Raw genomic sequence first — 111,891 nt, 5'->3', positions numbered from 1 at the left:
AAGAAGCCAGCAGCTAAGACCAGTGCTGCTAAGAAGCCAGCAGCTAAGACCACTGCTGCAAAGAAGCCAGTAGCTAAGACCACTGCTGCAAAGAAGCCAGTAGCTAAAAAATAGTTAGCTAACTACGTACGCAGCCGACTGTTTCAAAGTCGGGTGCGTGAACTCGAATCCTGAGTCGCTGAGTTTTTCAGAACTCATTTTTTGAGAGCAAAGTAGTAATTCTTTTGCAGCCACGCCTATGAAGAGATTCATTGCCCAGGCTGGCACCTTGAGAAAAGTCGGCCTGCCAAGTTCCTTGCCAAGAGCAGTAACAAGCTGTTTGCAGGTGGCGGGTTCTGGGGCAGTGAGATTGAATGCCCCTGTTGCTTCCTCATTGTCTATCAAGTGAATAATTGCCCTAGCTTCGTCCTCGAGGCTAATCCATGCCCACCATTGGCTGCCTCGCCCAATCGAGAAGCCAACACCGGCGCGAATGAACGGCATGAGTCGACCGAGAGCACCTAGCTTTTTGCTCATGACCAGGGTCGTTCTGGCAAGTACGACGCGAGTGTTGGCTTTCAGGGCTTCGGTCTCCCAAGAGGCCGCCAAGTCGGCAAGAAAACCTTCTCCCCGACCTGATTCCTCTGTTAGCAGCTCATCTCCGCGATCGCCATAAATTCCTGAGGCGGACCCACTCACTAAAACTTTTGGCTGGTTCTTAGAGTTGTTTATTGCTTCCACCAAAGTTTTAGTTGAATCAAGCCTTGATGAGATAAGCAATTTCATGTATTTCTTTGTCCAGGGAATGCGTCCGGTTGTGGCTCCGCCCATGTTTACGACCGCATCGATGGATTCCATCAAGCTCGGGTCAAGAGCTTCTAGTCCGGGTTTCCAACTGACTTCGTTGCTCGCTTTGGCTTCGCGTCGAACCAGCACAACTGGCTCGTGCCCGAGATCTAGCAGCTGTCTAGAAAGCTCAGTTCCAACTAGTCCCGATGCTCCAGAAATCAATACGCGCATTCAAAGCCTTTCGCCACTGGAAAGATTACCTACAATTGGCGAAGACTGTTTATTCCAACGGTCTGGAAAACAGAAGGTCATGAACGTAGACATTTGGGTGTGGTTAATTACCATCGGCGCCTTCTCGGTAGTGATCCTTGGTGACCTTGCTTACCAGGTGAGGAATCCCCATGAACCCGGCTTCCGGGAATCTGCAATCCAAAGCGCGATCTACATCTCTCTGGCTTTGTTGTTCACTTTGGTTATCGGCCTTGTATGGCCGGGTCAGTATGCCGGCGAATACCTGGGCGGCTTTATTACCGAAAAAGCCTTGTCCGTGGACAACCTGTTTGTCTTTTTGGTTATCTTCACCCAGTTCAAGGTGCCGAGAAAGCTTCAGTCCGAAGCGCTCCTAATTGGCATCGTGATAGCGCTCGTGCTCAGGGGCATTTTTATAGCCGCAGGTGCTGCTTTCATCGAGAACTTCAGTTGGGCTTTTTATGCTTTCGGTGCGTTCCTGCTTCTTACTGCCATAAAGCTCATCAAGGACACGGCCCAGGACCTGAAGCCGGATGAGGAAATCGATGAGTTCGAGGGCGGACGACTTGTCAATTTTATTCAAAGGCGGTTTCGTTCAACCAACCAGTACCACGGCACAAAGTTAGTGATTATTGAAAACGGCAAGCGCGTAATCACACCGCTGCTGCTAGTCATGGTCGCGATTGGATTCACGGACTTACTTTTCGCACTCGATAGTATTCCGGCGGTTTACGGTCTAACTAATGAGCCCTACATAGTTTTTGTTGCAAACGCTTTTGCACTTTTGGGCCTCAGGCAGCTTTATTTCTTGCTCAGCGGTCTAATGCAGCGACTCAGATATCTTGGCTTTGGATTGAGTTTGATCTTGGCTTGGATCGGCATCAAGCTGGTAATTCACGCCCTACATAAAAATGACATCCCGTTCATCAATGGCGGAGAGGCCATAAAGGTCATCCCAGAAATCTCCACGGGCTTATCGCTAATCGTGATTTTGATAACGCTGACCGTCACCACTGTCTGGTCCCTTCTTGCAACCAGGGTTATCGATAAAAAAGGTATCTAGACCCAGAATGGAAAGAGCATTTGCATTCGCCAGACAAAATGTGGGACCGGTAGCGCCATCCAGATAGACAAGAAGTAAATAGCGAATAACACCACGGCTACCATGAGAACCACCAGCGCCCCATGCCTACCCTTAAGCCTTCGAGCAACGCCTTTGCGCCAGTAAACGTGCATACCAAAAGCTAGAGCGAGCACTAAATAGGGGGCATAAGCAACAGCGTAGAACTGAAAAGTAGTGCGCTCGAGGTAGAACACCCAGGGCAGCCAGCCGGCCAAAAAGCCTGTGACCAGCCCGAAACTGCCGGCATCGAACTTCCGAATATTTCTGAGGCCCAACCAAATAATCGCCAACAATCCGCCCAGCCAAATTACAAGATTAGGTATTGCGGTCAGTGCGACGGTGCAATCGGTGAGCACCCCGCAGGCACTGGAGGCCTCGTAGCGCTCGAAAAACAGGGCAGTTGGTCTGAGGCTCAAAAGCCACTCGAAAGCGTTTGCCTGATAGGGGTGGGGGCTTGTGAGCCCAGTGTGGAATGCGTAGGCGTTGAGGTGATAGTCCCAAAGAGACGCGTACCAACTTGGCTTGGCGTTTCTACCCCATCCATCGCTCCCGGTTATCCAGCCAAGCCAGCCAAGTAGGTAAACTCCGAAGGCTGGAACTAAAAGCACAATCGCATTCAGTGCCCCTTGGCCAATTGCCAGAACATGCGGCATGCCTAGCCGTCCCCGAAGGTTCAGATCCACAATAAACGTGTAAATGCCAAACGCTGCCAAGAAATACAACCCCGACCACTTGACTCCGATGGCTAACCCAAGTGCGATACCTGCCAATAAGAGCCATCCGCGTATGACTAGTCCGTTTGACCGAGCATGCCGGAGTCTGCGCTCCCAGGCTTCTTGATCTCGGATCACAAAGTAAAAAGCCAGTAAAGCGAAAAACGCAAGGATTCCATCGAGGATTGCGGTGCGGGAAAGAGTTATTGACAAGCCCTCGAGGGCCATCAGTAGTCCAGCAACTGCGGCAAAAAAGTTTGATCCAATCAACCTTCTGGCAATCAGGATTACTAGTGGAATCATCAGCGTGCCAAGCAGGGCTGTTGTGAAGCGCCAGCCAAGCGCCGAGTCGGCACCAAATAGTTGCATGCCAAGCCATATCAGCCACTTGCCAAGTGGCGGGTGGACTACATAAGCGGCAGTGTCCAGAAAGCCAGAGAGGTTACCCATTTCAAAGTCGGCATTCGCACCGGCTTGCCAATTGCGTTCGGATCCGAATAGCCCGAGGGTATAAGCGTCTTTTACGTAGTAGGTCTCGTCGAATATCAGAAGCCTTGGGTTAGCAAGATTTCCGAACCGAATTATCAGGCCGATAAGAGTTATTCCAAGCGTGGAAATGAGGCCAAACCGGCGATGGCTGGCCAGCTTGGTCGAAACGCGAATTGCTGCTGATATCACGCTTAGATGCTAGTTTGCTTAGCGTGTTGATACTTGCGGCCACTCCAATCGGAAATCTTTCCGATGCGTCCAAGCGCTTGGAGAAAACTCTTACTGAAGCCAGTTTTATTGCAGCCGAAGACACCAGAGAGCTGAAGCGACTGTGTCGGGGTCTGGGCATCACCCTAAACGCCAAGCTCTTCAGTCTGCACGAACACAATGAACGGGATCGCATCGTTGAGCTTGTCGAGCTAGCCAAAGACGAAACAGTTGTCCTGGTAAGCGACGCTGGCATGCCAACAATCTCTGACCCTGGTTTCTTATTGGTTAGGGCCTGCGCGGATGCAGGCGTGGAGATTCAAATTGTGCCGGGACCATCGGCCGTAGTTTCGGCGCTCGCGGTTTCAGGCTTGCCCACTGACCGGTTCAGTTTTGAAGGCTTTTTGCCAAGAAAATCCGGCGAGCGAGTTCGGGTGTTTGAGTCACTGATAACCGAGAAGCGAACCATGGTGTTTTTTGAGGCGCCCCATCGAATTCTGGAGAGCCTTAGGGATGCCAGCAAAGTATTCGGTGTTGATCGCTTAGCCAGTGTTTCACGAGAACTTACGAAGAAATTTGAGGAAACAAAGCGCGGAAGCCTTGAAGAGCTTGTCGAGTGGGCGGAAAAAATTCCAAAGGGTGAGATGGTTTTGGTTGTTTCAGGCGCTGGCGAAGAACAGCTTGATTACGAGCAATTGGGCCAAAAAGCTCTGTTACTGGCCGAGTCAGGGATGGGCCTAAAACAGGCCAGCACAGAACTTGCCGATAAATTTGGAGCCTCGAAGACTGTCATCTATCAGCACGCACTGCAGGCTAAAGCCTAAGATATCTCAAGTGTCTAAGTCCTTTTACGTAACTACGCCAATCTTCTACGTCAACGATGCCCCGCACATCGGCCATGCCTACACCGAGGTGGCCTGTGATGTTCTAGCCAGGTGGCACCGTCAGCGCGGAGAAGACACCTTTTTGCTGACTGGAACCGATGAGCACGGTGAAAAGGTTTTGCGAACAGCCCTTGGAAACCACACCGATCCGAAGAGCTGGACCGACAAGCTGGTTACCGAATCTTGGCTACCTCTTTTGAAGACTATCGATATTGACAATCAAGATTTCATTCGAACCACCGAGCCAAGGCACGAGGTAGCGGTTCAGAAGTTTTTACAAAAGCTTTACGACGACGGCTACATCTACCAAGGTTCATTTGAAGGAAATTACTGCGTCGGTTGTGAAGAGTACAAAAACGATGGCGACCTTATTGACGGAACCGACGCATTCGTTGGGCAGAGAGTTTGCGCGATTCATTCAAAGCCGGTGGAGCAGCTGAATGAAACAAATTACTTTTTCAAGCTGAGTCAGTTCCAAGAAAAACTCCTGAGTCACTACGAGCAAAACCCCACTTTCATTCAACCGGCATCTGCCAAAAACGAAGTTGTTTCGTTTGTGAAATCAGGCCTCAGCGACCTGTCCATTTCTAGGTCCAAGGAACGATTTGACTGGGGCATTGACATCCCTTGGGACTCCGAGCACATCACCTATGTTTGGTTTGACGCGCTTTTGAACTACATCACCGCAATCGGATATGGCAGTGATGAAGAGAAGCTCAAGTCGCTGTGGCCAGCCGATGTTCAGGTTGTAGGCAAGGATATTCTGCGCTTTCACGCCGTTATTTGGCCGGCGATGCTTATGGCAGCAGGTCTGGAGCCACCACGTCAAGTCTTTGGTCACGGCTGGCTACTTGTTGGCGGCGAAAAGATGTCCAAGTCCAAATTGACCGGAATCTCCCCGAATCAGATAACCGATATTTTCGGGTCTGACGCTTTTAGGTATTACTTCATGAAGGCAATTGGTTTCGGCTCCGATGGTTCGTTTAGCTGGGAGGATCTCTCAGCAAGATATCACTCTGAATTGGCAAACGGCTTCGGCAACTTAGCCTCCAGAACTGTGGCAATGGTGAATCGCTACTTTGACGGAGTTATCCAAGCCCCCGGAGAATTCACCGATGCTGACAAGAATGTTTCGAACATTGCAGCAGCCGCCACCCGTGAAGCCGATCTTGCGATTTCCCAGATTGCCCCACACGAGGCGATAGCGAAAATTTGGACACTTGTCGATGAGCTCAATAGCTACATCACGACCCAAGAACCTTGGGTCCTGGCCAAGGATTCGGCAAATAAAGAGCGTCTGTCTACTGTCTTGTACACGGCTGTAGAAGGACTTCGCTGTCTATCGGTATTGCTGGCTCCTATTATGCCAAAAGCCACCGGCAGGCTCTGGGATTCGGTTGGCAGCTCACTTGGTGAGCTTGCGGATCAGCCGCTGTCATCCTGTGAAACCTGGGGGTTATTGCAACCCGGTGTAAAGCTGGGTGAACTAGAGGCCCTCTTCCCAAGGGTAGAAGAGAGCGCATGAGCGAGTTTGCGAGAACTCGCAATAGTTACGACGGCAGCGAGAAAGCGAAGCGTCTTTACCCGGCGCTACCTGAGCCTCTGGAAGTCGGCACCTACGATAATCACACTCACCTAGAAATAGCTGATGGCGATGAGCCGCTGAGTGTGGCCCAGCACATTGAGATGATGCGGCAAGTCAACATGTTGGGTGCGGTCCAAGTGGGAGTTACCCTCGAGAGCTCAAAGTATTCTGCCGAGCTCGCAGCCCGCGAGCCGATGCTACTTGCCGCGGTAGCAATTCACCCCAATGAAGCTCCGCTTTATGGGTCGCTCAAGGAACTTGACGATGCAATTCTGGAAATTGCCGACTTAGCAAAACTTCAAAGAGTAAGGGCCGTTGGAGAAACAGGGCTTGATTATTTCCGCACACAGGGCGACGAAGCTTTATCGATGCAGCAGCACTCGTTTGAGCAGCACATTGCAATTGCCAAGGAGTTTGACCTGGCGCTTCAGATTCATGACCGTGATGCTCACGCTGATGTTGTTGCAACCTTGCTAAGAGTCGGCGCACCCGAGCGAACTGTTTTTCACTGTTACTCCGGGGATTTGGAGCTGGCCCAAATCTGCAAAGAAAACGGCTGGTTCTTATCTTTTGCCGGCAACGTGACCTTCAAGAAGAACCAGCACCTCCGAGACTCCCTTCTGGCGGTTGATCCCAGCCAGCTTCTCATAGAGACGGATGCGCCATTTTTGACCCCCGAGCCTCTTCGGGGAAGACCAAATGCGCCCTATCTAGTGCCGCACACCCTCAGGTTTATCGCTGCACTTATGCAGTGGAGTGACAACGACCTTGCCCTTCAGCTGAACAGGAATACCGAGAATGTCTATGGTTCTTGGGCGGAAGGATTGAGCTAGTGCTCGGGGCTAAGGAGATTCGCCAGTTAGCCGGGATGCTGGATATCAAGCCAACAAAAAAACTTGGACAGAACTTTGTAATTGATCCAAACACTATCAACCGGATAGTTTCAGCAGCCGGTCTGGTTCCTAGCGACATCGTGGTGGAAATTGGACCTGGTTTAGGCTCGCTCACCTTGGGGCTATTGGAAAAGGTCGAAAGCGTCATAGCGGTCGAGATTGACCCGAAGCTTGCCAAGCAACTTCCCCTGACAATTGCCCAGCATGCACCTGGAAAAACCGTGGAGCTAGTGCTTGCAGATGCTTTGCAGACTAAAGAACTACCGAAAGCTCCAACGGCATTAGTAGCGAATTTGCCCTACAACATTTCCGTTCCGGTGCTGCTGCACTTTCTAGCCACGTTCCCGAGCCTAGAAAAAGGTTTAGTGATGGTTCAGGCCGAGGTTGCTCATCGGTTAGCAGCTACTCCTGGCACGAAGGATTACGGGTCCCCAAGCCTCAAGATGTCTTGGTACGGGCCGGCCAGGCTGGCCGGGAACATCGGTAGAAATGTCTTTTGGCCAGCGCCTAATGTCGATTCAGCCCTGGTGTATTTCGAGCACACTGTGACTAGAACGGCAGATAGAAAAGCCGTCTTTGCGGTCATTGATGCTGCTTTTGGCCAACGAAGAAAAACCCTGAGGCAGTCTCTGTCCAACTGGGCGGGATCTCCAACAGCCGCCGAAGAGATACTTATTAGAGCCGGCATAGACCCTAAGTTCAGGGGCGAGCAGTTGCTTATAGATCAGTTCATTTCTATCGCGGAGGCCAAATGATCAGCGCGGTAGCACCGGCCAAAATTAATCTGGCTTTTCTTTCGGGCCCAGTTCGTCCGGATGGGTACCACAACGTAATTAGCATTTATCAGGCACTTGATGTTTTTGAAAAAGTCAGCGTCGAAAGTGCTGACGACTGGGAGGTGGAGCTAATTGGTGCTGCCCTTGCTGAGGCTGAGCGCATCCCGGTAGATAACTCAAACCTCGTTATTAGGGCTGCGCTTGAGCTGGCAAAGCACGTGGGAATTGAAAAGCCCCGGCCGATGCGGTTTGTCATTGAAAAACACGTGCCTCCAGCTGCCGGAATGGCAGGGGGGTCGGCGGATGCGGCCGCCAGCCTGGTAGCGCTAAACCGGGCATGGGGTCTTGATCTAAGTTCTGCAGAGCTCACTAAGGTCGCTGCAAAAATTGGGGCGGATGTTCCATTCGCACTTCTCGGGGGAACTGCGCTCGGTCTAGATACCGGCATTGAGTTGCGTCCTCTTCCACCTTTGGGTTTGCAGTTTGTGCTGCTAATTTTCAGCACGCCAGGGCTGTCGACCGCCGATGTTTTCAAGGAGTTCGATCGACTTTGTCCGGAGGGAAATCTAACTAAGACACCAGATCAAGTCGCATCCCAATATGAGTCAGGCCTAGGAAAAATTCTCGGCGATAACTCTCTTGAAGTGGCGGCCTATTCTCTTCGACCGGATTTGTTTGGCATGGCCCAAATGATTCCGGGTAAAAAAGCTTTCGTGTCTGGTTCCGGTCCAACATTGTTTATGCTGTCTAAGGACTCCCAAGAGGTTGCTTCTTGGCATCGGGCATTTATTGCCAGTGGATTTAGTGCGATGGTCTGTAAAACATCTAACGGCAGTGCGGAGCTTGTGAACTAATGGCACACCTAATGGGCGCCGAAGTAATTACCCATGAGTTTCCAACCAAGGAAGTCTTTTCCGGTGTAACGGTCGGCATAAACGATGGCGATCGAATTGGCATTGTTGGGCGCAACGGCGACGGTAAATCGACACTCGTGAAAATTCTCACCAAGCAGTTTGCTCCCGATTCTGGGCGAGTAACCTGGCGGGGCGGTTTGCGGATTGGCTTTTTAACCCAGGTGGATGTCATCGACGACGAGATTTCCATTGCCGAGGCTGTTGTGGGGGACCGTCCAGAGTTTGAATGGGCATCAGACCCAAAGATCAGGGACGTATTGTCAGGTCTGGTTGCAGATCTTGACTGGCACCAAAAGGTCGGCACTCTGTCTGGCGGCCAGCGCCGAAGGGTCGCGCTAGCTGCTCTATTGGCCGGTGAATACGACGTTGTTTTTCTCGACGAGCCAACAAACCACCTCGATGTTGATGGAGTGGCTTGGCTTGCAAATCATCTTCAGACCCGCTGGCCGAAAAACGTCGGCGGCTTAGCTGTCATCACTCACGACCGTTGGTTTTTGGACGCGGTATGCAACTTGACATGGGAGGTCTACGGAGGCCGTATTGAGCCATTCGAAGGCGGCTACGCGGCCTATGTCCAGCAGCGAGCCGAACGATCCAGACAGGCCGATGCGATTGAGTCCAGAAGGCAAAACCTGCTTCGCAAAGAACTTGCTTGGCTTGGCCGTGGCGCCCCTGCCAGAACTGCCAAACCGAAGTTCAGAATTGATGCGGCTCTCGCGCTTATTGGCAACGAGCCCCCTCCGAGAAATAGCGTTGAGTTAGCAAAACTTGCAACCACTCGCCTTGGCAAGGACGTACTTGACATGGAGGACGTGAACTACAGCACCCCGGATGGCCTGGTTATCGTCAGTGACTTCACGCTTCGGCTTGGGCCAGGCGATCGAATTGGCCTGGTCGGGGCAAACGGCGCCGGTAAAACGACTCTTATGAGGCTGATTACAGGCGAGCTAAAGCCTGAAGCCGGCCGCATAAAAATTGGTAAGACTGTGAAATTTGCAAAACTATCGCAGGATGTTCACGAGCTAAATAAGCACTCGGAAGAGCGCATCTTTGACCTGATTCGCCGCGAAAAGACCACATTTATGGTCGGCAAAAAAGAGGTTGGCACCGGGCAACTCCTGGAGCAATTGGGCTTTGACCAACAGCAGCTGCAAACTCCTATCAAAGACCTTTCGGGTGGACAGCGAAGAAGGCTGCAATTGCTAAGACTGCTTTTCAGCGAGCCAAATGTCTTGATCTTGGACGAGCCAACAAACGATTTAGATACAGACATGCTCGCGGCCATGGAAGATGTTCTGGATAGCTGGCCGGGCACCCTGATTGTGGTTAGCCACGACAGGTATTTGCTCGAGCGCACAACCGACAATCAGTATGCGATGCTCGGAGACGGCAAGCTTCGGCATCTAACCCGAGGTGTGGAGCAATATTTGGAGCTCAGAAAAACTTCAGGAACAGAGGCCAAATCAACGGGCGGGACTTCTGCAATCCCGCAAGTTACTGGTGCTGAAAAGCGAAATCTAGAAAAAGAACTAGCGCGTCTAGAGCGTGCGATTGCCAAGTCTCACCTTGAGCTTGATGAGCTAAATAAAACCCTTGGCAACCATGATCCAGCCGATTACGAGGGTCTAGTGGGCCTTGGGTCTCGGCAAAAAGAACTCGAGATGAAAATTGCGAAATCTGAAGAGCTTTGGTTGGATGTGGCTCAAAAACTGCAACTGAGCTGAACTTCTGGCAGACTTATGCCCGAGACTTAGGTCTCATTCCGCCCTAGTGTAACGGCAGCACGGCGCTCTTTGGAGGCGTCCGGTCTAGGTTCGAATCCTAGGGGCGGAGCTATCGGAGTTGAGGAGGACCTAAGTGCAGTTAGCAGTTATTGTGCTCGCGGCTGGTGAGGGCACCAGGATGCACTCCAACTTGCCCAAGGTTCTACATCCAATCGCCGGGTTACCTTTGATCGGACATGTGCTCTCAACCGCCTTTGCCTTATCGGCTGAGTATGTCGTGACTGTTCTAGGTCATCAAAAAGACCTTGTGGCAGGTTATGTCACTGAGCATTTTCCTTCGACCATCGTTACCGAACAAGGTCCTACCCCAGGAACCGGTGCCGCGGTTGAGGCGGGGCTTGCCGCTCTTCCTGAAGACTTCAAGGGTGAGGTATTGGTTTTGTCCGGCGATGTGCCGCTGCTGGATGTAACGAGCATTTCCGAACTGGTTGAAATGCACCGTGTTTCATCAAACGCCGCAACGCTGATAAGTACGATTTTGGATAACCCGAACGGCTACGGCCGAGTTCTGCGGTCGAAAGAAAACCTGACAGGAATTGTCGAGCAAAAAGATGCCAGCGATTCGGACTTGCTGTTGAACGAGGTAAACGCTGGCGTTTATGTTTTTGATCGCGAACATTTGGATAAAGCCCTTTCGAGTGTGACCACAAAAAATTCTCAGGCTGAAAAATATTTGACCGACGTGGTTTCCATCATGCTCGAGCAAGGTCAATCTGCCTCGGCACACCCGATAAATGACCATTGGTTGGTTGCCGGCATCAACGATCGTCAGCAGCTGTCTCAGGTCGCCGCTGAGCTGAACTCGAGAATTGTCAAGGCCTGGCAGCTTGCCGGAGTAACGGTCATTGAGCCCGCCACAACCTGGATAGACGTGACCTGTCAACTTGCCAAAGACTCCACGTTGTTACCCAGCACGCGATTGCATGGGCTTACTCAAGTGGGAACTTCGGCGACTATCGGACCTGACACGACAATCACTGACAGCATGATTGGCCACGGCGTGACTATTTCCAGATCGCAGGTTTCTTCGGCTGAGATTTTGGACAACGCAACCGTCGGGCCATTTGCATTTATCCGACCGGGAACTGTTCTAGGAGCCGACGGAAAAATCGGTGCATTCGTCGAGGTCAAGAATTCGGTCATTGGACCGGGGGCCAAGGTCCCTCACCTGAGTTACGTGGGTGATGCCTCAATAGGCGAGGGAACAAACATTGGTGCCGGAACTATTTTCGCCAACTACGACGGAGTCACAAAGCACCGCACAACAATCGGTTCTTTTGCCAAAACCGGCAGCGGGAACACCTTTGTTGCACCCGTAACTATTGGAGACGGCGCATACACGGCAGCAGGTTCGACTATTCGTCGGAACGTCGAGTCTGGAGCGTTAGCATTGAACCCAGTGGCGCAAAAAAATCTTTCCGGTTGGGTGTTGGCCAATCGACCGGGGTCAAAATCAGCAGAAGCAATAAATCTAGATACGGAGTAAAAAATGGCAATCGAAAAAGCCGCCAGAAAGCAATTAGTAATTGCATCGGGAAGAGCCCATCAGGCTCTGGCTCAAGAGGTTGCCGACATTCTAGAAACAGAACTAGTTCCCGTGACTGCCTATGACTTTGCTAACGGTGAAACCTTCGTTCGTTACGAACGAAGCGTTCGGGGCGTTGATGCTTTCATAATTCAAGCCCACCCTGCACCGATAAACCACTGGCTCATGGAGCAGTTGCTGATGGTTGATGCGATGAAGCGTGCGTCAGCTAAGCGCATAACCGTAGTCGCACCCTTTTTCCCATACGCTCGCCAGGACAAGAAGCACAAGGGTCGTGAGCCCATTTCCGCAAGACTAGTTACCGATCTTTATGCGACCGCTGGCGCCGATCGCCTCATGTCGGTGGATTTGCATGCACCTCAGATTCAAGGGTTTTTCGATGGCCCTGTGGATCACCTCTGGGCGCTTCCGTTACTTGCAGACCACATCGCCGAAACTTTTGGCACCGATAACCTGACCATAGTCTCACCGGACTCTGGTCGCGTGAGAGTAGCTGACATCTGGGCAGATCGCCTCGGAACCCCGCTTGCGATTGTCCACAAGCGTCGTGACCCAGATAAGCCAAATCAAGTCGAGGTCAACGAAATTGTTGGAGATGTTGAGGGTCGCGATTGTCTTTTGGTCGACGACATGATCGATACCGGCGGCACCATTCTTGCGGCTGCCAAGGCCCTGAAAGCAAAGGGTGCGGCGCGGGTTATAGTCGCTGCCACTCACGCAGTCTTCTCTACTCCGGCCGTCGAACGCCTCAGCGATGAAGTAATTGACTCAGTGGTTGTCACCAACACTCTTCCTGTGACACCAGACAAGGAATTCAAGACTCTAACTGTGTTGTCAATTGCTCCACTGATTGCCAAGGCAATAGCGGCAGTTTTCTATGATGACTCCGTTAACTCATTGTTTCCCGGTCACTCCTAAAATTAGGATGTGACATCTCGCCTAACAACTTTTGATGCGGTCAGCATTGGGGTCGCTTCCATGCTCGGCGCCGGTGTCTTCGTTGTTTTTGGTCCTGTTGCCGACTTAACCGGAAGCCTGATGCCCTTGGCTATCTTGTTGGCGGGTTTTGTCGCCTACCTCAACGCAGGGTCAATCTCGCAGCTCGCTTCAAGAGTCCCAAAGAGCGGGGGGGCTTATTCCTACGCCCGCCACTACCTGAACCCAACCTGGGGCTTTCTTGCGGGCGCTAGCTTCCTAGTCGGCAAGATTGCGTCCAGCGCAGCCATCGCACTCGTGGTTGCCGAATATGTGTCAGCTGAAAACCTTATTCCCTTCGCTCTCGGAGCCGTGTTGATCATGACGCTTGTAAACATTGCTGGGATCAACCGCACCGCTCTTGGATCAAAAGTGCTAGCCGGCATTACCTTGTTATTTTTCGCTGTGTTGATAACAGCTGCGTCATTTGCGCCCGCTGCGAGTCCGGCTCTAGCACCGGGTTCAATCTCAAATATTCCGAGCGCAGCGGCACTAGTGTTTTTTGCCTTCGCTGGATATGCGAGGGTTGCGACTTTGGCCAACGAAGTCACAAACTCCTCTAAATCGGTCCCTAGGGCCATAGCTTGGTCGCTTGGAATAGTTGGGGTTGTCTATCTCGCTCTCGGATTCTTGTTACCGAGGAAGCTCGGCAGTGATTTGGAGGGGTCACTAACTCCAATAGCGGATATGGCCGCTGTCAGTCTGCCAAATGTGAACTCTAGTTCTGTTGCCATCTTTGCCGCATTGGCTGGACTCGGTTCATTGCTTGCCCTGCTGGCAGGCATGACTAGAACAGCGGCGGTAATGGCCGATGATGGTGAATTATCGCGGGTTTTCCGCATCCGCCTAAAAAATGGAGTTCCGATCGTGGCCGAAGTTGTCATCGCTTTGCTTGTTGGCATTTTGGTGCTTTTCGGAAGTGTTGTTCTAACCATCGGGCTGTCCTCTTTCGCCGTGCTTAGCTATTACGCAATAGCTAATTTGGCGGCTTATAGACAACCAAAGTCTGAAAGCGGAAGACCGAAGTGGCTGAACCTTATCGGGCTTGCTAGCTGCTTGCTTCTGGCTCTTAGCGTGCCATCGCAGGGGCTAATAATGGGAGTGGCAGTTTTGGCGCTGCTGCTGCTTCTAAGGTGGGGCTTGGTAAAGCTGCGCTAACTCGGCTAAGCTTTGGGAAGTTCAGCGGCGAGGGGTACAACAAAGTACCCGTAATCGACGGGGTCCCTTTCCTCGCCTGTAATTTGAAGAGGAAACGATGTCTGAAGTAAAACTAGTTGCGGAGTCCCGCGAATCATTCGGTAAAGGCGCAGCGCGCAAGCTTCGTGCTGCCGGCCGCACCCCAGCTGTTATTTATGGTCACGGCCATGACACCCGCCACATTCATCTACCTGCCCACGAGGTAGCTCTTGCATTGCGTATTAAGAACGCCCTACTGGAGCTGACTATTGCTGGCAAGTCGGAGCTGGTCTTGGTAAAGAGCGCATCCAAAGATCCCTTCACTCAAGTGATTGAGCACGTCGACCTAGTAGAGGTCAAAAAAGGCGAGAAGGTTCACGTTGAGATTCCAGTTCACATTATTGGCGAGCCAATGAGCGGAACTGTCCTAGATTTCGAGCACAAGACTGTCAAGGTTGAGGCTGAGGCAACTCACATTCCTTCTTTCATCGAGCTGCACATTTCCAAGGACAACCTCGCGGGTCACCACTACTTGGTGAGCAACCTAATTGTGCCGGATGGCGTGATTATGGAGCTTGAAAACACTGAGTTAGTGGCATCCGTAGTTGAGACCAGAGCTGGAGTGGCTGATGAAGAATCTAATACAGAAGCTACAGCTGAAGGCGAGGCCACTGAGGTCGCAGCCGCAGCCGACGACTCAGCAGCAGAGTAATACTTGGTTGATAGTCGGACTCGGTAACCCCGGGTCCGACTATAAATCCAACCGTCATAACGTCGGTCAGCATACTCTCGATGTCATGGCATCCAGGTTTGGGGCTGTCTTCAAGACTCACAAGTCGGTAGCTTCAGTCGCGCAAGCTAAAACCACCAGTGGCGATAGCTTGTTGCTTGTAAAAAGCACCGGATTTATGAACCTTTCCGGTGGCCCAGTTGCTGCAGTTGCAAAATTTTATTCGGTCCCAACCGACAAAATAATTGTCATTCACGACGAGCTGGATATTGACTTTGGTGACATTCGCAAGAAGTTTGACGGTGGCCATGCTGGCCACAACGGCTTGAGAGACATCAGCGCCAAATGCGGTTCTGGATATCACAGGGTTCGTTTTGGAATTGGTCGCCCACCGGGATCGATGCCGGTAGCCAGTTTCGTACTGCAGGATTTCTCAACCACCCAGAAAAAAGAGCTTCCCGTGCTGCTTGAGTTGGCAGCAGATCGGGTTTTCGAGATTCTGCAACCAGATTCCAAATAGACTTGAGCGCGTGACCCTGGGCCCTTTAATGCAAGCCGCGGCTTTGTCGCGCTCTCTGGCCCAGATTTCCAAGTCAAAGACCAACCATTTTTACTCTCCATCTAAATCCAATTTCCTGGCGTTGGCCGCCTTGGTGAAGTCTTCGAGCAAGCCGATCGCAATCATTACTTCAAGCTCAGGGCAGTCTCAAGAAATAGCCGGTGCTCTTGCTCAGTTGGTTGATCAAATTGAAGTTATTGACTTTCCATCCTGGGAGACTTTGCCTCACGAACGGCTGTCTCCTTCTGCAGAGACCGTCGGAAAGAGGCTCCAAGCTCTTCACCGAATGAATCAGTTGTCGAGCGCTAACCCCAAGCACAAAGTTGTGGTCATGGTTTCTATCAGGGCTGCCCTGCAGCCGGTGATCGGTGGTTTGGAAGACCACCCACCATTTGAAATGACAAGAGGCAAGGACTACCTGCTTCCAGAATTAGCACTGAAGCTAATCGAGATTGCCTATGAGCGCGTGGACATGGTCACCAGGCGAGGAGAGTTTGCAATCAGGGGTGGAATCCTAGATGTTTTTCCAACCACTGCCGAGCACGCCGTTCGCCTTGAATTTTTTGGGGACGAGCTGGAAGACATTCGTGAGTTCCAGGTGGCTGACCAGCGGTCAATAGCAACTTCTTTGTCAACTATCGAGCTGTATCCGGCCAGAGAGATGCTGATTACTCCGGCGGTTGCCTCTAAGGCCAGGGAGATGGCGTCGGAATTCCCAGGACTTAGCGAGATGCTCGCGAAAATCTCGGAGGGTATTCCAGCTGCCGGCATGGAGTCCCTAGCTCCAGTGCTGGCAAAAAAGCTCGGACCACTTACGCAATACTTGCCGACTGCGACATTCGTATTGCTAGACCCGGAGTTGATTAGCTCGCGAGCCAAAGCCTTGGCTGACACCAACGAGGAGTTTTTGCACGCTGCTTGGGACACGGCAATTGCCGGCGGTAGTGCCCCGATCGACTTATCGACGGGTGGCTTTCTTGAGCTAACAGTGTTGTTAGATTCCATTCGTGAAACTAACCGACTGGTTGAAATTAGCTCGCTGCCGCAAGACCACTTTGTTGATCTAGGTCTTCGGGAAATCCCAACTTTTCAAGCCGGAGGCGCGGCTACCGATTGGATTATTGACCAGTTATCTCAGTTGCAAAAACTTGTGATCACCGCCAAGGGGCATGGCACGGCCGAGCGGATAGTGGAAGTTCTTTCAGCCCTGTCTATTCCAGTGTCGCTGAGCGAAATCGTAAGAGAACCGACCAGCGGTTCGGTCATGGTCGTTGTGGCAGATTTGCCTCACGGATTCTTCGTTGCCGATCAGGACCTCATTGTCATTACTGAGACAGAGTTTTTCGGTGTCGCATCGAGTTACCAGTCTCCTAATTCACGCAAGCTTGCTAAGCGTCGCGGTCCTCAGGTTGACCCGCTGACTCTAAAGCAGGGTGATTACGTAGTTCATGAAATACACGGCATTGGTAGATTCAAGGAGCTAGTGCAGCGCGATAATCGCTCTCAGGTCAGGGAATACCTAGTTATTGAATACGCGTCTCCAAAACGTGGCTATCCGCAAGACACTTTGTTCGTGCCGACTGACCAGTTGGATTTTCTATCTCGATATGCTGGCGGCGAAGCCCCGGTGTTATCGAAGATGGGAGGCACCGATTGGGCAAGAGCCAAGGGTAATGCCAGAAAGGCCGTTCGAAAGATAGCCATAGATCTGGTGAAGCTCTATTCGGCGCGTATGAAATCTAAGGGCTATGCGTTTGGTCCAGATACCGAGTGGCAACGGGAACTAGAAGAGGCGTTCCCTTTTCAGGAAACCCCCGACCAGCTCACAACGATCGACGAAGTCAAAAGGGACATGGAGAAAGATATCCCAATGGATCGTCTTTTGGCCGGTGATGTCGGTTACGGCAAAACTGAGGTCGCCATTCGGGCCGCCTTCAAGGCAATTCAAGACGGCAAGCAAGTAGCAATGCTTGTGCCAACCACGCTGCTGGTACGTCAACACATGCAAACTTTCAATGAGCGCTATGGCGGGTTCCCGGTAAATATCCGCGCTCTTTCTAGGTTCCAAAGTGCTAAGGAGATAAAGGCCACTCTTGCCGAGACGGCTTCAGGCGCAGCAGACCTAATTATCGGAACTCACCGGCTCTTGTCTAGCGGGGTCGAGTTCCGAAACCTAGGGCTAATAATCATCGATGAGGAACAACGCTTCGGAGTCGAGCACAAGGAAAAGCTCAAGGAGCTCAAGCACAATGTGGATGTCCTGGCAATGAGCGCAACTCCCATTCCAAGAACCCTTGAGATGGCCGTAACGGGAATCCGAGAGATGTCCACGTTGGCCACCGCTCCCGAGGAGAGACACCCCATCCTCACCTTCGTTGGTGGATATTCCGAGCAACAAGTGGCGGCCGCAATCAGAAGAGAGATGATCCGTGAGGGTCAGGTTTTCTTCGTCCACAATCGCGTCGCAACCATTGAAAAGGTCGCCGCGGACATCCGCAAACTAGTCCCAGAGGCCAGGGTCGCAATGGCTCACGGCAAAATGCCTGAAGCCGCTCTCGAGCAAGTCGTTATTGATTTCTGGGAGGGCAAATACGACGTATTGGTTTCGACAACAATTATCGAAACTGGCATCGACATCCCAAATGCCAACACCTTGATTGTGGATCGAGCAGAGAATTTTGGCTTGAGCCAGCTGCATCAAATTAGAGGTCGGGTTGGTCGCTCCAAGGAGCGCGCCTACGCCTATTTTTTCTACGACCCTTCTAAAACCCTGAGTGAAACTGCGCACGATCGACTCGCGACGATCGCAACTAATAATGAGCTCGGCAGCGGCATGCAGATTGCCATGAAAGATCTAGAGATTCGTGGGGCGGGGAACATGCTCGGCGGAGAGCAGTCCGGCCACATCGCAGGAGTCGGATTCGATCTTTATCTTCGAATGATTTCAGAAGCCGTAAGTGAGTTTCGAGGTGAGCCAGTTAGCTCTCCTGCCGAACTAAAGCTTGAGATTCCAGTTGACGCGCGCATTCCGCCAGAGTACCTGGACAGCGAGCGCCTGAGACTAGAGGCCTATCACAAGCTCTCGGCGGCAAGCTCCAGTAAAAGCAGCCGCAAGGATCTTGATGCGATTCTTGCCGAGCTCGAAGATCGATTTGGCAAGGCGCCGGAGCCTGTTATCCAGCTATTGCAGGTGACTGAGCTTAGGCAGCAGGCAAACCGGCTGGGCTTGAAAGACGTGAACCTGCTCGGCGTCCAGGCAAAGCTTTCTCCGGTGGAACTGTCCGATGCCAAGATGGTGGCACTGAGTCACAAGTTGCCTCAGCTTCGTTATCTCCAAAGCTCTAAGCTCCTGAGTGTTCCAATGCCGATTTCTCAAGGCATAGAACCAATTAGCAGCTCAGAAGTGATTGACTGGTTGTGGCAATTATTCGCGATTGTGTTTGAGGAGTCCCTTGGAAAAGCTACAGAGCCTAATTAAGACTGCCCACCAACTACGGGCACCGGGTGGTTGCCCTTGGGATGCCGAGCAAACACACGGTTCGCTTGTGCAATACCTGCTGGAGGAAACCCACGAACTCATCGAAGCGATCGAGTCTGGCAATAGAGATGAGGTCCTTGAAGAATTAGGGGACGTGCTCTACCAAGTCTTATTCCATGCCGACCTTGCAAGTCAAGGGAGCCTCGGGGAGCCATTTGACCTAGAAGACGTCGCTCAAAAAATGGAAAATAAAATGATCTCGCGTCACCCCCACGTGTTTGGCACAGCTGAGGACAAGGAAAAGTTCCTCGCCGAGACTGGCGAGGATGTGGTCAAAAACTGGGAATCTCACAAAAAGCTTGAGAAGCCAGGTCGAACCAGCATTTTGGACGGTGTTCCCCCGGCCATGCCCGCCTTGGCTCTCGCCAGCAAAGTGATGGGCAAGGCGGAAAAGGCCGGAATTTTAGAAACAAGTGAAGTACCGACAATTCCAATGGAAACAGAGGAGCAGCTTGGCAAGCTCTTGCTTGCAATAGTTGCAAGCGCCAGATCAGTGGGACTAGACCCCGAGCGAGCACTTCGGGAAGCTAATCGCGAGCTGCAAGCCGAAATTCGAGCATCGGAATTACAAGGAGACTTTGACGCAGGTGTTGTTGGGCTTCCGACTAGCTAAAAAGCGCTTCGAAGTCGCTAAATCCGGCATCGAGAACTTCGGATGGGGTTCTCGGGTCGTCAGTCTCAGCCCACCAGATTAGTATCGCCATTGATGCCGATAGCATCGCGGCTGAAACGGCCTTTGCCCGAAGCTTCTCTCCACCTAAGCGGGAAACCGCATCCTCCAAAACCTGCCTTGCCATTTCCAGTTGTCCTTGTCCCCAGCCGTAAACCTCGGGGGATGAGCCAATCAGCTTGAGCCTGAGTCGAACGGTTTCAGGTGAGTTGTCGGCCATGTGCATGGTCTCAACCCACGAGCCGTGCAGGAGCTGCACCACGCTAGACGATGAGTCGCTCAATAAGTTTTTCTCTAGCTCAGCCCTAAATAGGTGCATACCACCCCAAACCACTGCGGCTTTAGATGGGAAAACCCTGAAAAGGTTTGAACGGGAGATTCCTGCGGCTTCTGCAACCTGGTCCATTGTGACCTGGTCCATGCCGTGTTCGCTGAACAACCTAAGGGCTGTAAGCCCTACTGCTTTGGGGTCTGTGGTCACCGGACGGCCTCGTCCTAGTTTTTTGGCTTGTTCTGGCATGGCCCCAAGATTATCAAGACAATGCTGGGGACACAGATAGATTTTCAAGATAGCCGCGGTTTAGGGAAGTAGATAATTACCAGTCTGTGCCAGACTTTGAACGTGGCTAATCAAGTGAATCCTCCGCGTGGAATGCGCGACATCCTCCCCGAAGACAAGGTCTTACGGGAACGGCTTATAGCAAGCGTCCGTCAGGGGTACTTGGCACGAGGCTTTCAAGAGGTTGAGACGCCTGCCCTCGAGGACCTATCGAGGCTCACTTCGGGCCAAGGCGGCGATAATGAAAAGCTCGTATTCCAGGTCCTAAAGCGCGGAGATGAGCTGGATGCCGCGATCAAATCGGGCTCCGCCCTAGCTGATTTGGGCTTGCGGTTTGACCTCACAGTCCCGTTGACCCGATATTTTGCAACAAACCAGGCCGTTTTACCAAGAGTGTTTAAGGCAATACAAATTGGACCGGTCTGGCGTGCAGAAAGACCCCAAAAGGGTCGATACAGACAGTTCCTGCAGTGCGACATCGATATTGTTGGCGATGGGAGTATTTTGGCAGAAGCTGAACTTCTATCGGCTTCCCTGTCAGCGCTTGCGGATTTGGGGCTGGCTGATGCGGTCATAAGGATCAATCACCGAGAGGTTCTAATTCAGAGCATTTCAAAGATAGGTGTCCCTGAGTCCGAGCAGCTGTCCGCCATGGTCACGATAGATAAATTGGACAAATTAGGTATTGAAGGCGTGACCGCTGAGTTGGGCGAAAAATTCGGGCAGTCGGTTGCTGACGCGAGTTTTGAGTGGCTGTCCAACCTAGATCAGAGCAGGTTCCCAGAAATCCTGCAGCCTTTGGTAGATGCCATGGGGCAGTTATCCTCAAAGATCCGCTACGACGCAAGCCTGGTGCGGGGAATGGGTTACTACACCGGAGCAATTTTTGAAATAGAGCACCCGCTTGCATCATCGTCGATTGGCGGAGGCGGTAGGTATGACTCCATGGTCGGAAAATGGTCCGGCACCGGCGCTCCCGCGGTTGGAATTTCTCTCGGGATTGAGCGCATTATTGAGCTTGCGAGTTTGCCAAAAGAGCAAGCTTCTAGCCTGGTATTGATGATCGATTCTGAGGCTCTAACGGGGCAGGCATTGAGCATTCAGAGCGAACTCATCGCTCAAGGCTTTAGATGCCGTATCGAGCTTCGACAAAAAAACTTCAAGGTTCAAATGGCGTCGCTGACTAAGCAGGGCTTTGAAAAGTTTGCTCAACTTGACTCTGGCACCTCGAGCGCGAGTGACCTTGATATTCGGATGATTGACTAACTGACTAAACTCTTTTTTGAAACCAGTGCCGTTTTCGTAACTTGAACATTTTTCTATTCGTACATAGCTAAGGAGACATCTTGTCAATCATCACTGCGATCGGTGCCCGCGAAATCCTGGACTCTCGAGGCAACCCAACGGTTGAGGTTGAAGTACTTCTTTCGGACAATTCATTCGGCAGGGCTGCCGTCCCCTCTGGAGCATCTACCGGAGCCTTCGAGGCTCACGAATCTCGTGACGGCGATAAGGATCGCTACCTGGGCAAGGGTGTCCAGAATGCCGTCAGGGCGGTTGTTGAGACTCTCGATGAGGCACTTTTAGATTTCGACGCCACCGATCAGCGCGCAGTTGATTTGGAGTTGATGCGAATTGATGGCACCTCAAACAAGGCCAAGCTGGGCGCTAACGCTATTTTGGGCGTCTCGCTAGCGACTTCAAGAGCTGCAGCCGAGTCGGTTGACATGCCGCTATACCGTTACTTGGGAGGCTCAAACGCCCACGTCTTGCCGGTTCCGCTGATGAACATAATCAACGGTGGTGCGCACGCTGATAACGGTGTTGACATCCAGGAATTCATGATCGTGCCTCTCGGCGCTGAGTCGTTTTCGGAAGCATTGCGATGGGGCGCTGAGGTTTATCACACCCTCAAGAAGTTGCTGACCGAGAAAGGTTTGGCAACCGGTTTGGGCGATGAGGGCGGTTTTGCTCCTGATCTTCCGACCAATAGGGCGGCTTTGGATCTAATTTCGGAAGCGATTAAGTTGGCCGGCTACAAGCTCGGCACAGAGATCGCACTTGCTCTTGATGTGGCATCCACAGAGTTTTACGATGAAGCAACCTCCAGCTACAACTTCGAGGGAGCTAAGAAGACAGCCGGTGAAATGGTTGCTTACTACGCAGAGCTTCTGGAGAACTACCCTTTGGTTTCAATCGAAGACCCGCTTGCCGAGGATGATTGGGCTGGCTGGGCGAGCATCACCAAGGAGCTGGGTGAAAAAGTTCAGCTGGTGGGAGACGATTTGTATGTCACGAACCCAGTGCGCTTGCAAAAGGGAATTGATATGGCTGCGGGCAACGCTATCTTGGTGAAGGTCAACCAGATTGGAACTCTCACCGAGACGATGGATGCTGTTTGGCTAGCTCAGACTCACGGAATGAACGCAATTATTTCTCACCGGTCCGGGGAGACCGAGGACACTTACATCGCGGATCTTGCAGTCGCAACCAACGCAGGTCAGATCAAGACTGGTGCGCCGGCAAGGTCTGAGCGGGTTGCTAAGTACAACCAGCTCCTCCGAATCGAAGAAGAACTAGCCGAGTCGGCCAAATATGCCGGACGCTCAGCTTTTCCTAGATACCGCGACTAGCCTCGGGGCAAAGTGGCTTCTGGAGCTATAGCTCGTAATATCAAATAGTTATGCCGACAAATTCACGCGAGTCAAAGGTCCCGGTGGCATTGAGCCAGGGGAGAATTCTTCAGCGAATGCTGAGGCTGAACAGCGTCTCGGTGAGCGTGATTCTCGTAATTATTCTTGGCACCTACTTGATTTCCCCAGATGTGCAGAGTTATCTAAACCAGCGCCGAGAAATAGTGGAGATGGAGCAAAGCATCCAGCTTGCTAAGGACGCCGTGGTGGACATGCAAGCAGAACGAGACCGCTGGCAAGACCCGGTTTATATTCGCTCTCAAGCTAGAGACAGGCTCTACTACGTGCTTCCAGGGGAAGTGTCATACCTGGTTATGGACTCGGAGGGTCTGGATTTTTCTGACACTTCCAACACTCTCGGAGCCATGCTTGCTCAGCAGCGGAATGCCGATGAAATAAGTCTTGAGGTTTCAGCGGCGAAGGCTAACTGGGTGGATTCACTGATGGAGACTTTACTTCGTTCGGCAATGGAAACTCCGGTCGAGGAGTAAGTAGTTTGGTGCTTGCAAAAGATGTTGATGAGGTTTCCAGGCAGCTAGGCAGGCCTGCAAGGGGAATAGTAGAGATCGCTAGTCGCTGCGTTTGCCAGCGCCCGCTTGTCGTCAAAACCTCGCCCAGACTAGATGACGGCACACCTTTTCCAACCCTTTACTACCTGACGCAACCGGCAGCTACTGCCGCAATTTCGACCCTTGAAGCATCGGGGTTCATGGCCGAATTGCAATTGGAGATGGCCGGTAGCCCGGAGCTGCAAGCTGCCTATCTTGTGGCGCACAATTCATATCTGGCCGAGCGTGATCAGCTGGAAGTAGTCGAAGAGCTCGCTAATTTTTCAGCTGGCGGCATGCCAGAGCGAGTTAAGTGCCTACACGCTTTGGTTGCGCACTCGTTAGCCAAGGGCCCGGGCGTGAACCCAATGGGAGACGCTGCCCTCGAAGCCCTTGAGTGGTCACCTGAGGTTTGCAAGTGCAGTTAGCTTCCGGCCTAGCGACAATCGCAATTCTTGCTGCAACCCTCGCGCCCTCTGACCACTGGTGGCTTGTGGAGCTAGGGCAGAAGGTGGGCCAGCCTCGTGGAGGTGAAGGAGTGGTGGTAGCGGTCATTGATACCGGCATCGATGTCACTCACCTTGATTTGGCATCCACGGTTATTGGGGGAGCGGACTTTTCCAGGGTAGGAACACCGGAAGGAACAACACCGGTTGGCTCAAGTGGTTATCACGGCACGATGGTCGCTTCATTGATTGCCGGACAGGGACTTGAAAGCGGAGGAATCATCGGTGTTGCACCGGGTGCAAAGTTGCTATCGGTTTCGGTCGGCCTAGGCGTTGAGTCGAGCGACACTGATGCTCAAATAGCGGCTGCAATTATTTGGTCGGTTGACGCCGGTGCAGACGTAATAAACCTGTCGCTTAGTCGTAACTCCAGCACTTGGCCAATCAGTTGGGACAACGCGTTTTTACACGCCTTTGAAAATGACGTCGTAGTGATTGCCGCAAGCGGCAATGACTCTGAAGGCAACTACTGGCCCGCTGCTCCAGCAACTATTCCGGGAGTGATCTCAGTAACTGGACTGAACAAGGATCTTGAGGCCACTTTGCTATCAGGAACAACCGGTCTCGATGTGACCTTAAGTGCCCCTGGAGCTGGACTTTTTGGGAGTTATCCGGGGAATCAAATAGCAGGTTGGTCTGGATCTTCGGCTGCGACTCCGATAGTTAGTGGCGTTGTTGCGCTTATGAGAGCTCAAGACCCTAAAGCCAGCGCGAACGACATAGTGTTTCGACTGATAAATACCACCCGAGATTTGGGGGAACCTGGGTTCGACGAGGTTTATGGGTTTGGCATGGTTGATCCGACTTCTGCCATCGCATCGGCATTGACGGCAACGACAAACCCACTCGGTTCACTCAGTTACTGGGTAGATCTTTATCGAGCATCCGAAACAGCGGAGCCCGAAGGTTCAAATCTTGTTACCCCTGTAGCGCCCGAAAGTTTTTTGGGTGCGCCAGACGCGCAAAAGTCTTCTCAATCCCAAGCTTCCCAAGCGCCGTGGTACTTAAACCCGCTACTCTACTTAGTGATAACGCCCGCGGCACCGTTGCTCTGGTTGGCACTGCGCAAAAGGCGCAATGAGGGCCAGGGTAGAAAAATACGAAAGTAACCAGCGCAAACATCATGACTATTGCGAAACTGAACTCAAAGACCCCTAAAGCTGTGGCTGAAAAAATATTTGATCCAAAGCCGAAGCAGCAGATACTCATCATTGGTGGCGGCTATGCCGGCTTCTACACTGCTTGGAAGCTCGAGAAAATCTTAGGCAAAAACGAAGCTGAAATAACGCTCGTTGATCCGCTTCCCTACATGACCTACCAGCCGTTCTTGCCCGAGGTTGCGGCTGGCTCAATTGAACCTCGCCACGTTATCGTTTCTCACCGTCAACATTTGAGGAAGACCACACTTATATCCGGAAGTATGACCAAGGTGAACCACAAGCTAAAAAAGGCAACGGTTAAGGTCCCTGGTGGGAAAAACAGAGTTTTGGAATATGACCAAATAATCATGACGGCCGGAGCTGTAACCAGAACCTTCCCGATCAAGGGCGTTGCCGAAGAGGCAATTGGAATCAAGACGGTCGAAGAGGCCGTTGAGATTCGTAACCGCATGGTTGGTAACTTTGAACGCGCTGCTGCGCTGCCCAAAAACAGCAAGACACGAAGACGATTGTTGACAACCGTGGTTGTAGGCGGAGGCTTTGCGGGAGTGGAAGCTTTCGCTGAGCTTCTCAGCGCAGCGACCTCATTGGTTCGCTATTACCCTCAGATTGACTTTGAAGAAATCGAATTTCACTTGGTTGAGGCAGCTGGGCGAATTATGCCTGAGGTTTCGTTGAAAACTTCGCTCTGGGTGATAGCTAACCTAGAAAAGCGGAATGCGAAAGTGCACCTAAACACTCAGCTTTTATCAGCCGACAAGGGTTTGGTTACTCTGTCGACTGGAGAATCTATGGAGTCAGATTTGATTATCTGGACTGCCGGCGTTGCCGCAGCACCGATTGTCAAGAACTGCGATTTTCCACTTGATGACCGATTCCGGATTTCAGCCAACACCAAGTTGCAAATTGTCGATGGCAAAAAAGTTATCAAGGGTGCTTGGACAGCAGGAGACGTAGCTGCCGTTCCAGATACCTCCGGTGGTGGAGTTGGAGGCTACTGCGTTCCAAATGCGCAGCATGCAGTTCGGCAGGCAAAGCTTTTGGCCAAGAACATCGTCGGAGATATTCGAGGAGAGTCACCCCACGAGTATCACCACAAGAACCTCGGTGCGGTAGCCGGACTAGGTATCGGAGTTGGAGTTTTCCAGTCCGGAAAAATTGGCCTTACTGGTTTTATCGCATGGATAGCCCACCGTGGTTACCACGGCCTTGCAATGCCAACTTGGGAACGCAAAATCCGCGTTGTGTCCGGCTGGTTCTGGAATATTTTCTTAGGACGCGATCTATCAAGTGTCGAGGCAATGCGTAACCCACGATTATTCTTTGAAACCTGGGCAGCCAAGACTGGAAAGTAATTTCTAGGACAAAAAACTTGGGAGACCTCCTCGGTATTTTGTCCTTTGCCCCGATAGCCCAATGGCAGAGGCAGACGACTTAAAATCGTCACAGTGTGGGTTCGAGTCCCACTCGGGGCACCAGGTTTGTCAGACACATCCCAGCAAAAGGGCATAGTCTTTTGGGTCTGGACGCTAAGGAATAAAGTGGATATAGCAATTTGGGTCGTAATCGGATTATTAGTTCTCCTAGGGCTTTACCTATGGGTGACCTACAACGCTCTGGTAGCCCTCAAGGTTCGGGTAGACGAAGCCTGGAGCGACATTACCGTTCAGCTCAAGCGCAGGGCAGATTTGATCCCCAACCTGATTGAAACCGTTAGAGGCTACGCCTCCCACGAAAAAGAAGTTTTTGAAAATGTAACTAAGGCACGTGCTGCCACCATCTCCCCTGAGGCACTCGAGCACCCAGCGCAAGCTGGAAAGGCTGAGGGGGCTCTTCAGGGGGCCCTGAAGAGCCTTTTTGCGGTCTCAGAGGCATATCCAGTACTGGTGGCATCCACTAACTTTTTGGAGCTGCAGCGGGAGCTTACCGATACCGAGGACAAGGTAATGGCGGCCAGACGCTTTTTCAACGGCGGAGTTCGCGAATTGAACACCAAAATCTTGCAGTTCCCAAATAATGTTTTTGCCTCAAACCTAGGTTTCTCTGAGCGCGAGTTCTTCGAGGTTGAAGACCCAGATGCCATTGCAGAGCCGCCTTCCGTTAAGTTCTAAGCGCCCTGCATGTACTCGGCGATCGCCCGAAATAAAAGAAATACCGTATTCATAATCACCGGTTTCATTGTGCTTCTCGGTGGTGTTGCCTGGCTTTGGGGTGTTTACAGTGGCAACGGCTCCAGTGCGATATTTATCATCGCATTTGCAATTGTTTACGCGTTGATTCAGTACTACGCAGGATCTCGAATAGCGATTGCCGTTAGTGGGGCCAAGCAAATTGAGAAAAAAGACAATCCACGACTGTGGAACATTGTCGAAAATCTGAGCATCTCACAGGGAATGCCGATGCCCAAGGTTTACCTGATTGAGGAGGCCGCCCCAAACGCCTTTGCCACTGGAAGAAATCCTGAAAACGCGGTCGTTGGCGTTACAACCGGCTTGCTGGAGATCATGGATGACAACGAACTTGAAGGAGTCATGGCTCATGAGATGTCGCACGTGAAGAACTATGACATCCGCGTCTCCATGATTGTATTTGGACTTATTTCTGCGGTCGGGATTCTGGCAGACATAGCGATACGGATGTCCTTTTATTCCAGACTGGGAAACAGTCGCAATAGCGGTCAACTCGGACTGATTCTTGTCTTAGCAGGGGTTGTGGGGATGATAATCGCTTGGCTAATCGGACCTTTGGTTTCGGCTGCTGTCTCCAGGCAGCGTGAATATCTGGCCGATGCCTCAGGAGTGCAGATGACTCGCTACCCAGATGGGCTGGCGTCCGCTCTAGTCAAGCTCGGAGAATTTGGAAAGCCTATGAAGCGGGCAAACTCTGCGATGGCGCACATGTACATAAACGATCCTCTGAAACCCGGACTCGTGGAGCGGGCATTTTCTACCCACCCTCCGATCCCTAAGCGAGTCGAAAGACTCAAGCAAATTGGTAGGAGCTTCTAAATCACTAGACTTTTACTCATTCTTAGATTTTGAGGTTTCCTAATGGCAGCAGTTGAACCAATCACGCTAGAGCAGTTCGAAGACGCTCAGCAGACCATCATCGATGTTGCGGTGCGAACTCCGCTAATTCAGAGCGATTGGCTTAGCGACTACATCGGCTCCCCGGTGTTTTTTAAGTGCGAAAATCTGCAGCGAACCGGTTCCTTTAAGCTCCGCGGCGCCTACAACATAATTTCTAAGCTTTCACCAGAGCATCGAGCGCGTGGAGTCGTTGCTGCATCGGCTGGTAATCACGCACAGGGCGTGGCGTACGCGGCCAAAGAACTGGGAATTAATGCAACTATCTTTATGCCGATAGGCGCATCACTTCCCAAATATCAGGCAACCTTAGATTTCGGAGCCGAAGTAATACTTGCCGGAGGGATTGTCGACGAGACGATGAAGGCTGCTCGGGATTACACCGAGAAATCAGGCGCGGTGTTGATCCCTCCCTTTGACGACCGGGATGTAGTTATAGGGCAAGGCACCGTGGGCCTTGAAATTCTTCAAGACTTACCAGATGTCGACAACATCTTGGTTTGTTTGGGCGGCGGTGGCTTAGCCGCAGGCGTTGCAACGGTCGCGAAACTTGCTGCTGCAAAGCGCGGCAAGAAGATAAATATCATCGCAATACAGGCTGAGGCAGCAGCAGCATATCCGGCGTCCATTGCAGCTGGAAAACCGGTTGCGATAAAAATGTCCCCCACAATTGCAGACGGAATCGCCGTGGCCAAGCCTGGTCAAATCCCGTTCGATCTCATAAGCCAGTATGTCGATGAAATAGTTACCGTCACCGAAGACGAGATGGCTAAGGCAATGGTCATTGTCATGGAGAAGTCAAAGCTTGTAGTCGAAGCCGGCGGAGCAGTTGGAGTCGCGGCAATTCTTGCGAATAAGGTCAAGCTATCCGGAACAACCGCCGTAATACTTTCCGGTGGAAACATCGACCCATTGTTGTTACAACGGGTGATTCGTCACGGGCTTGCCGCATCCGACCGCTACACAAACATCGCTGTGATGCTCCCAGACCGTCCTGGACAGCTTGTGCTGACCGCGCAGGCCGTGGCGGCCGCTGGAGCGAACGTCGTAGAGGTTCTTCACACGAGGCACGGTAACGGCCTTCAAATAAGTGAAGTTGAATTAGATCTGAGCATTGAAACTCGCGGGAAGGCACATCGAGACGAAGTCTTCGAGTCTCTAAAGACAGCGGGCCTCAGCCCGAGGATGACTGAAGACTAAAAGTTAAAGTTTTTTAGGCCAGAAATTTCAACTGCAATTTCCTTGCCGTTCGGAGCGCTGAAACTAACGGAGCTCCCAACTTTCTGCCCCATTACCGCTTTGCCAATCGGTGAATCTGGGCTGTAAACGTCAAGGTCCCCCTCGTCGATTTTTGCCTGAAATTCAGTGCCGTCGAAAACCTCATTGCTACCTAGGTAAAACTCCATCGGAGAACCGTTTAGTTTGCAGCTAACAACAAGCCCCTGTTTCACCACCCCATCTGACGGGTCAGCTTCGCCGATCTGAGCATTGCCGAGCATGTTTTGCAGGCGGTTGATTCTGGATTCCAGCTTGCCTTGCTCTTCCTTGGCCGCGTGGTAGCCGCCGTTTTCCTTCAGGTCGCCCTCCTCGCGGGCCTCTTGGATTTTGCGGCTAATAAGCCCGCGCTCGACTGTCATCAGTTGCGTGAGTTCAGCCATGAGCCTGTCAAAGGCCGCCTGGGTAAGCAATAGGTCGTCGCTCATAGAAATCTCTTTCGGGTATTAAAACAGCTCGCCTAGCGAGCCATAAATACTCTAACGCAGCCTGCACTCGTCGACCAAGCCCGTTACAGCCATCGAATATGTATTGAGGTTTATGGTGTACCGGTTGGTTTCGGCGTCGGAAGGCCCAAATTCATACTCCGCCCAGCCAACAACACCGAAGCTGTTATCCAGTGCTTCGAAAGAGCAGAGAACGGCAGCATCGACCGGTTTACTCAACTCAAAGTCAACTTCGGTACGCCATTCTGAAATAACTCGGAAGCCAACGTCGGTGCTTACGACCGGGGAGTAGTTAGCCCAGGCGAAATATCCAGCCATTACTACAAGTCCAGTAACACCAAGTATCGAAAGCACCTTATTTCTAGTCGGGTTACCGGGCTTTTTAGCTCCGTAACGCTCAGCTAGCAGATCTTCATTTGTACTCATCGTGAGAAAAGTTTAAGGCACAGGTGGAATACTTAAGTCATGGATTTCTTGCTAGCGATATTGATTGAAGTTACCGCCACGCCAATCCCGGTGCCGGATGACACTTATAACTCACCCGGCCTCATTGGCTTTATAGTCACTTTTTCGGTGGCTGGCATAGCGGTCGCACTCATTTTCGACATGAACCGCAGAGTCAGGGACAATCGCTATCGCACGGAAATAAGGGCAAGGCTCGCAGCAGAAGAGCTGGGAAACATCGAAATTACCAAGCCGGATCGGCCCGAGCCCCCTATGAAGCCGCAGCGATCGAACCCAGAAGAGGATCCAGCCCAATAAGTAAACATGCGGTCCAGTGGCAGAAGAATGCCGCAACCGTCAGCGCATGGAAAATTTCATGAAAGCCAAAGTGCTTCGGAGATGGGTTCGGACGTTTTAGTCCGTAGAACACTGCTCCTAATGAATAAAACAGCCCACCAACAATTACCAGCGTCATCATGACCCAGTTTGTTTCAAGGAAATCCGGAACGAATAGCACCGCTATCCAACCCATTCCTAGATAAATCGGAACGTATAACCACCTGGGAGCATTGATCCAGAAAATCCTAAAGCCAATTCCCAGAAGCGCTATTGCCCAGACTGCTGTCAACAGCAAGACGCCTTTATCAGCGACCAAAGCGGTGACGGCCATCGGAGTGTATGTTCCAGCAATTAGCAGAAAAATGTTCGAGTGATCAATGCGCTTTAGGACGACCTTGGTAACCGGTCCCCAGTTGAAGCGGTGATATAGGGCAGAGTTTCCAAACAGCAAAATAGAGCTTGCGAAATAGATCGCCGCAGCAGTTTTGGCCTGCCAACCGTCAGAGAAGACAATTAGTAAAACTCCGGCAGCAATTACGAATGGCAATACTCCGGTGTGGATCCACCCTCTCCAACTTGGCCGAAAGTCATCTTGAGTGACGGAGCCCTTGAGCTCGTTGAGTGGTACGTGAAGCGGATCCGGGGAATCTGACTTAGCCATGGTTCCAAGGCTAAGGCATCGACATGTTTCAGGTAACATTCAAAGGTGCAGAATTTGCTATATGGCCTTTATTCCAAAGTTCTTGAGCGGAACCTTAGCAAAGAGGACATGCCCAAACACATTGGTGTGATGGTGGATGGAAATCGACGTTGGGCAAAGGTACAAGGTTTCGAGGCTGCAGGCCAGGGTCATGCTGCCGGGGCAAAAAAGATAATCGAATTTTTATCGTGGTGCTCTGATCTGGGCGTAAAGCACGTGACTCTTTACTTGCTTTCCACCGACAACCTCAAGGGAAGAACCAGTCAAGAGCTCACCGAACTAGTGGACATTATTGTCTCAATGAGCGAAGAGCTTGCTGACATTGGGCGTTGGAAACTGCAAATGGTAGGAGATAAAGAGGCACTTCCTACCCCAGCACTAGGTCGCATGGCAGCGGTCGAAAAAGCGACAAATAAAAATTCGGGAACTCATGTGAATCTTGCTATTGCCTATGGGGGGCGCAAGGAAATAGCCGATGCAATGCGGGATATATTGCGGAAGCACTCAAAAGACGGTAGCACCGTGGACCAGCTTGCCGAGGTGATGACCCCGGAGTTGATTGCGGAGCACCTATACACTGGCGGCCAGCCAGACCCGGATTTGCTTATTAGAACCAGCGGTGAGCAACGCCTAAGCGGCTTCTTGCTTTGGCAGAGCGCCAATAGCGAGTTTTACTTCGCAGAGGCACTTTGGCCAGATTTCCGCAGAGTCGATTTTTTGCGGGCGCTTCGAGACTTTCAAGGTAGGCACCGCCGCTACGGAAGTTAGCAAATAGTTTGGTGAACGATTTGATATACGGCGTGTCTTTTTACTCCTTGCGAAAAACGCAGGTCTAGATTTAGAAAAAGGTTCACACCGACAGGAGCCAAATTGGCAAATACCTCTAGCCCCAGGACTAATTCGAAAAACAAAGCCGGAATTGAGCCTGAGGCGGTGAGCCCAAGAGCCAAAAAAACAAAGGAAAAAGCACCAACCGCCTTGAGGACATTTGTCCTCGACACCTCTGTGCTGTTGTCCGACCCCAAAGCAATGTTCCGGTTCGCCGAACACGAAGTTGTTTTGCCAATCGTGGTTATCAATGAGCTTGAGAAAAAGCGCAATGATTTGGAGATTGGATTCTTTGCAAGAAAGGCACTGCGCCTTCTAGATGATCTTCGAAAAAAGCACGAGCGACTTGATTTCCCGGTGGAAGTAGGCGACGGCGGGACTCTGAGAGTAGAGCTGAACCACATTGAACAGAGCATTTTGCCAACCGGGTTTCAGCTGGGGGATAACGATTCCCGTATTTTGGCGGTAGCGGCGAATCTTCAAAACGAAGGTTTCCAGGTGACGCTGGTTTCCAAAGATCTACCGATGAGAGTAAAGGCGTCGTCCATCGGACTAAACGCTGAAGAGTACCTCCACGAGCTGGCAACCGATGAGTGGAGTGGTATTGCTGAAGTTTCGCTTTCTGGCGATGACATGGCAAACCTTTATGACAACGAGGAATTGGTTCATGAGTCGGCCAAGGAGTTGCCGATGAACACCGGCCTGGTTCTGGTTTCCGAAAGAGGAAGCGCGCTGGGTCGAGTTGGTGAGAACCGCACTATCCGCCTCGTCAAGGGCGATCGAGAGCTTTTTGGTCTTCATGGGCGCTCGGCAGAGCAAAGACTCGCCATAGATTCATTGCTGGACCCGGCAATGGGCATAGTGTCGCTGGGGGGGCGAGCGGGAACCGGAAAGAGTGCACTAGCACTTTGCGCGGGCCTCGAAGCAGTTCTGGAAAGACGCCAGCACAAAAAGATTATGGTCTTCCGTCCGCTATACGCCGTTGGCGGTCAGGAGCTGGGTTACCTGCCTGGCACCGAAGCCGAGAAAATGAACCCCTGGGCGCAGGCCGTTTTCGACACCCTCGGCGCACTTGTTTCTAAAGAGGTAATCGAAGAAGTCATGAATCGTGGCATCCTCGAGGTATTGCCGCTAACGCATATTCGCGGTCGGTCACTTCATGACACCTTTGTGATTGTCGATGAAGCACAGTCGCTTGAGAGGAACGTTCTTCTCACAATGTTGTCGCGGGTTGGTCAAAAATCGCGCGTTATTTTGACCCACGATGTCGCTCAACGCGACAACTTACGAGTTGGAAGGCACGACGGAGTCGCTTCAGTCGTAGAGAAGCTCAAGGGCCAGTCAATCTTCAGCCACATCACTCTGACTAGATCCGAACGAAGCGAAATTGCAGCTCTTGTAACCGAGCTGCTTGATTAGTAACTGGGGATAACCCAGAGCAGCTTCATCGGTTTGGTTCTAGCTTGTAGTCATGTCCGCAGGTTATTTATCTCTGGTCCCGATGGCACTAATTGCTGCCCTTTCCATCCCACTGTCAGTGACTGACATTAGAGAACATCGACTTCCAAATAGGTACACCTATTTCCTGATTGCAACTGCCATTGCTGGAACGCTGCTTGCCAGCCTCGTTGGGGCTTTTTGGCTGGCCTTTGCGTCCGGAATCGCCATGGGAATTGTCACTGCTTTTGTCGGATACTTGCTTGCTAGATTCGGCGCCATTGGAATGGGCGATGTGAAACTTTTGATTGCGATGCATATCTGCCTGGGATGGCATTCGCCGGTTTTGGTTTTGTTTTCGCTAAGTCTTGGCTTGGCGTTGGCAAGCGCAATCGGTCTTATTGGTTTAGTAATTGGAAAACTAAATCCCCGCACACTTATACCGTTAGGCCCATATCTGCTGATTGGGTTTTTGGTTGTTTCATATTCACCGGTGTCCGCGGTTATTACTGGGGAGGCCTTGTCATAGGAAGTACCGCCAACAGTTGGTCGAGTTGCGCGAGGCTCAGAGTATCGCCGTCGACATAGCCCAGATCAAGCGCAGCCTGCTTCACCGTGACGCTGTTCGCCACCGCGTGCTTAGCAATCTTTGCCGCCGCTTCGTAGCCGATGACTTTATTCAAAGGTGTGACTATGGCAGGTGATGATTCTGCGAGCGCTTTGGCTCTGTCCTGATTCACCAATAGTCCATCAATTGTTTTGTCGGCAAGAACCCGCATCGAGTTGGAAAGCAGTCTGATTGATTCGAGAAGCGCATTTCCCATGACCGGGATAGCAACGTTCAACTCAAAGTTACCACTCGCACCGGCCCAGGTCACGGTCGCATCGTTTCCAATAACTTTGGCGCAAACCATCAGCACCGCCTCCGGGATAACCGGATTTACTTTGCCTGGCATGATTGAGCTACCGGGCTGAAGATCCGGAATCTGCAGTTCGCCGAGTCCAGTGTTTGGGCCAGATCCCATCCAGCGAATATCGTTGTTGATCTTAGTTAGGCTCACCGCCAAAACCTTCAGCGCACCAGATGCCTCTACTAATGCGTCTCTTGCACCCTGCGCCTCAAAGTGGTCACGGGCCTCAGTAATTGGCAGTCCAGTCTCCTTGGCCAGATGGCTAATTATTGCCTGGGGGAAGCCCTTTGGTGTGTTGATGCCAGTGCCGGTGGCGGTGCCGCCCTGCGGGACCTCACTAACTCTTGGAAGGGTCGCTTCGACGCGCTCGATTGCGTATCGGATTTGCGCAGCGTAGCCAGCAAATTCCTGTCCAAAAGTAACCGGAGTGGCGTCCATCAGGTGGGTGCGGCCAGGCTTCACAAGATCAGTCCAAGCCAGTGCCTTTTTTTCAAGATGTCCGGCTAGGTAATCAAGTGATGGCAGCAGGTCTTTGATTAGCGCGCTAGTGATTGCGACGTGAACCGAGGTTGGAAACACATCATTAGAGGATTGCGACATGTTCACATGATCGTTTGGGTGAACCTCGGATCCCAGGTTAGTAGTAGCCAAAGTAGCTAGGACCTCGTTCATGTTCATGTTCGAGCTAGTGCCACTGCCGGTCTGAAATACATCTACGGGGAAGTGCTCATGATGTTCGCCGGCGATAATCTGGTCAGCAGCAAACTGAATTGATTTGGAAATGCTCTGGTCAAGAATGCCCAGCTGAGCATTTGCAAGCGCTGCCGCTTTCTTGATTCTGGCCAGTGCGATTATCTGTTCTTTTTCTAATCTGGTTCCGGAGATTGGAAAGTTATCAACCGCACGTTGAGTTTGAGCGCGGTAGAGAGCGTCTTTGGGAACTTTTACTTCGCCCATCGTGTCTTGCTCTATGCGGTATTCCATCAATCTCTCGCTATCTGTCTAATTAGATTTTTCCACGATGTTCGACTACGTGGACTTCACCAAGCTCTAGTTTGTACTGTGCTCCGACGATAGCAACTCGACCTGCCTGAATTGCCTCACGAATGACCAAGGATTTCTCTGTAATTTCTTTTACGGTGTCCTTGATGTGACGGTTAGTAAATTCGTCGATTGAAGTCTCTCCAAGTGCGAGTCCACGCTCTATGGTCGGAGTAATTCGGTTCACAATATTGTGAATAAATTCGCCTTTTGCAGCAAGCTTCCCCTCTTGAGCGGCAATACCAGCCTTGATTGCGCCGCATTGATCGTGGCCGAGTATCAGTATTAGGGGAACGCCTATCACTTCAACTGCGAACTCCAGAGATCCCAGAATCGTCTCTGCCAACACTTGTCCGGCATTTCTAATAACGAATAAATCTCCGAGCCCGACATCAAAGATCATCTCGGCTGCAAGCCTCGAGTCTGAGCAACCAAAGACCGCTGCAAATGGGGTTTGCTCACTGGCTAGCTCGCGCCGTTTCTCAGCGTCTTGATGCTTGTGCTCTGGGAACCCAGATACGAAGTTCTTATTGCCCCGCACAAGCTTGCTCCAAGCCTGCTCGGAGGTCACAACTTCGGCCATGTGTTTCCTAGTTAATGTCAGATGAAATAGCCTTTGCCAACTTTTCAAAATCGGCAGTAACGGCTGTTCCATAGATTACAACCACAGAATTCTCTAGTCGGTGCAAAAGCGCATATTCAGTGGTCCCAGGGGGGGAGGACGGGTTTATTGTTGGCCAAATTTCCCAAGTCAATCCCGAAAGTTCAATTTGTCCGTCCTGGAAGTTGCTGCTTAGTAGCGAGCTCTCCCAAGAAGGATTGGTATCAAAGGCTTGGGAAAGACCAATGTACTGGTTGTCCTCGGTTACGAATCCGACATACCAACTGACAACTCCGAGAGTTGTCTCCAAGCGTGCGGCGTTTGCCCACCAGTCCGAGGGGACCTCCGGGCTCAGAGCTTGCTGCCCGAGCGACTCCGATGCGTCAATGGAAATCGTCTGGTAATCCACCGCCGCGATTCGATTGCTGTCATCTCTCGGGACACCCAAATAAATTGCTGCCACCAGACCCATGGTCACTATTAGTGAAAGCACCAAGTTTCGTATGGTTTGCTTTGCTCTGCGTTGCGCTGGGGTGAGGCTCACTTGGTCTGACGCTCCTTGGAAGCCTTGTCTAGTTTCTTGCGAGCGCCACTGAGCCACTCTTCGCAGTGCTTAGCAAGAGCCTCACCACGCTCCCAGAGGGCCATTGAAGACTCAAGGCTTACATTCTGCTGCTCCAGTTGCTGAACGACTTCCTGTAGCTCGTCTCTGGCCTGCTCATAGCTCAGTGAACTAATTTCTTTTGACATCTCTCTCCCTAACCTGTTTTACCGTTGCTGAAATTTCCTGGCTGGCTGAAATGACAATAAATTCTTCGCCCTTTTTAGTTTTATTGAGTACTTTGCCATCGGCCGAAGTTATTACGGCGTAGCCGCGCTCTAAAGTCAATTGTGGCGAAAGGGATCTTGCGCGCGCGTGCAGCTGTTCAACCTCGGAAGTGCTCCGTTCGATTCGGAAGCCCAATATCTCGCCAAGCCTTCTGGTTGCTTGGGTCAAAATCTCTTGTTGGTTATCAACGAAACCGAAGGGGGATGCCAAAACCGGCCGTGACCTAAGCGAGGCGATGCTTTGCTGCTGGTTTTCAACTAATGACGACATTCGAAACCAAATTCGTTCTGCCGCATTGGAGAGCTTGGAAAATTCCTCTGCGATATCTGGGACAACTCTTTTAGCGGCATCGGTGGGCGTTGATGCTCGGAGGTCCGCAACTAAATCCAAAAGTGGCTGGTCATTCTCGTGGCCTATCGCGCTGACTATCGGTGTGGTGGCTGCGGCAGCAGCCCGCACGAGCCGCTCGTCACTGAAGGGCAATAGATCTTGGAAACTTCCACCACCGCGGGCAATTATTATCACGTCAACATCAGGCATTAGATCGAGTTGCTCAAGGGCCAAAATGATCTCTGCCACAGCTCGATCTCCCTGAACCAGTGTGTTTATGACTTCGAATTCGACCTCGGGCCAGCGCAGTTTGGAGTTTTGAAGAACGTCTTTTTCGGCGTCAGATTTTGCTCCGGTAATGAGCCCGATCTTGTTTGGCAAAAAAGGGAGAGGCTTTTTTAGGCTCGCATCAGTCAGGCCTTCGGAAATTAGTTGCAATTTGAGTTTTTCGATTCGCTCGAGAAGCTCTCCGAGTCCAACCTTGTGCATTTGAATAACTCGCATCGTAAGCTTGCCGTTTTTCGGCCAGAAAACCGGCTGCACAAGCGCTACCACTCGGTCACCCTGACTGAGTCCGGGTGCTATCTCAGCGCTGGAGTTTGCAAACGCGTGTATTTCAATTGAATTTTCGATATCTAAATCGCGGATTGACCCAAACATGTTGGTGCCACGCTCAGTGAACGACTGCAATTCTCCTTCAATCCATACTCTCCCGAGTTTCTCAATCCAGTCCTTCAGTGATTTAGATAGCGTGGAAACCTGCCAAGGGGAATGCTCAGTGCTAACTTTGGATTGCAACTCATTACCGACTGCTTGCTCCAAACTGACCTCCTTGCTGGGGTTTGTAGAATTGAATGGTGACCCTAATCAACAATACCGACCTAAAAGACACTGGCTCGAACAAGAAAGTTCTCCTAGCGGCCCCTAGAGGCTACTGCGCAGGAGTCGACCGAGCGGTGATCGCGGTTGAGAAAGCTCTGGACCACTACGGTGCCCCGGTCTACGTGCGTAAGCAGATCGTCCACAATAAACACGTCGTGCGCTCACTAGAGCGTCGTGGAGCGATCTTTGTGGAAGAAGTCGATGAGGCGCCCGAGGGCTGCGTCATGATTTTTAGCGCCCATGGTGTATCTCCGGCGGTAGTTGCGATGGCCGAATCCAGAAACCAACAGACCATCGATGCGACTTGCCCCTTGGTAACCAAGGTCCACCGTGAGGTTCAGCGTTTTGAAAAAGAGGGTTACGACATTCTCCTAGTTGGCCACGAAGGTCACGAAGAGGTTGAAGGAACCGCCGGTCAAGCTCCAGGCATCGTTCAGCTAATCGACGGCAATGACGACATAGCGAAGGCCAAAGTGAAAGACCCGAGCAAGGTCATCTGGCTTTCTCAAACTACGTTGTCGGTCGATGAAACGATGGAAACTGTCCTAAAGATTCGCGAGAAGTATCCACTCTTGGAGAATCCACCCAGCGATGACATTTGCTACGCAACCCAAAACCGACAGGTAGCCATCAAGAAAATAGGCGCCGATTCTGATCTTGTGATTGTCGTTGGATCAGCAAACTCCTCTAACACCGTCAGGCTCGTAGAAGTTGCCCTCGAGGCCGGAGCAAAAGCAGCCTACCGAGTCGACTTTGCATCAGAAATTGAGGAATCTTGGTTTGAGGGCGTTGCAACAGTTGGAGTTAGCTCGGGCGCATCGGTACCTGAGGAGCTTGTTTCTGACGTGCTTGACTACCTGGACGAAAAGGGTTTTGGCAACGTTTCGACCGTTACCACTGCCGAAGAGGACATTCAGTTCTCGCTGCCAAAGGAGCTTCGCAAGGAGCTAAAAAGCGCAGGCCAGGACACGTCCAACAAAAAGCGCTAATTACCTCTAAAGAAGTTTTTTAGAAAATTACCAGGCGGACTTGCCTGCGGAACCCAGCTGCGTGGCGGCCTGAATAACTCGAGAAGCCATTCCTGCCTCCGCGGCAGCTCCCCAGTTTCTGGGGTCGTAAAGCTTCTTGTTTCCAACTTCGCCATCGATGCGCAAGACGCCATCGTAGTTTTTTAGCATGTGGTTTACCACTGGCCGGGTGAATGCGTATTGGGTATCGGTGTCGATGTTCATCTTGATTACACCGAATGAAACAGCATCGGAAATTTCTTTGTCAGTCGATCCGGAACCGCCGTGGAAGACCAAGTCAAACGGGCTCTCCTGACCGTATTTCGCGCCAACTTCGCGCTGAATCTCCTCGAGTAACTCAGGTCGCAGGTGGACGTTGCCTGGCTTGTAAACACCGTGTACGTTGCCAAAAGTTAGTGCTGAAAGGTATCGCCCTTTTTCTCCCATACCCAGCGCTTCGATCGTCCTGATTCCGTCTTCGACAGTTGTGTAGAGGTGCTCATCGATTGCACCTTCAACGCCATCCTCTTCGCCGCCAACCGCGCCCACTTCAATCTCAAGAATCGCGCCCACGTTGTGGGTTTTCGCAAGTAGCTCTTTGGCAATAACCAAGTTCTTATCCAGTGCGATTGCCGATCCATCCCACATGTGGGAGTTGAAAATTGATTCGCCGCCGGACCTAACCTGCTCGGCCGAAAGCTCCAATAGCGGCCTCACGAATCCGTCAAGTTGATCTTCTGAGCAGTGATCGGTGTGGAGAGCGACTTTGATGTCATAGTTTTTAGCAACCTCTTTAGCAAAGGCAGCAAAGGCCAATGCGCCGGAGACTCGGTGCTTTATTGTCGAACCCGACCAATAGTCTGCTCCTCCGGTGGAGACCTGCAAGATGCCATCGGAACCGGCTTCTTGCAAGCCGGCAAGAGCTGCATTCAAGGTCTGCGAGCTTGAGACATTCAGGGCTGGATAGGCAAAACCTCCGGCTTTGGCGCGGTTCAGCATCTCGGAATATTCGTTGGAAGTTACAACTGCCATGATATTTGCTCCTTAGGGCTTTGCTGGCTCACCAAGAAGGTGATCTCGGTTTGGATTTTGGTCAACAGTCGCTGAAACGAGGTTCTCAATACTTTGGAGCCCACTGGTTGGTTGTTGGACTTTAGCTGCTCCCCATTGAACCGCTGAGGAGATACCTTCGGCAATGTCGAACCCGACCCCGTAGGCGGTTTCGTCTACTGGATGGGTGGCTAGGGCCGCTAGGAATCCAGCAATAGTCGAGTCTCCAGCTCCCACGGTGTTGATGACCTTCACGGGCGCTGTCCGGGCATGGATCGCGTGCGAGCCTGTGACAGCAATGATTCCGTCTACGCCCAGCGAAGCCATCACGCAGTCGATGCCCCAGCCGTTTAGTTGGCGAGCCGCGTCAATAACATCGCCAAAGGTGCTGAGCTCTCTACCGACACACTCTGCTAGTTCGTGAGCATTGGGCTTCATGATTGTGGCGCTACCATTTTGAGCCCAGAATCGAAGTGCGGGGCCGGAGGTGTCAAGCACAACTCGAACACCAAGTTTTTTTGTTAGATCAAATAGCGGCTGAAGGTCTATTGCCTTGCCTGTCTCCAGTATCTCCGGGTGAGCACCGGCAACAACCAGCCACTTGGCTCCGGTAGCCACCAAGGTCTCCTCGGTGAGCCTTAGGACGTGATCCCAGTCGACTTGCTTTAGCGGTCTTGGGTTTTCATTTATTTTTGTGGTTGGTCCATTTTCTTCGACGATTGTGGTTGAGACACGGAGTGTTCCTTCAATCCAAAGTGGCGTGAGAAATTCAGAACCGGTGCGCTCCAGAACTCCCGTGTCTGCATCCCCAATGGGCACGATGCCAGGGGCTTCGATGTTCGCAAGTCGCAAGGCTCTAGAAACGTTGATTCCCTTACCGGCTAGCTCTTCGCCTACGCGAGCGGCGCGGTTTACACCACCGGCTTCGAGGTTGCTTACGAAGTAGGTTCTGTCGAGGGTTGGCGCAGGTGTAAGTGTGACTATCGAGGTACTGCCTGCCATGATTACTCCTTTAAGGTGGGGTAGTAAATACTGAGATTCCACTCACATCTTTGTAGGCGCGTCCTCAACACTATAGCGATAAGCGCTCAGTCGTCGGAAAGCTCCTTGGAGGTCATTGCGGTTGGAGATTCTTCGATTTGCTTGGGCTCGCTAATCGAATCGATGCCAAGCTCATTCTCGTCAAGATCGTTAAGCTTCCTGGCGGTGACGAGCATTCTGGATTCCAGGCTGGACACAAACGCGTTATAGGACTTCACCGTTGAGGTGAGTTTGTTCCCAAGGTCTGAGGTGAGAGTGGCAAGTTTTCCAACTCGTTCATAGAGCTCCCGGCCCAGTTTTATCATTGAGCGCACTTGAGACTCGTCTGCGTTTTGGCGCCAGATGTAGTTGATTGTTTTCAGAACGGAAAACAGTGAAACCGGAGATGAGAGCGCGACGTTTTTCTTGAATGCGTATTCCATTAGCGCAGGGTCTGAATCCAGGGCGGCAGAAAGCAGAGACTCGCTTGGTAGAAAGCAGATTACGAAATCTGGAGATGAATCCAAGCCTGTCCAATAAGCCTTACTGCCCAAGTCATCAATGTGTTTTCTTACTGCCGCGACGTGGTCTTTAATGAGCCGGCCCCGCCTGCTGGCTTCTTCGCCGGTTGCAAGCTCCGAGATAGCGCTGGCTTCTTGATAGGCGCTGAAGGGAACCTTGGAGTCGATAGCCAACGACTTGCCGCCGGGAAGGTTGATAACCATGTCGGCCCGACCCATACCGGTGTCAGTAGTGATGGTTGCCTGCTCGGAAAAGTCCGCATGCTTGATTAGACCAGCAAGTTCAACCAGTTTTCGAAGTTGAGTCTCACCCCAAACGCCCCGAAGGCTGTTTGAGCTAAGTGCCTGGGAAAGCTGCTGGGTTTGCTTTCTAAGATTCTCATCGGTTTCGACCGCGGTTCTCAACTGCTCGGAGATGGAGCTGAATTGCTCAGTTCGCTCCTTCTCTAGGCGCTGGACAACATCATGCATTTGTTGAAGCTGTTGCTTTACAGGTCCCAGTTGAACCAAAACTTTATTTTCCTGATCTTGCTGATTGGCCTGAATCACAGCGGCCTGGTCGGCCTTTAGAAGCTGAGCACGAAGCTCTTTTTCTGTTGCCTCTAGACCGGCAAGCTTGCTTCCGAGTTCTGGGTCAGATCCAACGATTTTTCGCTTCTGGTATCTGATGCCGAATCCGGCTCCAATTATCAGGCCCAATAGCAGGGCACTGACGCCTGCCCAAATGGCTGTGCTGCTTGCAATAAGTCCAGTATCCATAGTCCCAAGTATCGCAGTGGGGTCAGACTAATAAGGGCTTAAAACGCTGCTTGGTTTTGATTAGCAAGTCCTCTAAAGAGTCCACTTCGTGACGGTTGGCCATATCCAGCGCAATCCTTGCGCAGGCGTCCGCATCCGCCAGCGCATCGTGGTGAGCAAATTCTTCGTGCCCGATTGCATAGGCGACTGCGTTTAGGCGATAACTGTCTAAGTTGTAGGTCTTCCTGGACATGAGTAGCGTGCAGCCATAGCTCAAGTTCGGTAGATCAAATGACACGGCCGCCGCTGAAGCACGAAGCACCCCCATGTCAAAAGCGGCATTGTGAGCCAGAAGCGGCAAACCGTCTGTGAAAAGCAATAATTCTGGGAGAACTTCCTGCCACTCAGGCGCATCCATGACATCTTCCGGTTTAATTCCGTGGACCCGGATATTTCCCTCGTGGAACCAGTTATTTGGAAAAGGTGGGCGAAACAACATCGACAGCGTTTCGGCTATTTGGCCGTCCGAGACCCGCACGAGGCCAACTGCGCAAGGGGACGCAGGCGAGGAATTAGCTGTTTCGAAGTCAATGCTTATGAATTCCATGGCCACGCAACAAGTATGAGGCAATAAGCTTTGCCGGTGGCCCTAACTATCGGAATCGTCGGCTTGCCCAATGTTGGCAAGTCCACCCTGTTCAACGCACTCACTAAAAACAACGTCTTGGCGGCGAATTACCCATTCGCCACAATTGAGCCCAACATCGGCGTTGTTAACCTTCCGGACCAGCGTTTGAAGAGGTTGGCGGAGATTTTTGGTTCGGAGCGAATCCTTCCGGCAGCAGTCTCCTTTGTTGACATCGCTGGAATCGTCAAGGGCGCATCAGAGGGCGAGGGGCTTGGAAATAAGTTTCTGGCAAACATTCGTGAGGCGGATGCAATTGCTCAAGTAGTTCGTGGATTTGCCGATAGCGACGTCATTCACGTCGAAGGCAAGGTTGATGCCGGTGGAGACATCGAAACAATTAACACCGAATTGATTCTTGCCGATATGCAAACTCTAGAGAAGGCAAGACCAAGACTTGAAAAAGAAGTCAAGGGTAAGAAAGTCGATCCGTCGGTGCTCGTAGTAATAGATGAAGCACTGGCTTGCCTAAACGGCGGGACTCCACTTTCGCTTTCAAGTATCGATTTAGAGCCAGTTCGAGAGCTTGGCCTGCTGACCGCTAAGCCAATTTTGTTCGTGTTCAATGTTGACGAGGAAGTTCTTGGCAGCCCAGAGCGACTTCGGGAACTGGCGAACCTAGTGAAACCTGCTGAGGCTGTGTTCTTGGATGCCAAGGTCGAATCCGAACTTATCGATCTGTCTCCGGAAGAGGCGAATGAGTTGCTTGCGTCTCTCGGGCAGAACGAGTCGGGTCTTGACCAGCTTGCGAGAATTGGGTTTGAAACCTTAGGTCTTCAGACTTATCTAACTGCCGGGCCAAAAGAATCTAGAGCCTGGACCATTCCCAAGGGCGCTAAGGCTCCCCAAGCGGCTGGCGTCATTCACACGGATTTTGAAAAAGGGTTCATCAAGGCCGAGGTTGTTTCTTTCAATGATCTAGACAGTGCGGGTTCCATGGCGCAGGCCAAATCGCTCGGCAAGGCCAGAATCGAAGGCAAGGACTACACAATGCAGGATGGCGATGTTGTGGAGTTCCGCTTTAACGTTTAGCCAGATCTAAAAATTACTCTGATCAGGCGTCTAGCGGATACGACGACATCCGCCGATACGAGTGCAGGCTGCTTAGAGCATCGCCGCCAAATCTCCTCCGATTGATGGGTAAACGGCGGTAGTCGACCTCAACTGTTTCGTGGTCAGGCCGTGTTTCATGGCCAAGCTAATGGTGTTGGCAACTTCGGAATAGTGGTGACCGAAGAGATGAGCACCGATGATGAGGTCCGTGTTTTTGTCAATCAGGATCTTGGTCGCCCCGGCTGTCTCTCCAATCCGGTAGTTCGAATACCAGCCACTGGTATCGGAGTAGCGCACGTCAACGTTGAAGCCTTCCGCGCGGGCGTCATGCTCGAGCATGCCGACTCGCACGAGTTCGGGAATTGTGAAGACGGCAGCGGGTATTGCCCGATAATCCGGTGTGATCTTGTCAGATTTGAGCATGTTTGATGCCGCGACCTTGGCCTCAAACACTGCGACCGGGGTCAGGGGCATGCCGGGAGTGTCCGCGGAATCGCCTGCCGCGTAAACATGAGGGTTCGTGGTGCTTTGCAGGTGGCCTAAGACAGTGATGCCCCGATCGCCATAGGCGACGACGCCGGCATCGAGGCTCATGCGGGTGAGATCCGGAACACGCCCAGCACCGTGCACGACGAGGTCGGTTTCGATCGTGGTTGTTTCCTCACCGCGTTGCACGGTTATCTGAAACCCCTGTGGGATCTTCACCACGCTGACTATCTTCGTGTTGCGTCGGACGTGAACCCCGGCGGTTTCGCCGCGCTTTAGAAGAAGTTCGACGAGGTCGGGGTCGAATTCTTTCAGAGGGATGTCACCACGGTCAAGAATCACGGGGGAGCTTCCAGCTCGCGCTGCGATGTGTGCGAACTCAAAGGACACGAGGCCACCGCCGATGAACGCGATCCGGGGTGGCAGATTCGGTAGATTCAGGAAGTCAGTGCTGTCGATGAGGTGCTCATGCCCGGGAAAGTCGAGTTCGCGAGGACGGGCGCCGGTTGCGATAAGGATGTTGCTAGCCTCATAGATGCTGCCATCGATGTCCACGTGCGTGTCGTCGGTGAACGCCGCCTCTCCATGGAGCGTTGTCACGCCTTGTGAGCGAAGGTGTTCTTCCATGTTTTTCGGAACGGGGTCGGTGAAGCCGTGTTTGTGCTTCATCAAGTCAGCCCAGTTGATGGTGAGTTGATCACCATCAATGCCTTTGCCCTTGAGCAAACGCGCGGCATCAACGATTTCTGCTCCGCGGCGCAGGATTTTCTTCGGGTCGCATCCGCGAAGCGCGCAGGTTCCTCCGTAGGGAAGTGCATCGACGATGGCGACCCGCCGGCCCTGCGAGGAGCTCTTGGTTGCAGCTGCCATTCCGGCCACTCCAGCACCGATTACGAGTAAGTCGAATTTGTCGGTCATGATGCAAGCATTGCACGCCCATGACACTTGGTGGAGCTTGGCTTTTCCCCTTAGAAAGAGATTGACAGCGAGTTAGCCGCTTCGTGCATCTTTGAGATTGCCTCGTTCTTTTCGGCCCTTTAGTAAACCAACCTCATACGAAGTGACGGCAATTATGGTGACAGCAAGCAGTGGCAAGATAAACCACAGCATGATAATCGTGAAGCCTTGGGCCGAATCGTGCTCTGTTGATGCCAGCACGAGATAAAGAGTGTAGGCGGCATAGAGTGCCACGAACATCACGCCTTCCCAACGCGCAATTATGAAGCCGGTGAATGCAATTGGCAGCAGTGCAACTGCCGCAGCGAGCATTAGAGGAAGGTCAAGTGCGATCGCTGCGGAGGGGACAGGAATGCCCTGGCCGAAAATAACAGCCGGCAGCCCAAGCACTAAACCGATGTTAAAAAGGTTGCTCCCGACGATGTTTCCAACCGCCATGTCTCTTTCTCCGCGCCTGATTGCAATGATCGAGGTTGCAAGTTCTGGCAACGAGGTGCCAAGGGCGACAACGGTAAGTCCAATAACCAGGCTGCTCACGCCGAGCCCGGTAGCAATATTTACGGCACCCGATACCAACAATTGAGCTCCAAGCACCAATAATCCAATCCCGACCGCAAGTAAGGTTACGGCCAGCCAAAGTGATACGGGTTTGCTATTAAGAGGAAGCTCATTTGGCTTGTCATCGGGCTCGATAGCAGTTCGCCTGCCGATTAGGATGCTCATGATTATGTGGAAAATAAGAACGGCAAGTAACAACATCCCATCGAAGACGCTTATCCTGCCATCCAGGCTCACCAGCACAAGCAACAGAGATAGCCCCACCATTACCGGAATATCGAACCTAATCAGCTGACGTTTAATGACCAGCGGACTGATGATCGCCGAAATTCCAAGAATCACCAAAATATTCACAATATTGCTACCCACGACATTGCCCACAGCTAGGTCAGGTTCGCCATCCAGAACCGCCCCAACCGTTACCGCAAATTCAGGAGCGGAGGTGGCGGCAGAGACAACTACCAAACCAATTACCAGTGGAGATAATCCCACTTTGGAAGCAAGTGTTGATGCACCACGAACAAGAGCCTCGCCTCCCGCTATTAGAAGTATCAAACCGGCTATAACCATCAAAATGTCGGAAATATTCACGTTTGTAGCTTACGCTTCGGTGATTCCGGTTACTGCCAACTCAACCCGCTCATTCAGGTAATCTTTGAGCGGTCGAAGATCCGAGTCTGAAGCAGTTGACATCCAGCGGACCAGAAGTTGCTGGGTTCGAATCCCGTCGACAACTATTTCTTTAAGCACCAGCGGTCCATTTTCCTTTGCCAGTTGATCCAAGTCATCTATCGGCAGTCGACGAGGGTCAATTAAGACGGCGCTGTCCTCTGGAAATTTAGCGGCCAGAAGTTTTCTCCTAAGTTCCAGGCGTTCTTGAGCGCTCTGAGCCTGATGTCCTGGAAAAACCTTGAGGCTCGCCCTGATTATCAAGCCTGGTTCAAACACATCCCCATGAGTAGTGACCACAAGCGCGCCAAGCAAAAAGCCCTCGCCTGCCTTTTTGTACGAAGCAGAGCGAGGGAGGATTCCAAGAAGTCTGCGAGCAGGCGTCGATACTGCAAGCTGCTCCGGGTTTGCACCAGCGGCCAACAATCGGTCTGCTGCCGAAGCGATCAAGGCTTTGGTTTCGGCGCTCACCGAATCGAGATTCATTGCTATATCGTCTCCTCCAAGTTGCCTTCTGGCAAGTGCGGCTCATGCGGGCCGGATTGGCATCGTGTCGCTTCTTGCAAAAAAGCAAGGGGGGTCTGGCTTTAGCACTCAAGCTTTTTTGTAAAATTACCAAGATAGAATTAGGCAGTGCTTTCGACCGCAATCCGCCTTTCAGTCTCTGACGATATCGTCAGTTGGTTCGATTCAATCGGTCCAATTCTTTTTTACACAGTTGTTTTTGGCCTCGTATTCGCCGGAACCGGCTTGTTCATAGGTGCCTTTATCCCATTTATAACCGGGGACTCTTTGGTGTTTGCCGCTGGCCTAGTTGCGGCAGCCAACGCTGATTCAATAAACATTTTTGTCATGGTTATAGGAGTCGGCGTAGCCGCCTGGCTCGGAGACCAGGTTGGCTACACTCTCGGTCGGCACTATGGACGCCCTTACCTCGATAAGCGTCAGGGCAAATGGCTGCAGAAAGCCATAGTCAGGTCAGATCAGTTTTACGAGCGCTACGGCTGGTGGTCAATTGTTGTTGCAAGGTTTGTGCCCTGGGGCAGAGTAATAATGCCCGCACTGGCCGGCATTAGCAGGATGAACTACTACAAGTTTTTCAGTGCAAACGCAGTTGGTGCGGTTGTCTGGGGATCGGGCCTAACGATCGCCGGTTACTTTACCTATTCGATCCCGGGCGTCAGATCTGCGGTCTACATAATCGCACTTGTTGTAATCACCCTCAGCGTTATTGCTGGAGTTCGAACTTGGCGGGCGAACCGCGTCTAGTTTTGAACCCAAATCTCGCACAACTTGCCTGATTGTTCTTCCCCGTAAAACTCATCTTCTTGAATAGACCAAGTGTCCCAATAAGAGTCAAACTGTCCCTGATCTCTTTTCGAGAATCGCGACTTTCTCTGGCTTGAATCGCTTTCCATCCAGATGGTCAGGTCCGCTTGTTCGCTGGATGCCAAAGACACAGAACCGCAGCCCTCGACAATAACTAGGTTGCCGCCTTCAAAACTGCGCCAACCATTTGCTGGCTCGTTTGCCATGCCTCGCTCGCCAAGTTGCCAATCCCAGACCTGCCAATTGGCTTGCTTTCCTTTAGAAATGGGCCCAAGGATGCTTCGGTTCAGATAAGCCGACCCTGCCCTAAGGCCATGCCATCCCGGATATAGATCGTCCATGTGGATTAGCTTGGGGAGTTGCTTCTCGGATTGAAAGATTAGGTCCGCGAGCTGACCGGCGAAGCGCGACTTTCCGGACCCGGCTCTGCCGTCAATCAGAACTATTGATGTGTTTTTTGTATTTATAAGGACGTCGAGCTTGGAATGAACCGATATCAAGGCGTCTTCGTAGCTAAGCAAATTTCGCGGCATATGGCGAGTTTAGGCGGAATACCCGTAAGCTTAGAAAGGCTATTCCAGCCTCCTCAGAATTTTACCAACCCAAGGTCTATATAAAAATGAAAAACAACGCGCTCAGGAACCTAGCCATCGTCGCCCACGTGGACCACGGTAAGACTACTTTGGTGGACGCCATGTTGCGCCAGACTGGCTCTTTCGCCTCCCACGGAACACAGGACGAGCGCGTCATGGACTCCGGTGACCTTGAGCGTGAAAAGGGAATTACCATCCTCGCCAAGAACACTGCGGTGCGCTATGAAGGACCTGCAGCCAAGGGCGAGTCGATCGTCCTAAACGTTATTGACACCCCGGGTCACGCCGATTTTGGTGGCGAAGTTGAGCGCGGTTTGTCCATGGTCGACGGTGTACTACTTCTAGTTGATGCATCAGAGGGCCCATTGCCACAAACCCGTTTCGTGCTTCGTAAGGCACTTGAAGCAAGACTGCCTGTGGTGCTACTTGTAAACAAGACCGATCGTCCGGACGCCAGAATCGACGAGGTAGTTGAGGAAAGTCACGACCTACTCCTAGGCCTCGCCTCTGATTTGCATGACACCATTCCAGACTTGGATGTCGATGCAATTTTGGATCTTCCTGTTATTTATGCTTCAGGCCGAGCTGGTCGGGCATCACTAAACAAGCCAGCCGATGGAGAGTTTCCGGACTCGGAGGACCTAGAGCCACTGTTTGAAGCAATCTTGAAGTACATTCCGGCTCCTTCTTACGAAGAGGGTGCACCACTGCAAGCACACGTCACCAACCTTGACTCCTCCCCATTCCTTGGTCGCCTAGCCTTGCTTAGGATCTTCAACGGCGAAATCAAGAAGGGCCAGACAGTTGCCTGGGCTCGTCAGGATGGGACCACGCAGAACGTGAAGATTACAGAGCTGCTTGGAACAAAGGCTCTTGAAAGAATGCCAATCGATAGCGCCGGCCCTGGCGACATTGTCGCTGTTGCTGGTATCGAAGACATCACCATCGGTGAGTCACTTTGTGACCCCAATGATGTTCGCCCGCTTCCACGAATTACAGTTGACGATCCTGCGATCTCGATGACCGTCGGCATTAATACCTCTCCTATGGCAGGCCGGGTCAAGGGTGCCAAAGTAACCGCTCGTTTGGTGAAAGACCGCCTAGACCGCGAGCTGATTGGTAACGTTTCGATTCAAGTCCTTCCAACCGAGCGTCCAGACGCCTGGGAGGTTCAGGGGCGAGGTGAGCTTGCACTAGCCATTCTTGTTGAGCAGATGCGTCGCGAGGGTTATGAGCTAACAGTTGGTAAGCCACAGGTAGTTACCAAGAAGGTCGATGGCAAGGTTCACGAGCCGGTTGAAGACCTGACCATTGACACTCCAGACGAGTTCTTGGGTGCTGTCACGCAGCTTCTGGCCGCTCGCAAGGGCCGCATGGTCAACATGACCAACAATGGCACTGGATGGGTACGAATTGAGTTCATGGTTCCATCACGCGGACTTATCGGATTTAGAACTGAGTTCTTGACCATAACAAAGGGCGCTGGTATCGCGAACGCACTGGCCGCCGGCTACGAGCCGTGGTTCGGACCGATTATTACTCGTCAGAATGGATCCTTGGTTTCAGATCGTGCCGGTGTTGCAACACCATTTGCGATGATCGCACTTCAAGAGCGCGGATCATTCTTTGTGGAGCCAACCAGCGAGGTCTATGCAGGAATGGTCGTTGGAGAAAATTCCAGGGCTGATGACATGGACATCAACATCACCAAGGAAAAGCAGCTGACAAACATGCGAGCTGCTTCAGCTGATAACTTTGTTGGCCTAACCCCTCCCAAGAAGCTTTCTTTGGAAGAGTGCCTCGAATTTGCTCGCGAAGACGAATGTGTTGAGGTTACGCCCGAAGCCACCAGAATCCGAAAGCTGGAGCTTGATGCGAACGTCCGAGCACGCCACGCATCTGCTAGAAAGCGCGCTTCAGAGAACTAAGCGATTTTGGAATCTATTGAATAGATTTCGGACGGGTCTCTGCGAGTTCGCGTCGCTACTTCACGCTGAACTAACTCCGGGCTCTGGTTGTCGATTTTTCCTTGCTTGCCAATTGCAATCACGCAGATAACATCGCGGCCCTTAGCGCCGACTATGTCTGAGACGATATCGGGATTGATGCCTCCCATATAGTGGGCCTTAAGTCCCATGGCTTCGGTTTGGGTAACCAGCTGGCTGGCTGCAAGGCCAACGTCAAAGTGGGTTGCAGCTTGACTTCTTGGTTCACCATCAAATTTTGTATCGGCCAGCAACACCGCATAGGCAGAGCCCTGTGGCGCCCACGCTTGGTTAAATCCCTTGAGTCCTGATTCTGACATTTCCACAAAGAGATCGGTTCCAGATCTCAGAATTACCACGTGCCAATTTTGGTGGTTGCTACTCGACGGGCTCCAACGGAAGGCTTCGCCAAGGCCCAGAGCTTCGGCGTCAGACATTTTGTAGCTTGAATCAAAGATTCTCGGACTCCACCGGTCACGGATCAAGGGGTGTAATTCGGCGGTGGTTTCGGCAGGTTTATTTAGTAAGTCGTTAGTCATGATTGCCCCAACTCTAGTTCACTGACTATTAGTCCTAGACGCTACTATTGGCAGGTGTCGACAAGAGGCTTGGTTCTTTTTTCAATGGCTGGCCTATTTTGGGGCCTTCCATACTTCTTTATCGCACTTGCCTTAGAAAGTTTCTCAACGCCAACAATTGTGTTTGCCAGGACGTTTCTTGGCGCACTGGTTCTGATTCCTTACGCTGCTTTGACCGGGGGGCTAAAGCCAGCGCTAAAAGCATGGCCTTATGTGGTGATGTTTGGACTCATCGAGATGGTAGGCCCTTGGTTCTTGATTACCGAGGCTGAGAAAAATATATCTTCCGGTCTTGCAGGCCTACTGATTGCTACCGTGCCGTTTTTTGCAGTAGCGGTGCTGGCTATCTTCCTGAAAGACCGAAAGGCTCTTCGTCCACGCTCGTTGGCTGGAATGCTTATCGGCTTCTTCGGTGTGGTTGTCTTGGTTGGAATTGACTCATTCTTAGGGGCAGTGAACCCGCTATTTGTGATGATGGTCATCTTGGCTGCGGTTGGTTACTCGATCGCCCCGATTATCGCAAGCAGAAAGCTAAACCATGTTCCGAGCGCAGGAGTAATTGGTGTCAGCATGGCGATGGTTTCAATCATCTACGCGCCATTTTCTTTGCCCGGCTTGGGTGATGAGCTGGCTCTGGCGACCACCTCGAGCATTTGGGCGATCATAGTTTTGGGTCTGGTGTGTTCCGCGTTGGCGTTTGTGGTTTTCTTCATGTTGATTCAAGAGGTTGGTCCAGTCAGAGCCACTCTGATTACCTACGTCAACACCGCCGTCGCGCTTTCTTTGGGTATCGTATTTTTGAACGAGCCGATCACCATCGGGCTGGCCGTTGGATTACCGCTTATTGCTATAGGTCTTTACTTAGCCGGGGGCACTGAGAAAAAAAGAGAGATTCCAGAAACTCCGGCCTAATCGGAATTTCGAATGGGCTTCGGAAGCATTTTAGGAGCTAGATCAGGTACAGATCGTCTCCGGTAATATTCAGCAATCTGGCATTAACACCGACCGCAACAGTGCCGGCTGGCATGTCCTTGGTGACTACGGCGTTAGCGCCAACGGCGCAATCATTACCAATGTTGATATTGCCAATCAGCTTTGCCCCCGCACCAATAATTACTCGATCTCCAACCGTTGGGTGGCGCTTTACTGGGTCTAGGGTTTTACCGCCCAAGGTTACGCCGTGGTAAACCAATACATCGTCGCCTATCACTGCTGTTTCACCAATTACAACGCCGACGCCGTGATCAATCACGAACCGTCTCCCGATTGTCGCACCGGGGTGAATCTCAATTGCAGTGAAGAATTTAGCGTGGTTTGAGATCATTCTTGACAGCGTGCGAAGCCGGAGCTTCCACAATCTGTGAGCTAGGCGATATAGCCAAACCGCGTGAAGTCCCGCGGATGTGAACCACAGTTCCCATGCACTCAATGTGGCTGGATCGCGCTCAAGTCCGGCGCGAATGTCTTCCCTAATGCTCAATTCTTGCTCTGGTATTCATCTTGCAGGTCACGGTAAAGAGTTGAAGACACATAGCGCTCACCAAATGAGGGAACTATCACCACTATCTGCTTGCCGGCAAACTCCGGTCGAGTTGCCACCTGGCATGCTGCCCAAAGAGCAGCTCCCGAAGAGATTCCAGCCAAAATACCCTCTTCGGCCGAGGTTCGCCTCGCGAATTCAAATGCTGTGGCGTTTTCGACGCTTATGACTTCGTCATAGCTATCGGTATCGAGAATTGATGGGATAAAGTTTGGCCCGATTCCGGCAAGGGGGTGTCCGGCTGCGTCGCCTCCTGTTAGCAGGGGAGAGGCGGCGGGTTGAACAACGAAGCTTTTTATCTTTGGGTTCAGTTCTTTTAGACGCTGTGATGTTCCAGTGATCGTTCCTCCGGTGCCGCTTCCTGCAACCAGGGCAGCGACTTGGCCGTCGGTATCAGCCCAAATTTCTTCGGCGGTGGTCCTTCGGTGAATGTCGGGGCCGGCTTCATTATCAAACTGACGCATCATCACTGCGTTTTCGATTGTCTTGCCTAATTCATCGGCCTTGGCAACTGAGCCTTTCATGCCCTCTGCTGCAGGGGTCAGTACTAGTTCTGCTCCGTAGGCACGAATCAAGATTTTGCGCTCCATGCTCATGGAGTCGGGCATGACAATGATTGTCTTGTAGCCGCGTGCCGCACCGACCATGGCTAGAGAAATGCCAGTGTTTCCGCTCGTGGCCTCAATTAGAGTCCCGCCGGGCTTTAGTGCTCCCGATTTTTCTGCGGCATCCACCATTGCAATTCCCAGTCGGTCCTTCACGGAAGACGATGGGTTGTAGAACTCAAGTTTGGCAAGCACCGTGGCTTTGGCGCCGTCGGTTACTTTGTTCAGAGTTACCAGAGGGGTGTTTCCGAACACTTCGGTGATGTTCTTATAAATACGCAATAAGTCAGTCCTAAATTTCGAGGCTACAAGATTCTAACTAAAGTGACGGGCGCATTAGTCCTTATTGCGGATTGTTACCTACTTAGTATTCACCGGGTATTCAGATAACAAGAGTGGCTAAGTCAAAAGCTAAGGGATCGCAAATACTCTTTGTCTCGATGAAGAAACTCACTTTGACTGTTCTTGTAGGAATCGGCGTATTTGGCCTTGCTGGCTGCAGCATTCAAGAAGTAGCCTCCACGGCAGCAGACGCAGCTGCGTGCAAGGCTCTCAGTTCGACCCTTAGCGGTATTTCTGGGGCCTATGAGCAAGGTTTAGTTGACTCGGGTGTGGTGGCTCAAATCGATTCGATTGTCGGGGATCAGGTTGATTTTTTACTATCGACTGAATTAGCAGCTGACCTTGGTGAACTTGCCAAACAACTAAGCCAATCAAGCCCCGCACAGGGAACTTCAAATAAGGTTGCTGAACTAACCGCGAGTATCTCCGAAAAGTGCTCCGGCTACGGCATTGATTTTTCAAACTAACCGTGGCAGCACTTCTGGCTTCAGTAACCTAAGAGCATGAACTCATCGCCTCCGGAACTGCATCCCGACCGCAACTTGGCAATGGAGTTGGTGCGAGCGACCGAAGCCGCGGCAATTCGCGCCTATCCATTTATCGGCAAGGGCGATAAGAACGCAGCGGATGGCGCAGCAGTAGATGCAATGCGAGCTTTCTTGGGAACCGTGAACTTCGAGGGCCTTGTGGTGATCGGCGAGGGCGAAAAAGATAACGCACCAATGTTGTTCAACGGTGAAATCGTCGGAACTGGCAACGGTCCTAAGGTTGACATCGCAGTAGACCCTATTGACGGGACATCGCTTACCGCGGCCGGAAGGCAGAATGCGATCTCTGTGATAGCGGTAGCGGATCGCGGTTCCATGCTTGATGCTTCATCGATTTTTAAGATGGACAAGTTTGTGACCGGCCCTGCCGGTATCGGTGTGTGTGACATTAGGCAGTCAATGGATGAAAACCTTCGTGCCTATTCAAAGGTCACCGGTAAGCCGGTGACTGAGATTTTGGTCGCAGTTTTGGACCGCGAATATAACGCTGAGCTTGTGGATCAAATTAGAACTGCTGGAGCGGCGACCAGGTTGCTTCGAGACGGCGATGTTGCCGGTGGCCTTCAGGCAGCCAGAACAAATTCACGAATCGACATGTGCGTCGGCAAAGGCGGGTCGCCCGAAGCAATTATTACCGCTTGCGGTATTCAAGCATTGGGTGGTCTCATTCAAGGAATCCTTGCTCCTGGCGACGAGGAGGAAAAAAATCGTGGCCTCGAGGCTGGCTTGAAGTTTGAATACGTTTACGAGACCAACGAAATGGTGAAGTCTGACAATACGTTCTTTGTAGCCACCGGGGTAACCGATGGAATGCTGTTTTCGGGTGTCAAAAAACTCGGCAAGACAATCATCACCGAGTCACTAGTAATTAGGGGACGGTCCGGAACCGTTAGAACAGTTTTGGCCGAGCACAAGGCCGACCGCTGGCTCTAGTGCACTAACTCGTCATCAACAAAGTGGTTTTTAGCAATTTGAATGCCCATCAACGCGCTAAATAACGCCACCCCAAAGAACATCCACAACGCAAATTCCCAGCCTCCGGTGATCTCTCGGAACACTCCAACCAAAAACACAATAATCGTGGTCATTGTGTAGCTCATTCCTTGCCCGAATGAGCTAACGGCGAGCACAGTGCTTCGCTCTCTTGAGCGCAGGTTGTAAAGGGTAAGAGCAAGCGGGAACATCGTGGGCCCAAGGCCTAGCGCCCCAACCCAAACCCAGAGGTGTGACCCGTCGGTCCAAAGTATCCCCAGAGCTCCGGTCATACCCATGGCGCTTGAGAACCAGATAATCGGCGCGTGGAGCTGGGTGTACTTCACTGCCAGCCCGGGGACTATCAGTGCTGCTGGAAGTCCCAAAATAGCAAAGAGAGATAGGAGTGCACCGGCTTCCGCCACGCTAACCGAGTTGTGTTCAAGTAGTAAAAGCGGCAGCCACGCAAAGCTCACGTAGCCAAAGACCGAAGTCATTCCTTGAGTCCCAAATATTGCCCAAGCCGTTGGCGAGCGCCAGATGGCTTTTTGCTTGATCACACCCGGCAGGGGCTTCTCAGGCGTGGAGTTTTTTCGAAGGGCAATAAGCGGCAGCAAGGTAAGCGCCGCCATCAATCCCCACTGCCCGAGCGAAAAGCGCCAGCCGCCTAATTCCGCGAACGGAACAGCCAAGAATGATCCTGCTGATGCGCTTAGTGCTGTTAGTGAAATGTAAAAACTAGAGATCAAACCCACTCGGTTTGGGAAATATTTACGAACCATTACAGGCATCAGGATGTTTCCAATACCCATGCCCAAAAGACACATCATGCTGCCGACAAACAGCGCGGTCGAGTCCCAGGACAGCGCCCTTAGAGCATGACCGCCAATAATCAGCAGAGAGGTGGCTATAAGTGTTTTTTCAACACCGATTTTTCTGGTTGGAGCGTTTGCCATTGTGGTTGCAATTGCGAACGCCAGTGGAGCCGCGATCCCAAGTAGACCAATGGTCACAATTGGGAGTGAGATTTCGTCTTGAATGAAGGTAACCAAGGGCGAGAATGAGCTAACGGCGGTTCTCATGTTCAGTGCAAGTAGAGCGATTGCTACTATCGCCAGCCACTTTGTCCGTCGTTCGGTCAAAGCTAAGCGTCTGTCTGAAGAATTTGAAGTGCTTTTTCGTGAAGCTTTCCGTTAGTTGCTAAAACAGTTGAGGAGTCATTTTCTAATGGGCCGGTAAATGCGGTGATCATGCCGCCAGCCTCGAGGAGAATAGGCACCAATGCTGCGATGTCGTAGATCTTCAGATCGTGCTCGGACGCGATCTCAATAGCACCCTCGGCTACGAACATGTAGCTCAGGAAGTCGCCATAAGCGCGAGTTCTATGAACCTTGACTGAAAGCTCCAGTAGCTGATCCAAGTATCCGGCGTCACGCCATTGCTCCAATGAATTAAAACTTAGAGTCGCATCGGCAAGCTCTGAGATGCCCGATGTCGCCAGCTTTCTCACTGTGCCATCAATGTCTTTGGTGAAGGCTCCCTTGCCGCTAGCGGCCCACCAGCGCCTCGACAAGGCAGGTGCGGAGACCACTGAGGCAACCAGTTCGCCATCAACTCGAAGAGCAATCAATGTCGCCCAAATCGGAACACCTCGAAGATAATTTGCGGTGCCATCGATCGGATCGATAATCCAGCTTCTGTGCGAATCACCGGTATTTTCGAATTCTTCTCCGATAACGGAGTCGGCTGGGCGATAAAGCTTCAATAATTCCCGAAGTTTTGCTTCAACTGCCTGATCGGCGTCGGTTACCGGTGTCCGGTCGGGTTTCGTCTCTACTTTTAGATCAAGTGCTCGATAGCGCGATAGTGATATTTCATCGGCGGCATTCGCTAGGACCTGGGCAAGCTCTAAATCATTCATCTTGTTACCTAATCTACCGAGGAAAGTGACGCGAGCAGTCTTCGGAGTGAGTCCAGTCTTAGGGCCGAAATTTCTCCTGCCAGCATTTTTTGATCCAAAGCGCAATCAGGCGAATCGGCAAGATGGGTGCAACCACGAGGGCAGTCGCTACTGGCGTCACTCAAGTCCGAAAAGCCCTTGAGGAGGCCATCGGCATCGATGTTTGAAAGGCCAAAGCTTCGTATTCCAGGGGTGTCAACCAGCCAGCCGCCTTGAGCTCTAATGGCGTGAGCGGAGCTAGAAGTGTGGCGGCCTTTACCGGTGACCTTATTTACTATCCCGGTCGCACGGATAAAATCCGGAGCTATTTGGTTGATAATGGTGGTTTTGCCAACTCCGGAGTGCCCCACAAACACAGTGGTGTTGCCTGCGAGCATTTGTTTTAGTGATTCCAAGTTCGGGGCATTTTCCGAGGTTTGAATGATTTCTAGGTCAAAGCCTTGAAAGCTGTCGATGAAATCCTTTGGGTCCGCAAGATCGCATTTAGTCATAAGCAAAATCGGCTTTAGTCCAGCGTGAAAAGCAGCCACTAAATACCTGTCGACAAGCCTCGAACGAGGTTCGGGGTTGGCTGCGGCCATAACGATCACTAGTTGATCCGCGTTGGCGACAATTGTTTGCTCTAGTGAGTCGCCGTCTTCGGCTGATCTTGAAAGGGCGTTCTTTCTGGGTTCAATGCCCACGATTCTGGCCAGTGCGCCGGAGGCGCCTGTGACATCACCGTCTAGCCGCACTCGATCGCAAATCACGCAGCCGTCTTTCCGAAGCTCTTTGGCTAATGTCGCTGTTATCTCGGTTCCTTCATCTGTAAGGATTCGATACCTAGCCAAATGAACCTCTAAAACCATTCCCAGTGGCGCTTTACTGAAGTCCGGACGTCGCTTAGTTCTTGGCCTGGAACCCTTAGGGTTTGGCCTGATGCGAACATCATCCTCATCTAGATCCATGCGATCAGCACTAGACCAGGTCATTCTGCCCCAAGCATGTCAAGCCACATCTTCGAAAAGCCAGGCATGGTTTTGGCGGTGGTTTCGATGTTCTCTACTTCTACGCCGCTTACTGCCAGACCTATAATCGCCCCACTGGTGGCCATTCGGTGGTCGTGGTAGGTGTGCCAAACCCCTCCGTGCAGGGGTTGAGGGGTAATTTCGATTCCATCCGCAAGCTCTTTAGCGTTGCCGCCTAGGTTGTTTATTTCGGCCACCAGCGCCGCGAGGCGATCAGTCTCGTGTCCTCGAAGATGCCCGATGCCGATCAGCCTGCTTGGGCTAACCGCTAGTGCAGCGAGCGCTGCAATTGTCGGCGCCAGTTCGCCGGCCTCAGACAAGTCCGCTTCGATACCTTTTATTACTCCAGAACCTGAAATGGTGAGCACATCTTCTAGAACTTCAATGTGTGCACCCATGCGAGTCAGAAGTGTTCGGTAGTGATCTCCAACTTGAGTTGTGGTTTTTGGCCAGTTTGGAATCTCGACTGTTCCGTTGGTGACCATGGCCGCTGCAAGAAAGGGGCCCGCATTTGAAAGGTCTGGTTCAATAACGACTCTGCCTCCCGAAATTGGCCCGGGCTCTACCCGCCAGGTGGAGCTGTCGATCGCTTCAGCTCTAACGCCCCTTCTTCTTAAGGTGTGCAGGGTCATTTCGATGTGAGGAAGCGAAGGTAGGCTGCGACCTTCGTGGGTGAGGGTTAGGCCTTGATCAAATCTGGCGGCGCTTAGCAGAAGCCCTGAGACAAACTGCGAGGACGCCGAAGCATCGATGGTTAGAGTACCTCCAACGACCGAGCCGGTTCCATTTACTGTGAACGGTAGTGAGTTGGTGTCCGAAGTAACTTCGGCCCCCAATGCCTGCATTGATTCGATTGTGGTTTTCATCGGGCGCGCTCTTGCACCAGCGTCACCATCGAAGCTAACTTGTCCATCTACCAGCATCGACAGCGGCGGGACAAATCGCATGACGGTCCCGGCAAGACCGCAATCAATTCTTGCGGGCCCCAATAGCTCTCCTGGGGTAACCAGCAAGTCCGAACCTTGCCACGAGAATTTGGTTCCGAGTGCCTTGAGAGATGCAATCATGAGCTCGGTATCTCGGGATACCAAAGGTGAAACAAGTTCGGTTGGCTCTTCTGCCAACGCCGAGAGCACAAGCTCGCGGTTTGTGAGCGACTTACTTCCGGGCAGCAAAATTTCGGCGCTAACTTTGGAAGATAGCGGCGCGGGCCAGGCTGGAAACTCGATCATCACTCCAAAGATACAAGGAATGGGGGTTATCGGCTTGCCGGGGCGCCTCTAACTTGAAAGGTTTTGTCGCCAATTCTCCAACCATGCTCATGATTTTTGGGTGGACGTTACACTTGATAACAATGCCTTCTAAAAAATCTGAAAAAATCCTAAGCTTCGAGGCTCAGGCATTGCCGATAATGCCTCAGCTATACGGAGCTGCTCTAAGGTGGACCAGGAACCCAAGCGACGCCGAGGATTTAGTTCAGGAAACCTTTGCAAAGGCCTTCGTGGCCTGGGAAAAGTTTGAGCAGGGAACCAACCTGAAGGCCTGGCTGTTTCGAATAATGACCAACACTCACATAAATCTTTACAACAAGAAGGCCAAAGACAAGGCAAAGACTGCGTTAGACGATCTAGAAGATTGGCAAGTTGGCCAAGGGGAGTCAGTAACTTCAAGGGCATCGAGGTCCGCCGAGATAGAAGCCATGGAGAACCTTCCCTCGCTTGCAATCAAAAACGCGCTTGACCAAATCCCAGAAGAATTCCGAATGGTGGTTTACTACGCGGTTGTTGAGGGCCTTCCATACCAAGAAATAGCTGACATTATGGGCACGCCGGTTGGTACTGTTATGTCAAGATTGCATCGCGGGAAGAAATTACTGAGAACTTTGTTGCAAGATTACGCAAAGCAAGAAGGATACGACACAGGAGTGGAGGTCGAAGGTTGAAAAAAGTCGACTGCGAAGAAGTAAAAAAAGGCGTCCACGAGTACCTTCACTCTGAACTTCACGAAGAAGAGCTTGAACAAGTAACCGCTCACCTTGCTAACTGTGATTCCTGCGAAAGCCACTACGACATTGAGGTTATTTTTAATCAGGTAATCCAGCGTGCCTGTGATGAAGTTCCAGCTGAGCAGTTGGCGGAACGCGTCATGGTTCGGCTAAGAGAGATCCAGCAACACGACTAATCTGATTGAGCTAGACCCAGCCACTCGAACCAACCGCGATTCAACACCAACCAAGCAATTAGGCCATAGCCAACTTGACCGGGCAGCTGCTTTGGGTGATTAGTAACTTCTGATAGCCAACCCTCATGATCCACTAGCGGACTAAAGCAGTCCACGTATGTAAGCTGTCGTCGCTTCACAACATCCGAAAAGCCCTCTGACAGGTGCTTGACCTCTGAGTCAAATTCTGGGACACCGGTGGGAGTAGGGCCAAGAACCAAAACCTTGATACCCTCACGAACTGCGTCATCTAGAAGCGAGGCGAGGTTTAATCTGGAGCGCGATATGGTTATGCCGGATCGAACGTCGCTGGACCCTAGTGCTAATACCAAGTAATTTTCACTGTCCTTGGAAAACCTGATTGTCGCCTCAGTTTTCCATCTACCCAAAAGATCCGAGGTTGTCTCCTCGATCATTGGCAGAGCGAAGACTGCAACGTCTCTATCTACGGGTAAGCGGGCTTGAACTCTGCCTAGCCAGCCAATGCCTTTGGGGTCACCAGCTCCAGTTAGGAGCTCGTCACCGAGGATCACGACGCGCAGGTCAGACATCAGTCGCTAAATGCTCTATTGACCAAATCTGCTTGCTCGGCAGCGTGTCTCTTGGCCGAACCGGTTGCCGGAGATGCCGATGCAGCTCTAGCAATCACCTTGAAGTTGACTCCGTACTTGGGCATGAACAGTCCCAGGTAAGTCCATGCTCCTTGGTTCGCTGGCTCATCTTGAACAAATCTCAGCTCCGCTTCTGGGAACTGAGAAATCGCGGCCTTCATTTCCTCAACGGGAGTTGGGTAGAGCTGCTCGAGTCTAACTATTGCCGTGTCACCGGTTCCGCGTTTTTGGCTCTCAGCCAAAAGATCCCAGTAGACCTTGCCGGAGCAGAATAGTAACTTGGTAACTTTTGCCGGGTCCAAGTTCTGCTGGTCATTTATCAGTGGCCGGAAGTTGCCCTCTGTAAAGTCTTGAACGGAGCTGGAAGCAGCCTTGAGGCGCAACATGGATTTCGGAGCGAACACGACAAGCGGCCTTCTTGGCACTGTGTAGGCCTGTCTGCGAAGCAAATGAAAGTGGCTAGCTGGAGTTGAAGGCTGTGCAATGGTCATGTTGTTCTGGGCGCACAACTGAAGAAATCTCTCTAGCCTCGCTGATGAATGGTCTGGGCCCTGACCTTCATACCCATGAGGCAAGAGCATTACCAGCGAGGAGCTTTGGCTCCATTTTTGCTCGGCACTGGAAATAAACTCATCCACAACCACTTGGGCACCGTTGATAAAGTCACCGAACTGGGCCTCCCAAAGCGTAAGAGTGTCGGGTCTTTCTACGGAATAGCCATATTCGAAACCGAGTGCTGCATACTCGCTAAGGAAAGAGTTGTAACCTTCGAACTTGGCTTGCTGCTCCGAAACGTATCGAATGGGAGTCCATTCTTGACCATTATTTCTGTCGTAAAACACGCTGTGGCGCTGGACAAAAGTTCCTCTAAGGCTGTCCTGACCCGCCAGTCGGATGTTTACGCCTTCTACCAACAGGGAGCCGAAAGCCAGTAGCTCCCCAAAGCCCCAGTCGATTCCGCCGTTCCTGGACATATCAACTCGTTTTTGGAGCAGTTGGGCAAGCTTTGGGTGCACGCTAAAGCCCTCGGGCTCGTTGCCGTGAGCATTACCTATGGCTTCTACCAATTCTTGAGGAATGGCGGTCTGTCGAAGAAGCTCTTGTTTCTCGCTGGCCGTGGTTCCAATTCCATCTGGTCGCGTCTGGAGTGCAACGGTAGCTGTCATGGCGTCGTGAACATCTATAAACGCCTGTTCAAGGCTGTGCTGGAAGCGTTGGTTCGCTTCGTCGAATTCCTCTTTGGTGATGTCTTCACGGCCAATCAAGTTGTCCATGTAAAGAGATCTAACCGAGCGCTTTGCCTCAATTAGGTTGTACATCATAGGTTGCGTCATCGAAGGATCATCGCCTTCGTTGTGACCACGTCGGCGGTAACAGACGATGTCAATGACAACGTCTTTCTTGAATTCCTGTCGGTACTCGAATGCCAACTGCGCGACTTTGACAACAGCCTCGGGGTCGTCGCCGTTCACGTGGAAGATCGGGGCTTGAATTGCCTTGGCTACGTCGGTCGCATACAGGCTCGATCGTGCGTCTTTTGGAACCGTTGTGAATCCAACCTGGTTGTTCACGATCACGTGGATAGTTCCGCCGACCTTATAGCCCTCTAGCTGGCTCATTTGAAGAGTCTCTAGGACTACACCTTGACCAGCAAAAGCCGCGTCACCGTGAATCAAGATTGGAAGAATTGGGTTGTTCTCTGGGTTCCCAAGCTTGTCCTGCTTTGCTCTCACGATACCCTCGAGAACTGGGTTAACAGCCTCGAGGTGAGAAGGGTTCGCGGCAAGTGAGACCTTGATTTGAGTGCCGTGACCCGAAGTGAATACACCCTCAGTCCCCAGGTGATACTTCACGTCTCCAGAGCCTTGGACGCTTGAAATATCGTTGGAGCCCTCGAACTCTCGGAAGACCTGTCCGTAGGTCTTACCAGCTATGTTCGTCAGAACATTCAGGCGACCACGGTGGGCCATTCCGATGACCGCTTCGTTCAATTCAGCGTCCGCTGCTGCCTGCAAGATCTGATCTAATGCGGGAATTAGTGACTCGCTACCCTCTAGCGAGAACCTTTTCTGACCGACAAACTTGGTCTGCAGAAAAGTCTCAAAAGCCTCGGCCTCGTTGAGCTTATTTAGAATCCTAAATTGCTCTTCCTTGGTCGTTTTTTGATATGGTCGCTCCAGCCTGTCTTGAAACCAAATGCGCTCCGATGGATTCTGGATGTGCATGTACTCAACGCCAATTGTTCGGCAATAAGAATCTCGAAGAATACCAAGAATGTTCCGGAACTTAGCCTTTGATCTTCCTCCAAAACCAGCGGTCTTGAAGGTTCGATCTAGGTCCCAAAGGCTGAGTCCGTAAGATCGGATATCGAGGTCGGAGTGCCAGCGCTGAACATATTCAAGAGGGTCAATGTCTGCAATGAGATGCCCACGTACTCGGAAAGCGTTGATGTATTCCTGGATTCGAGTGTTTTTGCCAGATTGGTCGGCGATGTCCCAGTGGAAATCGCTTGACCAGACCACCGGGGAATACGGGATTCGCATGTCAGCAAAAATTTGCTCGAAGAACTCCCTTTCACCCAAGAGAAGCTCATTGACTATTTTCAGAAACTCCCCGCTGCCAGCACCCTGAATAACTCGGTGATCGTAGGTGGAGGTAACCGTTATTGTCTTTCCAATTCCCTGGTTGGCAAGTTGCTCGTCGGACAGGCCCTGAAACTCAGCTGGATAGTCAAGTGCTCCGATTCCCACAATGCAGCCCTGGCCACTGGTAAGCCTTGGAACCGAATGAACAGTTCCAATACCACCTGGGTTAGTAAGAGAAATGGTGGTGTCCTGAAAGTCTTCTGCGGTTAGTTTGCTCTGCCTGGCTTTGGCAACTAGTTCTTCGTAAGCGCTCACAAACTCCGCGAAATTCATCTTTTGAGCTCGCTTTATGTTTGGAACCAGAAGCGCTCTCGTGCCATCTGGCTTTGGGATGTCAATCGCAAGTCCGAAGTTGATATTGGCCGGGGAAACAACTGCCGGTTTTCCGTCAACCTCTTCGTAGAAGACGTTTTGAGAAGGGAAGACCTTCAATGCCTGAACGATTGCGAAGCCAATGATGTGGGTGAAGGAGACTTTTCCACCCCTGGTTCTTTTCAGGTGCGAGTTGATGACAATTCTGTTGTCAATTAGAAGTTTCGCCGCCACTTGACGGACACTGGTGGCAGTTGGCGTAAATACCGACGCGTCCATATTGGCGGCAAGAGCTTTACCCATGCCCTTCAGTATTTTTACTTCCCGTTGCTCGTTGAATTCTTCCAGGGTGATGGCTTGAGAGTCGGTGGACGGCAAGTCTGCAGGAACCGGCGCAGTCCTAGGAGCTTCATCTGAGGTCTTTGCAATTGGAATAGTTATTGCCTCTGTAGGAGGCGACGGTGCATCGGGGTCAAAGTTTGTGACTACTGTCGAATCGGTATCAATTACCGTAATAGAGCCTGTGCTCGGTCCTTGTGCAGCAGTACCTGCTTGGTTAGAAAGATGGTAGCGCTCCAGAATGGGGAGCCAGGATTGGTCGACCGAATCCGGGTTCTCCTGCCACTGGGCGTACATCTCGGCCACAAGCCACTGATTGGCGCCGAAGTCATTTTCAGAATTATTAGTATCGCTGCCCGACAAGGGTGCCCCTTAGAACGAAAAAAACCTATGGAAAACCCTCTAAGTCTAGCCACTTGATTGGCTATAGTTAAATTGAAATGGAGCTTGATAAACGTAGTTACACGCAGGTGATTGGTTGAACGACTATCTTCTGCTTGCTTTTGCTGTGGTTTTGACTCTTGGCACAGGCTTATTTGTCGCTAGCGAGTTTTCCCTAATCAGCACCGACAGAGCTCAGCTGATGGCTGATCGAGACTCTGGGGAAAAGGGTCTGGACCTTCCTATCCGAGCTGTTGCGAAAACATCTACCCACCTGTCATCTGCTCAACTTGGAATCACTCTCACGACCTTGCTAACTGGGTTTGTCGCGGAACCGGCGTTGACCAGAATGCTAAGCCCCTGGCTGACGAGCTTTGATTTATCGCCTGAGAGCATAAGGGTCTTGGCAGTTGTTCTGGCGATGACGATTGCAACCGTTTTTTCTTTCCTGATAGGAGAGTTGGTGCCAAAGAACATGGCGCTTTCGGCTCCCAAGCGCGTGCTGAAAATAGTCGTTGGCTTTCAACTTGGCTTTACCTGGGTTTTTAGGCTGCTGGTTCGCATCATGAATGACAACGGCAACTGGCTGGTTAGAAGATTCGGAATTGAACCGAGGGAAGAGCTGTCAAGTGCCAGGACTGCCGATGAGTTGGTGTCAATGGTTAGGCGCAGTGCAACTCTGGGCTCACTCGAGCAGGACACCGCAAAACTCCTTGAAAAAACTCTGGCGATGAGCGCCTTATTGGCCAGCGACATAATGACTCCTAGGCCAAAAATGTATTCTCTAGAAAGAGAATCCTCCGCTCGCGATCTAATCGAGCTTGCTTCAACAACTGGCCATTCAAGATTCCCAGTCACCGGTGAGGATGCTGACGATATCGTTGGGGTAGTGCATCTAAAGCGCGGCATCGGTGTTCCAGTTGAGCGCCGCGACCAGGTTCCAGTCAGTGCATTGATGGTTGAGCCGGTTCGGGTGCCAGAAACCATGGCCCTGGATCGATTGATACTGCAACTTAGGGGCAGGGGGCTGCAGTTCGGAATTGTGATTGATGAGTACGGAGGAACAGCGGGCATAGTTACTCTCGAAGATGCGGTCGAGGAACTTGTGGGCGAACTGTCCGACGAACACGATAGACAACGATCAGATCTGCTTCAGTATGCAGACGGCTCACTTGCCTTCAGCGGCCTTACTAGACCAGCTGAGCTCGAGGAATTCGGGCTTTCGATAGCCGAGGACGAGGATTACGACACTGTCTCGGGATTCTTGATGAGCGAGCTTGGACGAATTCCAAAAACTGGTGATCAGGTTGAGATTTCAGGTGGGCGCCTGGTTGTTCTAAAAATGGAAGCCAGAAGAGTAGACCGAATCAAGTTTGAACCGGTGGTGGTCATCGATGAGTAGCGATCTAATGGGACTGGTCTGGTTTGTCTTGCTGCTCGTGGCAAATGCATTCTTTGTCGGTGCTGAATTCGCCGTTATCACCGCTAAGCGTTCTCAAATTGAGCCTCGAGCCGAAGCCGGAAACCCCGCGGCGAAGATTACCCTGCGTGCGATGGAGCGGGTGTCGCTGATGCTCGCTACTGCGCAACTTGGAATTACTGTTGCATCGCTATTGATACTCGTTGTTGCAGAGCCTGCGATTCACCACTTGGTTGAAATTCCCTTGCAGGCAATCGGCATCGGAGAGGCGGCTTCGGCGGTTACTGGTTTCGTAATTGCTCTAATTCTTGTTACTTATCTACACGTCGTGATCGGTGAGATGATCCCTAAAAATATCGCAATCTCTGTGCCGCTCAGGACTTCGCTGATTTTGACTCCGATTCTCTATGTCATTGCTCAGCTTGTGAAGCCGGTGGTTTGGGTGCTGAATCAAATTGCAAACCTGATTCTCATAATTTTTAGATTCAAGCCGGTAGATGAAGCGAATACTGCCTTTACTTTGGATCAGGTAGAAGGCTTTGTTTCTGCAAGCCAAAAAGAGGGAACGCTCGCCGACGGCTCCGGCACGATTGAAAAGACTTTTGAATTCACAGAGAAGACGGTTCGCGATGTCGCAGTTCCAATAGGCGATTTGGTCACTATGACGCTGTCCTCTAATGCCGGAGATCTCCAGGCCGCTGTGTCCGAGCATGGCTTCAGTCGCTATCCAGTCAAGGGAACCGGCGAAGACATCGTTGGCTATTGGCACATAAAAGACGGGCTCACTAACGACCCGGCTGAGATGACAAGAGCTCTTCCTTCTAAGCGCTTACGGGCAATGATTTCCATTCCCGAAACAACTGACCTTGAGGATGCGCTGGCTCAGATGCGAAAGAGTGGAGCTCACATCGTTAGAAGTTTTAGTTCGTCTGGAGAAATCGTCGGCTGCCTGTTTCTTGAGGACATAATCGAGGAACTCGTGGGCGAAATCGAGGACGCCACTAGGCGTTAGGCCAGCGGCCTCGTTCATATTGGTGCGGCCACTCTATCTCTGCCGAAAGCTCCGCTGCCGCGCGTAGTCCAAAGTATGGATCCCTCAGAAATTCGCGACCCACAAGCACAACATCAACTAAGCCTTCGGAAAGAACCTGCTCGGCTTGGGCTGCGTTAGTAATTTGACCAACCGCCGCAACTTCTGAGCCAGTTGCTCGCTTCGCGCTTTTAGCAAACTCAACCTGGTAGCCGGGTCCAGTCGGTATCTTTACGCCCGTGATAAGCCCACCTGAGGAAAGATCGAATAGATCCGCCCCAAGTTCTTGGCACCAGTTGGCAACTTGATTGGTTTGGTCCTGGTCCCAGCCCCCCTCCACGTAATCTGTGCTGCTGAACCGAATGAAAACAGGCATTTGCTCGCCCACTGCCTTTCGCACCTCGGTGACTATCTCAAGCAGTAATCGGGCCCTGTTTTCAAGTGGTCCGCCGTAGGCATCATCACGCTTATTAGAAATCGGTGACAAAAATTGGTGAAGCAAGTAACCGTGGGCAGCATGAATTTCGATCGAATCAAACCCTGCTTTTTGAGCCCTCAACGCGGCACTGACAAAATCCGCAATGATTCTTGGCATTTCGCTAATGGCCAGCATTCTGGGGGCAGCAAGCCCTTCAAAAGCGTCTGATGAGGCGGAGTAGGTTTCCCAACCGCCCTCGGATGTCGCTACCGAACCAGAACCTGATGTTGGCCGATGAGCTGAGCCTTTACGTCCAGCGTGAGCAAGCTGTATTCCGCTAGTGGCACCCTGCTCTCTTATAAAATCTGTGATCACTTTCCAGGGAGCAATCTGGTTGTCATCGTAAAGCCCCGGACACCAAGGGCTGATGCGTCCTTCTGGACTGACAGCGCTGGCCTCGGCTATCACCATGCCCGCGCCTCCCATCGCCCTGGATCCCAAGTGAACCAGATGCCATTGGCCAACAATGCCGTCCTGGCCCTCGCAGGAATACATGCACATGGGAGACACCCACAGCCGGTTTTTGATTTCAAGATCGCGAATCTTTATGGAGCTAAATAGCTTGGTCATTTCGTTAGTTTTTCCAATCTAGGGTTTGCAACCAGAATAAATATCGCGAGTGCCGTACCCCAGCCGATTGCAACATTCAAGGGGTAGATAGCGGTTAAGAGTCCAATTGCCGATGGCCCAGCTAACGCGCCAACGTATGTTATTCCAACAACTCTTGCCATGTTTCTGCCCGAGTGGGTAGCTTCACCGATCTCGCCTCCGGCTGCAAAGATTTGAGGTACTACACCAGAGATACCAAGGCCAAGAAAATACCAAAGTACAAGGGATATTTCGAAGGTAGGAGCGATTGCTTGGGCAGCTATTGCGACTCCACCCAGCAGTGATCCCCAGCGAATAATAAAACCGCGCCCTTTATTTTCGACTATTCGGTCGATAAAAATACGACCGGTGATCATTCCTAAATTGAAGGCGACAAGACCCCAAGCGGCTGCGGCAACGCCAACGTTTTGAATGTCAATCAAATAAAGCGCTGACCAATCCTGTGCGACGCCTTCAATAATCGCCCCAGCCGATGCCATTAGCCCGGCCAGAATAACAAGCGGCAGCACTCGGCGGTTTGCCTTTGAGGCCACACGATTTTTGTTTTTGTCTTCTTTGGTCGCGACAACCTCGTTAGGCAGCAGCCAACCGGCGACAATAACTCCAGTGACGCTCAACACCACACCCGTGATGCTGAGGGTTTGCGATTGATCGAATCCTGCAGAAATAGTAGCGAAGCCTAGAGCTGCGCCAAAGAGGCCTCCGACGGACCAGAACAGGTGGAAAAAAGTAAAGATCGCACGTTTATTGACTTTGTCGACCTGAAGGGCCGCAGCGTTCATGCCAACGTCCACCCCAGCTATTCCAAACCCAAGGAAAAATATCGCGAGACCGAGTGACCAGACATCTTGTGCCAATGCCGGGCCCAATAGTGAAAGGCCTACGACAAGGCCACCGATTCTGGTTGCAGTTTTTGCTCCAATGTGGTCAATAATCCAGCCGTAAAGCTGCATTGCCGCGAAGCCACCCAAACCTGAGAACATAAATAATGCTCCAAGAGTGACGTAACCAATCCCAACGGTTCGCTCAATTAGGGGAATGTGAACAGCCCAAAGCGCAAGGGACGCCCCACCGGAGAAGAAAAAGAAGCAGACTGCGAATTTGGGCTTTAGAAGTTTCACGCTTCACACTTTAGGACAGGAAGTCTTCAAGTAGCTTTCCCACAGCGTCGAGTTCAATCAAAAAGCCATCGTGGCCATATTCACTCTGAATCACGTGGAGTTGGCCACCGTGTAAATCACCGCTGATCGAATCAGCTATTAACTGCTGTCCACTGAGCGGAAACAGCCGATCGCTGTCCACGCCAATGACCAGGGTCGAGCAAGAAATTGTGTTTAGTGCTGATTCGACCGAGTCACGACCGCGGCCAACGTCGTGCGAGTTCATAGCATTCACGAGAGTCACGTAGCTATTGGCATCGAATCGCCTAACGAACTTGTTGCCATGAAAATCTAGATAGCTTTCAACCGCGTATTTGCCAGCCTCTGTAAGTGGGCTCACCTTGGATTGCCAGGTCCGACCGAATCGATCATTTAGCTCCTTGGGAGAGCGGTAGTTCAGTAGTGCCATCCTCCGCGCAAGTGCAAGACCGCGGTGAGGCCCAAATCCTGGTTTGGCGTCGTAATAGGCGCCTCCGGCAAAGTTCGCATCGGACCTAATGGCTTCAAGCTGCACCGTATTCAGGGCGATTTGATCCGCGGTTGTGAATGGGGGAGCAGCCAAGATTGCTAGGCGCTCCACGCTTTGGGGAGAACCGATCGCCATTTCAAGGGCGTGCATCCCAGCCATGGAGCCGCCAATGATGCTAAACCATCTGGAAACATCGAGCTCTTTCGCAAGAACTTCAAAAGATGAAGCCTGGTCTTTGATTGTGAGTTGAGGGAAACTCGGCCCATATTCTTGGCCCTTGGAATTCAGAGAAGCCGGTCCGGTCGACCCCTGGCAGCCTCCGAGGACATTTGGAGTTACTACAAAATACTTATTGGTATCAATTGCGAGCCCCGGACCAATTAGGCCACCCCACCAGCCTGATGTTGGATGTCCAGGGGCTGATGGTCCGGTGGTGTGACTGTCTCCGGTTAGAGCGTGCAGCACCAAGATGGCATTTGATTTTGCCGCGTTCAGTTCTCCCCAGGTCTCATAAGACAAAACTGCCTGATTCAAGGTCTCGCCTGATTCTAGAGGGAGCGAAAAAACCTCAGAGAATTTTCGGTCCCCAAGGTTGTCTCCAGCACGCCATGCTCCGCTTGCAGGCGGTCTTCCAACAAGCTGACGACGCTGCTCCTCGGAAATAAATTCCGAGGGAGCAGAGTCTTCAGATATTTGAAAGTCCATTTATTTTGCCGCGGCGAAGCCCGTCTGTAGGTCGGCGACGATGTCCTCGTAGTTCTCGAGCCCAACCGACAGTCTCACAAGACCTGGTGTAACTCCAGCATTGGCAAGCGCCTCTGGGTCCAGCTGAGAGTGAGTGGTTGAGGCCGGGTGAATAATCAGCGACCGAACGTCGCCAATGTTGGCCACGTGGCTAAATAGTTCGACGCCCTCAACGAATTTGACACCGGCATCTAGGCCACCGGCGATCTCGAACGAGACGATAGCACCCGCACCCTTAGGCGCGTAGTGCTTGTGAGCCTCGTGGAACTTGCTGGATGTTAGGCCTGCGTAGTTGACCTTCAAAACCTGAGGGTGGGCCTCTAACCAAGCTGCAACTTTGCTGGCGTTTTCCACGTGGCGCTCCATGCGGAGGCTCAGGGTTTCAATTCCTTGAATCAATGAGAAGGCAGTGTCTGGTGAAACCGCAGCTCCAATGTCACGCAAGAGCTGAACTCTGGCCTTGATGATGAAGGCAATACCGTCACCCAGGGCCTCGGTGTAGACAACGCCATGGTAGCTAGGGTCAGGCTTGGTTAGGCCTGGGAACTTGTCTGATTTGGACCATTCGAATTTTCCGCCATCCACGATCGCACCGGCTACAACCGTTCCATGGCCACCAAGGAACTTGGTTGCCGAATGGATCACAATGTCGGCACCGTGCTCAAACGGTCTGATCAAAAACGGTGTGGCTACTGTGTTGTCGACAAGTAAAGGGATGCCGTGCTTGTGGGCTACCGTCGACACCTTGCGGATATCAAGTATTGACACATCTGGGTTTCCGATTGTCTCTCCGAAGAGCAACTTGGTGTTAGGGCGAATCGCGGCTGCCCAGGCATTCTCGTCATCTTGATCATCGACAAATGTTGTTTCGATTCCAAGCTTGGCAAGGGTGTACCGGAAAAGATTGTAGGTTCCACCGTAAAGCTTCGAGCTTGCAACGATGTGATCTCCAGCCTCAGCGATGTTTAGCACCGCGAACGTGGTTGCTGACTGACCGGAAGACAAAAGAAGAGCCGCAGTTCCGCCCTCGAGTGCAGCGATGCGCTTTTCGGCCACGTCTTGGGTGGGGTTCATGATTCGGGTGTAGATGTTTCCAAATTCTGCAAGACCAAACAGCTTCCGAGCATGCTCTGCTGAATTGAAGGTGTAGGCAGTGGTCTTGTAAATCGGCACAGCTCTGGCATTAGTTGCGGGATCGCTTACTGCCCCGGCGTGGATCTGCAGGGTGTCAAAACCCCAGTTTGCTGCATCAGTCATTTCATTTCTCCAAGTTAGGTGGTCGGCTACTGGGATAACTATCCAGCGTTGGACATGATCAAGCAACTACGCCGGTAACCAAAGGTAACTTTACAACAGATGCGAACTGGCTAGAGAGGCCAACAGTGCAGAGCCCAGTGGAATAACAGAGTCATCGAAGATCGCTCTGGCCGAGTGATTAGTTGGCGCCGTTGTGTGATCAATCTCTTCCGGGCAGGCTCCCAAGAAGACAAAAGCCCCAGGAATTTCATGGACAATCGAGGCGAAGTCTTCTCCACCGGCGATTGGGTTCTCCATTTTCACGTAGCCGGCAGACCCGACCAACTCCTGCGCTATTTTTGAAACTCTTTCGACCGAGTGTTCATCATTGATCAAAACCTTGGTCGGTTCACTGAATTTGATTTTGGCCGTGACCCCAAACCCTTCGGCAATCGAATTTATTAATTTGGGGGCCAAAATATGCAATTTCTCGGTATTGGCTGCGGAAAATGTTCTAACGGTTGCCCCAAAGCTTGCCGTATCCGGGATGACATTATTGGTCGAGTCATCGCCGGCACGGATCCAGCTGACATTCAGTATCACCGGATCAAACTGGTCGAAATTTTTATTGAGCATGGTTTGAAGGCTCGAGATTGCCTCGACCATTGGTGCTACGGGGTCCTTGGATAACCAAGGCATCGATGCGTGACCACCGGATCCTTGGAGGACAACATTCATGTCTCCTGCGCTTGCCATCATGGCTCCCGGCTTGCAGGCAATCGTCCCCGCCGGCAATGATGTGAAAACATGAAGGCCATATGCGGCTACTGGGCGACTTCCGGTAATTTCCAGCATGCCCTCTTCGATCATTACATCTGCGCCGTGGTGACCTTCTTCTCCGGGCTGGAACCAAATTGCAACATCGCCTTTTAACTGGTCTTTTATCTCGTGCAAGAGTTTCGCCGCTCCGACACCCGCTGACATGTGCAGATCGTGCCCGCATGCATGCATGTAGCCGTTTACAGAAGCAAAGTCCAAATTGGTTTCTTCTTGAACATGAAGAGCATCCATATCTGCCCGCAGAAGCACAGTTGGACCAGGGCTGCCACCTCGAATGACTAAAACAATTGAGCTCAGAGACTTACCGAGAGTTATCTCACCTAGGCCTTCAAGTTCAGAAAGTAGCATTTGCTGGGTTTGGGGTAAATCAAGCGCAAACTCTGGAATCTGGTGCAGTTTTCGGCGCAAGGAAACCAAATCTTCGAGTAAATGATTGGCTGAAACTAGGAACTCATCGGGTGTTGGCATTCTTGCTCCTTTGCTCTATTTATCTTTGCACTATTTAATGAACACTATGTTCGATCAAATGCACCCCCGCTGGCAGGAGCTTCTGGCTGACCAAAAAAAACTACTCGATGAGATATCTTCAGTTTTGGCGGGTCAGGAACTGGTGGTGCCAGACAAGCCAAACATCATGCGGGCTTTTAGGTTTCCTCCCGAGCACTATCGGGTGCTGATTGTTGGTCAGGATCCATACCCGAGTGCAGTTCACGCCACTGGTTTGGCGTTTTGCGTCCCGGAAGGAACAACTCCGCTTCCACCAACACTTCGAAACATAATCAAAGAGTTGCGCGATGATCTCGGACAAAACTTTGTTGCGACCGGCGATATTTCCAACTGGGCAAATCAAGGCGTGATGCTTCTAAACCGATCTTTGACAACCCGCGTCGGTCAGACTGCCGCACACTTCGACATCGGCTGGGATGTCTTTACTTCTCGAGCAATTCAGGTTCTTCAAGAGGTTCACAAGGGCAAATTAGTCGCGATTCTCTGGGGACAACGAGCAAGAGAGCTGGCGCTTGATTTGAACCTGTCAAGGGTCTTAGAGAGCCCGCATCCTTCTCCCCTTTCGAGCTATCGGGGCTTCTTTGGCTCTAAGCCGTTTTCTAGTTGTAACAAACTGTTGAGAGAATCACAGCTACAGCCAATCGATTGGAGCTGTTAGTGGTTGATAGCAAAACTCGATGGGCAATGATTCGTCGTCAGCGACAGAACCCTGTCTCGCCAGAACCCGAAGTGCTGATTCGGAACGTTGCCGCGGAGGATCTACCTGCAATCAAGGACATTTATAACTACTTCATCAGAAACACTGTCATCACGTTCGACGATGCACCTTTGAAGCTTGATTATTGGCAAGAGAAATACGACATGTCCCAAAAGTTCGATTTGCCTTTTTTGGTGATGGTGCGTGGTTTTGATGTTTTGGGTTTTGCGTTAGTTTCTCCTTGGCGACAGCGGGCCGGTTACCTAAAGGTCGTTGAGAACTCGATTTATCTGTCGGCGCCTGCAACCGGAAAGGGCTTGGGCTCGAAGCTGTTTACCGCCCTCTTGGAACGCTGCCGAGTCGCGGGTATCAGAGAAGTCATTGCGGTAATTGCTGATCGCGGTGCCCACGCATCGATTGCACTCCACGAGAAATTTGGCTTTGTGCAGCAGGGGCATTTGGCTAACGTTGCTATTCGCTTTGGCAGGCCGATAGGGAGTTACTTGCTATCACTGAAGCTGCCAAAGTCCTAAGCCTTCGGGGTTTTGCCAGCAACACTTCCTTGATGTTTTTTCTCAACTTGCCCAAGGCATCAGGGGAAAGTCCGCCAGTCGCAATAACGCTGCCCGCCAAGACATTAAAAAAGGGCTCCGATTTCTCGGAACCCTTTTTGTTTGTGCGGGTGAAGGGACTTGAACCCCCACGCCTCGCGGCGCCAGATCCTAAATCTGGTGCGTCTGCCAATTTCGCCACACCCGCGTTACCCACAAAGCATAATGGTTTTTTCGCCTGTGGAAAACCCAAGACCGAGCTTTTGAGTCCGTGACATTGTTTTTGTCATGGAGCAGCTCGAGGAAATTTTAAGCAGGACGAGGTTATTAGCGCGCACGAAGGCTCTCGATGTTCAGTCGGCCACACAGTTAGCCATTGACAGGGCAGCGGAGGTCCATAATGGCCCACTGGATGAGGCTTTGCTCAGCGATCAGGCGACTCTAGAGCTGACTGGCCTGGGAGTCCTGCAGCCGTTACTCGATGATCCCGAAATCGAAGAGATCTGGATAAATCGTCCTAACGAGATTCACTATTACGGAGCCAACGGGCACAAGCTTCTGAAAACAGAAGTTTCAGCCACTCAAATTAGAAACCTTTGCTTTCGGATGCTTGTTTTTTCAAGACGCCGGGTTGACCGGATGATGCCGTATGTCGACGCAGCCCTGAAGGACGGATCGAGACTCCACATCGTTATCCCGGAGGTGACCGGCGAACATTGGGCAATAAACATAAGAAAATTCAATAAACCCAACATCACACTTGCCCAGCTGCAGGAGCTTGGGAGTGTCACACCCGAGCAGGTTGAATTACTTTCGAATGCCATGACCACGGGAAAGAGTGTTTTAGTGTCCGGCGCCACCCAGGCGGGCAAGACGACGCTTATGACAGCCCTGCTCGCTGCAACGAATAGTCGAGATCGAATTATTTCGTGCGAGGACACTTTCGAGCTTTCTCTCAGCCAGTCGGATTGGGTGGCTATGCAGACTAGGCCGGCGGGGGCCGAGGGTGCTCCAGAGGTTTCGCTGAGAGAGTTGGTTCGCCAAGCCTTGCGAATGCGCCCGGATCGCTTAGTTATTGGCGAGGTTAGGGGTGCGGAGGCTTTGGACATGTTGATTGCACTCAATTCAGGCATCCCGGGCCTGTGCACGCTGCATGCCAACTCCGCAGCGGCCGCAATTCGAAAGCTTATGACTCTGCCGCTCTTGGCCGGGGAGAACATCTCTGACGCTTTTTTGCGTCCGACTGTTTTGGGCGCGTTTGATTTGGTCGTTTTTTGCTCACGCAATCAACTCGGTCAAAGAAAAGTAACTGAAATTCTCGAGGTCACAAGTGAACTTTTTTAGCCTTCTTATTTCAAGTGCAGGGCTTCACTCGAAGCGCAAAGAAACCTATGTTTTGGCTACTTCAGCAATAATTTTGTCCGGAGTTCTTGTTCAGGCTGCGACTGGCGTAATGGGGCTATCCCTGTCGCTGAGTGCACTGACCGCGGGTGCCGTGATCGAAGTAATCAGGCTGCGTGCTCGATCAAGACAAAACCACCTAGACCGACTCTGGCCCCGAGTCTTTGATTCTTTTCAAAATGCTACTCAATCTGGACTATCGCTCCTGGAGCAGCTTGAATCCCTGGCAACCGTTGGTCCGGCTCGCTTAAGGAAGCACTTTGCAAGGCTGCACGGTGATTTATACCGAGGTAACGACATCGCTGAAAGCCTTGGGGTGTTTCGCGAGGGGATTGGTTCCAGACAAGCTGATTCGCTGTCCCTGCTGATCGAGGTGACCACAGAGCTTGGAACCGCTGGAGTAGCTGAGAGCTGGAGAAAGGCCGCGGCCAACCTTCGAGCGGAGCAGGCCATGTTCGGTGAGGTTATTGCTAAGCAGGGCTGGGTCCTTGGAAGCGCAAAGGTTGCCCTTGCGGCCCCGTGGCTGGTTGCATTCCTACTGGTCCGACTGGAGCAAAATCGTGCAGCTTTTGAAACTGCTCTTGGCGCGATGGTTCTGATAACCGGTCTTCTTTTGTCTGCGTTGGCTTATGTCGCCGTGAACAAGCTTGGCAGTCTCACGTTACCCGGAAGGATTTTTAATGCGACTTGCTAACCGTGTGATGAGCGCCCATCTACCTCCAGCGCCACAGAGCTTGAAGCTTCGAATCTCCAGCTACCAAAAGAGCATTTTTGTCGCTAAAAACAAACAGGCACTGCGAGAGCTTCCCGACTTTACCGAGGCAGTGGCTTTACTTCTGGAAACAGGGCTACCAGTGGGCGTCGCTCTTAGTTGGCTGCAGCCTCGAATGACCGGGGAACTCGGGAAGGAGCTAGAGGTCGTAATGAGCAACACCGGTCTTGGTGCCGATTTGTCGGCAGAGCTCTCAGAAGCTGCAACTCGCATCGGGGACGAGGGTTTTTACGAATTAGTTGAAAAGCTGAACATGAGCCTCGATAGGGGAGCGCCAGTCGCGGAGCAGACCATGCAGTTGGCTTATTCACTGAGGCAAGAGCAAGGACGAGCGTTACTTCGTCAGGCGGGATCAAGCGAAACCAAAATGTTGATACCAACAATCTTCGTAATTCTTCCGGTAACCGTTTTATTTGCGGTCTTTCCGTCGGTGTTAGTCCTACAACAGTCTTTTTGAAAGGAGACAGGAATGAACAGAGTTAAATCAGACAGGGGTGACGTTCCCGGTTGGGTGCTTATCACTCTCATGACAGCAGGATTGGTAGCATTAACCCAAAATAGGGTTATCTGCGTGTTGCTGTTGCCACAACCCTAGCCGTTGGACACCTCATTTTAGTTTCATGAGGACTGAGCTCAGAAGGATTCAAACAATGACCTGGGGTCGCAATTCATCTCGAGACGCTACCCCGGTTTGATCGCTTGCCTATTTGGTATGCACAGGCCTTTTTGTTATGCGCGAATTATTGCACCCCTCTAGACTGAAGCCACTCACAGGGGGATCAATGAGAAAAGTTATAGCTCTAGTTTCATCACTTCTACTTGTCGCAACATTTGCAAGTCCAGCGCAGTCTGAAGGGGCCAAGTATTCGGTCTATCAAAAGACCCTTGCGGCCTTTGGTTCCAGCGCAACAACTCTGACCACCCAACAAGAAGCCCAAGTCAAGGCATCAGTTGAGGCAAACCCCACGGCTGAGAAGTTCATATGTACAGGTATTAGGTATTACGACCAACCGATGAGCGTGAACATAACTGTCAGGAAACGCGCCAAGGCCGCTTGTGAGTATGCCAAGCAACTAAATCCGGCGCTTTCGACTTGGTATCAGAACAAGCCAACGCAAGCTAGAAGTTACGCGGGCAAAGTCCTGCTGACTGTCAAGAGCCCTGATACCGAAAGTAAGTACGTCATTGCTAGGGCTGCTTATGAGAGCGCAAGGGTGGTTGTTGATGGCTCGACTACTGCTCCTGCCAATAGCATCCTTGCAAGCGATAACTTGCCCAAGGAATACGAGGGAATGATTCTGAAGAATCTTTCCACTGCTATGAGCATGTGGGATGAAAGGTATGGGGTTATTGAGCCCTATACCGTAATTGCTTTCACCCATGAAGATGGTGCTTGGGCAGACGAGCAAGCAAGGACTCACAGGATTAGTCTTCCAGTTGCATCATGGTCTGTCTGGATTGCTAATTATGCAGAATCTTCCGGCGAAAATTGTGGACTAGCCACTGCGGGAAGTAACAATTACTTTATGTGCATGGCGCTTGATCCAAAGGCGGCTCTGCAACAAAGCACTAAGGGTGCCCACGAGTACTTCCATTCAATTCAGAAAAAGATTGGTCTAAACCACCAGAACATTCCTGTTTGGATTGGAGAGGGTGCACCAACATACTTTGAAGCTGTTGCTGGAGACCTCGGATATAAGGCGACATCCGAAAAGTATGGCAATTTCAGCACATGGGGTTTCTACGAGAGGTTTGATGGAAGCATTCAGCAGGCAGTAAGCAGAATGACCAATGCAGACATCTTGGAAGTTTACAGAAGCCTTGAGATAGGAATGATTGCCGAGTCAATTTCAGTAATGGACAAGTATGCAGGGTACGCAATGGGAGCACTTGCCACGGAGTATCTAATCGGAGTCCATGGTTATGAAACCTTTATGGACTTTCAGGACTCTGTAGGCAAAGGCGCATATTGGAAGACAGCTTTTTACGATTATTTTGATGTGACTCCAGACGAGTTTTATGTAGATGTGCTCGATTATCTAAAGACTGTGTACTAGTCACGCCTCCCTCCCTCTGCCATTTCAGCTTAATGATTCGAACAATGACCTTGGGTCGCAATCCCAGCAAATAAGAATCCAGCCGGTGTCCAGCTCGAATGCTCTTAGAGGTCGGTTCTGGTCGCATAGGTCGCAATTCATTTTGAGATGTTATGCCGGATTGATCGCTTGCGTTATTTGTTATCCACAGCGAGCCTTAGAGGGGATATCACCCGTCTCAACCTCACACCTAGTCAACGGCTGTTAGGGCGCCTGTGACGCTTTCAGGGGCGTCTCTGGGCTTATTCCAACTGCCTAGCCGCTTGAGCGTTCAGGGGCTTTTGTTCGCCGTGATAGTTTGGAAACTAAGCAAAGGAGTGGTTATGTCGTTTTCATTGTATGAGGGCAATGGTCGCCCTGAAAGCCTCAACAACTCGAAGGGTACACCCGTGCGGCTAGTGGCCGACTCTCAGGGAGTTGCGGTGTACGAAGTTTTGTCACCTACAAAGGTGATGCTTCAATGTCCACTCCTGGACATATCAAAAGTGACATACCAGAGGGGGCACTCGATAAGTACCTTGAGATTTTTTCTTGAAAATGGGAAAGTACTTGAACTCTGGGGAAAGCTCCCCGATATCCACTACCGTGAAATTGTACACAAAATGCAACTACTAATGAAGGATGCAAAAGCCACGCAGAGGACATTAGGGAAGGCGCCTACCAAGGCCGGCCTTGTAAAAAGCGCGCATTCACTTCAGGCTGCTGGTCTTCTAACCGACAAGGAAGCGGAAGCAATTCAGCTTGAGATAAAAGAACGCTTCTAGCTAAGACTTCAGGGGCGTCTCTAGGCTTATTCCGACTGCCTAATTGCTAGAACCTTCGGTGCCAATTGCTAACCAGAATTACTTCCAAGGCCCGCTTCGACAGAAACTGCAAGCGCCCTGTCCTTTAGACACGTTCGCATAAGTTGGAGTTATCTCTTTGCCGCAAGTCGTGCACCTGCAAAGCCATTCAGATAAAGAGCCTGGATAGGGCACCAAAGGCTCCACACCTGCCTGTCGCATGATGCCAGAGGCCTTCTTGGAATAATCCAAGTTGGCGCAATTTTGGCAGTCCGCGGCAGTGTCGATAACTTTCTTGACCGAGGTTTCCCTTTTTACTTTGCATTTCGTGCAGGCGATCAGGACCGTTTTTGTCTTGCTAATGTATGGGCCTGCAAGCGACAAGTTTCTCGACTCTAGGTATGTGCGGGCCTGCTTTTCTGTCATGGTCTTTCTCGCTTGCCGTTTTTCGCATTCGGGACAGAATTGGCCCCTGAACTCCATGTTGTTGAAGTTGCCAGAGAATCTGTGGCCTTGGGGGAGTGAGCTAAGACAATGATGGAAAGTTTGCCTTCGGACAGCGCGATCAAGTCTCTGAAGAGGAGGTGCAGCGTCGCAACCTGGGCTTGCTCCATAAGGTTCATGCCCGCAATTGAAGTAGCGAGAACATCGATGACCAAGAGCCGAACACCACACTTAGCAATCTCTTTGAGCGTTGCCTGGTCTTGCTTGTTAGTGAGATCCAGGCGGTCTAGATATCTGAGGTTTGGGTGGGGTAGTTTCTTGAAATTTGAGGCCTCCCAAGCCCTAAAACGCTCGTGGGTCTGTCGCGCCGATGCGTCGGTTGTGACATAGAGGACCGGGCCCTTTTCCACCTCACGCCCGAACCATAATTGACCGGAAACAACAGAGACAGCAATTGATTGAGCGAGCAAAGATTTACCTGCACCCGGAAGACCTGCGACGAATGTCACGGTTCCTTCGGTAATCAAGTCCTCGACCAGGTAACTGATAGGGGGGAGGTCTTGTAGATAGTCAAAGCGAGGTAGGGAATCAAAGGCGCTCATTAGCACCCCCATGAGTAAACTCCCAGCGCAAGCCTCGAAGAATTACCTCGTATGTGCCAAGCAAGCTTCCTGGTTTCGGCTTTATTGAGCCTCCAATGATGAATTACTCGGCGCTCGCAGCGAGGGAAACAGTTGGATGACGCCGGCTCAAGCCCGCTGGAAGCCGTTGCGCTCCTGTTGGTGCTGGTTTTACCGATTGCTCCTGCGCTTGGCTTGTATCAACACCTGAGTGACTCTCTGGCCGCAGAATCAATTGCTAGGCATGGTCTCAGGTCAGCTGTTTTATCGCAGGAAAAAGGGGAGGTCCCTAGACAGCTCGGTGCCGTCATAGAGCCCCTAGCCGTAAGTTGGGGCAAGGACATTTCGAGTTTTTCGGTCAGCTGCTTGGATTCATGCCAGGCCGGGGATTTGCTATCTCTTCGGGTTCATGTGGGTGCTGCCTGGGCGATACAAACGGCAGGATTGGAGCCTTGATTCGATCCGATAAGGGGACAATTGCTCCCCTGGTCGCAATTTATCTATCAATAATCTTGCTTGCCGCATTCGGTTCAGTCTCGGTTATAGCAGCTCTAGTCGCATCGAACCGAGTTCAGGGGGTTGCCGACATGGCCATTCTCTATGCCCACGACAGGTCGGTAACGGCGGGCATCCCCAACCAGGCCAAGCTGTCCAATGAGATTGTGCTGTTTCTTCAAAGAGCACCAAGTGCCCAGAGGCTGATCATTGTTTCGGCGGCAGGTCAGGTGAATGCGGATACTTCGACGCTCAGGATGTGTGCCAGGTATCAAAATCCCCTGGGCATTGGTGTCGACAGCGCAATTATTTGTCGAGAATCGAAAGCCAAAAGCTTTCTTCTTCCCTAGTCGTTAGTTGCAAAAGTGACGCAGTTCCGCCCGAAACATCGAAGTGCTGAGGGGCAAAAAAAGACAGGTTACTCGCGAATCTGATTTGTTATCAAACCGAAACACGTACGGCGTCTCCGGGCAAATCAAACCCCTAGAGTAATAAAAACGTCCATCGGGTGTGAGACCCAATGTCACGTTCAACATAGAAGGAGAAAGAATGAAGAATTTCCGCGGATCAGCAGCTGTTGCTGGCCTGAGTGTTTTAGCCTTAACCCTCGCGGGTTGTGCGGCTACTGAAGAACTAACTCCAACATCTACTCCAGCTGCTGTGACTGAAGAGGCTACTCTTGCGCCTCTGATCACCGTCGGCTGGAACGATATTGTTGACACCTTCAATTCCAGTTCCGCCGCTGGCAACAATGTGGCCAACTCATTGACTACTTACTTGACCAGCTCAAGCTTCAACTATTACGACAACTCGCCGGCCCTCGTGAAGAACACTGATTTTGGTACCTACGAAGTCGTTAGCGAAGACCCACTTACTGTTACTTACACCGTCAACGATGGAGTTGTCTGGTCGGATGGGACAGCAATCGACGGAGCCGACCTTGCTTTGGCATGGGCGACCATCTTTGGAAAGTTCAAGGATGCTGACGAGGTTTACATGTTCTCCCACGCTGCACCTAAAGACAACGTAGCTTCGAAACTTCCAACAATTAGTGGAAGCACGATTACTTTTGAGTATGACGTTCAGTACGTTGACTGGGAGCTTGCTTTCGGCGTCGGAGTTGCCGCTCACGGAGCTGTTCAGATGGCCTACCCTGATCTAAGTATCGCGGATGCCAAGAGCAAGCTTATTGACTCAATTATGAACGAAGACACCGAGTGGCTTGCTGCGGTTGCAACCGTCTGGAACGAGGGCTACTCGTCCGTCAACACGCCTGAGAACCCACTTGTCTACTTGTCCTCAGGCCCATACGTTCTTGAGGAGCTTGTTGAGGAGCAGTACTCAACTCACGTTCTGAACCCGCTATACACATGGGGCCCAAAGCCTCAATATGAGCGAGTCACTATTCGTCAGATTGAAGACTCAACTGCCGCCATCCAGGCTGTTGACAATGGAGAAATCCAGATTGCCTCGGGTCAGCCAACTGCAGACGTCTTGGCTCTAGTCCAGGCCCTTGCAAACGCAGAGTATGCGTCCAGCGAGGAAGCAGCCTACGAGCACATCGACCTCACAGTTAACAACGGAGGCCCATTCGACCCAGCCAGCTACGGCGGAGACGCTGATACAGCGCTCAAGGTTCGACAGGCATTCCTGCTGTCAGTTCCTCGAAACGAAATCATCGAAAAGTTGATCAAGCCTCTGAACCCAGATGCAAAGGTCCGAACCTCGGTGCTATTCATCCCGGGTGCTGAAGGTTACGACGAGGCTGAGTCTTACTATTCCGATTACCTAGGCACTGACGATGAAAATCGCGTCAAGGCCAAGGCTCTGCTCGCAGAGGCCGGAGTCTCTACTCCAATCGACGTTGAGTTCTGGTACCCAGAGGGCAACGTTCGTCGCGGCCAGGAGTACGAGCTTCTCAAGCTATCCGCGGATTCGGTTGGTTTCAACTTGATCGACGAGTCTGAGCCAAACTGGGCGTTCACCGAGACGGTGTTCCCAGACCTCAACCCACACGATGCAACTATATTCGCTTGGGCCGCAACATCGCTATCAGTTTCGGGTGACGACCAGTACCTAGTACTGGGCGGACCTTCTAACTGGACTGGCTTTGATAACGCAGCCGCAAAGGGTCTGTTGGACGAGTTAAATGTGGCCGTAGATCCAGCTGAGCAGCTTCGTATCCGCCTTGCAATTGAGGCAGAGCTAGCAAAGGATGCATACAACATCACTCTGTTCCAGTTCCCAGGTCTAACCTGGTGGGACAAAGAGGTCACTGGCGTATCGCCAAACCTACTTGTTCCTTACTTCTACTGGAACTTCTGGAACTGGGCCCCAACCGCGGGCTAGTCTAGAAACATAATTGTGAGGGGCCATCATTGTTTATCAGTGATGGCCCCAAACAATGCAAAAAAGGGCGATGATGCTTGGTTTTATTGTGCGGAGATTTGCGGCGACTCTGGTCGTTCTGCTAGTGGCATCTTTCATTGTCTACCAACTGACCGCCATATCTGGCGACCCTTTAGCGGAAATCCGCGCCTCCCGAGACCCAAACACACAAGATCGTCTGCGCTACCTAACTGGGATGCTCGATCTGGACGTCCCTCCCTTTCTGAGATATTTCTATTGGCTAGGTGGTGCTGCTGGCTGTCTGGTTGGACGTTGCGATCTTGGAGTGTCCATAGCTAAGGGCGAAAGTCTTGTGACAGACGCTCTGGCCGGAGCGATTGCCTCAACCTTGCAGCTGATTATTTTGGCAACTGTCCTCTCAATTCTGGTGGGGGTTGCTGTCGGCATGACCACTGCGCTCCGTCAATACTCGGGGTATGACTACTCCGTCACCTTCTTCGCGTTTGTTTTTTACTCCCTGCCCATTTTTTGGGTGGCAGTTTTGCTAAAAGAGTACGGCGCAATCAGGTTCAATCGCTTTTTAGCGGATCCCACTTTTGGCCCCTGGGCACTAACTCTGATCCCGCTTTTGCTTGCGCTGATAATTACCGGGATAGCTGGCGGAAGGCTCAAAACTCGTGTCCGTGTTTTTCTTATGTCCCTAGTCTTATCGACCACCCTGCTGGTCAGCTTAAATGTCACCGGATGGCTCACGTCTCCATCAATTGGGGTGGTTGGCGTGGTGCTTTTGACGGCTCTGATAGCCGGAGTAGCGCTCCTGCTGTCCACAGGGTTTGGTCAACGCAGGGCAGTTTATGTCGTTGGCTCCATGGCTCTTGCAACTGGGGCCATGTGGCTGCCTGGACAATATCTTTTTTACTACCTTGAGGGTCCACTCGGAATAGTGGCGATGATTTCGATTATGGCAGCCATCGGCGTGGGGCTTGCTCTGGCATTCGGTGGAGAGGCTCGGGTGCAAATTGCGAAAATTGCTGGGTTCGTAGGTGGCCTCGGCGGTCTGGTTTTAGTCATCGATGAGGCAATGCAGTACTGGAGTACTTATTTGGAACTTATCCCCTTGAAGACGGGCTTCGTCTCCACGATTGGCGCTGTTACTCCCACAATTGGGCGAGAGGAGAACATGTGGCTGAGTTTGTTGGACTCATATGCTCACTTGATTCTGCCGACAGCAGCTCTCATGATTGTTTCTGTTGCTGGTTATACGCGATACGCGCGCGCGTCTTTGCTTGAGGTTTTGAACCAGGACTACATAAGAACGGCTAGAGCCAAGGGCCTCAATGAGCGAACTGTGATTGTTCGGCATGCTTTTAGAAACGCAATGATTCCAATCGCGACAATTATCGCCTTTGACATTTCCGGTCTTATTGGCGGTGCGATTATTACCGAGCGAGTATTTGCGTGGGATGGCATGGGCGCCCTTTTCTCGAAGGGACTCAATGCCGTTGACGTGAACCTAGTGATGGGCTTCTTCCTGGTAACTGGCCTACTGGCGGTTATCGGCAACCTGGTTGCCGATCTGCTTTATACCGCTCTGGACCCAAGAATTAGGGTGAACTGATGGCGAAGAAAAAGCGTAATGAGGATGCTCAGCTCAACAGCGAAATTTCGATCGAGCAGCGAGAGACTGAAGGACTGTCTCTCGGAACAATAGTCCGCAGGCGGTTTTTAGCGCATAGGGCCGCCATTGCTTCGCTAATCGCGCTGGCAGTAATTACCCTGCTTGCATTCACTTCTGTCGGAATCGTAATTGGCGGAAACGGATCGCTAATTACCGACCCGAACACAGGCAGACTGGCCGTCGACGGTTTTCGGGTTCCGGGCTGGTGGACTTACAACTGGTATGAGAACTACGACATCCTAAATCCTGGCGGAACTCCGACTATGACCCTCTGGCCATTCAGTCCAGGGGAGCATCCATTTGGTCAAGACACCTTGGGCAAGGACATTTTTGCCCGCGTCATGCGCGGCACCCAGCAGTCCCTAACTGTGATTTTCCTTGTTGGCCTAATTTCGACAGTGTTGGGTGTGGTCATAGGATCGGTGGCTGGATTTTTCCGCGGATGGCTGGACAGCCTTTTGATGCGTTTTACTGACACCATAATTATTATCCCTACCTTGGTTTTGGGTGCCGTTCTTGGCCGGACTTTTGGCGGTAACGCATGGTCACTGGGAATCCTCCTTGGTCTGATTGCCTGGACTGGACTCGCCAGGCTTGTGAGGGCTGAGTTCTTGGCGCTTCGAGAAAGAGAATTTGTCGATGCGGCTCGGGTTGCAGGGGCGTCAAATTTTAGAATCATATTCAGGCACATACTCCCGAACTCAATCGGAGTGATTGTCGTAAACGCAACTCTGCTGATGTCAGCCGCGATTTTGATCGAAACTTCGCTAAGTTTCCTCGGGTTTGGCATAACGTCACCCGATATTTCTTTGGGTCAGATTATTTCCGAGTACAACGAGGCGTTCAAAACCAGACCTTGGCTTTTTTGGTATCCGGGGTTGTTCATTGTCGTGATAGCGCTCGCCATTAATTTCGTGGGTGATGGCTTGAGGGATGCATTTGATCCTAGACAAAGGCGCTTGCCAAGAACAGATGGCGCACTGCAAGACCTCAAGCGCTTGATTGGAAAGCGTAGGGCCGGTAAGTGAAGCTAGAACGCCAAGGTAGCAAGCAGGGTAAGCGCGATGAGCGCAGAAATAGTCCTGAAGTGCCAGGCTGTGTTGACGCTAGAAATCAAATCCTGCCCTTGAGTTTTTTCCCAACGGCTTCTAATTACAGCCGCCGCCGCCCCGGACTCGCTGGTTACAAGATCTCCCGGCCTTACGGTGCCAGCGAGGTAAGTGGAGTCGGGGAGATGCTGCCCTTGATCCTTAGTAGCAAAGAAGGCTGCGTGGCGTCCAGGAGCCGGCGCTCCCCATGCGGTGTATTTCTTTTGGCCAACAAAAACTGCGAGCGCATAGCGAGTGTCAACTCGATCAATTGCGCCCCAAGAGATGTAATGACTTCGAATCAAGTTAACGATTCTCACTCCGCCATCGTCGACTTCCACTCGAGGCAGCCAAAACATTACCGCGCTCCCATAAACCAACAGGGCCGCCAGTGGAACAGACTCGAGTGCGCTAGCTACCCCAAAATCTCTTGCAAAAATAACCAGGGCCAAGGCCATGACGAGTCCGACGAGGACGGTAATTACCCTGCCGAAAGTAGACCTGAAAACTTGCATAACTCCAATCTATCCTCAGAGGTATTGTCGTGAGTGAAGACAAGCAAACCATTATCGAGGCCGCAGGGCTTTCGGTTGACTTCTGGGTTGATGGTGAATGGGTTATGGCCGCCTCGGGAGTCAATTTCAGCGTTGGCCCGGGCGAAGTTCTGGCCATCGTTGGTGAATCCGGATCCGGAAAGTCGACATCGGCGATGAGCCTCCTGGGCCTATTGCCAGTGAACGGCAGATCAGCAGGTTCGGTGAAGCTGCGAGACGAAGAGCTGGTGGGGGCTGAGAAAGCGCGCCTGAGACAAATTCGGGGGAAGGAAATCGCGGCGATTTTTCAAGAGCCGATGACTGCGCTAAATCCCGTCTACACGATCGGCTTTCAAATTGTCGAGGCAATTCAAGTTCATAATTCTGGAATGACAAATGCTCAGGCGAAGAGCAGGGCACTTGAATTGCTGGCAATGGTTGAGCTGCCGAACCCGGAAAAAGCATTTAACTCGTATCCTCACCAGCTTTCCGGAGGACAGAGGCAGCGCGCAATGATTGCGCAGTCCATCTCATGTGACCCCCTTTTGCTCATTGCGGATGAGCCAACTACGGCGCTTGACGTGACAGTCCAAGCCGAAATTTTGAACCTCCTGCGAGAACTCAATAAGAGACTTAATTCGGCCATTATTCTGATCACCCACGACATGGGCGTGGTGGCAGATTTATCAGATCACATGATTGTCATGAAGGATGGTCTGGTCGTCGAGGCTGGATCAACAATTGATATTTTCAAACGGCCTTCCCACCAGTACACCAAAGAACTGCTTGCAGCCGTTCCTCATTTGGGGACAGTTAGTGTTGCAGAGCTAAGACCAAGAGACGGAAGGGCTGAGCCATCGCTCAAGATGGAAGCCCTCAATATCGAATATCCAAAGCGCGGTAAAGTGCCAGCTTTCCTTGCCGTGCAAGATGCCACTCTAGAGATTTACCCGGGGGAAGTACTTGGATTAGTCGGAGAGTCAGGCTCAGGAAAGACCACAATTGCTAGAGCTGTTGTCGGGCTTATGCCAATCAAGAGCGGGCAACTTGAAGTTGCGGGCCAAAAGATGGTGGGGGTATCGAAAAAGGATCTTCAGGCTGTTCGCAGAGATATTGGAATTGTTTTTCAAGACCCGGGCTCGTCCCTAAACCCTCGTTGGCCAATCGGCCAGTCCATTCAAGAGCCTCTCCTGCTCGCGAGCCAAAGCCCTAAGGAGCGAAACGACAGGGTCGGTGAACTCCTTGACATGGTTGAGCTTCCAAAGTCCTACCGGAATCGGTATCCGCACGAATTATCCGGGGGGCAGCGTCAGCGAGTTGGTATCGCAAGGGCTTTGGCTCTCAACCCAAAACTGCTGGTTGCTGATGAGCCGACAAGTGCCCTAGACGTGTCGGTGCAAGCACGGGTTCTTGAGCTCTTGCAGGAAATTCAAAAGAAGCAGCAGTTTGCAACGCTTTTTGTCTCACACGATCTTGCGGTGGTAGACCTATTGAGCGACCACATCGCAGTCATGCAGCATGGCGTCATCGTTGAGCAGGGGTCAAAAGACCAAATCCTTCGAAATCCTCAGCAGGACTACACCAAGAGGTTGATCGCCGCGGTGCCGGTGCCGGATCCGGAGGCTCAAGCAAAGCGTAGAGAAGATGCCAAGCGGAGTTTCGGATCTAAAGGCTAATTTTCTGGCGCTGGTTTCTCAGGAGCAGGCGCTTTGTAGTCCGGTGCATAGATCGGCAAATACTTCCAAAACAAGAATGCCCCAACGAAGTTCAGAAGACCGGTTGCTGCAAGAGCGCTCGCCAATCCCACCGATGCCGTCAGTACGGTAATCATTGCCGGGGCCAATGCCACGCCCCCGGAGGTAAGCATCCTAAATGCCGCCAAGAATTCACTTCTCGAGCCCGGAGGAGCCAAATCCGCTCCCAGAATCATGTTTATGCCAGCCGAAAGCGCATTGGCAAGCGCGGTGACGGCCGCCAAGATCCAGAAGGTGAATACGTCGGTGACCAAAAACGAGAACAGATAGGTCGTTCCAAGGGCTAACAAGGTGGGAACCGAGGACCAGAACTTGCCATATCGATCCATAATGATGCCGGACAGGTAAAACAGGGCAAAGTCTATAAATCCAGTGAGACCAAAAATAAACGAAGTTTCACCCGGAGAGATTCCAAGTTGAATCGCCAGCAGCGGTAACCCGATGAGCCGGATTGTTCTTCCGGCTGAAATGATTGCCGATGCAACACCGAGCGTGGCCAGTTTCGGAGCCTCTCGTCTAGCCACTTTCCAAACATTTCCGTTTTGCCCAGAAGGCGTTGTTTTCAGTCGACCCTTGGGCGCAAACATTACCGAAGCGCCGGCCGCCAAGCACAAAATCGCAGCGGCTAAGTAACCAAACTCGACACCGTATAAAACTATGAACGCTGAACCCAGCACCGGTCCAATCGCCATGCCACCGCGAAACATGCCTCCAAGAAGTGACATCGATTTTGGTCGGTGCTGCTCGGGAACTATTTCGGCAAGCAGGCTGTGTCGCGCTAAACCAAATAAAGAATGCGCCGCACCGAACCCGAGAGCGCTCAGAACAAGTGCCGGATAACCGAGGTGGAAAAAAGCCAACATTGTCATGGCAAAACCCAAAACCGCACTGGCAATCATGGCTTGACGCTCGCCAATTTTTGAGTTCAGCCAAGAGGCCGGCACTTCAAAAACCATTGTTGAGACCATCAAGACAGTGGTTACGATGCTGGCTTCAGCCAAGCTAAAACCAAAACCCACCGCCGAAACCGGCAAAATCGGAAGCAGCGCTCCCTCGGCGGCGGTGATTAGTAGCGAGGGTAGATAAATGGCTGTGACTAACTGGCGCTTTCTAAACTCTCCAGATGTCATGGTTCTTATTATTCACCCTGGAGCCAAATGCGGCAGCCAGAAGTATCAGGGCAGCGGACAGCCCGAGCGTCAGCGTTAGTCGCTGGCCGGTCACCGTGAGAAGCAGGATGGTGGAAATAAGAGGAGTAGAAAAGGCGATTGTGCCCACCCGCTGAGCTGGAGCGTGTTTCAGTGCGTAGTCCCAAAGGTAGAAAGAGCCACCCAGAGGCCCCAGTCCCATGAGGACCAGCCACAGCCACTGGACAGAGTCAATTGTTGCGGGCGGCTCAAAGATGAAATGGGCCCCAATTGCAAGCACTCCGGCCACGAGGCTGTAACCACCAACCGCGGCCGTTGGTGAGTCGGCAAGGGATTTGCTCATCAGTGAATAGCTTGAAAATATCAGGGCCGCGATTCCCGCGTAGACATATCCGACTGAAAATCCGCCGACCAATTCGGTCCCGGACAAAATAGCCAGTGCTGCACCCGAAAAGCCCAGAATCCCGGCAATCCAGTGCTTGTAGGTAAGGCTCGTGCCCTTAATAAACAGTGGGGCCAGAAGCACAACCAATATCGGCCAGAGGTAATTCACCAGGTTAGCCTGAACGCTGGGAGCGTTTTGGAGCCCAGCGAACAGCGCAAAGTGGTAGCCCAGAAGCCCATAAACGCCAACTAATAGGACTCGTTTTCTAGGCAGCAGCCTTCGGATCCTGAAACCTGAAACGGGCAATGCAATTAGGGAGCCAACCACAAGACCTATTCCGGTCATCAAAAGCGGCGGCACCGTGTCCAATAAAATTGCCAAACTTGCTAGGGATCCCCAGAGTAAGACCGCCCCGAGGGCAGCCAAGTCGCTTCGCACTTCCTGATTCTAGGGCTTGTAATCGGCTGTGAGTTCTGGATTCTTATTACAAATTGTCGCTCATGTTTGATACCTTTAGGTGCTCGGAGTTTTCCGAGGAGGTACTAAGTAACTAAACATGGGGATGATCGGTTTCGACATTGCATTGCTGCGTGGATGAAGCGGGTCGAGGATGAGCACTTATCTCGTAAACGATGTGTTCAAAACTATAGGTGCCAAAACAAAGCGCGCCGACTTCGCCCTAGCTGCATAGCTAGCCTCGAGGTCCGTCTGACTAGGTTTGATTTCGATCTAGCTCCAGACGTCATTTAGAAATCTAGCTAACCGCTTGCGTCAAAGGTGCGGTTGGGACTTTTCACTTTGACTGGGCTTGTCGGCGTAGTTGCTTCAAACAAATGCCGGAGCCGAGTAGAACGAATTCTGAAGCTACACCCGTAGAAGAGCCATAATCGATGTCATGGACGGGGGTTCAATTCCCCCCATCTCCACAACCCCCATATAACTAAAGGCCCCTCTAATCAGGGGCCTTTAGTTATTTAATAGGACGCCTTAGTGCCTAACTGGGAGCTGTTCTGGCCCTGCCCAATAGACTTAGCCAAATGGCTGAGTTAGATATTGGAAGACAGATTAGAGACCTCGAGTCTCTATTTCAAGGCATCTCCAAAGTCCTAAACCCCGAGGGCCTAAGGGCAAGAGTCAGTGACCTAGAGGCGCAAGCAACCGATCCGAATATTTGGGACGACCAGGTAAATGCCCAGGCTGTAACTACCGAACTTTCCAGAACTAAGGCGCAACTTACCCAACTCGAGGCGCTCGGTCAGGATATAAAAGACCTAGAAGCTTTTAAGGAAATGGCCCTCGAGGACAAAAGCGCGGCAGACGAATTCGCCCTTGAGCTAGCAAGGGTAACAAGCGAACTCGACCAACTCGAGACCCAGACCTTGTTGAACGGCGAATACGACCCGAGAGGGGCAATTCTCTCTGTCCGCTCTGGTGCGGGCGGCGATGATGCCACGGACTTTGCCGAAATGCTAATGCGTATGTATTTACGCTACGCCGAGAAAAATGGCCACAAGGCTAAGGTCTTGGAAATTTCTCACTCCGAGGGCGCGGGCATCAAGAGCGCGACCGTGGAAATGGATTTCCCCTATGCATACGGGCAGTTGTCGATTGAGTCTGGAACTCACCGACTGGTGCGTATGAGCCCTTTTAATGCGGCTGGAAAGAGACAGACATCTTTTGCTGCAATCGAAGTTGTGCCTGTCATGGCAGTAACTGAGTCGGTAGAAATCCCGGATTCAGATATCCGAATAGACGTTTTTAGGTCATCCGGTCCAGGCGGTCAATCGGTTAACACCACTGACTCGGCCGTGAGGATTACCCACACACCTACCGGCATTGTTGTGTCCTGCCAAAACGAGAAGAGCCAGCTGCAAAACAAGGCCTCTGCCATGAGGGTCTTACAATCCAAGCTTCTTGATGCCCAGCGTCGGGCGGATAACGAGAAACGGAAAGAGCTTGCCGGTGATGTGAAGGCCAGCTGGGGAGAGCAGATGCGCTCCTACGTTCTAGCCCCGTATCAGATGGTCAAGGACCTGAGAACTAACTACGAAGAGAACAACCCCGACGACGTGTTTGATGGAAAACTCGAGGGCTTTATCGCCTCTGGAATCAGGTGGCGCAAAATGGGGCAGGCAAACTAGCCCTGCAGTTTTCTTTTACTCCGCCTAGGCTTAGTAAAACCAACACCAATTAGGAGCACAAGTGCCACGGGAACGCGGTCAAAAAGCGGTAGCGACAAACCGCAAAGCTCGCCACGATTACCTCATTGAGGACGAGATCGAGGCCGGCTTGGTGTTGACTGGAACCGAGGTCAAATCGCTGCGCGAGGGGCGAGCGTCTCTGGTGGACGGCTATGCGGTCATCGATCGCGGCGAAGCTTGGCTAGAGAATGTTCATATTCCGGAGTTTTTAGCAGGGTCTTGGACAAATCACGGCACAAGGCGTCGCAGAAAGTTGCTGATGCATAGGGCTGAAATAGAAAAGCTAGCCGGAAAAATCAGTGGCTCAGGAATGACATTGATTCCGCTGTCGTTGTATTTTTTGGACGGCAAGGCCAAGGTAAAGATTGCTTTGGCCAAAGGTAAAAAAGAATATGACAAGCGTCAGAGCCTTAAAGAGGCTCAGGACACCCGAGAGGTCGCTAGAGCCGTTGCAACTCTTGGTAAAGAGTGGTGAGGATTTTTCTCTCAAGTCTTATCGGGTTAGACTTATTTTAGTTTTGAGGAGCTAGCTGTGACTTATTTGATCGCGTTGCCATGCGTAGATGTGAAGGACAAGGCCTGTATTGATGAGTGCCCTGTTGATTGCATCTATGAGGGCGACCGCATGCTCTACATTCACCCAGACGAGTGCGTTGACTGTGGTGCCTGTGAGCCAGTTTGTCCGGTCGAGGCTATTTACTACGAGGATGACATCCCAGCCGAGTGGAGCGATTACTACAAGGTAAATGTTGACTTCTTCGACGAAGTTGGCTCCCCTGGGGGCGCTGCAAAAGTAGGCCCAATCGCCGGAGATCACCCAATTGTCGCTGCTCTGCCTCCGCAGTTGCAGGAGTAGTTTTCACAACTTTTTCTGGTGGTAATCACAAGTGCCCTAGGCTGGGCAAAAGGCATGACTAGGAGTAGCAATTGAGTGCGGACAAGGTTTCCATCGACATAGATGGCAAAGTTGAACAGTATGAAGTAATTCCTGCGACTCAAGGTCCTTCGGGCATTGACATTTCAAATCTAATCACCAACACCGGTTTGACCGCGTTTGACCAAGGTTTCGTAAACACCGCATCCACAAAATCCGCAATTACCTTCATCGATGGAGACAAGGGAATCCTGCGCTATCGCGGATATCCGATCGAGCAGCTAGCTGCGAACAAAAGCTTCCTTGAAACCTCTTATCTGCTAATCCACGGCGAGTTGCCAACAGTTGCAGAAGCAGAAGAGTTCGATCAGAGCCTGAGACGCCACACCCTGATTCACGAGGGCATGAAAGACTTTTTCAAGGCTTTCCCTCAGAACGCTCACCCGATGTCGGTTATTTCGGCTGGGGTTAGCGCGCTCTCGACTTTCTACCAAGACTCGCTTGACACCAAAGACCCTGAGCAGGTTGAAATTTCAACGCTTCGGCTGTTGGCCAAACTTCCGGTAATTGCCTCATACGCATACAAGTCCTCTATCGGACAAGCTCTTGTTTACCCGGATAACTCTTATTCATTGGTTGAAAATTTTCTGAAGATGACGTTTGGAAACTACGCCGAAGACTACTCTCAGAACCCGGTAGTCACTCAAGCGCTAGACACATTGCTGCTGCTTCACGCTGATCATGAACAGAACTGCAGCACCTCAACTGTTCGACTAGTCGGCTCTTCAAATGCCAACTTGTTCGCATCGGTTGCCTCCGGCATAAACGCTCTTTCCGGTCCATCACACGGGGGCGCAAATGAAGCAGTTCTAGAGATGCTGAGCTCCATTCAAAATTCAGGCGAGAGCGTTAGTCAGTACGTAGATCGAATCAAAAACAAAGAAGACGGAATCCGGCTCATGGGCTTTGGCCACCGTATCTACAAGTCCTTTGACCCCAGGGCGACGATCGTCAAGCAGACTGCAGATCAGGTTCTAAATGAATTGGGCATAAACGATCCGATGCTGGAAATTGCCAAGGAGCTCGAGGCGGTCGCGCTTTCGGACGAGTATTTTGTGGAGCGCAAGCTTTACCCGAACGTTGATTTCTACACCGGCGTGATTTACAAGGCTCTAGGTTTTCCTCCTCGGATGTTTACACCGCTGTTCGCAGTTGGACGCCTTCCAGGTTGGATTGCCCACTGGCGCGAGATGATGGAAGATCCAAGCACTCGCATCGGCAGGCCTCAGCAGCTTTACACGGGTCCAGCCGAGCGCTCACTTTAGATTTTTCGGTATATCCGCACCTTGGTGCTACCGAATTTCTTGTCGGAAATTACTTCTAGCCAATCCTGTTGATCCAAGTCACCTGTTTTATCCGAGCGCTCGATTACTACTGTCGCGCCAGTACTCAAGAGGTCTCTCAGCGATGCCAAGATATTCAGAAGGTCACTATTGGCAAATTCATAGGGCGGATCCAGAAACACCAGGTCAAACACTTGGGTTGCGCTCTTGAGATACCTAAAAGCATCTAGGTTTTTGTTTGACACTGCTGTGCCCGGGCGAATTTTCTGAACCGTTTTTAGGACCTGAACCGAGTTCTTTTGGCAAATCTCGTGAGCTTCGGGGTCTTTTTCGACGAGGATAACGCTGGTTGCGCCGCGAGATAGCGATTCAAGACCCAGCGCTCCGGTGCCGGCGAATAAATCAAGCACTGCGCTATCTTCGATTAGCCCTCGGGCCTCTAGGGCCGAGAAGACAGATTCCTTGACTCGATCCCCTGTCGGTCGGGTGGCCTTAGCCACAGAGTGCAATCTAATTGACCCGGCGTCTCCTGAAATGATTCTGCTCACGCAAGTGAGCCTAGTGAAACTTTTTTCAGAACATCGGTCATGATTGGCTTGTGCTTACTGATCTGACGCCATTGGCCGGAGTTCTTGGCGATAAAACTGCCAAGGCTCTCGATAAGCAGTTTGGAATCAAAACAGTTGCAGACCTGCTCTTGCATTTTCCAAGGCGCTACTCAAAGCGCGGCGAACTCACCGATTTTGCATCGTTACCAATCGGGGAAGTGGTAACCGTGGTTGGTCAGGTTCAAAGCACTAACCAGCGCAGCATGAAGGGCCGTAAGGGCAGCATCTTTGAGGTGGTTCTCGGGGACGGAAATGGTCAGCTGACGCTTGCGTTTTTTAATCAAACCTGGCGGCAAGCCGAGTTGCATGCCGGCGTGCAAGGGTTATTTTCCGGAAAAATCGGGGCGTTCTCGGGCAGATTGCAACTAACTCATCCTGACTATGAGTTGTTCGACGCCGAAATTATTGATCAGCAGGCTAAGGCTTGGGCCGAGCTCCCGATTCCGATTTACCCGGCCACCGGAACTCTATCGAGCTGGAGGATTCAAAAAGCCATAGAAAAAGTGCTTGATGCCGGCCATGAGGCTCAAGAAGTTATTCCAGCAGACCTTTTAGAACAGCAGAAGCTAATGCCATTGCTTATGTCAATAGAAATGATTCACCGCCCCAAAAAAGACTCGGACTGGGAGCGGGCAACTAAGTCTTTGAAGTTTCATGAAGCCATGCTCTTGCAGCTTGGATTGCTGGAACGCAGAAAAAATGCCGAGTTGGAAAAGGCTGCCGTCTACAGGTCCGGGGCGCTGCTTTCTAAATTTGATGAAGCTCTTCCATTTGAGCTGACCCCGGGACAGGTTGTCGCGGGAGACCAAATCGCGGCTGATTTATCTAAAGGTCACCCAATGAACCGGATGCTTCAGGGTGAGGTGGGTTCGGGTAAGACGGTTGTGGCGCTTCGAGCTGTTCTGGCGGTCGCCGAGTCGGGCGGGCAGAGCGCTCTATTGGCTCCAACCGAGGTTCTGGCATCACAGCATTTTCGTTCAATAGCTCAAGCGCTTGGACCAGCTGTAACCAAGGAGCTTGGAGTCAGGCTGCTGACTGGTCAGCAGCCCCTGGCCGTGCGCAAAAAGACTTTGCTCGATATGGCATCAGGTAATTGCCGTCTTGTAATCGGAACTCACGCGCTACTGAGCGAGAATGTTTCGTTTTTCGACCTCGGCTTGGTGATTATCGACGAGCAGCATCGATTCGGAGTTGGCCAGCGTGAAGCGCTCAAATCCAAGGCGAAACACTCCCCGCACAGCTTGGTAATGACAGCAACGCCAATACCCAGGACTCTCGCGGTCACGGTCTTTGGCGATCTTGATGTCTCGTCCCTGAGGGAGCTGCCAAAGGGCCGCCAGCCAATTGTTACTCACGTCGTGGACATCTCTCGCAAGGACCTCGTCGCTAGGGTATGGGAACGGGTTTCCGAGGAAGTCTCGGCAGGCAGGCAGGCTTTTGTCGTTTGTCCAAAAATTGACCCTCAGCATTTGGAAGACACTGGAGAAATGGTTCCGGAACCTGAAAATCTTGAACCCGAGCCCGGTCCTGAGCCTGCGAGCGTGACAAGTGTTTTTGCTTCCCTGGAAAACAACAAGATGCTGGCAGGTATTCGCATTGGCTCACTCCACGGACGCATGAGCTCGAAGGAAAAAGACGAGGTCATGGATCAGTTTGAATCTGGTCAACTTCAGGTGCTTGTGGCCACCACAGTAATTGAGGTCGGCGTGAATGTTCCAAATGCTTCAACGATGGTGGTGCTGGATGCAGATCACTTCGGGCTTTCTCAGCTTCATCAGCTTCGTGGTCGCGTTGGTAGGGGAGAGCATGCCGGGCTTTGTCTCTTGGTTTCAGGGGCAGAGCCTGAAACCTTGGCGTTTTTGCGCTTAGATGCTCTGAGTCGAATCAGCGACGGTTTTGAACTTTCGGAGATCGACCTTGATCTTCGAGGCGAGGGCGATGTTTTGGGTGACACTCAATCCGGAGGTCGCTCATCGCTGCAGCTTCTTAGAGTTGTCCGGGATGCCAAACTGATTCAAGAGGTAAGGCCTCTTGCTGTAGCCCTTGAAAAAGCTGACATGTCTGAAGAATTGAAGTTGGTTTTGCAAATACAGGATGCGGGGCAGCTGGCTCGCGGCTAACCTATTGCTGTGAGTTCTGTAGCTATTTATCCGGGGTCCTTTGACCCGATAACAAAGGGGCACCTGTCGGTCCTTGCACGCTCTGCGACTGTCTTTGACCAGGTTTACCTGCTGATAGTCCATAACAGCTCCAAAACAGCTGCTATGGACCTTGAGACCCGCGTGGCGATGGCTGAAGATGTTATAGCTGAGGCTGGCCTCGAAGCTAAGTGCTCAGTTCAGTCTCTGCACAGTGGTCTTCTTGTGAAAAAAGCTGAAGAACTAGGTGCGAATGCCATCGTAAAAGGCTTCCGCAACTCCGCAGACATTGACTACGAATTGCCGATGGCCAAGGTTAATCACGACCTAGCTGGAATTGAGACGGTGTTCATCGCCTCCGATGGAAACTACGGACACGTTTCTTCAAGTTTGGTCAAGGAGGTCTTTGCCCTTGGTGGAGACATATCCAAATACGTAACTCCATCGGTTCTCAAGAAGATGCAAGAAGGAAAAGAATGACCCTGCTGGTTGCAGTCCACGATCTAATGAAACGACCCGGTCAAATGCGGGAGATTCAGATTGATCACTTGCCGGAAATGGGAATCGGGACCTCGGTTGTTGAGGTTCCAGCCAAGTCAACCGTGGAGATTTCTCTGAAGCTGGAGTCAGTCCACGAGGGCGTTTTAGCCACCGGCGAAGTCTTTGCAGATGCCGAAGCTCAGTGTTCGAGATGCCTGGATCCGATCAACCTTGCGGTTGAGGTGGATTTTCAGGAACTTTTCGCCTATTCTTCTAGCTCGGATGAAGATTTTGTAGTTCTTAGCGAACACATCGATTTAGAACAGGTCCTCATTGATTCGATAGTCTTGAATCTTCCTTTCCAGCCCGTGTGCTCCAAGACTTGTCTTGGCTTGTGCCCAGACTGCGGAATAAGGTTGAAGCAAGATGAAGAACACGGCCACGAAAAACCGGTTGATCCGCGTTTCAGTGCGCTACAAGATTTCGCGAATAAGGAAGAGTAAAGATGCCAGTACCAAAACGTCGACAGTCTCGCTCGAACACACGCTCACGTCGCTCTCAGTGGAAGGCTGCGCCAATAACATTGGTAAAGACCATTGAAAATGGCGAGACCGTCTACAGCTTGCCTCACCGTGCCAAGGTGGTTACCGACTCCGTCGGCACCGCTCTTTACATGGAATACAAGGGCCGCAAGGTAGCAGACGCATAACCAATGCCCCTTGACGAGCTGTCACAAACGCTCGGCATCGAGATTGATCCCGAGCTGCTTACGCTTGCTCTGACGCATTCTTCTTACGCATACGAAAACGGCTCCAAAGACAACGAACGTCTCGAGTACCTCGGCGACTCTGTCCTCGGCTTTTTAGTTGCAACCTTTGTTTATCAAACTCATTCTGACCTCCAAGAGGGCGAGCTCACAAAGCTTAAAAATGCCGTAGTGTCTGCTAACGCCCTTGCCACGGCTGCTAATCGAATGAACCTGGGTGCTTATATCTACCTTGGAAAAGGTGAAGAGCAGACCGATGGTCGACAGAAAACCAACATTCTTGCCGATACTTTTGAAGCAGTCCTTGGGGCGGCATATCTTTCAAACGGCCTCGAGGGCGCCAGCAAAATTGTCCAAAAATTTATCCTTCCGCTTTTGGATGACCCGGACGCGGTCCGAGAAGCCAGTGACCCAAAGACTTCATTGATCGAAAAACTTCAGCGGCTATCAAGACAACCCGCTTCCTACGAAATAACCGCCACTGGACCCGAGCACGAGCGGGTCTATCGCGCGGAGTGTTTTTCGGCCGGCAAATTGCTTGCTGTCGGCGAAGGTAGAACTAAGCGCAACGCAGAGACTGAGGCCGCTATTCAAGCCCTCAGGTTGCTTCAAGAGTCCTAATGCCAGAACTTCCTGAGGTGGAGACGGTTCGTGCTGGGCTTGCCTCCAAGATAATCGGCGCTCGAGTAGTAGATGTCTCAATCAGTGACGCCAGATCTTTGAAGCGGCATGTCTTAGGCCCCAAGCACTTTGTCGATGAACTTTTAGGGCAGAGCCTTCTGGCAGTTGTTCGAAGGGGCAAGTTTCTCTGGCTGCCCCTGTCAGATTCTCGAGCACTTGTCGGTCACTTAGGCATGAGTGGGCAAATGCTTTTGCGCGACAAGGGTTACGACTCGGATCCCCAGACCAGGGTGGTTTTATCCGTTGAGTCCCAGTCTGGTGAACAGCTGGAGGTCAGATTCGTCGATCAAAGAATTTTTGGCTCCCTGGCAATTGAGGATTTGGTGCCAACTTCGGATGGCGCACCAGGAGGCTTTAGCCCCGAGAGTCCTGTGGGCAGCAGCATTCCCGGTGTGGTTGCGCACATCGCTAGAGACTTGCTGGATCAGCATTTCAACATCGATAGCGTCGTAAGTAAAATGCAGGCTCGCTCTTCTGGCATAAAGCGCGTGCTACTCGACCAGAACTTGCTGAGCGGCATAGGCAATATCTACGCCGATGAATCGCTCTGGCTTGCCCAGCTTCACTATGACCAACCCGCTAACAGCATCGCTCCTGAGAAGTTGACGAAGCTGATATCGATCGCAACCGGAGTCCTCGAGCGTGCAGTGATCCAAGGCGGGACTTCTTTTGACGAGCAGTACAAAAATGTAAACGGCGAAAGCGGTTATTTTGCACAGTCTCTAAATGCCTACGGGCAAGCTGGAAAGCCGTGTCCAAGATGCGGGGAGGAAATAAAGCGAGTCGCTTGGGCAAACAGGGGGAGTCATTTCTGCCCAAACTGTCAGCGGCTAGCTAGCTAGTTTGTGAAGCTCCTCGCCACTGCTTGGCGGAGATTCTTGGCCACATCGCCACCACAGAGGCCACGACCGCAGCACCGTAGGACCAAATAAATCCGGCTTGATTAGCTGGAATCATCTTGTCTTGCCAAAAGCCTTGGCTGAATAAAAAAAGCAGTCCGAGAATCACGACGGCAAAAAATAGATTTGGACTTCTGAAGCCCGATGCAATTCTGATTTGGAGGGCGACTAGCAGCACCAGGCTGAGGCTGAGGACTGACCCTATTGGGAACTGGTCGAATAGAAAGCTTTGATGCAGGATCGTTCCAAAAATTACTACGCTTGCAGCTTTCATGACCGCGGAAAGATTTTTGCCAACGACTCTTTTTTTGCTTTTCACATCTTGAGCCTAGAACCTAAGTGCACGCCGCAGCCTGTCCCACACCAGCCTTCGACGTGCATGCCAAGTCAAACGGCAAGAAAATCGCTAAACTGCTGGCTCGGATAGGCTTTATGTAGAAGCGAAAGGGGTGTTTGAGCTTGCATCTAAAAAGCATCACCCTGAAAGGCTTTAAGTCTTTCGCCCAGGCCACCACGATTGAGCTGGAACCCGGAATAACTTGCGTGGTCGGACCGAATGGATCCGGTAAGTCCAACATCGTCGACGCTCTAGCTTGGGTGATGGGAGAGCAGGGCGCAAAGACCCTTCGGGGCGGCAAGATGGAAGATGTCATTTTCGCGGGAACCTCAACCAAGGCTCCGCTCGGTCGTGCAGAAGTTTCACTAACCATCGACAACTCGGACGGCGCTCTGCCGATTGAGTATGCCGAGGTCACTATTTCAAGAGTCTTGTTTCGAAACGGGGCCTCGGAATATTCGATCAACCAGCAACCTTGTCGTTTATTGGATGTTCAAGAACTGCTAAGCGACACCGGTCTTGGAAGGGAGATGCATGTAATCGTGGGCCAGGGGCAGCTTGACACCGTGCTTCGAGCCACACCACTTGAGCGTCGCGCTTTTATCGAGGAAGCTGCGGGAATCCTAAAGTTTCGTCGCCGCAAAGAAAAGACAGAGCGCAAGCTGGAAGCAATGCAGTCAAACCTCACCAGATTGCATGACCTGATCGCCGAAATTAGGCGCAATCTAAAACCACTTGGACGGCAAGCAGAGGTGGCAAGAAGCGCCCAGGAAATAGGCGCCGTGGCAAGGCATGCCAAGTCTCAACTTCTTAGCGTTCAGGTTCGTAACGCCAAAGAACAGCTAGAAGTTGCTTCTAAGTCCGAAAACGAGCGCAAAGCCGAATCGTCTTTCGCTCAACAACAGCTAGCAAGCGCTAGAACCGCCATTGCGCAAATTGAATCCGAACTAAGTTCGGATGAATTAGATCAAGCTAGGTCGAAGCTGTTTCGATTCGAAGCCATCGAGCAAAAACTCAGAAACTTAAAAAACCTTGCCGATCAACGCGTAAGTCTCTTGGCGGGTAATCAGCCCGAATCCGCCGGTTTGGAAATTGAGTCATTAGAAACAGAGCTTTCAGCGGCGACAGATTCGCTAAGAGAAATCGAACTTGAGATACAGGCCAGCGCCTCAAAGCTTGCCGGATTTGAGCAGGCCAGGCAATTGGCTGCAGAAGCCATGAACTTATTTGACGCAGACGCGATTCGCCAGCGAAGCCAGCAAGAGTCTCAGGTCCGAGAAAGAAATCAGGCAACCGGGGATGTTTCTGTCCAAGAAGCAAGAATTGAATCTATAGCCCAAGCCCGACTCAAGCTTCAGGACAGCATCTCCCAGGCTGAGTCTCGCGTGACCGAGTTGACTAGGCAGCAGTCGGCAATGACAACGGAGGGCCTATCGACCTCAGATGATGCGCTTCGAAAGGGTTATGAATTAGCTCAGCTTGCTGAATCAAAAGCCCGAAAGCTTGTTGACGAGTCTCGCCAGCAGTTGCATTTTGCCGAGCGAGAGCGCGATGCTCTGGCCGCAAGACATGCCGCACTTGGCCTGACCCTCGATCAATCGGACGGCGGCGGCGAAGCAATTAGGGCGAAACTTCAAGGCATCAAAGGTCTGCTAGCAAAAAGCGTGAGCATTGAAAAAGGCTTTGAGAAGGCCATTGCTGTTGCACTCGGAGCCCTTTCGGACGCAATAGTCGTAGACACCAAGGCCCAGGCAATCGAAGCTATTCGGTTTCTCAAGGCTCAAGACCTCGGTCGCGCAGAGTTTCTTATAACAAGCTCCGAAGTTGAAACTGGAAAGCTTGCCCAAAGGGCAGGGCTTGTAAACGCCAGCACACTGGTGAGCGCACCAAAGTCGGTTCTGGCACTGCTCGAACATTTTTACGTGGCAGCAAGCCTCGATGATGCCGAGAGAGCCCTAGAAATAGATCCTGAAATAACCGTCATCACCAAAGACGGCGACTTGGTTTCTGAGTATTCGGTTCGAGGTGGCGGAACAAAGCTTGCATCCAAACTGGAACTAAGTGCTGAAAGAGATTTTGCAGCTAAGGGCCTAACTAAATTTGAGTCTGAAATTCAAGATCTCGCGAACAAGCTCAGCGATGCCGAGGCCGGTTCGGTGGCTGCGACCGCAGCCGTTAAGACAAGCCTGTCTGAGCTGCAAGAACACGATGCTCGTCTGGCGGCAAGTGCTGAGCGCGCTGGAAGGCTCATAGCGCAACTAGATTCCGGTCGCGCTGAAATCGCAAGGTTTGAGGCCGAAATTGAACTTCAAGACAAGTTGGCCGTCACCGCCAGTCAGGAACTTGAGGCCCTGTCCAAAAAAGTTGCAGACTTCCCTGAGCAGTCCTCAGTCGAAGTTTCCATAGAGGCGCGCTTGGGGCTTTCAAAGAATCTAGACTCGGCTAGGCAGCAAGAGCTAGAAGCCAGGATTGAGGCTGGAACCCTTGCCGAGCGAAGCAGCGCATCTTCCAAGCAGTTGGCAGTTTTGACGGGTCGATTGGCCGAGGCTGTTTCGGCAAAGCTTGCCGCTAATGATGCGAGCCTGGCTAGAGAGAGCCAGCTGGCAAGCGCTAGAGAGGTTCTTTCGAAACTACCTCAAGTTATGACGCTGACCCAGGCTCTTTCTTCTAAGCTGCGCGTTGAACTTTTGGATCTGGAAGCCAAACGGTCGCAACGAAGCGAGCGCTTAGCTCAGCTGAGGTCTCAAGCGATTGAACTCGAGGCTCGATTTACCAGCCTGAACTCTTCTGTTCACGAAGTCGAGATGCAAAATTACGAGCTTCGCCTAACCCTGCAAAACCTAAAGGAGCGCGTCGAGTCTGAGTTATCGATGAGCATCGAGGAGTTGCTCGAGGAAAATGCCGAGGTTGATCAGCCGGTTGAAGAACTGCAGAAGCTGCTAAGACAGGCTGAAGCCAAGTTGGCACAACTGGGGGCCTTCAACCCACTTGCACTTGAGGAATTTTCAGCACTTGAAGAGCGGCACAAGTATCTGAGTGATCAGCTAGCTGACCTAACTGCCGCTAGGGCTGACCTAACCGGAATCATTGGCGACCTTGACGGCAAGATGCAGCATATTTTTGCCAGTGCGTTCGAGGACACAAAAAAGGAATTTGAAAAAGTTTTCCCACTTCTATTCCCCGGAGGTACTGGCTCACTGAGTCTGACCGACCCCGATAACTTGCTCGCGACCGGACTTGAGGTTTCGGTCAAGCCTGCTGGCAAGAGAATTGAGCGTATGTCTCTTCTTTCCGGCGGCGAGCGCTCTCTAGCTGCAGTTGCGTTGCTCATTTCAATTTTCAAGGCGAGACCAAGCCCGTTTTATGTTCTGGACGAGGTTGAAGCCGCGCTCGACGATTCAAACTTGGGTCGTTTATTGAACGTGATCAAGTCACTTCGAGACAGCTCGCAGCTGATTGTTGTGACTCACCAGAAGCGCACAATGGAAATCGCCGACGCTCTCTACGGCGTCTCGATGCGTCAAGACGGCATCACGCAGGTTGTCGGCCAGAGGGTCGAGTTGGCAAACTGATGTTCAAATTTCTAAAGCGGCTTCGCGGCAAAGATGTGGACGCCTCAACGCCAGAGCAAGAAAATCAGCCTGAAGCCGTCGTTGAAGTTTTGCCCGAGCTTGATCTGCCTGCGAAGGATGTTGCGCCGGTGGAACCAGAGCTCGAAACTGGGCAATCGATTCTCGACGAAGCACCGGACTCAAAGGATGAGCAAAGGCCAGTAGCTGAAACTAGAACTGAAACCACAGCGCTTGAGTTAGACAATAGTAAAAATAAAAAAGAAGTTTTGGAACCTGCGCTTGTTTCAGTAGAGCTCCCCAAGCGCTCACTCGGCACCGGAATCAGGTCACTATTCAGCGAATCAATGGACATCGATGAGCTTGAAGAAATTTTGATTCTGGCTGACTTTGGTGTCGAGACAGCAGAGGAGATTGCCGCTGAACTAAAGCGTGAGGCAAGTAGACAGGGCGCAACAACCGACCCTGAATTGCGATTATTGCTCAAAGACTTGTTGGCAAAAAGGCTAAGCCGAACTGATTCAGCTCTGAACCTAGGTGACGGAACGTTGCCATACGTGATTTTGGTAGTGGGTGTGAACGGTGCTGGAAAGACCACAACAATCGGGAAACTTGCAAGATGGCTCAAGGATGGAGATTGGGAGGTTGTTCTAGGAGCGGCCGATACCTATCGAGCAGCCGCGGTCGATCAACTGGAAACTTGGGCCAAGAGAGCTGATTCCCCAATCGTCAAGCCGGTCAAAGAAGGAGCTGACCCTGCCTCGGTTGCTTACCAAACGGTAGAAATGGCAATCAGGACTCAGGCTGACATTGCAATCATTGACACCGCAGGCAGGTTGCAAAACAAAAAAGACCTGATGGACGAACTTGGAAAGATCAGAAGGGCAGTTGAGAAACAAACAAAGATCTCAGAGGTACTGCTCGTGATAGACGCAACGAACGGTCAAAACGCCATGAGTCAGGCCAGGGCGTTCACCGAGGTTGCAGAGGTGACCGGCATTGTTATGACCAAGCTGGATGGGACCGCAAAGGGCGGAATCCTCTACGCATTGCAAAAAGAATTGAATTTGCCAATTAAACTTGTTGGTGTTGGCGAGCAAATCAACGACTTCGCGTTTTTCTCACCGGAAGAATTCGCCAAAGGCCTAGTCGCTAAGAAATAGGAGTTTCATTGTTCGGCAATCTTTCTGATCGGTTATCAGACACTTTCAAGAACCTGCGAGGCAAGGGCAGGCTTTCGGCAAGTGACATCGATGCCACGCTCAGGGATATCCGCAGGGCTCTTCTGGAGGCTGATGTAGCCCTTGAGGTCGTAAAGGACTTCATAGCTGCCATTCGTGAGCGCGCCCTCGGTGATGAGGTTTCTAAGGCCCTGAATCCAGCTCAGCAGGTGGTTCAGATTGTCAATGACGAACTGACCAAGATTCTTGGAAAAGAAAATAAAAGAATTCAATTTGCCAAGTCCCCTCCTACCGTGATCATGCTGGCGGGTCTTCAAGGTTCCGGAAAAACCACCTTGGCAGGCAAGCTTGCAAAGTGGCTAAAAGAGCAGAACCAAACTCCACTTTTGGTGGCGGCTGATTTACAGCGACCAAACGCTGTCACCCAATTGCAGGTTTTGGGCGAAAAGGTTGGCGTACCGGTCTTTGCCCCGGAGTCCGGAAACGGGGTGGGCAACCCGATAAAAGTTGCCAAAGACGCCATTGCCCATGCCAAGAAGGCGCAATTTTCGGTTGTCATCGTGGACACGGCTGGTCGCCTGGGCGTCGACGAGGAAATGATGCAGCAGGCCATCGGCATCCGCGATGCCGTGACTCCAGACGAGATTTTGTTTGTCGTCGACTCGATGCTGGGTCAGGATGCCGTAAACGTGGCGAAGGCATTCAAGGATGGCGTTGGGGTAACCGGAGTCGTTCTAACGAAACTCGATGGCGATTCCAGGGGAGGTGCGGCACTTTCGGTTGCAAACATAACCGGAGCTCCAATTCTCTTTAGTTCCACGGGTGAGGACCTCGATTCATTTGAGCCCTTTTATCCGGAGCGGATGGCAAGTCGAATCCTTGATATGGGTGACGTTGTCAGTCTCATCGAGCAGGCTCAAAAGACCTTCGATGAGGAAGAGTCAAAAAAGCTTGCCGACAAGATAGCCAATGAGGAATTCACACTCCAGGATTTTCTAGAGCAAATGCAGCAACTCAGAAAAATGGGCAGCATGAAGAGCCTGTTGGGCATGCTTCCGGGTGCAGGGAAGATGAAGCAACAGCTCGAGGACTTCGACGAATCCGAAATCGCTAGGACCGAAGCAATTATCTATTCAATGACTCCTTTGGAAAGAGATGGCCCCAAGGTGCTAAATGGATCAAGGCGAATGCGGATAGCAAAAGGCTCTGGCACATCGGTCACAGAAGTAAATCAACTCGTGAATAGATTCGAGCAAGCTGCCAAGGTCATGAAGACCATGTCAAAGGGCGGAATGCCAAATATTCCTGGCACAAATCCGGTCGCGATGGGCGGAGCCGTTGGCGGAGGCTACATCGGCGGGAAAAAAAGCAGCAAGAAAAAGCAGGGCTCTAAAAGCGGAAATCCGGCTAAAAGAGCGGCTGAAAATCAAGGTTTGAGCGTCTCGCAACCCCCCGAATCAAAACCCGGTAGTGCTTTTGGTCTCCGAAACTAGCGAAACTTCATGTTTTCTGGCAGACTTTGACAGTTCGAGCGTCTCGACCCTCTAACGAGACGTAATCGAAAAACCTTAGAGAAACACCAGAGTGTGTCCCCACGCTCACGGTGAAACTCGTCCCAGAAACTCACAGGAGAATTGTGGCCGTAAAGATAAGACTTCAGCGCATTGGTAAAAAGCGCAGCCCTCACTACCGCATCGTGGTAGCCGACTCTCGTACTCACCGTAATGGTCGAGTAATCGAAGAGATTGGGCGCTATGTTCCAACTAACCACCCGTCAATCATTGAGATTCAGTCTGAACGAGCCAAGTACTGGCTATCAGTTGGCGCTCAGCCAACCGAGCAGGCTGCAGTTCTACTAAAGCTCAGCGGTGACATGGCCAATGAGAATGGTGAGTTCAAGAACACCATCAAGCCTCAGGTTGCCAAGACTCCTTTCGTGCCAGACGCAAAGAAGAAGTCAGTTCTTCTTCCAAAGGTCGAGAAGAAGGCACCGGTTGAAGATGCGCCTGCCGCCAAGGAAGTAAAAGCTCCTGCAGCAGAGGCACCATCTGATGCACCAGCAGCAGAAGCACCAGTGGCCGAAACTCCAGTAACCGAGGCAGAGACTCCGGCAGAAGCAGTAGCCGAAGAAGCTCCTGCGGCAGAAGCAGTAGAAGTTGTTGCCGAAGAAGCTCCAGCCGAGGCTCCAGCCGAAGCAGTAGCCGAAGAGGCTCCTGCGGCAGAAGCAGAAGAAGTTGTTGCTGAAGAAGCTCCAGCCGAGGCTCCAGTAGCCGAAGCCGAAGAGCCAAAGGCCGAATAAGCATGTTGCAGGCGACCCTCCAGTTTCTAGTTCGTTCGATTGTCAGCAACCCTGACGACGCCACCGTGGCAACGCGGAAGGTGGGACCGAACGACCTACTGGAGGTGCGCGTGCACCCCGACGACCTGGGTCGTGTAATTGGGAAAAATGGCAGGACTGCGACCGCTCTTAGGACAGTCGTAAATGCTCTTGCAGAGGGCAAGCGCGTTCGAGTAGACGTGGTGGACACCGATTTCTAGTTCCACTGAGCTCCGAGTGGGGCGATTGCTAAAAGCTCACGGTCTCAAGGGAGCTATAAAGCTCGAAATTTACACTGACAGTCCCGAGCAGCGTTTTACACCGGGCGCCGAAATAAAACTTCAGGTACCAGAAGATTCTTCTTGGTTTGGTAAGACCATCGTTGTCAAAGAGCTTCGCATGTACAACAGTTCGCCCGTCCTGTTTATTGAAGGCATAGAAAGCCGCGAAGATGCCGAGGGCCTTATCCGTGCAATTCTTCTTGTTGATCAGCCTCTAGATGAACTCCCTCAAGAACCCGAGGCGTGGTTCGATCATCAACTAACGGGGCTAAAGGTGTTTCGAGACTCCATCGAGATCGGTTTTATTGACCGGGTCGAGCACAAGCCAGCGCAGGATTTACTCGCAATTACAACCGAGAATGGCGAAGTGCTGTTGCCTTTTCTAAAGATTTTTGTTCCAAAGGTTGATATTGATTCGGGTATGGTGGAAATCACTCCGCCCGGAGGGCTTTTCGAACAGTTGGAGACCCCAGCGAATGAAGATTGACGCGATAAGCATTTTCCCGGAGTTTTTTGACGTCCTTGGGCTATCGCTGTTGGGTAAGGCGCAGGATCAGAAAATAATCGGCTTTGAAGCACATGACTTACGCAAGTGGACCAACGATAGGCACCGAACGGTCGATGACTCTCCTTATGGAGGAGGGGCCGGAATGGTAATGAAGCCCGAGCCTTGGGGTGATGCTTTTGATGAAATCATTCCAAAAGATCAAAGGCCAACAATAATTTTCACCACTCCTGCCGGTATCCCTTTCACTCAGAAGCTTGCCGCTGATCTGGCCACAAGATCGCACTTGGTTTTTGCTTGCGGCCGATACGAGGGCATTGATCAAAGAGTTGTGGATCATGCCGGCGGTCAGGCAGAGGTTTTGGAAGTTTCAATAGGTGACTATGTCCTGAATGGCGGGGAGGTCGCGGCAATAGCAATGATAGAAGCGATCTGTCGCCTTATTCCAGGTGTGATCGGAAACGCTGAATCATTGAACGAAGAATCGCATAACTCAGGACTGCTTGAGTACCCCAGCTACACAAAGCCGGCAAGTTGGCGTGGCCTCGACGTTCCGGAAATGTTGCTTTCTGGACATCACGCCGAGATTGAGAAGTGGCGCAAAGAACAATCACTGAGTCGGACCAAAGTAAATAGGCCTGATTTACTCGCTGAATAGTTGCCAATAGTCTTTGCCTGTGAGAGACTTCTAGATGTTCCAATCAGCTCTGCCGCAGGGGAGTCGGAACAAACACATTATTAGAAACTAGCCATTTTGACCTGCGTGCAAGAGGAAAGAATAAAAATGAACATTCTTGATGACTTAGATGCCAAGAGCCTAAGGCACGATATTCCAGACTTCCGAGCCGGTGACACCGTAAAGGTTCACGTAAACATCGTTGAGGGTAGCCGCAGCCGTGTTCAGCTTTTCCAGGGAATCGTAATCGGTCGCTCCGGCGATGGGATTCGCGAGACCTTCACAGTCCGCAAAGTTTCCTTCCAGGTTGGCGTAGAGCGCACCTGGCCTGTTCACACTCCAGTTCTAGAAAAGATTGAGCTAGTTTCGCGCGGAGATGTTCGACGCGCAAAGCTTTATTACTTGCGCAAGCTTCGCGGCAAGGCCGCAAAGGTTCGCGAGAAGCGCGACAACGTCAAGTAGAAAAAGCCCCCATGTCGTTCGACGGGGAATTTCGACCTCGGAAGCTTGGTGCCATGAACGCTTTCAGGCGCAGGTCTCGCCGTTTACGAAAAAATCCGGTCCTAGCTTTCCTTGTCGACTTTGTCGCCATTGTGGGTGTGGCTCTCCTGCTTTCAGTTCTTATAAAAGCCTTTCTAATTAGGTCATTCTTCATACCCTCTGGCTCAATGCTGGAGACTCTCCAGATAAATGACCGAATTATCGTGAACGTGTTGGTTCCAGAAGTGATTACTGTTCAACGCGGTGATGTCGTTGTCTTTCAGGACCCCGGGGGCTGGCTTGGCGTGGTCACCTCGATTGAGAAGCCCGCCATTGAGGAGCTTGGGGACTTTGTTCTAGGAACGTTTGGGATAACTGCTCCAGATTCAGCAGAGCACCTTGTTAAGCGCGTCATCGGCGTTGGCGGAGACGTAATTACTTGCTGTGATGCCGACGGCAGACTAATGGTCAATGGCATTGCTATTGACGAATCATATATTCGGGATGGGGCAAACCCCTCCGACATCGAATTTTCTATAACAGTTCCCGAAGGTTACCTCTGGGTCATGGGCGACAACCGGGGAAATTCAACTGATTCTCGTTTTCATCAGGATCTCCCTTCCAAAGGATTTGTTTCGCTTGATGTGGTCGTAGGTCGAGCCATGTTGGTTAGCTGGCCAGTGGAAAACTGGAGTTACCTGGACAACTACTCGAACACGTTCGATGTCTTACCCAAGCCTTGACCTCGAGCGTGAGCTCCTAAAAACTCATCGCCTTGTAATCGGCATTGATGAAGTCGGTCGCGGAGCGCTTGCCGGACCAGTTGCCGTCGGCGCCTTTGGTCTAAAGGCCGAGGGTCTTGACTCAATGCCAGCCGATTTACGTGACTCGAAGTTAGTAACAGAGAGAAGGCGAGCCCCTTTAGCCCTAGAGGTCGCTAGCTGGGGGCAGCCGAGCGTTGGATACGCCGATGTTCAAGTGATTGAGACAATGGGAATCAACTTTGCTCTTCAAAAGGCCGCTCTAAGTGCCCTAGAAAACTTTGACCTTACGGAGGCGGTTGTGTTGCTCGATGGCAGCCATAACTGGCTAGGGGATATCGGCATTGAGGTGCGAGTAATTGTTAAAGCGGACCGGGATTGCGGTTCGGTTTCGGGCGGTGCAATTAGCGCTAAGGTCGAGCGTGATTCTTTGATGATGAAGCTTGGTCAGGAGTTCCCGGCTTACGGCTGGGAAGGGAATAAAGGATATTCTTCACCTGCCCACATAGCAGCACTGCGTGAAATTGGACCGAGTCATTATCACCGTCTCAGTTGGCTAACGAAGATTCTTGCGGATGACAACGGCTTGTTTTGAGGGTTAGGATTTAGCCCTATGGATGAGAACGAATTTGAGGACTACGACAGGGAAGCTGAACTAGCTCTCTATCGCGAGTATCGAGACGTAGTGAAAATGTTCCGCTACGTAATTGAGACTGAGCGCAGATTTTATCTTGCCAACGATGTGGAACTAAAACGAGTAGACACTGCAACGGATTTCTACTTTGAACTTGCAATGACCGATGTTTGGGTCTGGGACATTTATCGCACCGATCGATTTGTAAAACAGGTTAAAGTCATGACATTTAAAGATGTCAATGTTGAGGAAATCGGCAGTCAAGAATTTGAACTACCGGAAGAATTAGCAGTGGGCGATCAGCCCTAGTTATCAACAGTTTTCAAGGAGTCCCCAGAACTTTGGCATTTTGAATGAGACTCTCCTTTCAAAAGGAGGGTCCATGCATCTAAGCCAAGATCAATTAGATCTAATTTCCTGGTGTTCACTGTCGGAGCCCGGCGATGCTTTGAGCAATTTGATCTGGAATGAATTCGGACCGAAAGCCCTAGAAAGCGTAAAAGAGCAGAAATTCGAAACGTGGCGGGCTTTTATTTCTGAAAGCTTCCCCGAGTATGGGAGTGACCTTGGATCCATGGAAGAGCGAGTTTGTCTTCGGTTACCTTCGGTCAATCCTGATCAGCTTGTCGAGCGCGGAATCCGTTGGAACGCCAAACCAGTTGCGGTCGCATCGCTACCGAGTGTCCATGGCAGGTTTACCGATCTTGGGAATCACGCACCACTTTTATTGTGGGTGGCAGGGGATGAGGGCTTGTTGGAGCAGGAATTCGCCGGGATTGTAGGAACCAGAAAGCCTTCAGCAAAGGGGGCATCAAATGCTAGGCGTTTGGTTGCAAGCTTGCGCATGCCCATAGTGTCAGGTGGCGCCAAGGGAATTGACAGAGCAGCTCATGAAGCAGCTCTTGAAATTGGACTTCCAACGGTCGCAATTATGGCCGGCGGTCTAGACAAGGCGTACCCCATGGAAAA

The 111,891-nt window shown here is 51.6% G+C and carries 111 protein-coding genes, 3 tRNA genes, 1 other RNA gene and 1 pseudogene (1 of these 116 running past the window's edge); 76 read left to right on the top strand and 40 right to left on the bottom strand.

Translation table 11 applies throughout. The annotated features are described in order from the left end of the window. Window positions 1–114: 114 nt before the first annotated feature. Window positions 115–999 (bottom strand): TIGR01777 family oxidoreductase, encoded by an 885-nt coding sequence (locus tag IMCC13023_RS06310; protein WP_007542445.1) that lies wholly within the window; start codon window positions 997–999, stop codon window positions 115–117. Between the two features lie 79 nt (window positions 1,000–1,078). Between IMCC13023_RS06310 and IMCC13023_RS06305 the strand changes: the two genes are divergently transcribed. Further along, window positions 1,079–2,080 (top strand): TerC/Alx family metal homeostasis membrane protein, encoded by a 1,002-nt coding sequence (locus IMCC13023_RS06305; protein ID WP_040325311.1) that lies wholly within the window; start codon window positions 1,079–1,081, stop codon window positions 2,078–2,080. On the opposite strand, the gene IMCC13023_RS06300 is transcribed toward IMCC13023_RS06305, so the two are convergent. Beyond that, the gene (locus IMCC13023_RS06300) at window positions 2,077–3,531 is read right to left on the bottom strand and encodes a dolichyl-phosphate-mannose--protein mannosyltransferase (protein ID WP_007542440.1); all 1,455 of its coding nucleotides are present in this window, start codon (window positions 3,529–3,531) and stop codon (window positions 2,077–2,079) included. The genes IMCC13023_RS06305 and IMCC13023_RS06300 overlap by 4 nt on opposite strands. A 23-nt stretch (window positions 3,532–3,554) precedes the next feature. Between IMCC13023_RS06300 and rsmI the strand changes: the two genes are divergently transcribed. From rsmI to IMCC13023_RS06230, 14 genes are all read left to right on the top strand, one after another. Further along, window positions 3,555–4,373, top strand: coding sequence for a 16S rRNA (cytidine(1402)-2'-O)-methyltransferase (rsmI, locus tag IMCC13023_RS06295; RefSeq protein WP_007542437.1), 819 nt, complete (start codon window positions 3,555–3,557; stop codon window positions 4,371–4,373). A gap of 10 nt (window positions 4,374–4,383) precedes the next feature. Next, window positions 4,384–5,958, top strand: a complete 1,575-nt coding sequence (gene metG / locus IMCC13023_RS06290; protein WP_007542435.1) for a methionine--tRNA ligase — start codon at window positions 4,384–4,386, stop codon at window positions 5,956–5,958. Beyond that, window positions 5,955–6,851, top strand: a complete 897-nt coding sequence (locus IMCC13023_RS06285; RefSeq protein ID WP_007542433.1) for a TatD family hydrolase — start codon at window positions 5,955–5,957, stop codon at window positions 6,849–6,851. The genes metG and IMCC13023_RS06285 overlap by 4 nt, the downstream gene beginning before the upstream one ends. Before the next feature lie 35 nt (window positions 6,852–6,886). After that, window positions 6,887–7,666: a 16S rRNA (adenine(1518)-N(6)/adenine(1519)-N(6))-dimethyltransferase RsmA gene (gene rsmA, locus IMCC13023_RS06280; protein ID WP_007542432.1), complete on the top strand. Its 780-nt coding sequence runs from the start codon at window positions 6,887–6,889 to the stop codon at window positions 7,664–7,666. Continuing rightward, window positions 7,663–8,541, top strand: a complete 879-nt coding sequence (gene ispE / locus IMCC13023_RS06275; RefSeq protein WP_007542431.1) for a 4-(cytidine 5'-diphospho)-2-C-methyl-D-erythritol kinase — start codon at window positions 7,663–7,665, stop codon at window positions 8,539–8,541. Before rsmA ends, ispE begins: the two co-directional genes overlap by 4 nt. 11 nt (window positions 8,542–8,552) lie before the next feature. Beyond that, the gene (locus IMCC13023_RS06270; protein WP_007542430.1) at window positions 8,553–10,325 is read left to right on the top strand and encodes an ABC-F family ATP-binding cassette domain-containing protein; all 1,773 of its coding nucleotides are present in this window, start codon (window positions 8,553–8,555) and stop codon (window positions 10,323–10,325) included. A gap of 37 nt (window positions 10,326–10,362) precedes the next feature. Beyond that, window positions 10,363–10,434 (top strand) — tRNA-Gln (locus IMCC13023_RS06265). 24 nt (window positions 10,435–10,458) lie between these two features. Then, on the top strand, window positions 10,459–11,871 hold the full coding sequence (gene glmU / locus IMCC13023_RS06260) for a bifunctional UDP-N-acetylglucosamine diphosphorylase/glucosamine-1-phosphate N-acetyltransferase GlmU (protein WP_007542429.1): 1,413 nt from the start codon (window positions 10,459–10,461) through the stop codon (window positions 11,869–11,871). 3 nt (window positions 11,872–11,874) lie between these two features. Then, window positions 11,875–12,849, top strand: a complete 975-nt coding sequence (locus IMCC13023_RS06255) for a ribose-phosphate diphosphokinase (protein WP_007542428.1) — start codon at window positions 11,875–11,877, stop codon at window positions 12,847–12,849. 9 nt (window positions 12,850–12,858) lie between these two features. Then, window positions 12,859–14,064 (top strand): APC family permease, encoded by a 1,206-nt coding sequence (locus IMCC13023_RS06250; protein ID WP_007542427.1) that lies wholly within the window; start codon window positions 12,859–12,861, stop codon window positions 14,062–14,064. A 97-nt stretch (window positions 14,065–14,161) separates the two neighbouring features. Further along, window positions 14,162–14,794 (top strand): 50S ribosomal protein L25/general stress protein Ctc, encoded by a 633-nt coding sequence (locus tag IMCC13023_RS06245; protein WP_007542426.1) that lies wholly within the window; start codon window positions 14,162–14,164, stop codon window positions 14,792–14,794. After that, the gene (pth, locus tag IMCC13023_RS06240; RefSeq protein WP_081478871.1) at window positions 14,712–15,332 is read left to right on the top strand and encodes an aminoacyl-tRNA hydrolase; all 621 of its coding nucleotides are present in this window, start codon (window positions 14,712–14,714) and stop codon (window positions 15,330–15,332) included. The genes IMCC13023_RS06245 and pth overlap by 83 nt, the downstream gene beginning before the upstream one ends. Before the next feature lie 28 nt (window positions 15,333–15,360). Then, window positions 15,361–18,849 (top strand): transcription-repair coupling factor, encoded by a 3,489-nt coding sequence (gene mfd, locus IMCC13023_RS06235; RefSeq protein WP_007542424.1) that lies wholly within the window; start codon window positions 15,361–15,363, stop codon window positions 18,847–18,849. Continuing rightward, the gene (locus IMCC13023_RS06230; protein ID WP_249859729.1) at window positions 18,824–19,522 is read left to right on the top strand and encodes a nucleoside triphosphate pyrophosphohydrolase; all 699 of its coding nucleotides are present in this window, start codon (window positions 18,824–18,826) and stop codon (window positions 19,520–19,522) included. The genes mfd and IMCC13023_RS06230 overlap by 26 nt, the downstream gene beginning before the upstream one ends. Here IMCC13023_RS06230 and IMCC13023_RS06225 read toward each other — a convergent pair. Continuing rightward, window positions 19,515–20,099, bottom strand: a complete 585-nt coding sequence (locus tag IMCC13023_RS06225; protein WP_100207070.1) for a TetR/AcrR family transcriptional regulator — start codon at window positions 20,097–20,099, stop codon at window positions 19,515–19,517. The two genes, IMCC13023_RS06230 and IMCC13023_RS06225, sit on opposite strands and share 8 nt — an antisense overlap. A 102-nt stretch (window positions 20,100–20,201) precedes the next feature. Between IMCC13023_RS06225 and hisS the strand changes: the two genes are divergently transcribed. From hisS to ilvA, 10 genes are all read left to right on the top strand, one after another. Then, window positions 20,202–21,404: a histidine--tRNA ligase gene (gene hisS, locus IMCC13023_RS06220; protein ID WP_050816774.1), complete on the top strand. Its 1,203-nt coding sequence runs from the start codon at window positions 20,202–20,204 to the stop codon at window positions 21,402–21,404. Between the two features lie 80 nt (window positions 21,405–21,484). Further along, a complete protein-coding gene (gene eno / locus IMCC13023_RS06215) occupies window positions 21,485–22,771 on the top strand; it encodes a phosphopyruvate hydratase (protein ID WP_007542419.1) in 1,287 nt (428 codons plus the stop codon). Window positions 22,772–22,821: 50 nt separating this feature from the next. Beyond that, complete coding sequence (locus IMCC13023_RS06210) at window positions 22,822–23,322, top strand: FtsB family cell division protein (protein WP_007542418.1); 501 nt, start codon at window positions 22,822–22,824, stop codon at window positions 23,320–23,322. 8 nt (window positions 23,323–23,330) lie between these two features. Continuing rightward, window positions 23,331–23,807, top strand: coding sequence for a DUF501 domain-containing protein (locus IMCC13023_RS06205; protein WP_007542417.1), 477 nt, complete (start codon window positions 23,331–23,333; stop codon window positions 23,805–23,807). Continuing rightward, window positions 23,798–24,994 carry a S8 family peptidase gene (locus IMCC13023_RS06200; RefSeq protein WP_007542416.1) on the top strand — a complete coding sequence of 399 codons (1,197 nt, stop codon included), beginning with the start codon at window positions 23,798–23,800 and terminating at the stop codon, window positions 24,992–24,994. Before IMCC13023_RS06205 ends, IMCC13023_RS06200 begins: the two co-directional genes overlap by 10 nt. 14 nt (window positions 24,995–25,008) lie before the next feature. Next, complete coding sequence (locus IMCC13023_RS06195) at window positions 25,009–26,400, top strand: NAD(P)/FAD-dependent oxidoreductase (protein WP_007542414.1); 1,392 nt, start codon at window positions 25,009–25,011, stop codon at window positions 26,398–26,400. Between the two features lie 47 nt (window positions 26,401–26,447). Beyond that, window positions 26,448–26,523 (top strand) — tRNA-Leu (locus tag IMCC13023_RS06190). A 63-nt stretch (window positions 26,524–26,586) separates the two neighbouring features. Next, the gene (locus IMCC13023_RS06185) at window positions 26,587–27,156 is read left to right on the top strand and encodes a LemA family protein (RefSeq protein WP_040325499.1); all 570 of its coding nucleotides are present in this window, start codon (window positions 26,587–26,589) and stop codon (window positions 27,154–27,156) included. A 9-nt stretch (window positions 27,157–27,165) separates the two neighbouring features. Then, window positions 27,166–28,053: a M48 family metallopeptidase gene (locus tag IMCC13023_RS06180; RefSeq protein ID WP_007542410.1), complete on the top strand. Its 888-nt coding sequence runs from the start codon at window positions 27,166–27,168 to the stop codon at window positions 28,051–28,053. 42 nt (window positions 28,054–28,095) lie between these two features. Continuing rightward, entirely contained in the window at window positions 28,096–29,331 is a 1,236-nt protein-coding gene (ilvA, locus tag IMCC13023_RS06175; protein ID WP_007542408.1) for a threonine ammonia-lyase, read from the top strand. Here ilvA and greA read toward each other — a convergent pair. Both greA and IMCC13023_RS06165 read right to left on the bottom strand, forming a co-directional pair. Next, complete coding sequence (gene greA / locus IMCC13023_RS06170; RefSeq protein ID WP_007542406.1) at window positions 29,328–29,834, bottom strand: transcription elongation factor GreA; 507 nt, start codon at window positions 29,832–29,834, stop codon at window positions 29,328–29,330. The genes ilvA and greA overlap by 4 nt on opposite strands. A 51-nt stretch (window positions 29,835–29,885) precedes the next feature. Beyond that, complete coding sequence (locus tag IMCC13023_RS06165; RefSeq protein ID WP_007542405.1) at window positions 29,886–30,278, bottom strand: DUF4307 domain-containing protein; 393 nt, start codon at window positions 30,276–30,278, stop codon at window positions 29,886–29,888. A gap of 39 nt (window positions 30,279–30,317) precedes the next feature. On the opposite strand from IMCC13023_RS06165, the gene IMCC13023_RS06160 reads away from it, so the two are divergent. Beyond that, window positions 30,318–30,614, top strand: coding sequence for a hypothetical protein (locus tag IMCC13023_RS06160; RefSeq protein ID WP_007542403.1), 297 nt, complete (start codon window positions 30,318–30,320; stop codon window positions 30,612–30,614). Here the strand turns inward: IMCC13023_RS06160 and trhA are convergent. Then, complete coding sequence (gene trhA, locus IMCC13023_RS06155; RefSeq protein ID WP_007542401.1) at window positions 30,568–31,296, bottom strand: PAQR family membrane homeostasis protein TrhA; 729 nt, start codon at window positions 31,294–31,296, stop codon at window positions 30,568–30,570. The genes IMCC13023_RS06160 and trhA overlap by 47 nt on opposite strands. 45 nt (window positions 31,297–31,341) lie before the next feature. Here trhA and IMCC13023_RS06150 point away from each other — a divergent pair, with 45 nt between their 5' ends. From IMCC13023_RS06150 to IMCC13023_RS06140, 3 genes are all read left to right on the top strand, one after another. Next, window positions 31,342–32,103, top strand: coding sequence for an isoprenyl transferase (locus IMCC13023_RS06150; RefSeq protein ID WP_007542400.1), 762 nt, complete (start codon window positions 31,342–31,344; stop codon window positions 32,101–32,103). 102 nt (window positions 32,104–32,205) lie between these two features. Then, window positions 32,206–33,582: an RNA 5'-3' helicase PhoH2 gene (phoH2, locus tag IMCC13023_RS06145; protein ID WP_040325302.1), complete on the top strand. Its 1,377-nt coding sequence runs from the start codon at window positions 32,206–32,208 to the stop codon at window positions 33,580–33,582. A 52-nt stretch (window positions 33,583–33,634) separates the two neighbouring features. After that, entirely contained in the window at window positions 33,635–34,129 is a 495-nt protein-coding gene (locus tag IMCC13023_RS06140; protein ID WP_007542396.1) for a prepilin peptidase, read from the top strand. Here the strand turns inward: IMCC13023_RS06140 and IMCC13023_RS06135 are convergent. From IMCC13023_RS06135 to xseA, 5 genes are read right to left on the bottom strand one after another with little or no spacing between them, the layout of a single operon-like run. Beyond that, the gene (locus IMCC13023_RS06135) at window positions 34,107–35,495 is read right to left on the bottom strand and encodes a class II fumarate hydratase (protein WP_007542395.1); all 1,389 of its coding nucleotides are present in this window, start codon (window positions 35,493–35,495) and stop codon (window positions 34,107–34,109) included. The two genes, IMCC13023_RS06140 and IMCC13023_RS06135, sit on opposite strands and share 23 nt — an antisense overlap. Before the next feature lie 22 nt (window positions 35,496–35,517). Continuing rightward, entirely contained in the window at window positions 35,518–36,135 is a 618-nt protein-coding gene (locus tag IMCC13023_RS06130; RefSeq protein ID WP_007542394.1) for a carbonic anhydrase, read from the bottom strand. A 7-nt stretch (window positions 36,136–36,142) separates the two neighbouring features. After that, window positions 36,143–36,697: a DUF4245 domain-containing protein gene (locus tag IMCC13023_RS06125; RefSeq protein ID WP_007542393.1), complete on the bottom strand. Its 555-nt coding sequence runs from the start codon at window positions 36,695–36,697 to the stop codon at window positions 36,143–36,145. Further along, window positions 36,694–36,903, bottom strand: coding sequence for an exodeoxyribonuclease VII small subunit (locus tag IMCC13023_RS06120; protein WP_007542392.1), 210 nt, complete (start codon window positions 36,901–36,903; stop codon window positions 36,694–36,696). Before IMCC13023_RS06120 ends, IMCC13023_RS06125 begins: the two co-directional genes overlap by 4 nt. Then, window positions 36,887–38,134, bottom strand: coding sequence for an exodeoxyribonuclease VII large subunit (gene xseA / locus IMCC13023_RS06115; protein WP_007542390.1), 1,248 nt, complete (start codon window positions 38,132–38,134; stop codon window positions 36,887–36,889). The genes IMCC13023_RS06120 and xseA overlap by 17 nt, the downstream gene beginning before the upstream one ends. A 32-nt stretch (window positions 38,135–38,166) precedes the next feature. On the opposite strand from xseA, the gene IMCC13023_RS06110 reads away from it, so the two are divergent. Then, window positions 38,167–39,183 carry a 4-hydroxy-3-methylbut-2-enyl diphosphate reductase gene (locus tag IMCC13023_RS06110; RefSeq protein WP_007542386.1) on the top strand — a complete coding sequence of 339 codons (1,017 nt, stop codon included), beginning with the start codon at window positions 38,167–38,169 and terminating at the stop codon, window positions 39,181–39,183. A gap of 27 nt (window positions 39,184–39,210) precedes the next feature. Here the strand turns inward: IMCC13023_RS06110 and fbaA are convergent, their stop codons facing one another. The 4 genes from fbaA to IMCC13023_RS06090 form a co-directional block, all read right to left on the bottom strand. Further along, window positions 39,211–40,233 carry a class II fructose-bisphosphate aldolase gene (gene fbaA, locus IMCC13023_RS06105; RefSeq protein WP_007542384.1) on the bottom strand — a complete coding sequence of 341 codons (1,023 nt, stop codon included), beginning with the start codon at window positions 40,231–40,233 and terminating at the stop codon, window positions 39,211–39,213. A gap of 12 nt (window positions 40,234–40,245) precedes the next feature. After that, window positions 40,246–41,253, bottom strand: coding sequence for a 1-phosphofructokinase family hexose kinase (locus tag IMCC13023_RS06100; protein WP_007542383.1), 1,008 nt, complete (start codon window positions 41,251–41,253; stop codon window positions 40,246–40,248). An 86-nt stretch (window positions 41,254–41,339) separates the two neighbouring features. Further along, a complete protein-coding gene (locus tag IMCC13023_RS06095; protein WP_007542382.1) occupies window positions 41,340–42,551 on the bottom strand; it encodes a DNA recombination protein RmuC in 1,212 nt (403 codons plus the stop codon). 22 nt (window positions 42,552–42,573) lie between these two features. Beyond that, window positions 42,574–43,137 (bottom strand): exonuclease domain-containing protein, encoded by a 564-nt coding sequence (locus IMCC13023_RS06090; RefSeq protein WP_050816767.1) that lies wholly within the window; start codon window positions 43,135–43,137, stop codon window positions 42,574–42,576. 36 nt (window positions 43,138–43,173) lie between these two features. Between IMCC13023_RS06090 and ychF the strand changes: the two genes are divergently transcribed. Further along, complete coding sequence (ychF, locus tag IMCC13023_RS06085) at window positions 43,174–44,247, top strand: redox-regulated ATPase YchF (protein WP_007542378.1); 1,074 nt, start codon at window positions 43,174–43,176, stop codon at window positions 44,245–44,247. A gap of 72 nt (window positions 44,248–44,319) precedes the next feature. Here ychF and IMCC13023_RS06080 read toward each other — a convergent pair whose 3' ends face one another. The 3 genes from IMCC13023_RS06080 to IMCC13023_RS06070 form a co-directional block, all read right to left on the bottom strand. Then, complete coding sequence (locus IMCC13023_RS06080; RefSeq protein ID WP_007542376.1) at window positions 44,320–45,672, bottom strand: dihydrolipoyl dehydrogenase family protein; 1,353 nt, start codon at window positions 45,670–45,672, stop codon at window positions 44,320–44,322. A gap of 72 nt (window positions 45,673–45,744) precedes the next feature. Next, entirely contained in the window at window positions 45,745–46,860 is a 1,116-nt protein-coding gene (locus tag IMCC13023_RS06075; protein WP_007542373.1) for a calcium/sodium antiporter, read from the bottom strand. 9 nt (window positions 46,861–46,869) lie between these two features. Beyond that, window positions 46,870–47,424 carry a hypothetical protein gene (locus IMCC13023_RS06070; RefSeq protein WP_007542372.1) on the bottom strand — a complete coding sequence of 185 codons (555 nt, stop codon included), beginning with the start codon at window positions 47,422–47,424 and terminating at the stop codon, window positions 46,870–46,872. 147 nt (window positions 47,425–47,571) lie between these two features. Between IMCC13023_RS06070 and IMCC13023_RS06065 the strand changes: the two genes are divergently transcribed. Then, complete coding sequence (locus IMCC13023_RS06065) at window positions 47,572–48,207, top strand: DedA family protein (RefSeq protein WP_007542364.1); 636 nt, start codon at window positions 47,572–47,574, stop codon at window positions 48,205–48,207. Here the strand turns inward: IMCC13023_RS06065 and IMCC13023_RS06060 are convergent. Further along, window positions 48,204–48,800: a nucleoside/nucleotide kinase family protein gene (locus IMCC13023_RS06060; protein ID WP_007542362.1), complete on the bottom strand. Its 597-nt coding sequence runs from the start codon at window positions 48,798–48,800 to the stop codon at window positions 48,204–48,206. The two genes, IMCC13023_RS06065 and IMCC13023_RS06060, sit on opposite strands and share 4 nt — an antisense overlap. An 86-nt stretch (window positions 48,801–48,886) precedes the next feature. On the opposite strand from IMCC13023_RS06060, the gene typA reads away from it, so the two are divergent. After that, window positions 48,887–50,788, top strand: a complete 1,902-nt coding sequence (typA, locus tag IMCC13023_RS06055) for a translational GTPase TypA (protein ID WP_007542360.1) — start codon at window positions 48,887–48,889, stop codon at window positions 50,786–50,788. On the opposite strand, the gene IMCC13023_RS06050 is transcribed toward typA, so the two are convergent. Then, window positions 50,785–51,384 carry a nitroreductase family protein gene (locus IMCC13023_RS06050; RefSeq protein ID WP_040325297.1) on the bottom strand — a complete coding sequence of 200 codons (600 nt, stop codon included), beginning with the start codon at window positions 51,382–51,384 and terminating at the stop codon, window positions 50,785–50,787. The two genes, typA and IMCC13023_RS06050, sit on opposite strands and share 4 nt — an antisense overlap. Window positions 51,385–51,438: 54 nt before the next feature. Between IMCC13023_RS06050 and IMCC13023_RS06045 the strand changes: the two genes are divergently transcribed. Continuing rightward, a complete protein-coding gene (locus tag IMCC13023_RS06045) occupies window positions 51,439–52,335 on the top strand; it encodes a DMT family transporter (protein ID WP_007542356.1) in 897 nt (298 codons plus the stop codon). 37 nt (window positions 52,336–52,372) lie between these two features. Here IMCC13023_RS06045 and cysE read toward each other — a convergent pair whose 3' ends face one another. Beyond that, on the bottom strand, window positions 52,373–52,903 hold the full coding sequence (cysE, locus tag IMCC13023_RS06040; RefSeq protein WP_081478868.1) for a serine O-acetyltransferase: 531 nt from the start codon (window positions 52,901–52,903) through the stop codon (window positions 52,373–52,375). Then, a complete protein-coding gene (gene cysK, locus IMCC13023_RS06035; protein WP_007542354.1) occupies window positions 52,900–53,850 on the bottom strand; it encodes a cysteine synthase A in 951 nt (316 codons plus the stop codon). Before cysK ends, cysE begins: the two co-directional genes overlap by 4 nt. Window positions 53,851–53,963: 113 nt before the next feature. On the opposite strand from cysK, the gene IMCC13023_RS06030 reads away from it, so the two are divergent. Together IMCC13023_RS06030 and glpX are read left to right on the top strand one after the other, a co-directional pair. Further along, entirely contained in the window at window positions 53,964–54,377 is a 414-nt protein-coding gene (locus IMCC13023_RS06030) for a hypothetical protein (protein WP_007542353.1), read from the top strand. 36 nt (window positions 54,378–54,413) lie between these two features. After that, window positions 54,414–55,391: a class II fructose-bisphosphatase gene (glpX, locus tag IMCC13023_RS06025; RefSeq protein ID WP_007542352.1), complete on the top strand. Its 978-nt coding sequence runs from the start codon at window positions 54,414–54,416 to the stop codon at window positions 55,389–55,391. Here glpX and IMCC13023_RS06020 read toward each other — a convergent pair. The 4 genes from IMCC13023_RS06020 to aroA are packed head-to-tail and all read right to left on the bottom strand — an operon-like array spanning window position 55,388 to window position 59,629. Next, window positions 55,388–56,572: an MFS transporter gene (locus IMCC13023_RS06020; RefSeq protein ID WP_007542351.1), complete on the bottom strand. Its 1,185-nt coding sequence runs from the start codon at window positions 56,570–56,572 to the stop codon at window positions 55,388–55,390. The genes glpX and IMCC13023_RS06020 overlap by 4 nt on opposite strands. 2 nt (window positions 56,573–56,574) lie before the next feature. Further along, window positions 56,575–57,351 carry an inositol monophosphatase family protein gene (locus IMCC13023_RS06015; protein ID WP_007542350.1) on the bottom strand — a complete coding sequence of 259 codons (777 nt, stop codon included), beginning with the start codon at window positions 57,349–57,351 and terminating at the stop codon, window positions 56,575–56,577. Window positions 57,352–57,359: 8 nt separating this feature from the next. Continuing rightward, entirely contained in the window at window positions 57,360–58,361 is a 1,002-nt protein-coding gene (rsgA, locus tag IMCC13023_RS06010) for a ribosome small subunit-dependent GTPase A (protein ID WP_007542348.1), read from the bottom strand. Continuing rightward, entirely contained in the window at window positions 58,358–59,629 is a 1,272-nt protein-coding gene (gene aroA, locus IMCC13023_RS06005) for a 3-phosphoshikimate 1-carboxyvinyltransferase (RefSeq protein WP_007542346.1), read from the bottom strand. The genes rsgA and aroA overlap by 4 nt, the downstream gene beginning before the upstream one ends. Window positions 59,630–59,751: 122 nt before the next feature. Here aroA and IMCC13023_RS06000 point away from each other — a divergent pair, with 122 nt between their 5' ends. Both IMCC13023_RS06000 and IMCC13023_RS05995 read left to right on the top strand, forming a co-directional pair. Next, window positions 59,752–60,339, top strand: coding sequence for a sigma-70 family RNA polymerase sigma factor (locus IMCC13023_RS06000; protein ID WP_007542345.1), 588 nt, complete (start codon window positions 59,752–59,754; stop codon window positions 60,337–60,339). Beyond that, a complete protein-coding gene (locus IMCC13023_RS05995) occupies window positions 60,336–60,578 on the top strand; it encodes a zf-HC2 domain-containing protein (protein WP_007542344.1) in 243 nt (80 codons plus the stop codon). The genes IMCC13023_RS06000 and IMCC13023_RS05995 overlap by 4 nt, the downstream gene beginning before the upstream one ends. Here IMCC13023_RS05995 and IMCC13023_RS05990 read toward each other — a convergent pair. Together IMCC13023_RS05990 and IMCC13023_RS05985 are read right to left on the bottom strand one after the other, a co-directional pair. Continuing rightward, window positions 60,575–61,168 carry a GDSL-type esterase/lipase family protein gene (locus IMCC13023_RS05990; protein ID WP_007542342.1) on the bottom strand — a complete coding sequence of 198 codons (594 nt, stop codon included), beginning with the start codon at window positions 61,166–61,168 and terminating at the stop codon, window positions 60,575–60,577. The genes IMCC13023_RS05995 and IMCC13023_RS05990 overlap by 4 nt on opposite strands. Continuing rightward, the gene (locus IMCC13023_RS05985) at window positions 61,168–64,887 is read right to left on the bottom strand and encodes a multifunctional oxoglutarate decarboxylase/oxoglutarate dehydrogenase thiamine pyrophosphate-binding subunit/dihydrolipoyllysine-residue succinyltransferase subunit (protein WP_081478866.1); all 3,720 of its coding nucleotides are present in this window, start codon (window positions 64,885–64,887) and stop codon (window positions 61,168–61,170) included. The genes IMCC13023_RS05990 and IMCC13023_RS05985 overlap by 1 nt, the downstream gene beginning before the upstream one ends. A 115-nt stretch (window positions 64,888–65,002) precedes the next feature. Between IMCC13023_RS05985 and IMCC13023_RS05980 the strand changes: the two genes are divergently transcribed. Continuing rightward, entirely contained in the window at window positions 65,003–66,307 is a 1,305-nt protein-coding gene (locus tag IMCC13023_RS05980) for a hemolysin family protein (protein ID WP_007542337.1), read from the top strand. Continuing rightward, the gene (locus IMCC13023_RS05975; protein ID WP_040325289.1) at window positions 66,300–67,337 is read left to right on the top strand and encodes a hemolysin family protein; all 1,038 of its coding nucleotides are present in this window, start codon (window positions 66,300–66,302) and stop codon (window positions 67,335–67,337) included. Before IMCC13023_RS05980 ends, IMCC13023_RS05975 begins: the two co-directional genes overlap by 8 nt. Here IMCC13023_RS05975 and IMCC13023_RS05970 read toward each other — a convergent pair. The 5 genes from IMCC13023_RS05970 to IMCC13023_RS05950 all read right to left on the bottom strand — a co-directional run bounded on the left by IMCC13023_RS05970 (window position 67,327) and on the right by IMCC13023_RS05950 (window position 73,359). Continuing rightward, on the bottom strand, window positions 67,327–68,403 hold the full coding sequence (locus IMCC13023_RS05970) for an NADH:flavin oxidoreductase/NADH oxidase (protein ID WP_007542333.1): 1,077 nt from the start codon (window positions 68,401–68,403) through the stop codon (window positions 67,327–67,329). The two genes, IMCC13023_RS05975 and IMCC13023_RS05970, sit on opposite strands and share 11 nt — an antisense overlap. Continuing rightward, window positions 68,400–69,563 carry an MFS transporter gene (locus IMCC13023_RS05965; protein WP_007542331.1) on the bottom strand — a complete coding sequence of 388 codons (1,164 nt, stop codon included), beginning with the start codon at window positions 69,561–69,563 and terminating at the stop codon, window positions 68,400–68,402. The genes IMCC13023_RS05970 and IMCC13023_RS05965 overlap by 4 nt, the downstream gene beginning before the upstream one ends. A 10-nt stretch (window positions 69,564–69,573) precedes the next feature. Then, window positions 69,574–70,776, bottom strand: coding sequence for a homoserine O-acetyltransferase MetX (gene metX / locus IMCC13023_RS05960; RefSeq protein WP_007542329.1), 1,203 nt, complete (start codon window positions 70,774–70,776; stop codon window positions 69,574–69,576). After that, the gene (locus IMCC13023_RS05955; protein WP_007542327.1) at window positions 70,777–72,072 is read right to left on the bottom strand and encodes a bifunctional o-acetylhomoserine/o-acetylserine sulfhydrylase; all 1,296 of its coding nucleotides are present in this window, start codon (window positions 72,070–72,072) and stop codon (window positions 70,777–70,779) included. It abuts the gene before it with no gap. 90 nt (window positions 72,073–72,162) lie between these two features. Beyond that, on the bottom strand, window positions 72,163–73,359 hold the full coding sequence (locus tag IMCC13023_RS05950) for a M20 metallopeptidase family protein (protein WP_007542325.1): 1,197 nt from the start codon (window positions 73,357–73,359) through the stop codon (window positions 72,163–72,165). A gap of 37 nt (window positions 73,360–73,396) precedes the next feature. Here IMCC13023_RS05950 and IMCC13023_RS05945 point away from each other — a divergent pair, with 37 nt between their 5' ends. Together IMCC13023_RS05945 and IMCC13023_RS05940 are read left to right on the top strand one after the other, a co-directional pair. Beyond that, a complete protein-coding gene (locus IMCC13023_RS05945) occupies window positions 73,397–74,056 on the top strand; it encodes a uracil-DNA glycosylase (RefSeq protein WP_157775979.1) in 660 nt (219 codons plus the stop codon). Further along, window positions 74,056–74,628: a GNAT family N-acetyltransferase gene (locus tag IMCC13023_RS05940; protein WP_050816765.1), complete on the top strand. Its 573-nt coding sequence runs from the start codon at window positions 74,056–74,058 to the stop codon at window positions 74,626–74,628. Before IMCC13023_RS05945 ends, IMCC13023_RS05940 begins: the two co-directional genes overlap by 1 nt. Window positions 74,629–74,772: 144 nt before the next feature. On the opposite strand, the gene IMCC13023_RS05935 is transcribed toward IMCC13023_RS05940, so the two are convergent. After that, window positions 74,773–74,854: transfer RNA gene (locus IMCC13023_RS05935), tRNA-Leu, on the bottom strand. 80 nt (window positions 74,855–74,934) lie between these two features. Between IMCC13023_RS05935 and IMCC13023_RS05930 the strand changes: the two genes are divergently transcribed. The 5 genes from IMCC13023_RS05930 (at window position 74,935) to IMCC13023_RS05910 (ending at window position 79,679) form a co-directional block, all read left to right on the top strand. Then, a complete protein-coding gene (locus IMCC13023_RS05930; protein ID WP_007542322.1) occupies window positions 74,935–75,990 on the top strand; it encodes a TadA family conjugal transfer-associated ATPase in 1,056 nt (351 codons plus the stop codon). Further along, the gene (locus IMCC13023_RS05925; RefSeq protein WP_007542320.1) at window positions 75,977–76,741 is read left to right on the top strand and encodes a type II secretion system F family protein; all 765 of its coding nucleotides are present in this window, start codon (window positions 75,977–75,979) and stop codon (window positions 76,739–76,741) included. Before IMCC13023_RS05930 ends, IMCC13023_RS05925 begins: the two co-directional genes overlap by 14 nt. Next, the gene (locus IMCC13023_RS07090) at window positions 76,728–77,276 is read left to right on the top strand and encodes a type II secretion system F family protein (protein WP_050816764.1); all 549 of its coding nucleotides are present in this window, start codon (window positions 76,728–76,730) and stop codon (window positions 77,274–77,276) included. The genes IMCC13023_RS05925 and IMCC13023_RS07090 overlap by 14 nt, the downstream gene beginning before the upstream one ends. A 325-nt stretch (window positions 77,277–77,601) precedes the next feature. Further along, window positions 77,602–78,876, top strand: a complete 1,275-nt coding sequence (locus tag IMCC13023_RS07380) for a hypothetical protein (protein ID WP_040325288.1) — start codon at window positions 77,602–77,604, stop codon at window positions 78,874–78,876. Window positions 78,877–79,238: 362 nt separating this feature from the next. Beyond that, entirely contained in the window at window positions 79,239–79,679 is a 441-nt protein-coding gene (locus IMCC13023_RS05910; protein WP_040325287.1) for a hypothetical protein, read from the top strand. 440 nt (window positions 79,680–80,119) lie between these two features. On the opposite strand, the gene IMCC13023_RS05905 is transcribed toward IMCC13023_RS05910, so the two are convergent. Further along, window positions 80,120–80,743 carry an AAA family ATPase gene (locus tag IMCC13023_RS05905; protein WP_040325284.1) on the bottom strand — a complete coding sequence of 208 codons (624 nt, stop codon included), beginning with the start codon at window positions 80,741–80,743 and terminating at the stop codon, window positions 80,120–80,122. 132 nt (window positions 80,744–80,875) lie between these two features. Here IMCC13023_RS05905 and IMCC13023_RS05900 point away from each other — a divergent pair, with 132 nt between their 5' ends. From IMCC13023_RS05900 to IMCC13023_RS05880, 5 genes are all read left to right on the top strand, one after another. Continuing rightward, complete coding sequence (locus IMCC13023_RS05900; protein WP_007542304.1) at window positions 80,876–81,217, top strand: hypothetical protein; 342 nt, start codon at window positions 80,876–80,878, stop codon at window positions 81,215–81,217. Beyond that, window positions 81,214–81,606, top strand: coding sequence for a hypothetical protein (locus IMCC13023_RS05895; RefSeq protein ID WP_007542302.1), 393 nt, complete (start codon window positions 81,214–81,216; stop codon window positions 81,604–81,606). Before IMCC13023_RS05900 ends, IMCC13023_RS05895 begins: the two co-directional genes overlap by 4 nt. Window positions 81,607–81,805: 199 nt before the next feature. Then, the gene (locus tag IMCC13023_RS05890; RefSeq protein WP_007542301.1) at window positions 81,806–83,605 is read left to right on the top strand and encodes an ABC transporter family substrate-binding protein; all 1,800 of its coding nucleotides are present in this window, start codon (window positions 81,806–81,808) and stop codon (window positions 83,603–83,605) included. A gap of 55 nt (window positions 83,606–83,660) precedes the next feature. Further along, on the top strand, window positions 83,661–85,223 hold the full coding sequence (locus IMCC13023_RS05885; RefSeq protein ID WP_249859727.1) for an ABC transporter permease: 1,563 nt from the start codon (window positions 83,661–83,663) through the stop codon (window positions 85,221–85,223). Further along, entirely contained in the window at window positions 85,223–86,311 is a 1,089-nt protein-coding gene (locus IMCC13023_RS05880; protein ID WP_007542299.1) for an ABC transporter permease, read from the top strand. Before IMCC13023_RS05885 ends, IMCC13023_RS05880 begins: the two co-directional genes overlap by 1 nt. Window positions 86,312–86,313: 2 nt before the next feature. On the opposite strand, the gene IMCC13023_RS07085 is transcribed toward IMCC13023_RS05880, so the two are convergent. Next, on the bottom strand, window positions 86,314–86,886 hold the full coding sequence (locus IMCC13023_RS07085; RefSeq protein WP_050816763.1) for a PH domain-containing protein: 573 nt from the start codon (window positions 86,884–86,886) through the stop codon (window positions 86,314–86,316). A gap of 29 nt (window positions 86,887–86,915) precedes the next feature. Between IMCC13023_RS07085 and IMCC13023_RS05870 the strand changes: the two genes are divergently transcribed. Beyond that, a complete protein-coding gene (locus IMCC13023_RS05870) occupies window positions 86,916–88,580 on the top strand; it encodes an ABC transporter ATP-binding protein (protein ID WP_007542297.1) in 1,665 nt (554 codons plus the stop codon). Here IMCC13023_RS05870 and IMCC13023_RS05865 read toward each other — a convergent pair. Next, on the bottom strand, window positions 88,577–89,788 hold the full coding sequence (locus tag IMCC13023_RS05865; RefSeq protein ID WP_007542295.1) for an MFS transporter: 1,212 nt from the start codon (window positions 89,786–89,788) through the stop codon (window positions 88,577–88,579). The two genes, IMCC13023_RS05870 and IMCC13023_RS05865, sit on opposite strands and share 4 nt — an antisense overlap. Then, window positions 89,769–90,629, bottom strand: coding sequence for a DMT family transporter (locus IMCC13023_RS05860; protein WP_007542287.1), 861 nt, complete (start codon window positions 90,627–90,629; stop codon window positions 89,769–89,771). The genes IMCC13023_RS05865 and IMCC13023_RS05860 overlap by 20 nt, the downstream gene beginning before the upstream one ends. Window positions 90,630–90,749: 120 nt before the next feature. Here IMCC13023_RS05860 and ssrA point away from each other — a divergent pair. The 5 genes from ssrA (at window position 90,750) to IMCC13023_RS05840 (ending at window position 94,591) form a co-directional block, all read left to right on the top strand. After that, window positions 90,750–91,120, top strand: a transfer-messenger RNA (tmRNA) gene (gene ssrA / locus IMCC13023_RS07235). Between the two features lie 108 nt (window positions 91,121–91,228). Continuing rightward, window positions 91,229–92,332: a peptide chain release factor 2 gene (gene prfB, locus IMCC13023_RS05855; protein WP_007542286.1), complete on the top strand. Its 1,104-nt coding sequence runs from the start codon at window positions 91,229–91,231 to the stop codon at window positions 92,330–92,332. Window positions 92,333–92,393: 61 nt separating this feature from the next. Further along, window positions 92,394–92,867, top strand: coding sequence for an SsrA-binding protein SmpB (gene smpB / locus IMCC13023_RS05850; RefSeq protein ID WP_007542285.1), 474 nt, complete (start codon window positions 92,394–92,396; stop codon window positions 92,865–92,867). Between the two features lie 57 nt (window positions 92,868–92,924). Next, entirely contained in the window at window positions 92,925–93,248 is a 324-nt protein-coding gene (gene fdxA, locus IMCC13023_RS05845; RefSeq protein ID WP_040325281.1) for a ferredoxin, read from the top strand. Between the two features lie 71 nt (window positions 93,249–93,319). Beyond that, entirely contained in the window at window positions 93,320–94,591 is a 1,272-nt protein-coding gene (locus IMCC13023_RS05840) for a citrate synthase (RefSeq protein WP_007542282.1), read from the top strand. Here the strand turns inward: IMCC13023_RS05840 and rsmD are convergent. Beyond that, window positions 94,588–95,157, bottom strand: a complete 570-nt coding sequence (rsmD, locus tag IMCC13023_RS05835; RefSeq protein ID WP_040325279.1) for a 16S rRNA (guanine(966)-N(2))-methyltransferase RsmD — start codon at window positions 95,155–95,157, stop codon at window positions 94,588–94,590. The two genes, IMCC13023_RS05840 and rsmD, sit on opposite strands and share 4 nt — an antisense overlap. Window positions 95,158–95,207: 50 nt before the next feature. Here rsmD and IMCC13023_RS05830 point away from each other — a divergent pair, with 50 nt between their 5' ends. From IMCC13023_RS05830 to mutM, 6 genes are read left to right on the top strand one after another with little or no spacing between them, the layout of a single operon-like run. Then, window positions 95,208–97,337, top strand: coding sequence for an ATP-dependent DNA helicase RecG (locus tag IMCC13023_RS05830; protein ID WP_007542279.1), 2,130 nt, complete (start codon window positions 95,208–95,210; stop codon window positions 97,335–97,337). A 9-nt stretch (window positions 97,338–97,346) separates the two neighbouring features. Beyond that, on the top strand, window positions 97,347–97,835 hold the full coding sequence (gene coaD / locus IMCC13023_RS05825; protein WP_040325278.1) for a pantetheine-phosphate adenylyltransferase: 489 nt from the start codon (window positions 97,347–97,349) through the stop codon (window positions 97,833–97,835). Further along, complete coding sequence (locus IMCC13023_RS05820) at window positions 97,832–98,338, top strand: YceD family protein (protein WP_007542270.1); 507 nt, start codon at window positions 97,832–97,834, stop codon at window positions 98,336–98,338. The genes coaD and IMCC13023_RS05820 overlap by 4 nt, the downstream gene beginning before the upstream one ends. A 2-nt stretch (window positions 98,339–98,340) precedes the next feature. Next, a complete protein-coding gene (gene rpmF / locus IMCC13023_RS05815; RefSeq protein ID WP_040325276.1) occupies window positions 98,341–98,544 on the top strand; it encodes a 50S ribosomal protein L32 in 204 nt (67 codons plus the stop codon). 3 nt (window positions 98,545–98,547) lie between these two features. Continuing rightward, window positions 98,548–99,222 carry a ribonuclease III gene (gene rnc / locus IMCC13023_RS05810; RefSeq protein ID WP_007542268.1) on the top strand — a complete coding sequence of 225 codons (675 nt, stop codon included), beginning with the start codon at window positions 98,548–98,550 and terminating at the stop codon, window positions 99,220–99,222. Next, window positions 99,222–100,124 (top strand): bifunctional DNA-formamidopyrimidine glycosylase/DNA-(apurinic or apyrimidinic site) lyase, encoded by a 903-nt coding sequence (mutM, locus tag IMCC13023_RS05805; protein WP_007542267.1) that lies wholly within the window; start codon window positions 99,222–99,224, stop codon window positions 100,122–100,124. The genes rnc and mutM overlap by 1 nt, the downstream gene beginning before the upstream one ends. Here the strand turns inward: mutM and IMCC13023_RS05800 are convergent. Further along, window positions 100,117–100,500: a hypothetical protein gene (locus tag IMCC13023_RS05800; RefSeq protein ID WP_007542266.1), complete on the bottom strand. Its 384-nt coding sequence runs from the start codon at window positions 100,498–100,500 to the stop codon at window positions 100,117–100,119. The two genes, mutM and IMCC13023_RS05800, sit on opposite strands and share 8 nt — an antisense overlap. Before the next feature lie 140 nt (window positions 100,501–100,640). Here IMCC13023_RS05800 and smc point away from each other — a divergent pair, with 140 nt between their 5' ends. From smc to dprA, 12 genes and pseudogenes are all read left to right on the top strand, one after another. Continuing rightward, the gene (gene smc, locus IMCC13023_RS05795; protein ID WP_040325468.1) at window positions 100,641–104,090 is read left to right on the top strand and encodes a chromosome segregation protein SMC; all 3,450 of its coding nucleotides are present in this window, start codon (window positions 100,641–100,643) and stop codon (window positions 104,088–104,090) included. Then, window positions 104,090–105,250, top strand: coding sequence for a signal recognition particle-docking protein FtsY (ftsY, locus tag IMCC13023_RS05790; protein ID WP_007542264.1), 1,161 nt, complete (start codon window positions 104,090–104,092; stop codon window positions 105,248–105,250). The genes smc and ftsY overlap by 1 nt, the downstream gene beginning before the upstream one ends. A gap of 8 nt (window positions 105,251–105,258) precedes the next feature. Next, entirely contained in the window at window positions 105,259–106,761 is a 1,503-nt protein-coding gene (gene ffh, locus IMCC13023_RS05785; RefSeq protein ID WP_007542263.1) for a signal recognition particle protein, read from the top strand. A 143-nt stretch (window positions 106,762–106,904) separates the two neighbouring features. After that, a pseudogene (gene rpsP, locus IMCC13023_RS07410) lies at window positions 106,905–107,312 on the top strand (30S ribosomal protein S16); the annotation flags it as partial. A 257-nt stretch (window positions 107,313–107,569) separates the two neighbouring features. Further along, window positions 107,570–107,806 carry a KH domain-containing protein gene (locus tag IMCC13023_RS05775; RefSeq protein ID WP_007542261.1) on the top strand — a complete coding sequence of 79 codons (237 nt, stop codon included), beginning with the start codon at window positions 107,570–107,572 and terminating at the stop codon, window positions 107,804–107,806. A gap of 16 nt (window positions 107,807–107,822) precedes the next feature. Beyond that, window positions 107,823–108,353 carry a ribosome maturation factor RimM gene (rimM, locus tag IMCC13023_RS05770; protein ID WP_007542260.1) on the top strand — a complete coding sequence of 177 codons (531 nt, stop codon included), beginning with the start codon at window positions 107,823–107,825 and terminating at the stop codon, window positions 108,351–108,353. Then, window positions 108,343–109,029: a tRNA (guanosine(37)-N1)-methyltransferase TrmD gene (gene trmD, locus IMCC13023_RS05765; RefSeq protein ID WP_007542258.1), complete on the top strand. Its 687-nt coding sequence runs from the start codon at window positions 108,343–108,345 to the stop codon at window positions 109,027–109,029. Before rimM ends, trmD begins: the two co-directional genes overlap by 11 nt. Window positions 109,030–109,155: 126 nt before the next feature. Continuing rightward, window positions 109,156–109,509, top strand: coding sequence for a 50S ribosomal protein L19 (gene rplS, locus IMCC13023_RS05760; RefSeq protein WP_040325274.1), 354 nt, complete (start codon window positions 109,156–109,158; stop codon window positions 109,507–109,509). Between the two features lie 11 nt (window positions 109,510–109,520). Further along, a complete protein-coding gene (gene lepB / locus IMCC13023_RS05755) occupies window positions 109,521–110,270 on the top strand; it encodes a signal peptidase I (RefSeq protein WP_007542241.1) in 750 nt (249 codons plus the stop codon). Continuing rightward, a complete protein-coding gene (rnhB, locus tag IMCC13023_RS05750; protein WP_007542240.1) occupies window positions 110,251–110,883 on the top strand; it encodes a ribonuclease HII in 633 nt (210 codons plus the stop codon). The genes lepB and rnhB overlap by 20 nt, the downstream gene beginning before the upstream one ends. A gap of 18 nt (window positions 110,884–110,901) precedes the next feature. Further along, entirely contained in the window at window positions 110,902–111,231 is a 330-nt protein-coding gene (locus IMCC13023_RS05745) for a DUF2469 family protein (RefSeq protein WP_007542236.1), read from the top strand. Between the two features lie 73 nt (window positions 111,232–111,304). After that, on the top strand, window positions 111,305–111,891 hold the 5' portion of the coding sequence (dprA, locus tag IMCC13023_RS07080) for a DNA-processing protein DprA (protein ID WP_007542228.1). The gene runs 451 nt beyond the window's last position; only the first 587 of its 1,038 coding nucleotides appear in the window; its start codon is at window positions 111,305–111,307; the stop codon falls past the right edge of the window.

Source organism: Candidatus Aquiluna sp. IMCC13023 (genome assembly GCF_000257665.1).
Classification (GTDB): domain Bacteria; phylum Actinomycetota; class Actinomycetes; order Actinomycetales; family Microbacteriaceae; genus Aquiluna.
This window is presented reverse-complemented; position numbering and strand designations above follow the sequence as displayed.

What these genes read in the sequence shown, in the direction of transcription:
- IMCC13023_RS06310 (WP_007542445.1), bottom strand. Translation starts at nt 999, where the DNA reads ATGCGCGTATTGATTTCTGGAGCATCGGGACTAGTTGGAACTGAGCTT.
- IMCC13023_RS06305 (WP_040325311.1), top strand. Translation starts at nt 1,079, where the DNA reads ATGAACGTAGACATTTGGGTGTGGTTAATTACCATCGGCGCCTTCTCG.
- IMCC13023_RS06285 (WP_007542433.1), top strand. Translation starts at nt 5,955, where the DNA reads ATGAGCGAGTTTGCGAGAACTCGCAATAGTTACGACGGCAGCGAGAAA.
- rsmA (WP_007542432.1), top strand. Translation starts at nt 6,887, where the DNA reads ATGCTGGATATCAAGCCAACAAAAAAACTTGGACAGAACTTTGTAATT.
- ispE (WP_007542431.1), top strand. Translation starts at nt 7,663, where the DNA reads ATGATCAGCGCGGTAGCACCGGCCAAAATTAATCTGGCTTTTCTTTCG.
- IMCC13023_RS06270 (WP_007542430.1), top strand. Translation starts at nt 8,553, where the DNA reads ATGGGCGCCGAAGTAATTACCCATGAGTTTCCAACCAAGGAAGTCTTT.
- IMCC13023_RS06255 (WP_007542428.1), top strand. Translation starts at nt 11,875, where the DNA reads ATGGCAATCGAAAAAGCCGCCAGAAAGCAATTAGTAATTGCATCGGGA.
- IMCC13023_RS06245 (WP_007542426.1), top strand. Translation starts at nt 14,162, where the DNA reads ATGTCTGAAGTAAAACTAGTTGCGGAGTCCCGCGAATCATTCGGTAAA.
- pth (WP_081478871.1), top strand. Translation starts at nt 14,712, where the DNA reads ATGAAGAATCTAATACAGAAGCTACAGCTGAAGGCGAGGCCACTGAGG.
- mfd (WP_007542424.1), top strand. Translation starts at nt 15,361, where the DNA reads ATGCAAGCCGCGGCTTTGTCGCGCTCTCTGGCCCAGATTTCCAAGTCA.
- IMCC13023_RS06225 (WP_100207070.1), bottom strand. Translation starts at nt 20,099, where the DNA reads ATGCCAGAACAAGCCAAAAAACTAGGACGAGGCCGTCCGGTGACCACA.
- IMCC13023_RS06210 (WP_007542418.1), top strand. Translation starts at nt 22,822, where the DNA reads ATGCCGACAAATTCACGCGAGTCAAAGGTCCCGGTGGCATTGAGCCAG.
- IMCC13023_RS06195 (WP_007542414.1), top strand. Translation starts at nt 25,009, where the DNA reads ATGACTATTGCGAAACTGAACTCAAAGACCCCTAAAGCTGTGGCTGAA.
- IMCC13023_RS06180 (WP_007542410.1), top strand. Translation starts at nt 27,166, where the DNA reads ATGTACTCGGCGATCGCCCGAAATAAAAGAAATACCGTATTCATAATC.
- ilvA (WP_007542408.1), top strand. Translation starts at nt 28,096, where the DNA reads ATGGCAGCAGTTGAACCAATCACGCTAGAGCAGTTCGAAGACGCTCAG.
- greA (WP_007542406.1), bottom strand. Translation starts at nt 29,834, where the DNA reads ATGAGCGACGACCTATTGCTTACCCAGGCGGCCTTTGACAGGCTCATG.
- IMCC13023_RS06165 (WP_007542405.1), bottom strand. Translation starts at nt 30,278, where the DNA reads ATGAGTACAAATGAAGATCTGCTAGCTGAGCGTTACGGAGCTAAAAAG.
- IMCC13023_RS06160 (WP_007542403.1), top strand. Translation starts at nt 30,318, where the DNA reads ATGGATTTCTTGCTAGCGATATTGATTGAAGTTACCGCCACGCCAATC.
- trhA (WP_007542401.1), bottom strand. Translation starts at nt 31,296, where the DNA reads ATGGCTAAGTCAGATTCCCCGGATCCGCTTCACGTACCACTCAACGAG.
- IMCC13023_RS06140 (WP_007542396.1), top strand. Translation starts at nt 33,635, where the DNA reads ATGTCCGCAGGTTATTTATCTCTGGTCCCGATGGCACTAATTGCTGCC.
- IMCC13023_RS06135 (WP_007542395.1), bottom strand. Translation starts at nt 35,495, where the DNA reads ATGGAATACCGCATAGAGCAAGACACGATGGGCGAAGTAAAAGTTCCC.
- IMCC13023_RS06130 (WP_007542394.1), bottom strand. Translation starts at nt 36,135, where the DNA reads ATGGCCGAAGTTGTGACCTCCGAGCAGGCTTGGAGCAAGCTTGTGCGG.
- IMCC13023_RS06120 (WP_007542392.1), bottom strand. Translation starts at nt 36,903, where the DNA reads ATGTCAAAAGAAATTAGTTCACTGAGCTATGAGCAGGCCAGAGACGAG.
- IMCC13023_RS06110 (WP_007542386.1), top strand. Translation starts at nt 38,167, where the DNA reads ATGGTGACCCTAATCAACAATACCGACCTAAAAGACACTGGCTCGAAC.
- fbaA (WP_007542384.1), bottom strand. Translation starts at nt 40,233, where the DNA reads ATGGCAGTTGTAACTTCCAACGAATATTCCGAGATGCTGAACCGCGCC.
- IMCC13023_RS06100 (WP_007542383.1), bottom strand. Translation starts at nt 41,253, where the DNA reads ATGGCAGGCAGTACCTCGATAGTCACACTTACACCTGCGCCAACCCTC.
- IMCC13023_RS06095 (WP_007542382.1), bottom strand. Translation starts at nt 42,551, where the DNA reads ATGGATACTGGACTTATTGCAAGCAGCACAGCCATTTGGGCAGGCGTC.
- IMCC13023_RS06090 (WP_050816767.1), bottom strand. Translation starts at nt 43,137, where the DNA reads ATGGAATTCATAAGCATTGACTTCGAAACAGCTAATTCCTCGCCTGCG.
- IMCC13023_RS06080 (WP_007542376.1), bottom strand. Translation starts at nt 45,672, where the DNA reads ATGACCGACAAATTCGACTTACTCGTAATCGGTGCTGGAGTGGCCGGA.
- IMCC13023_RS06070 (WP_007542372.1), bottom strand. Translation starts at nt 47,424, where the DNA reads ATGAATCTCGATTCGGTGAGCGCCGAAACCAAAGCCTTGATCGCTTCG.
- IMCC13023_RS06060 (WP_007542362.1), bottom strand. Translation starts at nt 48,800, where the DNA reads ATGCCGCGAAATTTGCTTAGCTACGAAGACGCCTTGATATCGGTTCAT.
- typA (WP_007542360.1), top strand. Translation starts at nt 48,887, where the DNA reads ATGAAAAACAACGCGCTCAGGAACCTAGCCATCGTCGCCCACGTGGAC.
- IMCC13023_RS06050 (WP_040325297.1), bottom strand. Translation starts at nt 51,384, where the DNA reads ATGACTAACGACTTACTAAATAAACCTGCCGAAACCACCGCCGAATTA.
- glpX (WP_007542352.1), top strand. Translation starts at nt 54,414, where the DNA reads ATGAACTCATCGCCTCCGGAACTGCATCCCGACCGCAACTTGGCAATG.
- IMCC13023_RS06015 (WP_007542350.1), bottom strand. Translation starts at nt 57,351, where the DNA reads ATGAATGATTTAGAGCTTGCCCAGGTCCTAGCGAATGCCGCCGATGAA.
- rsgA (WP_007542348.1), bottom strand. Translation starts at nt 58,361, where the DNA reads ATGACCTGGTCTAGTGCTGATCGCATGGATCTAGATGAGGATGATGTT.
- aroA (WP_007542346.1), bottom strand. Translation starts at nt 59,629, where the DNA reads ATGATCGAGTTTCCAGCCTGGCCCGCGCCGCTATCTTCCAAAGTTAGC.
- IMCC13023_RS06000 (WP_007542345.1), top strand. Translation starts at nt 59,752, where the DNA reads ATGCCTTCTAAAAAATCTGAAAAAATCCTAAGCTTCGAGGCTCAGGCA.
- IMCC13023_RS05990 (WP_007542342.1), bottom strand. Translation starts at nt 61,168, where the DNA reads ATGTCTGACCTGCGCGTCGTGATCCTCGGTGACGAGCTCCTAACTGGA.
- IMCC13023_RS05975 (WP_040325289.1), top strand. Translation starts at nt 66,300, where the DNA reads ATGAGTAGCGATCTAATGGGACTGGTCTGGTTTGTCTTGCTGCTCGTG.
- IMCC13023_RS05970 (WP_007542333.1), bottom strand. Translation starts at nt 68,403, where the DNA reads ATGACCAAGCTATTTAGCTCCATAAAGATTCGCGATCTTGAAATCAAA.
- metX (WP_007542329.1), bottom strand. Translation starts at nt 70,776, where the DNA reads ATGGACTTTCAAATATCTGAAGACTCTGCTCCCTCGGAATTTATTTCC.
- IMCC13023_RS05955 (WP_007542327.1), bottom strand. Translation starts at nt 72,072, where the DNA reads ATGACTGATGCAGCAAACTGGGGTTTTGACACCCTGCAGATCCACGCC.
- IMCC13023_RS05950 (WP_007542325.1), bottom strand. Translation starts at nt 73,359, where the DNA reads ATGCCAACACCCGATGAGTTCCTAGTTTCAGCCAATCATTTACTCGAA.
- IMCC13023_RS05945 (WP_157775979.1), top strand. Translation starts at nt 73,397, where the DNA reads ATGAACACTATGTTCGATCAAATGCACCCCCGCTGGCAGGAGCTTCTG.
- IMCC13023_RS05930 (WP_007542322.1), top strand. Translation starts at nt 74,935, where the DNA reads ATGGAGCAGCTCGAGGAAATTTTAAGCAGGACGAGGTTATTAGCGCGC.
- IMCC13023_RS07090 (WP_050816764.1), top strand. Translation starts at nt 76,728, where the DNA reads ATGCGACTTGCTAACCGTGTGATGAGCGCCCATCTACCTCCAGCGCCA.
- IMCC13023_RS07380 (WP_040325288.1), top strand. Translation starts at nt 77,602, where the DNA reads ATGAGAAAAGTTATAGCTCTAGTTTCATCACTTCTACTTGTCGCAACA.
- IMCC13023_RS05910 (WP_040325287.1), top strand. Translation starts at nt 79,239, where the DNA reads ATGTCGTTTTCATTGTATGAGGGCAATGGTCGCCCTGAAAGCCTCAAC.
- IMCC13023_RS05905 (WP_040325284.1), bottom strand. Translation starts at nt 80,743, where the DNA reads ATGAGCGCCTTTGATTCCCTACCTCGCTTTGACTATCTACAAGACCTC.
- IMCC13023_RS05890 (WP_007542301.1), top strand. Translation starts at nt 81,806, where the DNA reads ATGAAGAATTTCCGCGGATCAGCAGCTGTTGCTGGCCTGAGTGTTTTA.
- IMCC13023_RS05885 (WP_249859727.1), top strand. Translation starts at nt 83,661, where the DNA reads ATGCAAAAAAGGGCGATGATGCTTGGTTTTATTGTGCGGAGATTTGCG.
- IMCC13023_RS05880 (WP_007542299.1), top strand. Translation starts at nt 85,223, where the DNA reads ATGGCGAAGAAAAAGCGTAATGAGGATGCTCAGCTCAACAGCGAAATT.
- IMCC13023_RS07085 (WP_050816763.1), bottom strand. Translation starts at nt 86,886, where the DNA reads ATGCAAGTTTTCAGGTCTACTTTCGGCAGGGTAATTACCGTCCTCGTC.
- IMCC13023_RS05865 (WP_007542295.1), bottom strand. Translation starts at nt 89,788, where the DNA reads ATGACATCTGGAGAGTTTAGAAAGCGCCAGTTAGTCACAGCCATTTAT.
- prfB (WP_007542286.1), top strand. Translation starts at nt 91,229, where the DNA reads ATGGCTGAGTTAGATATTGGAAGACAGATTAGAGACCTCGAGTCTCTA.
- IMCC13023_RS05820 (WP_007542270.1), top strand. Translation starts at nt 97,832, where the DNA reads ATGACCCTGCTGGTTGCAGTCCACGATCTAATGAAACGACCCGGTCAA.
- rpmF (WP_040325276.1), top strand. Translation starts at nt 98,341, where the DNA reads ATGCCAGTACCAAAACGTCGACAGTCTCGCTCGAACACACGCTCACGT.
- rnc (WP_007542268.1), top strand. Translation starts at nt 98,548, where the DNA reads ATGCCCCTTGACGAGCTGTCACAAACGCTCGGCATCGAGATTGATCCC.
- mutM (WP_007542267.1), top strand. Translation starts at nt 99,222, where the DNA reads ATGCCAGAACTTCCTGAGGTGGAGACGGTTCGTGCTGGGCTTGCCTCC.
- ftsY (WP_007542264.1), top strand. Translation starts at nt 104,090, where the DNA reads ATGTTCAAATTTCTAAAGCGGCTTCGCGGCAAAGATGTGGACGCCTCA.
- IMCC13023_RS05775 (WP_007542261.1), top strand. Translation starts at nt 107,570, where the DNA reads ATGTTGCAGGCGACCCTCCAGTTTCTAGTTCGTTCGATTGTCAGCAAC.
- trmD (WP_007542258.1), top strand. Translation starts at nt 108,343, where the DNA reads ATGAAGATTGACGCGATAAGCATTTTCCCGGAGTTTTTTGACGTCCTT.
- rplS (WP_040325274.1), top strand. Translation starts at nt 109,156, where the DNA reads ATGAACATTCTTGATGACTTAGATGCCAAGAGCCTAAGGCACGATATT.
- lepB (WP_007542241.1), top strand. Translation starts at nt 109,521, where the DNA reads ATGTCGTTCGACGGGGAATTTCGACCTCGGAAGCTTGGTGCCATGAAC.
- rnhB (WP_007542240.1), top strand. Translation starts at nt 110,251, where the DNA reads ATGTCTTACCCAAGCCTTGACCTCGAGCGTGAGCTCCTAAAAACTCAT.
- IMCC13023_RS05745 (WP_007542236.1), top strand. Translation starts at nt 110,902, where the DNA reads ATGGATGAGAACGAATTTGAGGACTACGACAGGGAAGCTGAACTAGCT.